Below are 115,343 nucleotides of genomic sequence, written 5' to 3'. Positions count from 1 at the left end.
GCTTCATATCCGGATGTCCCTGAAGATAGGAGCCCAGATGACGAAGTGTTTTCAGATCCTCTTTTGGAAAATATCCTCTCTCTGCAAGTACAGAATAGAGTCCCGGTGCTGTATGTCCTTTGGAAAGGACAAAACGGTCACGGTCTGCCTTCTTAGGATCCTTCGGATCGATGTTCATCTCTTCAAAATATAAATAGGTGAACACGTCTGCTGCAGAAAGGGATCCGCCCGGATGGCCGGCCTTTGCTGCATGGACTGCTGTTACGATATCCTTGCGGACTTCGTTGGCAACTTTCTGAAGTTCTAACTTATCCATGTTATTAATGTCTCCTTTTTAGTGCCCTGCTGTTCACAGGGAATTTGTATATAAAAGAGGTTTCGATCACTCACCGAATACTGCCTTGTAATCAGCCTGAAATTTAGCGATACCTGCATCTGTCAGCGGATGATGTGTCATCTGCTCAATTACCTTGAACGGTACCGTAGCGATATCTGCGCCTGCAAGTGCACATGCAGTTACATGCATTGGATGACGAACACTTGCTGCGATGATCTCTGTCGGGATATCTGCAACTGCAAACATCTCAGCGATCTGCTGGATCAGCTCAACGCCATCTGTGGAGATGTCATCCAGTCTTCCAAGGAACGGAGATACATATGTAGCACCTGCTCTTGCTGCAAGAAGTGCCTGGTTAGCAGAAAAGATCAGAGTAACGTTTGTCTTGATCCCCTCAGAGGAAAGAACCTTAACTGCCTTCAGTCCCTCTGTTGTCATAGGAATCTTAACAACCATGTTCGGATGGATGGCTGCGATCTCACGTCCCTCACGGATCATTCCCTCAGCATCTGTTGTGGTAGCTTTAACCTCACCGCTGATCGGTCCGTCAACGATCGTTGTGATCTCTTTGATCACCTCGTTGAAGTCTCTTCCTTCTTTGGCGATCAGAGACGGGTTTGTTGTAACTCCACAGATAACTCCCATGTCATTTGCTTCTCTGATATCCTCTACTTTAGCTGTGTCGATAAAAAATTTCATTGTTTTTTCCTCCTGTTTACGTTCGTTCTTTTTCTTGATGATTCCATTATAACAAACTCATTGCGGGGGTCAAGGCACCTGCTTTTTATTAATAAATCTTTTATTAATAAAATAACATTTTATTAATAGTGCCTGTCAATTTTTTCACCCAAAACAGCTTCTTTCCATTTTCCTCAATTCGAATATCGCCGTAATTATCGTAGCTAACAAGGTTTCTATTCAAATGTGTCATGGAAACTCTCTCTATATATTATTATTAATAATTTTTGCGCTATTATTTATTTTTCTGTTCATCAGACTGGTTTCTGTCCAGTCTTGCATACCCCGTCGTGCGGCGCGTGATCAGCTTCGGGGTATATTCGATATTATACAGGCTGGCAGGTCTTTCATCCAGGTAAAATTTATCATTCATGTCGATCTTACGGATAATGATGTCACAGGCATCTCTTCCCTTCAGCGCAACAAAATGATCAATGGTTGTCAGGGAGATCCTGCGGATGCCGGAATAAAAAATATTGTCGCACCCTATGACAGAAACATCCTTCGGAACGTGTATCCTCATTTCATGCAGCGCATCAATGGCGCCTATGGCCATCATGTCATTCTGTCCTGCGATAGCCGTAAATTTATGTCCTTCCTGGAGAAGCTCCATGGTCAGCTCGTAGCCCATGGCATACTCGGAATCCATCCGCGGGATCTTTCTGTCATTGGACTCATCTGCCGCCTTGATGAGCACATGATCCTTTTTTCCCTCTTTTTCAAACTCGCGGACAAAGCCCTCCACACGCTTGGATCGCTGCCACTGCCGTCTGGTAAGTGGCGGCGTGATAAATGCCACATCCGTGTGCCCCAGATCAAGAAGATGTCTGGCCATCAGCCTTCCTACCACTGTGTTGTCCTGATTGATAGCATCTACCGTGGTTGTTTTTTCCTTGTTGCTGATGATGACCAGCGGTGTTTCTTTTGCGATCTTTTCTACCTGATGCTGGAAATCCGGATGAGGATTGCAGGTATAGATGATCCCTGCCGGCCGCATGGTCTGCATCATACGGAGATATTTTTCTTCCAGCCCCGCATCGCGCTGGGTGTTGCAGATAAATACCCCATATCCCTGCTCATTGGCCACAGCCTCGATTCCCTGAAGCAACAGTACATAATAGGGACTGGTGAGTGTGGGACAGAAAACAACGATCAGCTTTTCTTTTCTGTCAGCTTTGTGTTTCCGACGTCCGGGAAGCTCATAGCCAAGCTCTCTGGCCGCCTGCTCCACCCGCTCCACAGTTTCTCTCGAAAAAGAAACATTATATTTCCGGTTCAGCACCATGGATACCGTTGCCTGGGAAACTCCTGCGCGTGCTGCCACATCCGATGAGGTTGCTTTCTTTTTTGCCACCAGTCTCACCTCCTTTATAATCTGGGGAAATTTCCTGGCTGCTTATCACTTTTTGCAATCCCTCAGGGAATTTTTCACCTGATCCGGTTATAGTTCCACTCTTCCTTCCAGTGCCCGGAGAAGTGTCACCTCATCAATATACTCCAGATCACCGCCCACCGGAACTCCGCTGGCGATACGGCTTACTTTGATCCCGGTCGGTTTGATCAGCTTACTGATGTACATAGCTGTCGTTTCGCCTTCAAGACTGGAATTGGTTGCCACAATAACTTCCTTTACATCCCCCTGAAGGCGCTTCATCAGTTCCTTCAGTTTGATATCATCCGGCCCGATCCCAAGCATCGGGGAAATCGCACCATGAAGTACATGATATACACCGTCAAATTTACCTGTTTTCTCATATGCTGCCAGATCCCTGGTATTCTCAACCACCATGATCGTGCTGTGATCCCTTTTGGGATTGGCGCAGATCGGACAAAGCTCCTGATCTGTCAGCGTGTAACAGCACTTACAGTACTGAACATTCTGCCTTGCATCGGTAATGGAGGCGGTCAGCTGCTCCACCTGGTCCTTCGGCATATTCATGATATGAAATGCAAGACGCTGGGCAGATTTGGCTCCGATCCCCGGAAGATGGGAAAGCTGCTCAATAAGTTTATTGATATGGCTGCTGTAATATTCCATCAGAAAGGAAGACCTCCGCCAAGACCGCCAAGGCCACCTGTGAGTTTGGACATCACTGCTGCTGACTCGGACTCAACCTGACGGAGCGCCTCATTTGTTGCTGCCGCGATCATGTCCTCAAGCATCTCGATATCATCCGGATCTACCGCTTCCTCGGAAAGTGTGACCTTTGTTATTTCACGTTTACCGGAAACTGTAACGGAAACAGCTCCGCCGCCTACTGTTGCTGTAAACTCTTTTTCCTCAAGAGCTTTCTGGTTTTCTTCCATCTGACGCTGCATTTTCTGCGCCTGTTTCATAAGATTATTCATGTTTCCCGGCATACCCATGCCAGGAAATCCACCTCTTTTTGCCATAATACTTTCCTCCTGTTTTTTGTTTACGGATTTATGACTCCTCATCCGGGTCTTCTTCCACTACGATATCCATGTGGATATTCTCCCGAAGTGCATCGTCTACTGTGATCTGCGCGAGATTGGTGTGCTGATGTTTGTTGGCTACCAGCATATGTATCTCCACGCTTTTGCCTGTCCGGGCAGCAATAATGTCCTGAAGCTCTTTCTTCGCCTCCGGATTGTCTACATAATTCATCCCCAGAAAATCCTGGAATTCCACATAAAGGATGGGATCTCCTGTTTCTCCGTTATACTTGGGGACTGCACGCTGCAGGGACTGCTTGAAAAGTCCGGTAGTCTGACCCACGATGGCACGCCAGCCTGCCACGATCTTCTGAAGATCCTCAGGAGCTGCCTTCTGTGGTTTCTGCTGCTGTACCGTTGCTGTACCGGTCACTGCCGCCCCCGGTTCCCCGGCTCCACCGGCCTCGCTCTCCCGAACGATCACCTGCTGCACAGGCCGTTCCTCCATCTGCTTTTCCAGGACACGAAGCCTGTCAAGAACAGAGTCTAGATTTGTCTCCATGGCCGGTCTGCACAGCTTAATCAGTGCGATTTCCACCAATACACGCTTCTGGCTTGCAAAACGGATCTGATTGGACAGATCGGAAAAAATACGAATGTAACGCATCAGCGTCTCCACATCTGTCATCCCGCTCTCTTCCTTCAGAAGCTTCAGATTCTCAGAAGAAACATCAATGGCTTCCTCCGGATTTTCGGAAGTCTTCACAAGCAGAAGATTTCGCATATACCAGGTAAAATCTGATACAAACTGTCCCAGCTCCCGGCCGCCTGTGATCAGGTCCTCCAGCACATGGATGGAACCTGTCACATCGCCGGAAAGAACCTTTCGGAGAAGCCTGCTGAATACCTCTGTATCCACAGCTCCCAGAACATCCAGGACTTTATCATAAGTAAGCACCTGTCCCAGATAAAAGGAAATACACTGATCCAGAAGACTCAGGGCATCTCGCATGGACCCGTCGCCTTTTTTTGCCACATAGCGTACAGCCTTCTCCTCTGCTTCCACCCCTTCTGCTGTCAGAAGCTCGGAAAGTCTGGCAGCAATGGTATCAATGGATATCCGGTGAAAGTCATAGCGCTGACATCTGGACAGTATTGTGATCGGTATCTTGTGGGCCTCTGTAGTCGCCAGGATAAAAATAACATAAGAAGGCGGCTCCTCCAATGTTTTCAGAAGAGCATTAAATGCACCTGTTGAGAGCATATGCACCTCATCGATGATATAAACCTTGTATTTACCCTCTGTTGGACGATAAGCCACTTCCTCACGGATCTCACGGATGTTATCAACACCGTTGTTGGAGGCTGCATCGATCTCGATCACATTCATGGCAGTTCCCGCCTGAATGGCCTTGCACATGGCACATTCATTGCAGGGGCTGCCATTTACAGGATGTTCACAGTTTACTGCCTTCGCCAGGATCTTTGCAACCGTAGTTTTTCCGGTACCACGCGTTCCGCAGAACAGGTATGCGTGTCCGATACGGTTCGCCTTGATCTGGTTGGTCAGTGTTGTCACAATATGATCCTGTCCTTTTACATCGTCAAAATTGTCGGGACGAAATTTACGGTAAAGAGCAGTATAACTCATAAAACTCTCCTTCTCTTCGCCACAGTCGCCGCGGAAAGACTCCCGCGGCGGCCAGATGACTCATAATTCATTAATCGCCAAAACTGATTCCGATCTGTTTGGCTGCTTTTACAAGCTGATCCTTTGGAGATACCATCTTCAGCTTGCCTGCGCATTCAGCAAGAGGAACCCTCTTGATCTTGCCGTTGATGACACCGATCATAACACCGTATTCCTCATCCATGATCGCCTGCGCTGCACCGGCACCGATCCTTGTGGAAAGAACGCGGTCATATGCACATGGCTCTCCGCCTCGCTGCATATGTCCCGGAACTGTGATACGTACCTCACTTCCGGTCACCTGCTGGATCTGGTCTGCGATCTCATAGGATACAGACGGATATTTCTTCGCTCTTTCCGCAAGCTTTTCTTTGTATTTTTTCTTCGGAAGCTCTGCATCTTCTTTTGAGATAGCTCCCTCAGCTACTGCAAGAATGGTAAAACGCTTGCCTGCCTTGTTACGCTTCTGGATGGCTTCTACAACCTTATTGATATCGTATGGGATCTCCGGGATCAGGATCACATCTGCTCCGCCTGCAACACCGGCATTCAGTGTAAGGCTTCCGACCTTATGTCCCATGATCTCAACAATAAATACACGTCCATGAGATGCAGCTGTTGTATGGATGCAGTCAATGGCATTTGTTGCGATCTCCAGAGCGCTCTGGAAGCCAAAGGTCATATCTGTACCCCAGATATCATTATCAATGGTCTTCGGAAGATGGATGATATTCAGGCCTTCCTCGCGGAGAAGATTGGCGGTTTTCTGCGTTCCGTTTCCGCCGAGGATCACAAGACAGTCAAGACAGAGCTTATAGTAAGTCTGTTTCATGGCCTCAACCTTATCCAGTCCCTTCTCATCCGGAACCCGCATCAGTTTGAATGGCTGTCTGGATGTTCCGAGAATAGTTCCGCCCTGAGTCAGGATTCCGGAAAAGTCCCTGGCTGTAAGCATACGGTATTTCCCGTAGATCAGTCCCTTATATCCGTCATCAAATCCATAAACCTCAAGGTTCTCAACGCTGTTGCTCAGACCCTTTACAACGCCTCTCATGGTTGCGTTCAGTGCCTGACAGTCACCACCGCTTGTCAGCAGACCGATTCTTTTAATCATAGCGTCCTCCATTCTGTGCCCTCTTATGTGCACATTTTATTTGTTGCTGTCTGCATATAAGACAGATATTCCACCTGACGTATTTCTGCAGAACAACTACTGTATCCTCTCTTTTCACAGAGTTTTACACAGTATAATATTATAAAGCATTTTCAGGCAGTGTACAATAGCCAAAAAAGCACGAAAACAGCGAGTGTATTGATTGACTTTACCTGTATCTCATCGTAAAATAAAATTATCAGTAACTTTCGTATGTTTACAGAAAATTTTCATCTAGAAAGGAGAGTCCTATGAAAAAATTCCTCAAAAAGCTATCCTGCGCTTTATTAGCCGCAGCCATGGTATGCGCCATGACTCCTCTCGCCGCCAGTGCAGCGATCAATTATTCCAAAACCCGGATCGTTTATATGCCCACATCCGGAAAGGACCTGGGATACGATGAGATCTCGATCAGCAATATTCCTGCTAAACAGAGCATTCTCAAATCCAATGTTAAAGTAGTCAGCGGAGGATCTGTGATCGCACTGGACTCCTTCGGTTCCAGCAGCTTCAAAAGTACCACGGAGGCTTTCCGCAAGGGTGCAAAACCGTACACGCACTCCGATCGTTTCTACAATATCGGTTTTGCCGTTAAAAAGCCCGGAACCGGAAAGATTTCCTTCAAGGTCGGAAACAAAACCTATACTTCCACCATCAAGGTGCTTCGTTATGTCAACCCGTTGAAATCCGTCTCCATCACAGGTGTAAAAGGCAACCTTGCCGCAAAATTCAAAAGCTCCGGCCATAACGCCTTTCGTTACGCCAACAAGACACAGAAGAATGCTGTCATGAAATGCACCGCTGCAAATGGCTGGAAGATCACAGGCGTTTCTTTCAACAACAACCGGACCCATACACAGTATAGTACCAATTACAACGCCCCTAACAGCGGGGCTTCTTCTTCCACGCTCCGTATCGGAAACCTTTCCGCGAAACAGTCCGCCTATATCAGCTTCACCCTTCGCAACACCAAAAACGGGGCGGTACAGTACTGTACACTTAATATGAACTGATTTATTTCGGTCTGTACCTTGACAAATCTGGTTTCAGAGTCTATAATTAAATTCCGCGCAGCCGGGGAGATAGCGGTGCCCTGTACCTGCAATCCGCTACAGCAGGGGTGATGCCAATCTGAGGCTTGTATCTTGCAGAGCAGCCCTTTATAAGTGGCGTTGACGTCTGGGTCTTACGCAACAGGAATCTGTGAACCGTGTCAGGGCAGGAATGCAGCAGCACTAAGCAGAAGCTCTTGTGTGCCGTGAGGGTGCCTGGGCTGAGTTAACTGTAAAGGTAACGTCTGTGAGACCATTCCGAGGTGCGGCGCGCGTAAAAAAGGTTATAATATATGATCTCTATATAAACAGCATTCCCGCCGGGTCTGTCATTTATGACTGATCCGGCGGGATTTTTTGTACTATTATTTTATTTACAATATCCGGCAACTACCTGATTGATCAGCTTGCCGTCTGCCTTTCCCTTCAGATCTCCCATAACTGCCTTCATGATCTGGCCTTTATTTCCTGTTGCCAGAACATCTGCAAATTTCTCCTCGATATAAGCCTTGATCTCTGCTTCATCCATCTGCTTCGGAGCATATTTCGCAATGATATCATATCTTGCCTGATACTCCTCTTTCAGATCTGTACGTTCTGCAGGGCAGGTGTCGATCTGCTCTTTTGCTGTTTTCAGCTCTTTCAGGATAACTTTGTCTACAAGCTCTCCTTTGATGTCATCACGGCATCCCTCATCAATGGCAGCTTTTTTTACTGCTGCGATCAGTGCGGAAACTGCTTCCTTTGTTACCTTATCTTTGGCCTTCATTGCTGCTACCATGTCTTTTCTTAAAGCTTCAAGTTCCATTTTTTGTTCCTCCATTTTCTGTCGTTCCTGTATCAACGACTTTCGTTTGACCTGAATGGATTTTCTGTCTGTAATAGTGAAATCCATTTATGATTTTATTTTGATATTTTCACAGGATTCTGTCAAGAGTAAATCTCCCGGGATTTTTCGTTCTGTTCCGCTCTCTCTGACTGTGTCTGCCCGGCAAGGCGCTCTGCTTCCTGCTTCTTCAGGATTTTTGCCTGCTTCTTTTTCTCCCGCAGTTCCCTGAAAAATGTGGAAAGCATTTCGGAGCATTCCTCTTCCAATACCCCTTCTGTGATCTTTACCTGATGATTAAAGCCTTCGATCTGAAGAAGATTCATCACAGATCCGGCACAGCCTGCTTTCGGGTTCATACAGCCGATCACCACCTCATCGATTCTGGACTGTACCAGTGCACCGGAACACATCTGACAAGGCTCCAGCGTTACATACATGGTGCATCCCTCCAGACGCCAGTCTCCCAGCTTTTTACTTGCCTTTCGGATAGCATTAAGCTCTGCATGAGATAAGGTATTTTTATCTGTATTGCGGCGATTGTAGCCTCTGGCTATGATCTTTCCCTCATGCACGATCACGCAGCCGATCGGCACTTCCTCCAATGCACGGGCCTTTTTTGCCTGGCGGATCGCCTCTTTCATAAAACGTTCCTGATCTGTCACGTTTTTACTCCTCCTGTAACTTCACATTCCGGAAAAAGCTCCGGAATTCTATCTGTTCATACTAAGACTGCTCTCAGCCTTCTGTCCGTTCGATTATAACTTTTCAAATATTCCATGTCAATCTGCTGCAAAACAGATATTCGCACACAGCCAAAAACGCCACAGAAATTTCCACACTAATTTCTGCAGCGTTTTCTTATTGTATGACAGAAAAACGCAGACAACGGAAGCTCTCGCGAACTCCATTGTCTGCGTCAATGAATGCATTATATCTGCTTTTTTCCGGAAAGTCAAGCAGCCAGATTATTTGTGAAGTGACTCACCATTGGTAGCGATCACATCTTTATACCAATAGAAGGATTTTTTCTTATAACGGTTCCGTGTACCTGTTCCGTCGTCGTTGCGGTCCACGTAGATGTAGCCGTAACGTTTTTTCAGCTCTGCTGTAGATGCACTGACAAGGTCAATGCAGCCCCAGGAGGTGTAGCCCATAAATTATATGTTTTTTTCTTCCATGAGCAAGTCCCCATCTCTGCTTACTGCTTTTCGCAACTCCGCAGGAAACTTACTTGCTTCGGTTAAAAAGGCTTGCAGCTTTTTTCGGGGGAGAGTATGCTTGTAGTATCATAAATAAGAGAAACAAGGGGATTTTCCTATGAAAATATGTGGATTTAACAAAACAACCCTGCTGGATTATCCGGGAAGGGTAGCCTGTACCATATTCTTAGGCGGTTGCAACTTCCGCTGCCCATTCTGCCAGAATGGAGCTCTTGTCGTGGAGCCTGACACCCAGCCTGAATATTCCCAGGAGGAAATCCTGGCTTTTCTAAAAAAAAGAAAGGGGATTCTCGATGGCGTCTGTATTTCCGGCGGTGAACCCACACTTGCACCGGAGTTGCCGGAATTTCTCAGCAGGATCAGGGAGCTGGGCTATGATGTGAAGCTCGATACCAACGGTTCCCGCCCCTCCGTGGTAAAAAATCTCGCAGCAGCTGACCTGATCAACAAGGTTGCCATGGATATCAAGGCCTGTCCTTCCAACTATCATGTGCTTACCGGTGTACATGCTGATCTGGATGGGATCCGGGAAACTGCCGGATGGCTGCTGGACGGACACCTTGATTATGAATTTCGTACAACAGTTGTGAGGGAACTTCATTCTGAAAAAGATTTTCAGGAGATCAGCCGATGGTTAAGCGGTGCAAAAGCTTATTATCTCCAGGCTTACCGGGATTCCGACGGAGTTCTGATACCGGGATTCTCTGCCTGCTCCGAGGAAGAAATGAAAAACTACCGGGATATCCTGTCTCAGACGATCCCGGTAGTAGAAATTCGTGGTATGGAGCTGTGATCTGCGGATTTGCAAAACTGTTTGCTTATCTGCATGGATGCCGAAATTTTTCTGATCAGATGTTAATAAAACAGTACCAGTATCCTCCCTTTCCGCCTGGGATATGAATATCCGGACATTCCTTAAAGTAGGGAAAGCCAAACATATTGGCCATAAACCGTTCCTGCTGGCTGTATCCACCGGGTACTCCCAGTATGTACTGTCCCCGGGGATTTCTGCACAGCAGAAGATGGCCGAAATTCTGATATCCGTACATGACAAAACGGTTGCTGCAGAAGCAGCCGTTTTTTCTGCATAAGGCACTGCAGTCCGATGGTCTGATCTTGCGGCAGTCTGTGAAATAGCCGTCGTTAAAGGGATCATCACAGGGTATTCCCGGAAGTGGACGAGATGGCTCCGGTCGCGATGGTTTCGGCGGATGCGGTGACGGCTGGCCTGGCCGTGGTGGTTCCGGCGGATGCGGTGACGGCTGGACTGGTCGTGGTGGTTCCGGCGGATGTGGTGATGGCTGGCCTGGTCGCGGTGGCTCCGGCGGATGCGGACCGGGAGCCTGATATGAATTTCCGGTTTCCGATGTCTTTAATACATCCTCCTGAATCTCCTCCACCGTCATGATCCTGTCTGACTCCTTCTGATTTTCCTGCACTTCTGGCAAGGTTCCATCTTTTTGATTTTCTTCTTCCTTTTCTTCCCGCTCTCTGCCTTTTTTCTCCGCCGCCTTCTGATATTCCGTTCCTGTTTTCTCCGTTTCCTTCCGAGATTCCATTTCTTTTTTCTTCCACTCGCGGAAATTCTCCGGCCGGATCGGCTGATCATCCCATTCCGTTCCCCAGAATCCGCCGGCATCGGAGATCAGAAGCAGTCCTCCAAGCTCCTGAAGACTTTTTCCCATGCCTCCAATATCCCCTGTATCCGTCTCCAGTGCGCACTCGATCCGTTCCCGCCCTGTAACACAGCTTCCGATCAAAATACCATCCATCAGCCCTTCCTGCCGCACAAACCCATACACTCTGCACCGACTTCCAGGCTCCAGTCCAACGCAGCGCAGATGAACCTCCACACGGCATTTCCTATCTCTGGCCTCCACCCTCACATAACCGCTGCTGCCATCTTTTTTTCCTTTCCGATACTCGTACACATACGCAACAAAACGCTGATATCCAGCCAACGCACGTCCCTCCGGTATTTCGGTTTCGTTAATATATATGAAGATCGAGAGAAATCATTCCATCAACTGAAAAAAGCTCCAGGATGTACAAACATAAAAAAGAACCCCTCAACCAAGGGATTCTCAAGCTGTTAGTCGAAAGAATACGGCTATACTCGAATCAGTACACCGAAACAGAATATTAACAGACAGGTGAAGAATTAAGACGTACAGAAAATTTGCGCATTTTTCAAAAAAGCATTACTATCTTAGAACATTCTGCGCTTGTCAGAATTTTCCGTATATGCTACACTGTACGGGAACAATCGTGTTACAGGGTGGCTGACCTCTAGTCCTAAAAGGATGGAGGTGGTGCTGATGAACAACAATTATTTTGACTTCAAAGATCTTATGGCTTTTGGCATGTTCATTCTAGCATTGCTTACGTTCGTATTAACGTTTTGTAAGTAATTCTTTACATAGAAAAACCACCCCAAAACTTTGGCCGAGTACAGGGTGGGATTTTCTAATCTTCTCTTATAAGGTCAACCCCTTGTGGGCGGTTGTTCTTTATATCTGTATTATAGCACTGCTATTTAAAGCATTCAAGAATATTTTCATCTGTAAATATAAAAAAAACTCTGGTGGGCCATGCTCGGGACATTCATCAAAGGCTTTCTCATTTCTTTTATCATTGAGGTAACACAAACTTACATTCCTTCATTTTCCACAAACAAAAAAAGAACCCCTCAACCAAGGGATTCTCAAGCTGTTAGTCGAAGCGACAGGATTTGAACCTGCGACCTCTGCGTCCCGAACGCAGCGCTCTACCAAACTGAGCCACGCTTCGTTATTCTGTTTCAGTTGTTTGTGTGTTGCTCAACTGCAAGAGCTATTATATTAGAGTTTCTGTACTTTGTCAATAGAAAAAATTAAAATTTTTCAAAAAAATCGAATTTTTTCTTTTTTCCTGCTTCGGGCATACTTTTTTTTGCAGACCCGAAGCAGTTTTTGGAAAGGTTCTTATAAATATCTATGCCCAGCGGCTCTTCTGTTCTTCGCAGATACTGTTCCACTGGCAGTTTCCACAGATTTCCTTACGTTTATCCATCGCAAGGATTTTTTCCTGGACTTTTTTTGTAAATTCACTGAAGTGCAATGTCTGTCCGGCCTTCAGTCCACATTTTTCCAGCACGGCATTGTCATACTCTGCCACTTTATCTCCGGCTTCGCAATGTCCGCCCAGATTATTCGGACAGGCAGAGCAGATCTCATCCGTATCCACATGAAGCCTTATTTTCTTTCCCTCCAGAAAAATCTTCAGCATTTCGGCCATATGTGCAGTAAAACCGTTACTGTAGCCTTCCCCCTTAAAATACGCCAGGCACATACCATGATGAGGGCGCAGAGGAATGACTATTTCCTCTGTGCCCTCATCAGAAGCATATGCCGCAGCACTGCTTTTATCTTGCATATTTACGTACCTTTCCTGATAAAACATAAGCCAGTGCGATCTTGATAAGATCCGGAATGATAAACGGGAACACACACCAGCCAAGAACTGCCATAAGGCCTACCGGACCTGTGCTTCTTGTGTAGGCAAACATAAACCATGCGGTTCCAAAGGCATAGCATACGATCAGTCCAACGATCATGGAAATGATCTGAACAACCGGCTTTCTGCCAAAAACGTGCTCAATTGCCCACATAACAAGTGCGGAAAAGATAAATCCAATGATATATCCACCTGCATTTCCGAGAAGAGCTCCAATGCCTCCGGAAAATCCTGCAAAAACCGGAACTCCTACTGCTCCAAGAAGAACGTAAACCAGAACTGCCAGAGTTCCTCTTTTTCCTCCAAGCACACCAACTGCCATAAATACTCCGAATGTCTGCAGAGTAAACGGTACCTGTGCCGGAATGGAAATCCATGAGCAAACTGCCATCACTACTGCAAAAACTGCACTGTAAACAAGATCATACGTCTTGCTTCTGCCTGCTGCCACTGTTGTCATAATAATCTGTATCCTTTCTTTCCTTTTCTGCTTTTCCTGTCGGAAGATCATTCCTGTCCTTTATAAATGATATCCGCTCTTTCGCTGTTAACAATTTAACACAGCAGGATTTTAATGTCAACTTAATTTTATTTTTTAAGTTTACATTTTGCAATGCCGTTTACAACTATGTAAACCTGCCATTTACAAATGATATTGTCAATTTTCACTTTCAAATTCCCCTCTCTGATGCTATACTGAAACCAATGAGTTTTCAGCAAAAAGGGGGATTTTTCCACATGAATATACACGATATTCATAACATCAGCACCAACTGCACACGGACTGAATTTGTAGGGACCGCAGTCCTTGACACAATCGGACTCGTGATCTCCGGAGTTGATGATTCTCTGCTTAAAAAGATGAACGTAGGTACCCAATACCACTGTCTGGGGCTTTTCAGTTCCCGAACAGGCGCTGCCGGCCAGATCACAGCTATTGACGATGCAGTAAAAGCCACAAATACAGAAGTCCTTTCCATTGAACTTCCAAGAGACACCAAGGGCTGGGGCGGTCACGGAAACTATATCGTCCTTGGCGGAAATGATGTATCCGACGTGCGTCACGCCATTTCTCTGGCTCTGGAACTGACTAACAAATATGCAGGTGAGGTCTACATCAGCGAATCCGGCCACCTGGAGTTTGCTTTTTCCGCAAGTGCAGGTCCTGCTATCCATAAAGCCTTCGGCACACCTCTGGGTGAAGCATTTGGTTTCATGGCAGGTTCTCCGGCTGCTATCGGTCTTGTGATGGCAGATAATGCCGTGAAATCCGCAGCAGTATCCATTACACAATATATGACTCCGAATATCGGTACCAGTCATTCCAATGAAGTGATCATCGCCATCTCCGGTGATGCCAGTGCTGTAAAAGCTGCTGTACTGGAAGGCCGTCAGACAGGCCTTGAGCTTCTCATCGGTATGGGAACCTATCCGGAGATCCCGGGTACGCCGTATCTGTAAAATCTCCGGATTGCAGGAAATTTGTGAATTTCCACACACTACACTTCACGAAACACATATCTGCGTCATGCATACAAAAGCAGCGCTGCAAGGATCAGCATACGATCCTGCAGCGCTGTATTTCTCTTAAATATTCTCCTCTGGATTTTCCCGGATCAGCCCACCTGATATACATCTGCAGACTGAAGTCCGAAGCTTAATGCCTCAGAATGGCTTCCACAATAGATATCCACATGTCCGTAAGGAGTTCCCAGATCCTCTACCGTATAAACAGTGCCGTTGATCAGAAGCTTGGTCCCAAACGGAACACCTGCCATAGCAACGGTACGTCCTGCTGTCGGAACTGTTCCGCTGGCTGTAAGATTGCCGGCTGTACCGCAGCACTGTGCACAGTTGCAGTATGCGGTCAGTGTAAAGTTTCCAAGATATGTTCCCTGACTGGAAGAACCGGAATCGGACGTATCCGCAGAGGCATCTTCCGTCTCCTCGGAAGCTGTCTCATCCTCAGAAACCTCCTCCTGGGAGCTGTCCTCGGAAACATCTTCGGAACTTCCGGACTGTACATCATCCGCTTCCTCTTCCTCCTCTACAACAATGTCTGTACTTGTAGAGCTACTGGAAGACTCGGTTGTATCCTCCTCCGGATCATAGCCATAATCATCGTCAGAATCAGCCTCTTCACTGTCCTCGTTATCCTGATCGGCTTCTTCCTGGGCTGCCGCTTCTGCTGCCTGTCTCTCAGCCTCTGCTGCCGCTTCAGCCTTAGCTTTCTCTTCTGCAGCCTTCTCCGCCTCTGCCTGCTGTACCAGAGCGGTAATACTGCTGTCTGCATTACTGATATCTGCCATCAGCTGCTGAGCCTCTTCCTGGCTGGCGCTGATCTGGTTTACATAAGAGTTAATATCATCGCTTGTGCTGGAAGCCATGGACTGCACTTCCTGTTGTTTGGCTGCACGCTCCGTCATCAGATCATCAATCTCTGCGGACTCCGTCTCAACCTTTTTCTCATTCTCCTGGATATTCTTCTGAAGACTCACATATTTATCCAGCATGTCTCTGTCGTATGTAGAAATCTGGATCGCATTCTCCGCGCGATTGAGGAATTCTGCAAGGCTTTCGGAAGAAAGCAGTGTCTCCAGTGCGGAAGTTCCGGCATTTTCATACATATATGCGATTCGAAGCTTCATGGATTCATACTGATCTGTAGAAGCTTTCTTTGCTTTTTTCAGTTCTTTTTTTACTTTATTTAATTCATCTTCCTTCTCAGCAGCCTGGATACTAAGCTCAGAAATGCTGTTGGTAAGATCCTCATACTGTGCGTTTAAATCAGCCAGATAGCTCTCCAGCTCCTGCTTCTTGCTCTCCAGTGTGCCGATGCTGCTCTGTACCTGCGCAAGACCCTCCTCAGCGGCCTGTTTCTCCGCCTGTGCCTCTGCGATCGCAGCGTCTGTACCTGATGCATATACGGTGCTTCCCATGGAAAGGGTCAGCATACCTGTAAGCAGTAATGTGAAAACTTTTCTATTCTTCATATAAACACCTTTCGTCCTTTCATGGATTCTAGTATAACACATTTTTCATAAAAAGCAATAATTTTATTTTATTTCTGTAACAAATACGTAATAATTTAAATTTTTATGAACTGAAAAGCGTTTTTTTGTTTTCCGGAGCATAAAAAAACTGCCCTCTCACAGATTTATCTGTAAAACGGCAGTTTTTATTCTATGCTGTTTCAATCCAAAGATCATCAGCTACGAGAATACTTCTCTGATGTAATCCCCCCTGAAGCTGCTTCTCTTACTCCGCAGCCTCCATAAGAACCTCATTCTCAGCTTCCTCAGCCATTACTTCCTGATACTTGTCCAGGATGATCGTCTGAATCTGCTCTCTTGTTGCTGAATTGATCGGATGTGCGATGTCACGATATTCACCGTCGCTTGCCTTACGGCTTGGCATTGCGATGAACAGCCCCTTCTCGCCTTCGATCACCTTGATGTCATGTACCACAAACTCATCATCTATTGTAACAGACACAACGGCCTTCATTTTCCCTTCTTTTGCTACCTTCCTCACACGTACATCTGTAATATTCATTGCTACTTGCCCCTTTCATTTCGCTAACCGTATCTGCGGAAAACTGATCTTCCGCATTTATAATACGTAGCGTTCGTTTTTCTCTACGACGATCTTCACTTCTCCTTCTTCGCCGCAGTAATATGAATTTGCCCGGATGGTATCCCGGCTCTCAACAATGCAATTCTCAATATGCGTATTATCTCCAAGATATACGTCATTAAGGATCACAGAGTTTTTGATCACACAGTTATTTCCTACAAATACATCACGGAACAGAACAGAATTCTCCACAGTTCCGTTGATGATACATCCGCTGGACACCAGACTGTTCTTCACAGTTGCACCCGGATTGTACTTAGCAGGAGGTACATCTGCGATCTTGGTTTTGATCGCCGGCTCCTGTTTGAAGAAATAGTTCCGGATCTCCGGTTTCAGGAAATCCATATTTGTCTGATAATAAGCCTCTGCAGTAGAGATATTATTCCAGTAGTTATCGATCTTATATCCGTAAATCCTCTTCAGATTCTTGTAACGGATAAGAATATCATTTACAAAATCATGCCTTCCTTCCTGGGCAGCACGCTCGATCAGTTCGATCAGCTGCCTTCTTCGGATGACATAGATACCAGTAGATACCGTATTATAGGAGGAAACGATCGGTTTCTCCTCAAATTCCTCGATCCGACAGTCCTCATTCATGCGAAGAACACCAAATCTCTCAACCTGGCTCTGATCCTTGCATGTAGTACATACAACGGTAACATCTGCCCGCTTTGCGATATGATACTCCAGGACTTTATTGTAATCCAGCTTGTAGATTCCATCGCCGGAAGCGATCACCGCATAGGGTTCATGACTGTTCTTTAAAAAGCTCAGATTCTGATAGATCGCATCTGCAGTACCCTGATACCATAAGCTGTTATCTCTGGTAATGGTTGGAGTAAAGACATAAAGTCCTCCCTGTTTTCTTCCGAAATCCCACCATTTGGATGAACTTAAATGCTCATTAAGGGAACGGGCATTATACTGTGTCAGCACAGCAACCTTCTGGATATGTGAATTTGCCATGTTGCTGAGGGCAAAGTCGATCGCGCGGTAACTTCCTGCAATAGGCATTGCCGCGATTGCTCTTTTGTTTGATAATTCTCTCATGCGGTTATTATTACCGCCTGCCAAAATAATACCTATCGCTCTCATTCTTTCCCACCGTCCTTTGCTGCAATTACCTGGCCGGCTGCCAGTTCTCCGTCAGGGTAGTCTTCTTTTGTTGTAACACCGGCGATAGCGGTATTCTTACCGATTTTGACACTGTCCGGAATCACGCTGTTTTCGCCGATAGCCACAAGTCCAAAGGAATATACAGCCGGTTTCAGAACATTCGGTACCTCCTCGCCGCATCCGATCACAACATTATTTCCGATGACAACATCTTCTGCCACGATGGCTTTATCCATAACAACGTTCTCACCAACTGCTGTATTCTTCATGATAATAGAATCACGGATCACACTGCCCTTGCCGATGATAACATTCGGACCGATCACTGAATTATGTACTTCACCATAGATTTCTGTTCCCTCACCGATGATACACTTGTCCACAACTGCATCTGCGGAAATATACTGTGGCGGGATCACATCTCCCTTGGTGTAGATCCTCCAGAATTCCTCATAAAGATTAAACTCCGGAATGATATCGATCAGCTCCATATTTGCTTCCCAGTAAGAACCAAGAGTTCCTACATCTTTCCAGTAGCCGTTGTACTCATAAGCAAAAAGGCGCTGCCCCTTCTCTTTACAGTACGGAAGGATATGTTTACCGAAGTCACAGCCATTCTGATCCTTCAGGGCGATCAGTGCTTCCTTCAGAACCGGCCATGAGAAAATATAGATACCCATGGATGCAAGATTGCTGCTTGGATGCTCCGGCTTCTCCTCAAACTCAGTAATACGGCTGCTCTCATCAGTAACCATAATACCAAAACGGCTGGCTTCCTCAATGGGAACCGGCATACACGCGATCGTAATATCTGCCTTGTTCGCCTTGTGGAAATCCAGCATCACTTCGTAATCCATCTTATAGATATGGTCACCGGAAAGGATCAGTACATAATCCGGGTTATACTGCTCCATATAAGCCAGATTCTGATAGATCGCATTGGCAGTTCCTGTGTACCATTCACTGCTTGTGCTCTTCTCATACGGAGGAAGGACTGTGACACCGCCTTCATTGCGGTCAAGATCCCACGGAATACCGATACCGATATGTGTATTCAGGCGGAGAGGCTGGTACTGTGTCAGCACACCCACCGTGTCAATTCCCGAGTTAATACAATTGCTCAGTGGAAAATCGATGATACGATATTTACCACCAAAAGCGACTGCCGGCTTTGCAACCTTTTCTGTCAAAACTCCTAACCTGCTGCCTTGCCCACCGGCCAAGAGCATGGCAATCATCTCTTTCTTAATCATGCGATCACCTCTTGTATGTTATGATTATTCCATTATAGCATACTTTACTGTATTAGTGAACATTTTTTACAATTATTTTAGCTGTATTTTACTTTTTTTATCGCTATTGTATATTATAAATTGGTAAGACTCATCATTTTTTTCATTCCTCTGGTAATTTTCAACATTTTTCGATGTTATTTTCTGGTTACTTTTATATTCCGGAAAAAACCGCTTTTTTAGCCAAAAGAACCACTTTTCAATTGTTTCTGTTGGCGTTATAATAAAACAGACAAAAGAGCTACGAAAATAACATATATATAAGGAGATTATTATGTATCAGATAGACTTTCATAAACCGCTCCATATTCATTTCATCGGGATCGGAGGCATCAGCATGAGCGGCCTTGCCGAGATCCTTCTGGAAGAAAATTTCCGGATTTCCGGTTCCGATGCCAAATCCAGCCCGCTGACCCGCACACTGGAAGAACGTGGCGCTGTGATCTATTACGGACAGCGCGCTTCCAACATCAAGGATGATGTAGATGTGGTTGTCTATACAGCAGCGATCCACCCGGACAACCCGGAATTTGCCTGTGCGAAAGAAAAAGGGCTTCCAATGCTCACCCGCGCAGAGCTTCTGGGACAGATCATGCGGAACTACGATACACCGATCGCAATTTCCGGAACCCACGGAAAAACCACTACTACTTCCATGGTTTCCCATATCCTTCTTGAGGGTGACTGTGATCCTACCATCAGTGTTGGCGGAATCCTTCCTGCTATCCACGGAAACATCCGCGTTGGAAATTCTGAGACCTTTATCACAGAGGCATGCGAATACACCAACAGCTTTTTAAGCTTCTTCCCTAAGATCAGTGTGATCCTGAACATGGATGCCGATCATCTGGATTTCTTCAAGGACATCGATGACATCCGCCATTCCTTCCGGAAATTTGCAGAGCTTCTCCCTGCTGACGGCACTCTGATCATCAACGCCGACACACCGGAGTATGAGACGATCACCCGGGAGCTTCCATGCAATGTTCTTACCTATGGTCTGGAGCACGATGCCGATTACACCGCAGCAGACATTACCTGGGATAAATACGGACATCCTTCCTTCTCCGTTCTCTTCCGTGGCAAAAAGATCGGCAGCTATTATCTGCGTGTACCGGGTATCCACAACGTATCCAATGCACTGGCCGCCATTGCCGTAGGACGCCTTCTGGACCTTCCGGATGATGTGATCGTCAAAGGTCTCGGAAGCTTTACCGGTACAGACCGTCGTTTCCAGTATAAAGGTGAGATCGGCGGTATCACCATCATTGATGATTACGCGCATCATCCAACCGAGATCGAGGCAACCCTTCATGCTGCAAAGAATTATCCGCATCAGAAGGTATGGTGTGTATTCCAGCCTCATACCTACACACGTACCAAAGCTCTTCTTCCGGAATTTGCAAAAGCGCTGACTCTGGCCGATCATGTTGTACTGGCTGATATTTATGCCGCACGTGAAACAGACAATCTTGGTATTTCTTCCCAGGATCTCCAGAAACAGATCCAGGAACTTGGAACCCCCTGCGAATATTTCCCGACTTTTGATGAGATCGAGAGCTTCCTCTTAAAAAGTTGTGCACATGGTGATTTGTTGATAACTATGGGCGCCGGAGACGTTGTAAATATTGGAGAACACCTTCTCGGAAAATAATTATCCACATTATCCACATGCTTATGCACATTTCAGACGTGCCTGGCATGTGGATTTTTTTGTGTATAACCTACTTTACATAATTCAACAGCCAAATTCAACAAATACCGCATTTTTCTTACAAAATTAAGGTTTTTGTTAGTTGCTGATAATGTTATCCTCAAAGTTTTCCACACTATCCACATTTTCCACATGGAAATTGGTGCACAACTTCTGTGAAAATAGACTATTCTCAAGTAAAAGCGGTTGTGCTATAATCCTTTTTAGCATGGCGGACTTTGGGATATCACCTGAAATATCTGCTGTATTTTAGAAAGGGAGCTGCTGATCATGAGCCTGATTTCACTTCAGAATTCCTCTGAACTGGAGGTAACGATTCTTTCCAATCGCTTTATTGACAATTTCATGCCTCGTGCCAACGGGGAGTTCGTAAAGGTATATATCTACCTTCTCCGGATGGTATCTGCCGCTCCTTCTTCTTTCAGCCTGGAGCATATGGCAGACAGCCTTTTCTGCACGGAAAGAGATATTTCCCGTGCGCTGAAATACTGGGAAGGTGAGAAACTGATCGCATTAACCTATACTGCAGATCAGAAGCTTTCCGGGATCACTTTGCTGGAACCCTTTGCGGATACCGGTCATAGAGAGAGCAGCGCTTCCGTGGATACTTTCACCGGTTCCGGCAATTCTGCTTCCGTTTCCGGGAACACGGATCCGGGAGTCCCAAGCTCCGCTGATTACATTCTCAGTCTCACTCCTGACCGGATCAGAGAACTTAAGCAAAACGAAGAGATCAGTCAGCTTCTCTATATCACAGAGCAGTATCTGACCAAAACACTGACGCCTACAGAAATGCAGAAGATCCTTTTTTTCTATGATGAACTCCATATGTCTGCGGATCTCATCGAATATCTGGTGGAATACTGTGTTTCCAGAGGCCGCAAGAGTATGCGTTATATTGAAACTGTTGCACTCGCCTGGGCAAAAGACGGCATCACCACCGTCGAGATGGCCCGGGATGCCAGCTCCCGTTTTTCCAAGGATTATTACACGATCCTGAAGGCTATGGGGATCAGCGGCCGCAATCCTGTTGATAACGAGATCACTTACATTGATACCTGGCGCAAGACCTACGGTTTTGATCTGGAGCTGATCCAGGAAGCCTGCAGCCGTACTGTCCTTTCCACCGGACAGCCCAGTTTCCAATATGCAGATAAGATCCTCTCCGGCTGGAAAAAGAAAAACGTACATACGCTGGAGGATATCCGGCTTCTGGATGCCGCACACAAAAAACGCCAGCTTGAGAAATCCGTTTCCAGGAAGAAGCAGCCCCAGACTCAGCCTCAGAATAGCAACCGCTTCAATAATTTCCACCAGCGTGATTATGATTTTGCGGAATATGAGAAACGTCTTTTAAATAATCAGTAACAGAACCTGGAAGGAGCGCTTTATGCCTTTACAGAATTTTCAATATGATACTATAATGAGAGAATACAGCCGCCGGCAGGCACAGAACCACCGTATTCTGGAGGAGCACACAGCCGAAGCCTACGGAAAGATCCCCCGTCTGAAAGAGATCGATGACGAGGTGGCAACTTTAAGTGCTGACAAAGTCCGTCGCCTTTTAAACGGCGAAGAAAAGGGGACTTCGGATCTGAAGGCAGCCATCCAGGAGCTTTCCGATGAACGGATCACCCTTCTTGTTGCAAACGGCTTTCCCGGAGACTATCTGGAGATGCCTTACACCTGCCCTGACTGTCAGGATACCGGCTATATCGGCAGCCGAAAATGCACCTGTTTTAAAAAAGCTGAGATCGAACTGCTTTATGCACAGTCCAATCTGAATGAAATTCTCGAAAAAGAGAATTTTGACAGCTTTTCATTTGACTATTATTCTGCTACAATAAAAAACGAAGCCACGGGACTGTCTGCCCTGGAAACAGCCAGACGGGCCTATGACACTGCACAGCGCTTTGTGCAGAACTTCGACCATAAATTTGAAAATCTGTTTTTATATGGTGATACCGGTGTGGGAAAAACCTTTCTTTCACACTGCATCGCCCGAGAGCTTCTCAGATCCACCCACTGTGTCCTGTACTTTTCCGCCTACGATCTTTTTGATATGATGGCTGCGAATTCTTTTTCCCGAAAAGATACCGGCACAGACGAGGAACTGATCTATGACTGTGATCTTCTGATCATTGATGACCTGGGAACGGAGCTTACCAACAGTTTCGTATCTTCACAGCTTTTTCTCTGTCTCAATGAGCGGATCATGCGCAGGAAATCCACGATCATTTCCACGAATCTGACGCTCAAAAATTTCTCGGATACCTATTCCGAGAGAACATTTTCCCGAATTGCCAGCAACTATCAGATGATATCGTTGATCGGGAAGGACATCCGTATACAGAAAATATTTTTAGGAGGAAATTAAAATGGCACAGGTAAATACAAAAGATTTTTCCACACTCCCGGTAGGAAGACTTGGACTGATTCCCCTTCAGAGCTGCAGCTCATTAGGCGCGAAGGTGAATGACTGGCTGGTCAAATGGCGTGCCGAAAGACAGTATCCTGGAATGGACTCCTTTGCATTCGAGGGATACAAGCGCGATTCTTACATTATTGACGCCAAGACTCCACGTTTCGGCTCCGGTGAGGGTAAATGCACCATCAACGAATCTGTCCGCGGTGATGATATCTACGTAATGGTAGATGTGACAAATTACAGCTTATCCTATCCGATCGGACCTTACACGAATCTTATGTCCCCGGATGATCATTTCCAGGATATGAAGCGTGTTATCGCCGCTGTAGGCGGAAAAGCCCGCAGAGTCAACGTGATCATGCCATATCTCTATGAGAGTCGCCAGGACAAACGTGTCGGAAGAGAGTCTCTTGACTGTGCCAATGCACTTCATGAGCTGATCGATATGGGTGTTGAGAATATCATCACCTTTGATGCACATGATTCCCGTGTACAGAATGCGACTCCTCTTCATGGTTTTGAGACTGTACAGCCATCCTACCAGTTCATCAAGGCTCTTCTTAATAATGAAAAGGGACTTCATATCGACAAGGATCATTTCATGACGATCAGCCCGGACGAAGGAAGCATGAACCGTGCGATCTATCTCGCCAATGTCCTCGGTGTTGATATGGGTATGTACTATAAACGTCTGGATTACTCAAGATATGTAAACGGCCGTCATCCGATCGCAGCATATGAATTCCTCGGACCAAAGATCGAGGGCAAGGATATGATCCTGATCGATGATATGATCTCCTCCGGTGATACGATCATTAAGATTGCGTCTCTCCTGAAAGAGAAAGGAGCAGGCAGAGTTTACATCTGCTCTACCTTCGGATTCTTTACCGATGGTCTTGATAAATTTGACGATGCTTACAAGAAGGGCTACTTCGACAAGCTCCTTACTACTAACCTGGTTTATCAGTCACCGGAGCTTCTTGAGAAGCCATACTACATCAGCTGCGATATGAGCAAATATATTGCTCTGATCATTGATACGCTGAACCATGATACCTCTGTCAGCCACCTTCTGAATCCGGTAGACAGAATCAAACGCTGCGTAACAAATTACATGAGCCAGCATGAGAAATAAATAAATCATAACGCACGCAAAGCGGCTGCACCTTCTGAGAACGATATAACAGTTTCTCAGAAAGCGCAGCCGCTTTATATTTCTGTAACAGACGGATATCCATGATCCGCATCTGCTGTCTGCTTTGCTTTTGATCTTTATGCTGAAATCTTCCTGCAAAAGCTCACATAGGAAGCTTCTGATAGGGAATCCTCTCTTTATCCAGGATCTCCATTTCTCTTTTATGGCAGGTACTTATGATCACCTGTCTGTTTTCTTTATGCAGCCACCTGAGAGCCGCTGCAAGACGTTCTTCATCATACATGCCAAATACATCATCCAGGATCACAGGGAACGGTTCCTCTTTGCAGAAAAGCTCTCCTGCTGCCATACGAAGGGCAAAATAAATCTGCTCCAGTGTCCCGCGACTCAGTCTCTCAATGGATACGATACGCTCCCCTGTGTTCACAGATATATGCAGTGCCTCATCCATCAGAACCTCCTGGTATCTGCCACCGGTGATCTCACTTAATATCTCAGATGTACGTTTTTTCAGACGGACCCCTACCTGATCCGTAATGTTTCCGGAAAGTGCCTCAATCGTCTCCATAGCCATATTCAACGCCTGGATCTCCGTTTCCTCCGGAGTGATCACTTCTGTGTTTTCTTCACATTCCGTCAACTCTGCCTGCAGGTTCTCCAGCGCTGTATGCTTCTCTTCGTAGTCACTGTCCAGACTGTTCCGGTTCCAGGTCAGCTCCTCATGTCTGGAATGCCAGCGCTCTCTCTGACGTTCTCTCTTATTCAGCTCCCTGCTGAGCCGTATGCGAAAAAACAATGCCGCTACAGAAATCGCCGCAGTTGCCACGCCTGCCAGAACACTGAAAATGACCTGCCCGGAAAAAGCCGCCAGGCAGCCGGTACCGGCAATCCCACCAAGCAGCACAACTGCCAGAACTGCATCTGTCAGCTCCCGTCTTCTTTTTACACGATCGATCCGAAGCTCAAGAAGATCCTCTGTACTCCGTTCTCTGGTCCCTATGTTCATCCCGTCCTGCTGCTGCATGATCCGATCACGCTTCTCATCCAGTTCACGGATCTCTCTGCGGATATATTCCATGTTTGCGGAAATCTTTTCTTTTTCCTTTTCCAGCTCCTTTTTTCGCCGGGCCGCTTCTGTCAGATATCCTTTTCTGGACATTTTCAGCATCTGCATGGCTCGTCCCATGTCAATGGAACTGTCACCGGTTCCCTGATAGCTGGCCATGTAATTCTGCAGTTCACGTACGAGATCTTTTCCTGTAACGCTTTTCAGCTGTGCCACAGACACCGTATTATCATAAACTGCCTCACTTACATTTCCCAGAATAGTCCCAAGAGCTCCCTGTTCCGCATCCACAAGACTGCCATCATCTTCACAGAGAAGCTCTCCTAGCTTCTTTTCTTTATAAAAATTCCTGGTTAGACGATACTTCTTCCCCTTGCTTGTGAACCACATGATCCCACCATATTCTGCCGGATTTTCCCACGGTTCATATTTTGTATATGTATCGTTCAGAGCAGCCTTTCCCCGCAGTCTGCGAACGCCATAAAACATGGAGCGGATAAATGTATGTGTGGTAGTTTTTCCACTCTCATTTTCACCGTAAAGTACGTTGATCCCAGGCGAAAGCTCCATATCCTTGTCCCGGATCTTCCCGAAATTTTTTATTTTTAAACGTCTGATAACCATCTTATGCTATCCTCCTGTGCTGCCCCTTTATCGCCGGCTGCCTGTCTCAAGCAATGCCTGAAGCCCATAATACAGCGCCTTTTTTTCCACGGTATCCATACCCTTTTTGGCCAGAAAATAGCCGATATAATCACCGATCAGAGTACCGCTGTAGCGTTTGTAGAGCTCACCAAGATCATACGCCGGCCAGGATTCATCCACAACATCGGTAACATTTCCGAGACTTTTCAGTTTCTCAGGGATCAGAAGAAGATCCGGCGAACGCATTCCCTGAAGAACGATCCTGTAGATATTCCTTCCTCCTCTGCGGAAAATCTGGGATTTTACCGCTTCTTCCAAAGATATCTGTGTAGTTTCCTCGTGAAGTGTCATTACCAGCTGCTGATAGGAACGACAGGCAAAGGGAACGAACTCTGTACGGATCCTTCCGTTGATCAGTCGTCCCTCCATATATCCATGTTCCCCTGTATCATTCCTGTCAATGGGCTCCAGAGCCCCGGAAAAGGCCGCTTGGTCACGGATCAGGATCTGCGGCTTGTGGATATGCCCTAACGCCACATAATCGAAGCCTGACGCCGCCAGAGCTGCTGCACTGAGAGGAATATGCTTCTCATCGCCGCCATGGGCCAGCAGAATATGGATTCCTTCTTTCTGGACAGGGACAGCCTGATCATAAAGTCCGTCTTTTATTTCCCGGTCATAGTAACTCAGTCCATATACATAGACATCAAGCCTAGGATCTTTAACGCAGGTCAGTTCCCTGCTCCTGAAAAATATAACATTGGAATTCCACTCAAACGTATTATAAAAAGAATCTCTGCTTATAAAATCATGATTTCCTGCCATCAGATACACTCTGGTATCCGGGATGGTGGAAAACAGATAATTTACTTCCTTAAGCTCTCTCATAAGAGGCTGGCGGTGGAACAGATCTCCGGATATAAATAGCAAATCCACCGGATCTTCGCGGATGCCCGCAATAACCCGGCGGAAAGTGCTCCAGATTTCTTCCTCCCGCTCTTTGCTCCACGGGCAGCCCCTGTCGGGAACTGCGCCCAGATGCACGTCTGCAAGATGAATAAATCTCATAATGTTCTCCCTTGTGTGTCAGTCACACATATCAATACCTGTTGCCAATTTCTCCCTGCTGTTCTCTGATCTCAGGAGCACAGAACGTCCTGCTGTGCAAAAGTGTTCTGATCAAAGATCGCAGTTCTTTACAGTTCTCGGGAATGGGATCACGTCACGGATGTTGCCCATACCTGTAAGGTACATGACACATCTCTCAAATCCAAGACCAAAGCCGGAATGACGTGTGGAACCATATTTACGAAGATCCAGATAGAAATCGTAATCCTCCGGTTTCAGACCCAGCTCATCCATACGTGTTTTCAGCTTGTCGTAGTCATCCTCTCTCTGGCTTCCTCCAATGATCTCTCCGATTCCCGGCACCAGACAGTCCATAGCCGCAACTGTCTTTCCATCCTCGTTGAGTTTCATGTAGAATGCCTTGATCTCCTTCGGATAATCTGTAACAAATACCGGTCTCTTGTAGACCTGCTCTGTCAGATAGCGCTCATGCTCTGTCTGAAGATCACATCCCCAGAATACCTTGTAATCAAATTTGTCATTGTTCTTCTCAAGGATCTCAACAGCCTCTGTATAGGTCACATGCGCAAATTCAGAATTAAGCACATGGTTCAGTCTGTCAAGAAGCCCCTTGTCAATGAAGGAATTGAAGAAGTTCATTTCCTCCGGTGCATTCTCAAAGACATAACGGATCACGTATTTCAGCATAGCCTCTGCAAGCTCCATAGCATCCTGAAGGTCTGCAAACGCACACTCAGGCTCGATCATCCAGAACTCAGCTGCATGGCGGGTAGTGTTGGAATTCTCAGCACGGAAGGTCGGTCCGAATGTGTAGATATTACGGAATGCCTGTGCATAAGTCTCTCCGTTCAGCTGTCCGCTTACGGTAAGATTTGTCTCCTTTCCGAAGAAATCCTGTGAATAATCAACACTTCCATCCTCTGTCAGCGGAATATTCTTCGGATCCAGTGTTGTTACCTGGAACATCTCTCCTGCACCTTCACAGTCACTTCCTGTGATCAGCGGTGTATGCACATAGACAAAGCCTCTCTCCTGGAAAAATTTATGGATCGCATATGCACAGAGAGAACGTACACGAAATACAGCCTGAAAAGTATTTGTTCTCGGTCTTAAATGTGTCATGGTCCTTAAGTATTCAAGACTGTGTCTCTTCTTCTGAAGTGGATAATCCGGTGCGGAAGCTCCCTCTACAGATATCTCTGTTGCCTGGATCTCAAATGGCTGCTTCGCCTGAGGGGTAGCTACCAGCGTTCCCTTAACAATGATGGCTGCTCCAACGTTCAGCTTGGAAACCTCTGCGAAATTCTCCATGTTATCGTGATATACGATCTGAAGAGTTTCAAAAAAGCTTCCATCATGAAGTACGATGAATCCAAACGCCTTGGAATCACGAACACTTCGTACCCATCCACCTACGGTGATCTCTTTGTCGAGATACTGTTCACGGTTTCTGTAAATCTCTTTCACTGTTGTCAGTTTCATAATCTATACCTCATTCCTCATATTCAGGATCACACGTCCCTGCGGACCTCCAAACGTCCGTATCGAATTAAGTATAGACTATTCTCATGGTTCGTGCAAGGAGTAATTGCCCTGTCGGACAGAAAAATAGCGGGCCGCCGGACAGAAAAATCCCGCCTGGCGGAATGTCTCCGGCAGACGGGATTTTTCTGTCTGTTATACCATTAATAATAAGATGCGTTGATACTTCCTGTGTTGAGATAAGTAATGCAGTAATAGTAGATCCTCTTGAATGTCTTTGTTGTGTAGTGGAGTCCATCATCACTGTCAGCGTCTGTGCCATTGTAGGAGGCATTGGTCCCGTAGCCTTTTTTCATAAGTACGCTGTACATATCGATGTACTTGTAATCCAGAGAAAGACCGGAACGGATCTTGCTGTTGAATTCTCTTACCTGTGCCTCTGTACGGGCGCCTCTTCCTGCTTTTGTGATCATGGTACTGTTGATCGGGTTTACGGACATATAAAAGAGTTTACAGTTCTTACTTTTCAGTGTGGATGCAATATTGGTCATATAGCTGACATAATTGCCTGCATTTCCCAGGTCATTGACACCCAGATTAAAGATAACGGCGATCGGTTTGGAACCTTCTGTTTTGTCGATCTCTTCTATAAGCTGTGCATATCCTGTATCCCGGAACCAGCTCAAGCCCTTTCCTGGGTTTGCAACAAAAGAAACCCCATTTGTTACAGAACTGCTCATCTGTTTGTTCAGTGTCGCCTGTATTCCTGCAGTACGGGAATCTCCCACAAAAATAACCTTACTGTACATCATACCGATCGCCGGATGAGCCATCTCATCGGAGCTGATATCCTTCTCCAGTGCACGGTTAAATACCGTCGCATACAGATTGGTGTTTTTGCTGATCCGCAGAAGTTCGCCGGCTTCATAATCCGGATCTGTGGAAGAACCGGTCCGTCTGGTCTTAGACCAGCCCATAAACGTATAACCTGTCGCATTGGATACAGATGGAAGCTTAAGGTAACCGCCCTTTCCAAGTGTTACTGTCTTCCATACGGTTCCGTTTGCCTTGCGGAGATTTACTTTTACTGACTGCATCTGTACGGAATAGTATCTGATATTACCGGAGATTTTAATCTTCGTTCCTACTTTTTTTGCAGTAGATGCCTTGCCGTTCTTTGCTGTTGACCAGCCAAGATTTACATATCCCGATCTGGATGGAACTGCAGGCAATGTGTAATATGTACCCTCTTCTACTTTTTTCTGCAGCTTCTTATATGCGGAATTGGTGCTTCCATTTCCAAGATAGAAGTTTACGGTATAGTATCTGCTCTTTCTGCGGACCGCATACAGAGTCATATCTTTTCTGACCTTTACGCGGGCACCTGCTTTATATACTACCTTACTGCTCCCCTTCCGTGTAGTCCATCCGAGATTCTGATATCCCACAGCCTTGGGTACTGCCGGAAGCCGGATCGTAGTATTTAATGTCACGTTCCGTGTCAGTGCGGTATACGTCTTACTTTTGCTGGTACCTGAATTATTATTGAACTTAACGGTATAAACAAGCTTCGCCGCCGACACCTTATGCGATGCAGCCGGCACAAAGATCAGTGCAGCTGCCACAAGTGCCAGCAAAAGCCATTTTATCCGAAAGGCCTTTCCGGTTTTTTCTCTGTTTTTCATATAAACAAACTCCTCCTGAAATACATATCCATCCCCGGGTGCCTCCGTACTTTTTTTACAGAGTATTGATAAATCTCATAAATGCATCCCTGCCCTCTGGTGTGCATTTATAAACACCGGCATCCTCCAGTACATGAACAAATACATTGCCCACTTCCCTGCGAAGGACTTCCTGGATATTATCTTTATCAAGTTTCTCATATTTTGGCAGAAATTCTGCAACCCATGCAGCATGTTTCTCGATTTTCTCATTGGAAGCGATGTCCCTGCCGCTTAAAATGTATTCTTCAAGAAGCTCTAGCTCTTCTTTCAGACGTGCCGGAAGAACAGCGAGTCCCATAACTTCGATAAGACCGATATTCTCTTTCTTGATATGATGATAGCATGCATGTGGATGATAAACCCCCAGCGGATGCTCCTCTGTTGTGATATTGTTACGTAATGTCAGATCCAGTTCAAAGGTATCTCCCACTTTACGTGCGATCGGTGTGATGGTGTTATGCGGCTCTCCGTCTGTTTCTGCAAAGATAAATGCAGCCTCATCCGTATATCCTCTCCAGCCTGCCAGTACATGTGTTGCCAGATCGATCAGTCTCGTCTCGTCTTTGCTGCGGATACGCAGTACGGAAAGAGGCCATTTTACAATGCCGGCTTCCACATCTTCGTATCCCGGGATCGTCACATGCTTTTCAATCTCTGCCTTCGCCATGGCAAAGGTATAATGCCCGCCCTGGAAATGATCGTGGCTGAGGATAGAACCTCCTACGATTGGAAGATCCGCATTGGAGCCAAGGAAATAATGTGGGAACAGCTTTACAAAATCAAACAGCTTGATAAATGTATTTCTCTCGATCTTCATCGGAGTATGCTGACTGTTAAATACGATACAATGTTCATTGTAGTAAACATATGGAGAGTACTGGAAGCCCCATGGACTGTCATTGATGGTGATCGGGATGATCCTGTGGTTCTCCCTTGCCGGATGATTGACTCTTCCTGCATAGCCTTCATTTTCCGGACAAAGCAGACATTTTGGATAGCTGCTGGATTTTACCAGCTTGGCAGCTGCGATAGCCTTTGGATCTTTTTCCGGCTTGGACAGGTTGATCGTGATATCGATCTTGCCATATTCGCTGTCTACTGTCCATTTCTGATCTTTTTTTACGCGATAACGTCTGATATAGTTACTGTCCTGACTCAGCTTATAAAAATAATCTGTGGCTTTCTCCGGATCTTCTTTATAAGCATCCCAGAATTCTCTCTGTACCTGGGCAGGACGCGGCATCAGACAGTTCATCAGTTTTGTATCAAAGAGATCTCTGTACACAATACTGTCCTCGATGATGCCCCTCTTTACAGCCTCATCAAGAAGTTCGTTCAAAGTCTCCTCAAGATTGATTTTAGCATACTCTGTCTCCGGTTCTGTATATTCGCTTTCCCCAAAGGCATCCAGAAGAAGATTGGTTGCATAAATTCTTTCGCATTCCGGAGTAATACCACTCTCCACCCCATACTGTACCAGTTTTTTAATACTTTCACTTAACATTGATTTTTCCCCTTTCCTGTCGCGCTTTTCCCGGAAAACAGGAACTTTTTTCCTGTTTTCCGATTTATGCCAAACGGGAACTCCCGTCTTGCCATCCTGCTGTAACCCCATGGCCTTCATCCGGCCTGCTCTGTAAGCATCACTCTATGACGTTTTCTATATAAGTGAGAAATACATTTCCGGCACTCTCAAACAGCGCTGTACTGTCATTCATTCCATACGGGCTGATCTGCCCTGTTGCCGGATCATAAAGATAGGTATTATATTCATCATAGCCTACGATCACCACACTGGAATTTTCTCCTGTCTTGGCGATCACCGGTCTCTGGGCACTGACCTCATAAAGAACATTGTCAAGAGTGCAGCCGGTCAGATCGATCACCGTTCCCATATCACCAAGGCTATCCTGAAGTTCTTTTTTCTTCCAGTTGGCTGTACGTATACTTTCCGGTACATCCTCTATATTCATCTGGAGCTTTGTTTTTTTGTTTCCACGTTCCCAGACATACTGCTGCGCACGGTTAAGTACCACTCCAGTCTGCGCATCCGCGCGTTTCACAGCTGCAGCCGGATCGGTATAGATACGGTCAAGAGAACCATATGCATAAACATAATAAAGTTCTCCCTGTGGAACGGTAGTATCCAATGTTACCGATGAGTCTTCAGTACTCTCGATCTTGGAACAAACAAGCAGCGGACTGTCTGTCTCCGGTTTCTGAGTCATAGTCAGGCGGATCAGCGTTCCTGCACGGTTTGTAGTGATCAATGCTACATCTATCTGGCTTCCGGATGCTTTTTTGTTATTCATGATATTGTCCTTTTTCTGGACTGTATAAGCATTCCCCGATTTTGCAGAAAGTTCAAACTCCATCATGGTACTGCCAACCGTTACGTTAGTGATATAAAGGCCATCCTGACGATACTCTTTTTTCACCTTTCCTTTAAAGCTTTCAATGCGGAATGTACTGATTCCCTCTGTTTCATGTCCGTTGGTATCCGTAAGAATGTCTTCATCGGAAAGGATCCCATATACCAGATCTTCATTCATAAATCCCAGAGCTCTCAGATTTTTTCCGCTTTCCGGCGAAATATCTCTTGTTTTCAGAGAATCAAATTCAATTTCCCGGATCTTCCCTGCATCATCTCCAGATTCGATCAGCCATGCTGCATGTGCCTTGGTATCTGACACAACAAAATGGTTCTGTTTGATTCCTTCTTCCAGAACCTGTGAGGTTCCTGTCTCAATATCTACCTGATACAGCTTCTGTGCAAACAGCAGAAACAGCTGATTGTTTTTGTTTACATAAGTGAGTGTTCCAAGATCTTCCTTCAGGAACTCGTAGGATTCTGTACTTGGTATGAATACTTTTTCTTCCACCACATTACGGTCGCTGTTGTAGTGATAAACACAGACACCGCTGTACCCCTCGTGAACACCACGGTTCATGTAACCGTACAATACAAAGTCCACATCCCCGTTATCTGCTACTCGGATGATCTTGATATCATGTTCGTTGCGCACATATCTGGAATCGTTATCTTCCTCTTTGCGGAAGCTGAAGACCCTTGTGATCTTTCCGCTGGACGGTGCATAAGACCAGAGATCCCCATCCTGCTCAAAAGCAACAATCTTTCCACTGCTGTCTGAAGCATAGGTGACATTCTTGTCACGGACACCCAGAAGCAGGCCTGCATCGGAAACTACCTTCTGAGACGGATCAAATACCTTCGTTGCAGAACGTTTAAAATCCAGCAGCATGATCCTTGTTTCTGTATAACGCATACGGTAAAATTCCGTAACATCATAAATTTCGGTTTTACCCTCATCATCCTGTGCGGAAATCTGATAATCCAGCGTGATACTTGCAGTCGTTTCATTGATATCATCGATCAGCGGAACTCCTTCCATGTAGAGCTTCGGAGAAAGGGATCCCCAGCTGATATTGGAAAGTCCGGAATTGATGGAAATATTATTGTAATTCGTTCCGCCGGAAATATCCTCCGCTTCCAGATATCCGGTCAGCGCATCTGCCTGTTCCTTGTCCAGACACTTTGTGGAAAAATCCTTGACAAACTGAAGATACGCTTCTGTATTCAACTGGGTTCTGGAAACCACTCTTGTATAGTAGTAAACTTCCCCCTCACTGGTATCCAGCGTGATCTGCATGGAATACTCCTGGTTCATGCGAAGGTCACTGCCGATCTCAATCTCTGTACTTAAACAGCCGTTGTCCTCTTTCGTGAGATTCTTGATCTTACGGTTCTCCATAACCTTGCTTCCGTCTGAAGTCCGTACCTCATAAGCAAGCCCTGTTACTGTATCAGCATATGGGTTGATCTCAAAAGACACTTTTTTGGTCGTATCCAGCGGAGTAATACTTCCTCTCATGAAATCGGTCTGCATCTGCTGTCTGTATCCATACATCTTATTTGCCTGGGTACTTCCGATCTTTACCATAACCTCCGGAAGTGTGGCATCGTTCATATCTGAGCGGTTATCTGTAGACTGACTGTTCATCAGAAATGAGGTCCCGGCTACTACTGCCACAAAGATCACCAGCAGTATCACTCCCTTACGTAGGATCTTCATCATGTCATTCTCCCTTCTGTGAGGCTGACTCTTCCGGATAAAGAAGCCTGTCCAGGGTAGGAGCCACATGAAGAGCCTTCATGGTATCCGAAAAACTGTCCCTGCTCCTTTTCTTTCCGGTTTTTACTGCGCGGATCAAAATATTCTTTGGTGTATGTTCCATATCGATAAATTCAAGAAGCTGGGTTTCATATCCTTTGCTTTCCAGAAGCTCGGCACGAAGACCATCTGTGATCAGAGCTGCCATTCTTTCCTTCAGGATCCCATAACGCATAACAGGCTGGAGCATTTCGTTTCGGATCTGACGATTCAGTTCATGCTGACAGCATGGAACAGACAGGATCACCTGAGCCCCCCATTCCACTGCCTTGGCCAGAGCGAAATCTGTTGCTGTATCGCAGGCATGAAGTGTCACCACCATGTCCACAGAAGAAACGCCTTCGTACCCTGCAATATCTCCCTGGTAAAAATGCAGCTTGTCATAACCATAAGATCTGGCCAATTCACTGCAATGCCGTATCACATCTTCCTTAAGATCCAGCCCTATGATGTTTACATCAAAACCCTCCAGTTCTCTGAGATAATAATACATAGCAAAAGTAAGATAGGATTTTCCGCAGCCAAAATCCAGGATCGTGATCTCTCTGTCTTTAGGAAGCTTCGGAAGGATATCCCTGATAAACTCCAGAAAGCGATTGATCTGTCTGAACTTGTCATATCTGGAAGCAACGATCTTTCCATCCTTTGTCATAACTCCCAGATCCACCAGAAACGGAGCTGCCGTTCCCTCTCTGAGAATGTACTGTTTCACCCGGTTATGAGGAGCGATCTTTATCTTCTCATTCTGTGCAGGCCCGTGTTGTTTTGTTTTGATGGTTGCTTTCCCTTTCTTGCTGATAAGGATACTTCCATCCTGACTGCGTCCGGTTGCCTGAAGCTGACGAAATTCCTCCATGGCATGCTCCAGATAAGCGATCATCTCTTCCCTGGTAAAATTCTTATGATAAACCTTCGTCCCTTCTGTCATGGACGCCTGGTAAAAAATCTGACCCTTCAGCTCCACAGGACGAAGCTTCACCTTGGAAGGTCCCTCGCCAGTCCTGCGGCCACTGACAACAGCCTGTATCAGCTGTTCATTAATCTGTTCTTCTAAAAATTCCCTTATTGTTTTCATCATACTTCCATTATATTCACTTTTTGTTTTATTGTATATGGACAGATGTTGTGCGAACCAGTTTTGGTCGCTTCTGCCAGTATCACTGTATCGTTCATGGGTAAACCGCCATTTTAATACTCAGTGCGGAAACATTTTCTGCACCTTTTCCTCCTGCATCTTCGTCTGGAAATCTCCTGATACACCAGCACTTCGATCAGATCATCCAGGAACCCTCCTGGAATCTCCTGTACACTGGTATCTCCTTCCATCTGTCCTTTCACCTGGTGACAGATGTGATAGAGCATGAAACGATCCGGATATTCATCATACAGCCGGCTTCCCTCATAATCCAAAAGCTGACACTGTGCTTCCGCTTTTTCCTGGATCCTTCGGGCTGTATCCGGATAGTATGATCTCATCAGATCAAATTCCTTTTCCTGTTCTCTCTCTTCATTATAAAAACCAGGACTTCCCTGTGTAGCATAAAACGGATAAAAATCTGGATAGATCATAACTCTTCTGCTGTCCTCTCTCTGCTATCTCTTACAGTATATGCAGAAGAAAAATGACGGTTCCCTCCAAAGTTCCGATCAGGCCATCCGTTTCAGCATTCCCTGGGTCAGACGTACGCTGTGCTCAATTGCAAGCTTTTCAAAAGCCGGATAATCCATGTTCGCACTATTATCTGCTTTATCTGAGATAGCACGGATGATCAGGAATGGAATCCCGTTAAGAGCTGCTGCCTGTCCGATCGCTGCGCCCTCCATCTCAACAGCATAGGCGCTGAATTCCTTTACAATATTATCTTTTACACCCTGATCACATACAAACTGATCTCCGGAAGCAATTCTTCCTTCAAAAACCCTGATCTCCGGATTTACTTCCTCGCATACATCATGTGCGATCTTACGAAGGCACTCATCTGCCTGGAAAGAAAACTCTTTCATCTGCGGGATCTGTCCCTTCGGATATCCGAATCCGGTTGCATCCATATCATGATGAAGAACATCTGTGGAAAGTACGATATCTCCAATATTGATATCATTGTTAAGGCTTCCTGCGATACCGGTATTGATCACCGCTTCCACCTGAAAGAGATCTGCCAGGATCTGGGTGCACATGCCGGCATTTACCTTACCGATCCCGGACTGTACCACAACTACCTTCTTTCCTTCCAGAACACCCTCATAAAAATCCATTCCGGCTCTGGTAGTAATGGATACATTCTCCATAACCTCTTTCAGTCTTGCTACTTCCTGTTCCATTGCTCCTATGATTCCAACACATTTCATGATCTGTAAATCCTCTCTTTCAATATGATATCCCGCTGAATTTCACAGTTTTTTCCGTTCAGCAGTATCTTTTTCTTTTTCTACATTGTTCATTATAACAAATTTTATTTTTTATGGAAACTTTTTTTGAGAGATGCTATAATCGATAAATAAACAGAACAGGAGGTAACCAGAATGGTTTATAAGACAAAAGGCGTCTGTGCTCAGGGAATTGAGTTCGAGATCGACGATAATAAAAAAGTTCACAATATCAAGTTTACAGGCGGATGTTCCGGAAACACACAGGGTGTTGCACAGCTTGCAGAGGGAATGGATGCAGATGAAGTGATCTCCCGTCTGGAAGGCATCCGCTGCGGATTCAAACCAACTTCATGTCCGGATCAGCTTGCAAAAGCCATCCGCCAGGCATTGAACGAAGGCTGATCTCACATAATCTTATTTTGTATATCGGATTTATCATCACCCTGCGAAAAATTTCCGCAGGGTGATTTTAGAATGATCTGACAAAATAACTGCCTCAACGTTATTCGGTTAAATATCCGTTCTATCCCACTTGTCACACAGTGACTGGATATCTCTTGCAAAACGATCCAGATCTTTATTAGGGCAGCCTTCATTCTTCCGGATCACGGACATCAGGCGACGTCCCATAGCCAGCAGCTTCTCATATGCACGGGCAGCCTTGGTTGTTTTCGGCGAAGCAGTTGCCTTTACGATCCGAATACCAACAGCCTCATGGATACACCGGTTCTCCAGAAGATCATATTCAGTTCCACTAAAGGGTGCTGTTGCATCATACCCAAGCTCTTCTTTAAGCCTCTGGGCAAAAATCTCCGTCACCGTATCATCACCATGCGTAACAAATACGTGTTTTGGTCTCGTCTCAAAGGCTTTCGCCCATTCTATAAGTCCGTTTACATCAGCATGACCGCTGATTCCCGGCATTTTGCATATTTCAGCAGCTACCTGCACAGTCTCACCAAACAACTTCATCTCCACAGCACCTTCCAATAATGCCCGTCCCGGAGTTCCGATAGCCTGGTATCCAACAAAAAGAATGGTATTTCTGGGATTCCACAGATTGTGTTTCAGATGATGTTTGATACGACCAGCATCACACATACCACTGGCGGAAATGATCACCTTGCAGTCCTCATCAAAATTGATAGCTCTGGAATCATCGGTAGTAACGGAGGTCTTCAATCCCTGGAAGGATAACGGATTGATACCTTTATTCAAAAGATCCATTGCTTCCTCATCATAGCAGGTATATGCATTCTCACTGAAGATCGTAGTTGCCTCATTGGCAAGGGGACTGTCTACATATACCGTAAAACCATCATGGCCGTGGACCAGTCCCTGTTCTTTGATCTGTCGGATAAAATACAGCATTTCCTGAGTACGGCCTACTGCAAAGGACGGGATCACCAAACTGCCGCCTCTGTCAAAGGTCCTCTGGATGATCTCTGCCAGTATTGCCGGATAATCCGGACGTTCTCCATGACTGCGGTCTCCGTAGGTAGATTCCATCACAACATAATCTGCCTCTCGGATATATACCGGATCCCTGATCAGCGGCTGATTGATATTTCCGATATCGCCGGAAAAAACGATCTTTTCTGTTTTGTCCTCTTCCGTCATCCAGACTTCAATACTGCTGGAGCCAAGAAGATGTCCTGCATCCACAAATCTTACTTCGATTCCCTCTGCCGGTTTGATGATCTTATCATATGGGCATCTGACGAAGTTCCGGAGCACACCCATGGCATCTTCCATCGTGTATGCAGGAATAAATTCCGGTTTTCCTTCTCTCCGCCCCTTTCGGTTTCTCCACTCAGCCTCGAACATCTGGATATGTGCGCTGTCACGAAGCATGATATCGCAGAGATTACAAGTTGCCTCTGTCGCATAGATCGGCCCCTGATAGCCTTTTGCATACAAGGCCGGAAGATTTCCGGAATGATCCATGTGTGCATGTGTCAGAAGCACAAAATCCAGATCACCCGGAGCCACCGGAAGCTCCTTATTTTCATAATAATCCGGTCCCTGCTCCATTCCATAATCCACCAGAAACTTCCGTCCTGCCGCTTCCAGATAATAACAGCTTCCGGTCACCTCATGCGTAGCACCAATAAATGTTATCTTCATGCACAAGCCCCCTTTTCCGTCCCACGTTCTGAAATTTCCATATCAAAAAAGCCTGAAGGATCTCTCTGTGATATCCGATCGTCCAGAAACGCTGTGATATACAATTCCAAGAAGAAATAATCGACTTTTTGTTTATTAACGGTTTGTTATTGTATTTATTATACACGAAATATATGTTTTTTGACAGTCTTTTTGTGAAATATGTTTCTTTTTTTAAGGGGATTTTTTTAGATTTTTTGATATTATTCAGAATTTTTAGACATTCCCCAGCGAAGGTAATGTAAAGTTTACTGGATTTTTTATTTTTTTGGGGGAGTGGCATCGCTGGGGTGTGTGATTTATTTTGTTGATTTGTTATTTTACGAGAATACCGCTGGTTAAGGTTGTGGTTGATTCTTTACTGCCATCCTTGGCTGCATGATAGCCTCTTACACGGTAGTAATAACCGCTTGGCACGATTACTGTAATATCTTTAACTAAATTAGTTGCATTTTTTTTTGTAAAACTCCAACTTTTATATGTTGAATAAGTACCATTAACTTTTCGTTCTAAATACATGTTTAAATAAACTATATCGCAAGAGTGATGACACTGCGTAAGACCAGAAATAATCACTTTATTGCTAGCTAATTTCTTAATACTTAAATTTCCCAAATTTAAATTATTTCCACGTAATACGCTATAGGTTGTATCTTCTGCATAATCTGCATCCGTATCTGTTTCTACTGAAAAATCATCTGATAAATTTTCTGCCATTACAGGAATTCCCAGCAACATACAACAACAGAATACTAAAAATACCGCCATTATCGTTTTCTTCATTTTCTCTTTCATGTATCACCTTTTCACCGCTAAACTTCCATTACAATAATATTACGATATATATTCTCCATAATCGCTTTAGAAAACTATATTTTTTATAAATTTTATAAATTCCTCTTTTTGCATTTTACCTGTAATCTGATAAAATATCGATTCATTTTTCCAACATGCTACATAATTTTCATTTGTATCTGTATCTGCATCATCTTTTACTTTTTCAATATTTACTGTAATATTTTCATTCTCAAGATTTACCTTATCAATTATTTTCCCATCCAAAATATAAACACTGCTTTTAGCTTCTTGATCATATCTCCCTATATATATCATTATTATATTTTTCCCATAATAATATTCCATTACTGCATATCCCGCCGAAGTACTCACATAATAATCTTTAAATTCAAAACCATCTGGACGATACATAAATTTGGGAACTTTTGCACTAATCCCTTTTTCAATATTATCTAACGCTGTCTGCTCATCCTTCTGCGCTTTCTCATTTTCTTCATCATTTTCAATTGAAATCCTCGTATCATCCCCAACCCAATACCTTACAGAATCAATAAAATAACTCCTGTTCGCCTGGCTGGTCATGCTTGCGGCGAAGATACCGGCTGAGCATACAAGTACTGCTACCGCAACGCGAGCTGCTTTATGGCTTTTCTTTTCGGGCAGATAAACGATTTTTACATTCTCTTTATGATCATCAGTTTTAATACTGTCAGTTTCGTCTTCTTTGTAAACACCATCTGCTTTCAGTTTTTCTACAAGTCTCTGATAAGCAGCCTTTGCCTCCTCTTCTGTTTCTCCATCATCAGGAATCACTCCATCTGGAAACAGGATTTTTTCCATCTCTTCGGTTTCTTTTTCATATTCTTCTGCCAACCATTTTTTCAGTTCGGCATCCCTGAAATTTTCCATTATTTTTCTCCTGTAATCCTATCTTTCCTTGACAATTCCCCCGTTAGAGTTCATATTTAATGATAGTATATGACTATTCAGGAGGAATCCAAATGAAACACATCGTACTTACCGGCGGTGGTACTGCCGGACATGTAACTCCAAATATTGCCCTGATTCCAAAGCTCAGGGAGCTTGGTTATAAGATTTCCTACATCGGTTCCTACGAAGGAATCGAAAAAAAACTGATCGAAGAACTTGGAATCCCATATTATGGAATCTCATCCGGAAAGCTGAGACGTTACTTCGATCTCAAAAACTTCTCTGACCCGTTTCGTGTACTGAAGGGATTCAGCCAGGCCAGAAAGATTCTGAAAGAGCTGAAACCGGACGTTGTTTTTTCTAAAGGCGGTTTCGTTACGGTTCCCGTTGTGATCGCGGCCAAACGTTTAAAAATCCCCGCATTGATCCACGAGTCCGACATGACTCCAGGTCTTGCCAATAAACTCTGTCTCTCTTCTGCATCCAGAATCTGCTGTAATTTTCCTGAGACAGTCGCCAATCTTCCAGCTGACAAAGCAGTTCTCACAGGAACTCCGATCCGCCAGGAACTTCTTTCCGGAAATGCGGAAAACGGTCGTAAATTCTGTGGTTTCACTGCTGACAAACCGGTACTTATGGTTATCGGTGGTAGTCTGGGAGCTGCTTCTGTCAATGATAATGTCCGCAAGATCCTCCCTGAACTTCTGAAGGAATTCCAGGTTGTTCATCTCTGCGGAAAAGGAAAAACTGATGAATCTCTCAACGGTACTGCCGGATACGTCCAGTATGAATATATCCAGGACGAGCTTCCGGATCTGTTTGCTATGGCTGATATCGTGATCTCCCGCGCAGGCGCTAACGCAATCTGTGAGATCCGCGAACTTCATAAGCCAAATCTTCTGATCCCGCTTTCTGCCAAAGCCAGTCGTGGTGACCAGATCCTTAACGCTCGATCCTTCGAACGCCAGGGCTTCAGTAAAGTGCTGGAAGAAGAGGAGATTACAGAAGAAAAGCTTCTGGAAACCATCCGCCAGCTCTATACCGATCGTCAGAAATATACAGATGCTATGGCAGGAAACGGCCAGGTAGATTCCATCAGTAAGATCACTGATCTTATTGAAGAATGCGCCAGAGCCTGACTATATTTCCACAACAGCCATATGAAAACTCTGCCACTCCCTTCCGGGCTGGCAGGGTTTTCTTTTATTCGTATACTTTGCGAAATTCTTCCTGCAGCCAGCGCTTCGCTTTATATATCCTGTTATTGACACCACTTTTCGTCAGACCATATTCTTCTGCAACTGTTTCAACGGAAATCTCCAGATATTTGACCTGAATTAAGATCTCATAATTTATCGGCTGTTCCTTTCGAAATCTTCTCAGCACCATATACATAAATTCTTTCTTCTCTTTACGCAGAAATACCTCTTCCGCATCGACCGAATTCTGTTCTTCCAGAAATGCCGCAACTTCTTCCTGACAGACAAACTCATGCTTGGAGCTTGATTTCTTTATATAATCCAAAGCCTTATTCATAGATGCCCTCTTGATCAGAGAAAACATCATCTTTTCATTATCAATATTCAGGCCATCCTTTATAGTATACATTTTGTAAAGTACATCCTGACTGACATCATCAGCAGTACTCCAGTCATGGAGAACCCCATACGCATACCCTCTGGATATTTTTCGGTATTTAAGATAAAACTCTTCAAATGTCTGATTATTCATTTTTCCTCTTTAGTGGCTATTTGTCATTCTTTAATTTTCTTTAAGATTTCATCTCTCACCTCATCGCTGAGTTCTCCGGGTTTCCAAGTTAAACCAACACCATCTCCCTCATATCTCGGAATCAGATGCATGTGAAAATGAAACACAGTCTGTCCTGCGATCTCTCCATTGTTCTGCACAACATTAAATCCATCACAGTTCAGTGCATCTCTCAGCTTTCCTGCCATTTTTTTAGCCAGGATCATTGCTTTTCCGGCAGTCTCATCCGGAAGTTCATAAATATTCGCTGCATGCTTTTTCGGCAGGATCAATGAGTGTCCTTTGCTTGCCGGTCCCAGATCCAGAATCACGCGAAATTCCTCATCCTCATAAAGTGTTGCTGATGGAATCTCCCCATTTGCGATTTTACAAAATATGCAATCTCCCATTATTTTGTCCTCCTTGTTTGCAAAATTATTTTATCTATATTCTTATTTTGTCGTATTTTCTCGAATTTTTCAATACTGTTCTTGTTGATATTTGAAATTTCTGATGTTAATATTTTTCTGAGGTGATAATATGTGCAACGATACTACCGTCAGTAAATTGAAAAACGATTTTCATTATACACTTTCAAAATTTTCACATGAACTCCGGAATCCTCTGACTCTTATTAACAGTGGACTCCAGATGATCGCATCTGCACATCCTGAGGTCAAAGAATATGAGCACTGGGATGATGTTATGGATAATCTTGATTATGTAAAAGAACTTCTTGATGAACTTTCTGCATTTAATAATGCAGGCCATGTCAAAAGAGAAAACATTGACACCTGCAGCTACCTCCGAACGATCCTTTCCTCCATAAAACCTACTCTGGATTATCTGGAGATCACACTTGAAACAGATATTCCGGATTCATTGCCATCGATGGCTCTTGACCGGATCCGTGTCCGGCAGATGCTTCTGAATCTTCTGAAAAACGCATGGGAAGCCGTTCCTATTCCCGGAGGAAAGATTTCTTTTTCTGTCATTCCGGAAAATTCCGGCATCCGCATTGATATCCGGGATAACGGATGTGGAATCTCAAAGGAACAGCAGGCTACGATATTTCAGCCATTTTTTACAACCAAAGAATCCGGGACCGGCCTTGGCCTTGCTGTTTCAAAACAGATTGCTCAGGCACACAGTGGAGACATCACGCTTGAGAGCGCTCCCGGTCAGGGAACTGTTTTCCATATTTTTCTGGGATGATAAAGAATTACAGCGATCAGGAAACCACTCAACAAACCGCCTATATGCGCTACGTTATCCACGCCTTCACTTGCAAATCCGAAATACAGTGAAAATGCGGCCATGATCAGCATCTGTCTGACAGTCAGATCCGCCACTCTTCCTCTGTGCCGTATGATCACATAGATCATACCGCCCATGACTGCAAAAACAGCTCCGGAAGCTCCTGCAGATAAAGAAGCGTTTCCTGCATACATATCAAAAAACAAAGAGAGCATATTTCCGCCCAGACCACCAAATATATAGATCAGAAAAAATTTTATCTTTCCTGTTACCGGTTCCAGCCTCTGGCCAAGCACAAACAGAACCAACATATTATTGATCAGATGCGGCGCACCAAAATGCAGAAACATACTGCTAAACAGCCGATACCACTGTCCCTGTTCCAGGATCAGCGGTGCATAAGCAGCACCGCATTCCAGCATATGCTGCCCGTTCTCCGAACCGCCGGTAAATTCCACCACAAGAAAGATCAGCGTATTTATGAGGATCAGTAAAACTGTCACAGGTTCTTTTTTTATTTCTTCCAATTCCGGCCTCTTTCCACAGCGGTTCCGGAAATATTCTCCAAACTCGCTGTTATAATCTGAAAATTTAAATTTATTTCATTATTTTAACAGATTTTCATCAGGCGGACAACCTACGGTCCCATATTAGTACGATACAAAACCGGATTTTTCGCTCTGTTATTTCAAAAAAATATAACGGGCCTGTGCAAAATCAACTTCATCCTCATCCTCCAGCAAATAATCTTCTCCTGTTTTCAGAAGCTGTCCATTTACAGAAGTCCCATTTCTGGAGTTCAGATCTGCCAGATAATATGCCCCCTCCCTTTTTCGGATCTTGGCATGGATCCTGCTGACAGTTGGTATATTGATCACTGCATCCGCCGCAGTTTCCAGTTTTCCGATCACTGTGATATCTTTTTCCAAATAAATGGTAGCCCATTCCCCCGGTTCCCGGCTCACTAATGTAGCAGGACCTTTGGATGCACCTGCCGAAAGAACTACTGTTTCACCAAATCCATCTAAAAAATCTTCCGCTTTTGTCGGGATATTTTTTTTGATCTTTTCCAGTTCTTTTCTGCTGTCACCGGCATTGCTCCCTGACAGCGTACCAGATTCTTTCTGATCTTCAGAATATACAGCTGCCTCTTTTTCCGCCGCACCATATTTCTGCTCAGGCACCGGCGTATCCAGTTTTTTCTTTTTTCCACAGACTTTTTTGATCAGAATATAGCTCAGCATCCCCAGTATCATTGCTGCAAGAATTCCCAGAAGAAAAATTTCTTTGCTTATTCTTGGAATATATCCGCCGGCCATTCCTGCCGTAATTCCCAGAAGAAGCACCAATGCTGCACCAAATCCAGCCACTGGCTTCCATATTTTGTTTGTTTTCCGCTTCTGTGAGTCCGCTGAAGATTTTTTCTGTTTTTCATTTCCGGACACACTGGCTCTTTCCCAGCCTTCCACCTGCCACAGATCCTCTGCTTTTTCCTCCTCTGTCATCCTGTTTTCTTCCTGGACCACTGTTTTCTTTTTTTCATATGGAGAAAAATCTTCCTCGTCGCTGTTACATATTTTATATAACTCTTCCTTGATGTATTCCAGATGAAAGCTGTCCTCCAGTGCACGTCTGTATACATTATATCCCAACATGACCGCTTTTCCGTCTTCATGATCCAGCTTTGGAAGGATATACTCCGCAAGACTCTGAAACTGTTTCTGTATTTCCCCATGAAATCCCGGAAGATAACAAAATCGGACACTTTTTCTTTCCGCATCCAGATAGATATATTCCGGTTCCAGGATCAGCTGACTGGGATTCAAAAGATACTCGGACATTTCTTCCATGATCTGTATAAAGCCTCCCAGTATCACCTGAAGCGACTCCAGATCCATCTTTTTTTCCTCAAAAAGCGCAGTCATGGAATGCCTGGAAGTTATATCATAATACACCATGAATTTTCCGTCGATTCCCTGTATCCGACACTGAAGAAGATCAGGCACAGCATTGGCCACGATCATCCTTACCTGGTAAGAATCTGTATCGATTCTCTCATCTCCTGTCAGGATCAGATAATTATGATTCATATCTCTTTTATATTCCGTTTTCATTTTATGGCGTCACCTCTCCCAGCATATCCACAGTTCCTTTTACCTTGCGGATCCATCCCACAGGCCGCAGAGGCTTTGCCTTACCACTGACTTCCAGCTTCCATTTCTGCCCCAGGAACCCGGCAGGTACTTCCAGTCTGTAAGTTACTTTCACAGTTTTTCCTGCATTTGTCTGCATGCTCAGATTCTCTCCTCCCGGCAGCCCGATATCTCCCAGCATTCTACCCTGTATATCCGCCTTTTCATATATGTTCCCTTTCTTTTTATATCCTTCCATACTGCCACTGACTGCTGCCTCATAAGCTGCCGCAGTGAGATATGCTCTGTCATGTACAAAAAAATCCAGATACAGCACTCCGATCAGTATCATAAGCACCAGAGGCATGAGCAATGCAGCTTCTATTGTAAAGCTCCCCTTTTTTATTTTTCTCACAAAAATATCCCTCCCAAATATCCGATCAGCAGAAACGGTACAAAAGGAATTTCCTCACTTCGACTCTTTTTTAGCATAAGATACTCAATGCCTGAGTAGATTCCGCACAACAATAATGCACCACAGAGGATCCCTGCCAGTTCTCCGGCTCCCAGCACAGAGCCCATTGTCAGTATCAGCAATCCGTCTCCAAATCCGACCATTCCTCCACTGATCAAAGCGATCAAAATTATAAATACTCCGATTCCCATGGAAATAATCCCTGCCGGCCAGAAAAGCCCCTGCCTGATCCGCCACAGGATCCCGCCTGCCAGAAATATAAAAAGCACCGGTAAACAGATTTCTTTTTTTCGGATATCTGTCCAGGTATTAATTACAAGAAGTACAGTCATGCAAATTTTTACACTGCTCATGATCTCTCCCTTCAGCCACATCGTCCGCAGGCACTCATTTCACCGGAAACCTCTGTTTCTTTCACCATCCGTACAGATCGTTTCAATGCGCTGCAGCTTTCCCTGTTATGAAAACGGTTACTCTTTTTTGTGATATATACCACTCCGGCCGGTTCCTGCCCACGACTGCACAGCTCACAGGCCTGATACTTTTCTCCATATGCATTTTTTGAAGCTTTAACCGAAGAGCCTGATATCTGCTGAACAGACAGATTCAGATAACTGCACCCCAGTTTTCTGTGATACACACTTCCTGATTCTGTCACATACACCATAGGCTGGCTCTCCACTGTATCCTTTCCATTTTCGTATACCACACCATTCCACGTATGAACCTTTACCGTATTATGGAACCATATTTTAGGAAGCGGGATCAGACCGCCTATGGGCTGATAGGAATATATGTCCGGCAATGTGATCGTTTCTGTACCTGAACCGCCAGCACCATACGCATACATACCTGCTTCCTTTGCTTTCTGGCACAAGCCGGTCAGATGCTCCGTCTGTACCTTGTAAATATCCATAAAAGAAAGCAGCGTGAGCACTCCGAAAAAAAACAGCGGCAAAGCCATCGCAGTCTCCAGAGTGAGACTTGCTTTTTTCAGAAAGGTGCACAGGGATACTTTTCCAGAAAGCGTTTTCCGGCTTATCGGGGAAAGCAGGAAAAAAGCTCTTCGAGAGCGCCTTTCTCTTTTTTGATCCAGTCTGTTTATCTGATTTTTATCTTCTTTTTCTTTCTGAAAAAGCATCCCTGTACACCTCTCTTTCTATTCATACGCATACTGACGTGTAACTGTAAATATTTTCCGTCTATTTGCTTTTACATCTGCAGACGCTTCCATGGCAGTGATGCAGTGATCCATCTGAAAACCCGGTCTTTTTCCCTTTTCACGTACAGAGCACTCGATCATGTCCATTCCTCTCAGAACTTTATCCTGTTTTCCTTTCACCATAAGCAGAACCTGAAGATAATCCTCATAAGACATTCCATTCCCTGCATCCTTTCTTGAAGAATCCAGTTTGTCCAGGATATTGGGCAGATTACTCAAAGACAGCTGCCAGTCTGAGGAGTTTTTTATAAGAGGTACATGTCCTCCTGCAAAAAGTTCCCGGACATCCAGAATACTCTCCGCAAATGCCCAGCAAAAAATCAGTGCCGCTTCGATCACTGCTGCCGCCGGTGGGATCAGAAAACCTGATGCAATCGCCAGCGCCAGTGTTTCGACCTGTATCCGTTTTCCACCATCTGAAAGCAGATACGCCATGTTAACCCCCTGACGGATCACCAGAAGTTTTCCTGCCACGGACTTCAGATTTTCCCGATCACTGTTCTTCCCTCCAAGAATATATTCCACCTGATAATTCAACCCTGCCGCTGCCGGTCTTCGATAATTTCCCAGTTTCTTTAGCAGATACTGTCCAAACAATATTCCGGACGTATACGAATTATCGGATCGTATATCCGTATCCAACATTAGTCCTGTCTGGAGCTTTCTTCCGGATGTAAGGCTTTTTCTGTCTGTAACCGCATCCGATATTCCCCGTTCGGATGGTACTACCAGATCAAGAAGTCCCATTTTACGGACTCTTCTGATGATCGGAATAGGATTTTCCACGCTTTCATCAACACCGCCGGTAAAATCATCCCCATTTCCTGCATCCGAAAAATCTCCCTGGTTTTTTTGTTGTTCCTGTTCTTTTTTGGCTTCTTCGCTCTTCTGCGCGGCGTCCGTAATAGCAGAATCATAGGAATCCAACGTTCCTTTATTTTCTGCCTGTTCTCCTTTTTTCTCTGCATCCTCTGTCTTCTTTTCCTGATCCTTCAGTTTTCCGAGAAGAGTCTGTACCCCCTGGCTTCCCAGAGTTTCACGCATATACTGAACAGCCTGCTGGTAAAAAATCTCGCCTTTTCCGTCGCTCAGAAGCTGATAACCATTGAATCCGCCCTGGAGAAGCTCCAGTTTCTGACTGTTCTGTTTCAATACAGGTTTCATATAAGTCTGAAAATCATCATATACAGAAGCCATATCCAGTTCTTCTTTTCCACCTGCATACAGTGCAAACAGCTCATAATCTTCCAAAAGCGTTCGGTCATACTGTCCAAATAAGGAATATAAGCCAATATCCATACTGTTAAGTATCTGTGTCCTGGCAGCTGCCATGCGTACAGATTCAATGCTGGCACACACAAGAGAAAGAACCAGGCTCAAGATCAGAGCCAGAAAGATCGTAATGCTGCCTTTTTTCACATTTCCTGCCAAGGGGTACCTCTCCTTTCCAAAACGGAAATATCAGCAGATATCACCGCTTTTTCTCATTTTCAGATCGTGTTGCTTTGTTTTGTGATTTTTGTAAGGATTTTTTTAACAAGTGCTGTAAGCTGTTCCTTAAAGATGATGACCAGACTGATCAGAACCACCAGAATCAGGATGATCTCCACAACACCCACCGCATCCTCTTCCATCGCAAATTCTTTTACATATTTCCACATATTTTCATTTGTCACCTCACATTTCCTTTCTCTGTTCTCCAGTCCTACCCTCCGTAAAAGGAAAGGCATGCCGGAAGCATGATCACCGCCATCACCACCAGGAGCATCAAGACCATCGGAAGAAGCAGTTTTGTTGCTGCTGTATCTCCCAGCACTCTTGCTTTTCTTTTTCGCTCCTCCCAAGCTTCCACGGATTCCTTTTCCAGCAGATCGGCCAGATACCTGCTTCCTTTCTGGAGGTTCTGGATCAGTAGTGTTGACAGAGTTTTATACTTTACCTGTCCGCACCGTTCTCCAAATCTCCGGTAAGCCTCTGCTTCGGAAATCCCACTGTCCATCTCATAACAGGCTACTCGGATTTCTTCGTAAGCCTCACGTTTTTTACCATCTTCTCTCTTTCCGTAATCCAGTGCTATTTTCTGGAACGCTTTTCTGGCAGTTAAGCCTGCCTGCACCAGAAGGGTAAATTTCATGATCAGTCCTGGATAATCCATCAGCATCTGTTCTCTTCTTTTTATCTGAGCATTCTGTTCTTCCCGTTTTTTTGCAATGACAGCTGCTACCGCTGCTGCCAGACCAAGAGCTGAAAGCAGGTTTCCTGTTTTGTCTTTTGGCTGCTCCCATTCAAGATGTTTTCCATTCCATTCATCTGGAAGATAATAGTACTGCGGATCGTTTTTTTTCTGATTATATTGTACGATCATGTCCTGCAACTCTTTCTCGCGCTGCTGTTCTTCGCTAAGTTCTGTTTCCGGCTCTTCTTCGGATCCTTCTGTTTCTTTTTCCGGCACCTGCACATACAGGGAACCGGCTTCTTCTCCGTCTACAGATACTTTGAATTTCTCTTCATAAGCACCTGTCTCCTCTTTTTCCATACGGTATCCGGATGAATAAACCTTATCTCCGCCACTTTGAAATGTCAGGAGCATACCGATGATATTTCCGGTAAGCGCTATCCGTATAAACAGTTTCTTTTCTTCCGGATTTCCGGCTTCCGGAGGCAGCCGCCCCATTTTTCCTGCCAGAAACACCCCAAGGATCACCATAAATATCAAAATATGTATCCACATTATCCTCACCTACACTTCTATGTCTACAATCTTCACACCCAGCCAGTAAGACAAGCCATAGATCACCATGCAAACTGTCATGGCACAGATTCCGAAAGGATTCCCATAAAGTACATCCAAAAATCCCGGCGAAGTCAGTTTCAGATAGCAGATGATACCGGCCGGCATGATACTCATAACCATCTGTTCCGATTTCTTTGCGGCCAGCGTTGCCTCGATCTCTTTTTTTACCTCGATCTTATCACTAAGCATTCTGGCTACTTTCTGGATCACCTGCGTCATATCCCCGCCTGTTCTTTTTGCTGTATAAAATACTGCTGCGAAATTTTCAATATCTTCCACTCCGCTGCGTTTTCCCAGATCCAGGAACAGCTCTTCCACCGGAACACTCAGACGCAGCTGGCTTTCGATATACCGAAATTCATCCAGGATATCACTTCCCTTTTCATAAAGTCTCCCCAGATCCTTTACACTGGCACGCACCGCATTCTCCGCGGAATAGCCGGCCTGTACCGCCACATTCATGGCCGTCAGAGCATCCCGGAACTGGTAATTCAGCTCCCTCTGCTGCCGTGCAGTGCATTTTTTCCTCTGCATTTTCAGAAAAAGCACTGGTATTGGAAGCATAAACAGCAACACAGGAAGGCTCTGATAAAACAGATAGTCGGCTGCAGCGCATACGGCAGCTCCCTCCAGAAGATACTTTGCGGTCTCCTTCCCCGTAAAATGATACATCCTGTAATCTTTCCTCGTAGATCTCCATTTCTGATTCTTTCCTTTCCGCTCTTTCATAGTCTGATTCCTGCCCGTTTCATTTTTTCACAATGCAAAAGTTCTCCGGTTTTTACAAGTCCCTTTCCTTCTTCCCAGCGATACAGCGGCCTGGTCTGGATCTCTCCGTTTTCAAATCCACATACTTCTGTGATTTCCAGCAGCTTTCTGCTTTTATCCCGCATACGCCCGAGATGTACCAGAATGTCTACCCCGGAAGCGATCTGCCTTCGGATTGCTTCCAGGGGAAGATCGATCCCCATCAATGTCATCGTTTCAATTCGGGAAAGCATATCCTGACTGCTGTTTGCATGAAGTGTTGAAAGGCTTCCATCATGTCCCGTATTCAGGCTCTGCAGCATATCCACTGCCTCTCCTCCACGGACTTCCCCTACAATTATCCTATCCGGTCTCATTCGAAGGGCTGACCGGATCAGATCTCGGATCGTTACTGACACCGCGCCCGCCATATTGGCCATTTTTGCCTCCAGACATACCAGGTTATCAATTCCCCGGATCTTAAGCTCCGCATTATCTTCAATGGTGATCAGGCGCTCATCTTTTGGAATATATTCTGTAACAGCTCCAAGGAATGTTGTTTTTCCACTGCCTGTACCTCCACCGATCACAATAGAATATCTTGCCTGAACAAGTTTTTTTAAAAACTGTGCACATTCTTCGGTGATGCTTCCAAAAGCGATCAGTTTTTCCATTGTGATAGGATCATCCGGAAAACGACGGATCGTCAGGATCGGACCATTCAGAGCAACCGGATAAACCACTGCATTCACACGTGCTCCGTTTTCCAGCCTTGCATCTACAATGGGCATGGACTCGTTGACAACCCGGTTACAGCGCCCTACGATCTGCTGGATCACATCCTCCAGCTTCTCTTCTGACGTGAAGACCTTATTCCATCTGGTCAGTTTTCCTCCACGTTCCACAAAAATATGATCCGGACCATTTACCATGATCTCTGTAACACTTTCATCATCGATCAGTTCCTGCAGAACATCCAGCTTGCGCACAGAACAGAACAGCTCCTGTCTGAGCTCTACTTTCTCCTTCAGTGAAAGAAACAGTTCCCTTGCCTGAGTTAATATCAGTTCATCGATCACCCCCAGGATCTCATCATCGGACAGCTCTCTGGAAACATCCAGCTGTTCCATGAGCAGATCATACATTTCCCGGAATTTTTCTCTGTTCATGACCGCTCCTTTCTCAAAAGTTCACGGATATAATCTCCCAGTTCACTCCAGACCAGCTGTTCTACGTAAGCGTCAGAAGAGATCCTATCCATATGAAAGGGCAGATGCACCTTTTCTGTTTTTTCCAAGATCTTTTCTTTATTCCAGATACGCAGAAGATTTTCGAATTGTGTCACCTTACAGACAGAAAGTGTGTCATTCAAAACCGGCATATAGATTTTTCTGCACATTTCCAGAAGCCGGAAATCCTCATCTCCATTTTCTCCCATATCCAGGATCAGCACTTCATAGGAACTGTGAAGTACGATCTCCTGCAACAGCTGCTCCCAGTCTTCCCAGTCCACGGTCCGGATATCTGAAGGTGTTCTTACAGGCGGTATAAAATCCAGATTGTTTACTGTCTGGATCATTCCGTTCATTCTATGGATCAGGTTTTCATTTCCCTGGCGAACATAATAAAACAGATCACTCAGATTAGCCGGAAATTTTTTCCCAAGAAGTTCCTCAAAACCAGAATAGGATTCCAGATTCAGATAAAGAACGGCACGTTCTTTCGCCAGTATCTGTCCCAGCGCAAGTGCAAAGGATGTCTTCAGACATCTGCCAAGAGGAGAAAAAACACCGATGATCTCCATTGTCTTTTTCAACACAGGAAAAGTTACCGGATCAAGAGACTTCTCTTCTCCATAGCAGGCCATCACCTCCCTTATCACATCTGAGGAAGATTGATATTTATACACACTTGAATACTGATCCAGTTCCGGAGGATGCACACCCTCTGAAAGAATGATGATCTTTCCGATACCAAGGTCACGGACTTCTTTTCGCATTGCTTTATCGGAAATCAGCAGCAACTCAATATGATTTTCTTTTCCGTAGGCAATGAGACTTTCCGCCGTGGTAAATGCCTGGATCTCAAACGGAAGATTCTTTTTCTGGTTCAGATAATCCATAAAATTGAAAGCATAATCCACCTCCAGATCACAGACCGCAAATATGTTTTTCTTCAATACACACCTCCTGCATAAAGCACCGCACTCAAAAATATGGGTACCGTAAAATGAAAGTTCTCCGGAAAGCTCATCCCCTTTCTGTAATAAGGACGTATCTCACCGGTACAGTAAAACTCATTCATATACTGATATAAATAAAGGAATCGTCGGCGGATACCGCCTGTAGAAATAAGAATTGCCAGAGAAATGCCTGCACCTGCAAGCAAAGAATAAACAATACATTCCATAACTGTCCGCGGCCCCATGATCCCGCCAAGTGCGCACAGAAGCTTGATATCTCCGGCGCCGATCATATGGAATATAAAAAGGATTCCCAAAAGAAGCACCGGCACGGCCACTCCTGCCAGAAAGATCACTCCACCTTTCGGCCCGTTTTCTGTGATCTGGATCAGGAAACCGATCATAAAAGAAAAAAGGATCCATCCATTGTCTACAGATGCATCTTTAAGATCCATCCAGACCGCCATCGCAGATATCACCACGGATAATTCTCCATAAAGAAACATACACGCCCCCTTTCCTTCTTAAAATATATGTTTATTCAGTTATGATAAAAATGGGATTTCCCGCCTGACCTGGCGGTGATCGATACCAGAAGATCTCTGGTGAAATTAATTATAGAATTTCAGGAGCATTTTGTCCAGCATTTTCGTTCGACAAATTCTGACACGAATTTTGCTGTCATCTGCTCCTGAAATTCTTTTTATTTTTTATCGTTTTATCTTCTATGATCCTATCGAATCTTTACTCCGTCCTTGATCACTGCTTTCAGTTCCAGATCCTGATCCAGCAGTACCACATGAGCTTTTTTACCTGCTTCCAGAGATCCGTACTGTTCTTCCACACCAAGGCTTCTGGCCGGATTTATGGTCGCGCAGGCCACGGCTGTTTCCAGCGGAAGCTCCATCTTTTTAACAACTGTACGCATACAGTCCATCAGATTTGTGGCAGATCCTGCGATCGCACCGTCAGATACCAGCGTGGCAAGTCTTCCCACAACCTTAACATCCAGTCCGCCCAGTGTATACTGACCGTCCGGCATACCGGTAGCTCTCATACTGTCGCTGATCAGGATCATCCTGTCAGCTCCCATCATCTGAAAGGTAGCTCGAACAACAGACGGATGGATATGGATCCCGTCACAGATGATCTCTGCCATAACATCCTTACTATCAAAAACAGCACCTACGACACCTGGTGCACGATGCGTAAACGTAGGCATTGCGTTATACAGATGGACTGCATGGTTTGCCCCTGCTCTGCATGCTTCCATTGCTGTATCGTAATCTGCATTGGTATGTGCCAGAGAAACATTGACCCTTTCATGAACTTCTCGGATAAATTCTGCTGCATGCTCACTTTCTTCAGGTGCAATCCCTATAAATTTTACCAGACCTTCCGAGGCCTTTAAAAAACGGTCACAGATTTCCACATTACATGGCAGGATATTCCTCGCGTCCTGTGCCCCTTTTTTCGCCGGGCTGATAAAAGGCCCTTCCATATTGATCCCCAGAAAATCCGCCTTACGGCAGTCCTTTGTTTCTTTTTTATATTCTGCTGCTGTATGGAGGATCTGCTCCAGTTCCTCTACCGGTAAAGTCATAGTAGCCGGCGCGATCGCTGTAACTCCTACCGATGCCTCATATTCCGCGATCCTTCCGATCGCAGCCTTGTCTCCGTCGCAGAAATCATCTCCCTTGCATCCATGAAAATGCAGATCGATCAGTCCCGGAATGGCGTAGCAGCCTTTTCCGTCCAGAACATCCCCGTTAAGCTGCGGCGCATCCTTTTCTTCATAAACCTGTCGGATCTTATCCCCATCCAGGATAATCCCGCCTTTTACAAATGCTTTGTCCGGTGTAAAAACATACACATTATCAATGATCATAGTAAAACCTCCCAAAATCCCCATTTGTGATCATAAACAAAAAAGCAACCAGAAACATGTTCTGATTGCTTTCAGTTAATAGCCAGTACGGGAATCGAACCCGTGTTTCCGCCGTGAGAGGGCGGCGTCTTAGCCCCTTGACCAACTGGCCATATTCTTTTGTTTCTGTCGTTTGATTTCGTTTTTTGTTGTTTCCCTCAACCGACTTCGTTAGTATATAACACTTTCTTTCAAAATGCAAGTACTTTTTTTAATTTTTTTAAAAAATTTTCATGTTTTTCACGTTTATTCGTTTTTTACCCATTTTCCGGTATTTCGTACGCTTGACCACTGCTGGTGTAAGTGCTACTATCAAAGCACCAATACGAAAATAATCGACTGCGGATAATGATCCGCCCGGTATAACAGAAAGAAGGAATTGGATGACTCGCATTTTGTGTCTCGGAGACAGTATCACAGATTGCGGACGGCTTTTCTCCGCAGATCCTCTTGGAAAAGGATATGTGAAGCAGCTCTCCTGTCTGCTTCATAACACAGATCACCGATTTTCCATTGAAAACAGAGGTATTGATGGTTTCACCCTGGAACGGCTTCTTCAGAACACAGATTTCTGGCTGGAAAGCTCTGATCCGGATATTGTTACCGTCCTGATCGGGATCAATGATGTGGGGATCATGATGAACACCCGCCGTTCATCTGCACAACAGCAGGATCTGATGAACAAATTTGTCACCCGTTATGAGCTCCTTGCAAAAAAGCTATCCTGCACAAACTCCCGGAAACGAACGCTCTATTTCCTGGAACCCTTTGTTTTTCCATGGCCACGCTGCTACGCTTCCTGGGCTCCCCTTCTTTCACAGATGTCCGTACATATTAAAAAGATCAGTCAGGATCATGGCGCCGTTTTTCTCCCGCTGCAGAACGATCTGGATCAGGAAGCTGCACGATCCGGGCCTGCATCAATAACTTCTGACGGTATCCATCTCACACCACAGGGGCATCAGATCCTGGCAGATAAACTTTATAAATTGATCATATCAGAAAGGTAATACTATGGAAACAACGATCAAAAAAATCGAAGATATGTCACTGAACGCATGGCCTTCCCATAAAATGGAACTTTATGACGGATGGATCTTACGTTTTTCTTATTTCTATACGCACAGGACCAACAGTGTGGAACAGTTCGGAACCTCCACACTTCCATGGCGCGAAAAAATCCCCTACTGCGAACAGGTCTATAAGCGTCTGGGAACTCCTGCGATCTTTAAGATCAGCCCCCTTGTATCCCCGGATTTTGACTATATGCTGGAAAACAGGGGCTATTCCGTTCAGCACATAACAAATGTTATGACTGTAGACCTAGACAATGCCGTTCTGGATGCGTCTGTCACCGATGTGCTTTTTTCCAATGAAATTCCTGATTTCTGGATCCACAGCCTTTTTGACTTGAAAAGAACTACAAATCCGATCCATCGAAGCGTCGTTCCTTCCATGTACCGTGCCATTCTTAAGGAAACTGTCTGCGCTTCCATAACAAAAAACGGCGAGATCATTGCCACAGGTCTTGGAATCCTGGATCGCGACTACATCGGTATCTATGCCATTCATGTACGTGAAGATTATCGCCGCAGAGGATATGCCCGTCAGATCTGTACCGGTCTTCTCAATGAGGGCAAAAAAAGAGGCGCCAGCCACGCTTATCTTCAGGTGGTAAAAAACAATACTTCCGCAGAAAAGCTTTACAGCTCTCTTGGATTTCAGTATTCCTATACCTACTGGTTCCGTGTTCAGCCTGTAGGAACACGTTTTCAGTAAATGCATGGATTTTCCGTAAATCCCTGTAGAAATCAAAAAATCTTTTTGCTATAATACCCTTAATATGTATAAAATCTTTCCTGCCTTCATATACTGATCCTTATCAATCAATAAGGAGACTGATCCGATGAACGATCCGCAGGAAAAAAACACCCAAAATCCCTATCATATTTATTACAATAATTATCTGGATACCAATGCCTGTACTGAATGCACGGGTCTGATCAACCATGGAATCGACAGCCGTGAGCAATGGGATTCTTTCCGCCAGATCTTTGACTTTATACCGGCGTCGGAAACCCATGATCTTACAGATAAACAGGACTGACCGTTATCCCGGGTCGGAGGACACAAATGAAAAAACTGTCTGCTGCATGTATGATTCTCGGCCTTTCCCTTTTTGCGGGAGGCTGCAGCAATGATCAGATCGATGATCATATTATTTCTCTTCAGGATAAAATTTCAGACGTTACTGCTTCAGATTCCACAGAACAGGAAGATCAGGAGCCTTCCACGGAAGAACGTGTTTATATAGATGAGCTTACCGGCACACTGCTGGATTTTGACGGTACACACCTGACGATTTCCAGCAATGGAGAAACCTATGTATTTGATGTTTCCCAGACAAGGCTTGAATGCAAATACGGCGTTGTATCCAGTGATCAGGTCAGTGTGATCTACCAGGGACAGCTTTCCGGAACGGATATCAGCACCATTTCCCCCATCAAAATAACCGACAAATATCATAATGAAACTCCTCTGGAGGACCGCACTTTAAAGGGCAAAGTGAAATCACTCACATCCAATGCCCTTGTGATAGTTACAGAAAAGGGAAATACCGTAACCTTCCCTGTCACCGGTGTCAGACAATACTACAAAAAAGGCATCAAGGCCGGCAAGTGGGTCTATGTCCATTTTCGCGGTAAATTCATCAACGAAACACTCGTGGATGACAAACAGTATGACGGCAGTTTCACAAAAGTGATCAGTGTCTCCGATACGGATCCACTGAAAGTACCTGCAGCAACTCCTACGCCTTCCCCTGAACCGAAGAAAAAAGAACAGCATCTCCGTGCAAAGATCGTAAATGTCAGCACCGGCACAATGACTGTCATTCCGCAGACCACAGGATCGGAACTGACTGTTTCACTTTCCTCGGTTCCTGTATATTTCAAAGGAGGAATGGCTCCGGGATCTTATGTAAACATTATCTATACCGGTAAATTTAATGGTGAATCCACCAGCGGCATGAAGATCCGTGGAATCACCGGGGAGGATCCGGACATACTTTCAGTACGCAACATTACTTCTACTGTAACCGGCACGATCCTGGGCACAACCGCCAATACCGTGCTGCTCCAGACATACGACGGCGTAAAGATCCTCTGCAGCCGTGAAAACGTTCCGGACCTTTCCTCAAGCGGAATGGAAGAAGGTGCCGATCTCCGGGTTACTTTCAACCCTGCGAAATCACGCACCTCCAATATTTATACCTGTATTAAATTCGAAGACCCGTGACGGAAGATGGTACGGATCCTTTTTTCTCCATCTTCCATCCAGCTTCGTACTGCCTGCGTATCACCCAGTATATCAAAAAAAGCTCTGCTTTCATCCTGTACACCCTGGCCGTGAAGAACCTGATATGCACCGGCATCGCTTCCTACTGCCACATGAACCTTCTTTTCAAAAGCTTTCTTCAGATTCTGCTCGCCTGTCTTTATAATAGATGCAAGAATCGTATCTTCAAATCTGCCGCAGCCTTTAAGATTCCGCACAGTTACAAGTGTCGGAACCCACACGCTTTCGCTGTCTGCCAGCATGGAAATCGTCTCATCATCCATATAGTTCCCATGCTCAATACTGTCAACACCAGCCTCCACTGCTGCTTGTACGCCATAGCATCCATTTGTATGGCTCATCACGGCAAATCCCTCTTCATGAGCAATATGTACCATTTCTTTCACATCCGTTGCTGAAAGCGGCGTTCCCGTAATTTTCCCGTGATCTGCAAAATCCAGAAGCCCTGTAGTCATGATCTTGATAAAATCCGCACCTTCAGCGGCAGCTTCCAGAACTCTTCTGTGATATTCCTTCATGTCTGAAAAGCTTTTTCCAACGATCTTCCCGTAATGCCCCTCTTTATAAATGGCAAAAACCGGTGTGCGATAGTCAATTTCATATTCAGGGGCCAGTCTGGCAGCCCGTTTTGACACACCGTAATGATCTCCTCCGTCTCTCACAAAACGGATTCCTCTTTTCCGGTATTCCTCAAAATGAGCACGGATCAGTGCATCCCGGGGCCCGTTTTTCTGTGTCTCAACGGCTTTCCGGTAATCATAGCCATTGAGAAATATATGTGCATGACATTCCCCAAACATTTTCATCACTGCTCAAAAAAGTTTCGGATCTCTTTCTCAGATGCCTGCACCGACCCCTGTACAAAGAACGGCTTTCCACCTCCGCGTCCGTTTAATTTCGCATTCATCTCTTTTGTAAACTGACGGAGATCGCCGTCTTTTTCGCCCATTGCATACTTGTAGCTTCCGTCTGCATTTCCGGAAAATACCGCACAGCAGCCCTGGCAGGTCTGTGTCACGGCGTCTGCAAGCTTCCGCACACTGTCTGCATCCATTCCATCCATAAAGATGAGAACGCTTCCGCTTCCTGCATAACGCTCTGCCTCTTTCCGGCACATGTCGTCTACCAGCTGCCCAACCTGTCCTTTCAGTCGGAAATTCTCTTCCTGAAGGCGTTCCACTGCCTGCGCAGTCTTATCCATTTTTGCGGAAAGCTTTACAGAAATCTGGTGGTTCTGGTCATTGACCATGTTCAGATAATCCAGCACACGTTTTCCGCAGATCATCTCAATACGGACACCTTCACGAAATTTTTCCACGGAAAGAAGTTTCACCATTCCGATCTCTCCGGTATGTGTCACATGAGTTCCGCAGCATGCACAGATATCCACCCCTGGAAATTCTACGATCCGCACCTGACCGGTGAGCTCTTTTTTGCTTCGGTAGTCGATTTTTTCCAGTTCCTCCGCTGTAGGATATATGATCTTTATCTGCGTATCTTCCCATATCTTTTGGTTTGTTTTCCGCTCGATCTCAGCAAGCTGCGCCTCATCCAACGGGCCATTCAGATCTATGGTAATGGTATCGCTTCCCATATGAAAGCCTACATTATCGTATCCGTAAGCCTCGTGGATCAGTCCGCTCACCATATGCTCACCGGAATGCTGCTGCATCAGATCAAATCTTCTTGCCCAATCGATGCGTCCCTGTACTTCTGTTCCGACTTCCATCGGCTGATCTGTATAATGAAGAAGTTCTCCCTCCTTTTCATGCACTTCCTTTACTTTCACATCGTTGAGATATCCGGTATCGCTTGGCTGTCCACCGCCCTCCGGGTAAAAAGCGCTCTCATCCAGAATGATATGAAAACCTTTTTTTGCTTCTCTGCACTCCAGGACTTTGGCTGTAAATTCTTTTTTATATACATCTTCATAATATAAACGTTTCGTCTCTGTCATTTGTCTCATCCTTTCTGCATCTCTGCTTTGACGACTTATAGTATAGACCAAATTTTCTCTCCCCGCTATATAAAAGCGGCATTTATCCAATGATTTACATATTTTTCTATAAAAGCTGAAGGCTTTCCTTCAGATTCCGCGTTATAATAAATGAAGCGGGAAGAGAAGGGAGCTGATTGCATTACACGGGAAGAATATCTGGAATATCTGATACATACATACCAAAACTTAATATTTTCCATTTGTCTGAAATCGGTGGGCAATCCCTTTGACGCCGAGGATCTGACACAGGATGTTTTTCTTTCCGCCTACAAAAATCTCTCCCGTTTTGATGGCACCTACGAAAAAGCCTGGCTCAGCAAGATCGCAGTCAGAAAATGTCTGGATCATCTGAAAGCAGCCGGCAGACGTACCATTCCCACAGAGGACACCTATTTTGAACAGCTCCATGATAAAGAGTTTTCCCCGGAGGAGGCATTTCTGGACAAAGATTTCAAGGATCGGATCCGGCATTTATGTGTAGCGCTGAAAAGCCCCTACAGGGAGGTTGCCCTTGAGCATTTCTGCGAAGAAAAAACCGCCGCAGAAATTGCAAAAGCGCAGAATAAAAATATCAAAACAGTCCAGACGCAGATCTACCGGTCCAGATCTATGCTGAAAGCACTGCTGGAAAGGAGTGATTAGATGCACATACCACAGGATGAATTACAGAAATTCCAGGACGGAACCATGAATACGGATGAAATGATCCATTTTCTGGAGCATATGGAGCAATGTGACTTCTGTCTGGATGAACTTCTTCAGAATGAGGATGCCGCTTCTGAGTATGCTCCATCCTATCTGCAGGATGAAATTCTGAAAAAAGCAGCTTCTCCGGAAGTTCAGGCTTCCAGAAAAATACATGAAACTGCTTATTGGATGAAGCTTCTCTGTGCAGGCTTACGGACTGCCGTAGGCATGGGTGTTGCGCTGATCATGCTTTTTTCTGTATCTCAGACAGATTTTACGGCTCTTCATCCTTCACCGGAAACAAAAGTTAAGATTTCTTCATCCCTTGACATTGGTTCCGGCCTAAACCAGCTTTCCATGCAGGTAGGTTCCCAGCTCAGTGAACATTCTCAGAAGATCAGTAATAATCTGAACGATCTTACGAATAAAATTATAAACGGAGGCAAGTAAATTTATGAAAAAACAAAAACATGGTTTCTGGGTATTTATCTTTTCCCTGATCCCCGGTGCCGGGGAAATGTACATGGGATTTAAAAAACAGGGACTTAGCATTATGCTACTGTTCTGGGGATCGATCGCACTGGCATCCATAACCGGTCTTGGATGGCTGGCCATGTTTCTCCCGGTGATATGGTTCTATAGTTTTTTTAATGTCCATAATCTGAAATCCCTGTCAGAAGAAGAATTCTACTCTGTAGAGGATAATTACATTCTTCACATGGATCAGCTTTCCGGTGATATGGGAAAATTCTTACAAAAGCATCAAAGTGCAGCTGCATGGATCCTGATCCTGTTTGGTATCTGCATCCTGTGGAGTCGTTTCACAAGTCTTTTGTACTTCATTGTACCGACTAATATGGTCGACTATGTATACAATATCTGCAACAGCCTTCCGCAGATCGTCATTGCTGCAGGTATCATTGCTGCAGGTATTTATCTTCTTACTCAGCAGAAAAAGAAACTGAAACAGGAAACCGAAACAAAAGAAGAGCATTACTGGGAACCCTATCGTCCATATCAGCAGCTGACAGAAAAGCCTGTTCATACTTCTGATAACTCCGACAAAGATACAGCATCTGAAGCTTCTTCCATTTCTGATCCGGAAAATACCGATTCTAATTCATCCACAAAATAACAGAGAAAAAAAGATCCACTGTCAGTTTCCTGACAATGGATCTTTTTATATGATTTAAATTTACTGCTTATGTGTTACCTTAAGACGTGTCATCGCTCTCGCAAGTGCCATCTGGTTCATATGATACTCCTGGATGCTCTGTTTCTGACGAAGCTGCTCTTCTGCACGTTCCTTTGCTTCCTGAGCACGGCGGATATCAATCTCGTCCGGACTCTCTACGCTGAGGCAGAACAGCTTGGCACGGTTATTGATCATCTCAACAAATCCGCTGCTCACAGCAAACACATACTCATTACCGTCAGCATCCTCAAAACGCATCTCACCGGGAATGATGGCAGCTACAACATTCGCATGATGGGCAAGAAATCCCTGCTCACCATCCACTGCCGGGATAATAAGCTTCTGAGCACGTCCTGCATAAGCCAGTTTATTGCTGGCATATATTTCCAGGCCAAATGTCTCACTCATAGCTGCTCCTTACTGCCGGTTCTCCTCGGCTTTTGCTTTTGCAATTACATCATCAATGGTTCCAACATTAAAGAATGCGTTCTCCGGATAATCATCCATCTCGCCGTCAATGATCGCCTTAAATCCGCGGATCGTCTCTTTCAGAGGTACATATTTACCTTTGATACCGGTGAAGTTCTCAGCTACATGGAACGGCTGGGAAAGGAACTTCTGGATCTTTCTTGCACGGAATACTGTCTGCTTATCTTCCTCTGAGAGCTCCTCCATACCAAGAATAGCAATGATGTCCTGAAGTTCTTTATATTTCTGAAGGATCTCCTGTACTCTACGTGCAACCTCGTAATGTTCCTCACCAACAATATCTGCCTCCAGGATACGGGAAGTAGACTCAAGCGGATCTACGGCCGGATAAATACCCTGCTCAACGATCTTACGGGAAAGAACGGTTGTTGCATCCAGATGGGCAAATGTTGTTGCCGGAGCCGGGTCAGTTAAGTCATCGGCCGGTACATATACTGCCTGTACAGATGTAACAGAACCTTCCTTGGTAGATGCGATCCTCTCCTGAAGCTCACCCATCTCAGTTGCCAGTGTAGGCTGATATCCTACTGCGGACGGCATACGTCCAAGCAGAGCGGAAACCTCAGATCCTGCCTGTACAAAACGGAAGATATTATCAATGAAAAGAAGTACATCTCTGTGCTCCTGATCACGGAAATACTCTGCCATGGTAAGTCCTGTCTCAGCAACACGCATACGTGCTCCAGGCGGCTCGTTCATCTGTCCGAACACTAAGGCTGTCTTTTCAAGAACACCGGATTCCTTCATCTCTGTCCAAAGGTCATTACCCTCACGGGAACGCTCACCGACACCGGTGAAAATAGAATATCCACCATGCTCGGTAGCGATATTCTGGATCAGCTCCTGGATAAGGACTGTCTTACCAACACCGGCACCACCGAACAGACCGATCTTACCACCTTTTGCATATGGAGCAAGAAGATCGATAACCTTGATACCTGTTTCCAGGATCTCAACTGCCGGTTTCTGCTCCTCAAATGAAGGCGGATCACGATGGATGACCCAATGCTCTTCACCGTCCAGAGAATCACCGCCATCTACGGTATCTCCAAGAACGTTGAACAGACGACCAAGTGTTTTATCTCCAACCGGAACCTTGATACCGCTTCCGGTAGCTGTTACTTCTCTGTCTCGCTGCAGGCCCTCGCTGGCTCCCAGCATGATGCAGCGTACGATATTATTTCCAAGGTGCTGGGACACCTCCATAACGCATCTCTTACCGTTGTTCTCGACTTCAAGGGCATCCTTGATATCCGGAAGCTGTCCGTCTTCAAAAACAACGTCTACAACAGGTCCCATAACCTGTACGATCTTACCTTTATTCATAGTCATCACTTCCTTTTTTGTGCTTTAGCACCGCTGATAACCTCAGTGATCTCCTGGGTGATCGCAGCCTGACGTGCACGATTATACTGAATGGAAAGATCCTTCAGCATCGCCTTCGCACTATCTGTAGAGGACTGCATTGCTGTCATTCTCGCACTGTTCTCACTGGCATATGCCTCTACAAGACATCCATAGATCACACCTGTAAGGTAGTTGGGGATCATAGTATCCAGAAGCACATCTGCAGACGGAGATAACACGATCTCCTCCTGATAAATATCTGCCGGGATCTGACCCACCTTAAAATCAGCCTTTTTCAGCGGTAAAAGCTGCATATTCACATTTTCCATTGCCATCGCATTCAGCATCTGTGTATAGACAATGTGAATTTCATCCAGCTCTCTTTCAAGAAATGCCCGTACGATCTCTTCCGTGATAAGGCGTGCTCTGTGCATAGTCGGCTTCTGCACGGTATAATGAAAACCGCCGTCCATATCCACATCTCTCTTGCCGAAATACTGACGCCCTACCATACCAAGGACATACAGCTTGTGATGTCCCGGTACCTCTTCCATGAAATCTTCTGTCATTTTCTGTACATTATGATTGTATGCACCAGCCATACCTTTATCACCTGTAATGACAATGGTACCTACCTTTCTTTCATCCTTCGGAACAAGATGACGCTCACTGAAGAAAGGATGCTGGATGTCCGGCATATGACGGAGGATCCTGGCAATGGCAGCCTGCATATTATAGAAATATGGTTCCGTGTCCTGCAGGATCTTCTTGGCCTTCTGCATCTTGGAAGAAGAAATCATGTACATCGCATTGGTGATCTTCATGGTGTCCTGAATGCTTTTCATACGAGTCTGTATTTCTTTTGCATTTGCCATATCAACACCTACCTGCTCTTATCTCTGAATTCTTCTGCCGCCTTTACGATTTTCTCTACAAGCTCATCAGAGAGCTGCTTTGTAGTCTCGATCTCTTTGCCGATCTCAGGATATACATTATCAAAGTACTCCAGAAGATCCTTCTGATATTTCTTGATCTCTTTCTTTTCTACATCTACCATCAGCTTGTGAGTCGCAACGCAGAGAGTAATTACCTGCTGATGAAGACTTAACGGGCTGCAGAGCGGCTGTTTCAGAAGCTCCATCAGACAGCTTCCGTATTTCAGCTGTGCAGTTGTAGCCTCATCCAGATCTGAACTGAACTGGGTGAACACTTCCATCTCTCTGTACTGTGCCAGGTCGATACGTACACTACCGGAAGCTTTCTTCATAGCCTTGGTCTGTGCAGCACCACCAACACGGGATACGGAAAGACCAACATTGACTGCCGGACGCATACCTGAGAAGAACAGATCACTTTCCAGGAAGATCTGACCATCTGTGATGGAAATTACGTTTGTAGGAATGTATGCAGATACATCACCGGCCTGTGTCTCGATGATCGGAAGTGCCGTAATGGATCCGCCGCCTGCCTCTTCACTCAGACGGCTGGAACGCTCCAGAAGTCTGGAATGAAGATAGAATACGTCACCAGGATATGCCTCACGTCCCGGAGAACGCTCAAGCAGAAGTGACAATGCACGATATGCCACTGCATGCTTGGAAAGATCATCATATACGATCAGTACGTCTTTACCCTGATACATGAAATACTCTGCAAGAGCAGTACCAGCATAAGGAGCAATATACTGAAGCGGTGCACAGTCGCTGGCTGTTGCGGAGAATACGGTTGTATACTCCATTGCACCGTATTTTTCAAGATTGGAAACTACCTTTGCAACGGTAGAAGCTTTCTGTCCAATGGCAACATAGATACAGATCACATCCTTACCTTTCTGGTTGATGATCGTATCGGTTGCGATGGATGTTTTACCTGTCTGTCTGTCGCCGATGATCAGCTCTCGCTGTCCACGGCCGATCGGGAACATGGAATCAATGGAAAGGATTCCTGTTTCCAGAGGTACAGTTACAGACTTACGGTCGATGATTCCAGGAGCCGGGTTCTCGATCGGGCGATATTCCTCTGCCTGGATCTCTCCCTTTCCATCAATAGGCTCACCAAGTGCGTTCACGATTCTTCCGATAAATTTATCCCCTACCGGAATACCTGCCTGCTTGCCAGTTCTGGCAACCTTGGTGCCTTCCTTGATTCCTGTATCCTTTCCGAAAAGAATACATCCCATGCTGTTGGCACGGACATCCTGTACCATACCTTTCAGACCATTCTCGAAGGTCACGACCTCACCGTACATGGCATGATCGATGCCATAAACAGTTGCGATACCATCTCCCACGGAGATGACAGTGCCTACTTCCTGGTCCTTGCTGATTTCGTCATAGTTCTTTATTTCTTCCTTGAGAATCGAAATGATTTCATCTGGATTTATTGCACCCAATTCAATTTCACCTCCGGGTTAATTTCTGTTTCAGTTTCTTATAACGTCCGATGAGGCTCCAGTCGTACTCACGATCTCCTGCCCTGAGAACAAATCCACCTACAAGGCTTTTATCCTCTGTAAGGGTAAGTTCCACTTCTCTGGCAGAAAACTGGCTACGGAGAAACTCCTTCATCTTATTTTCCTGCTCTTCGGCAGGACGTGTTACATAAAGAAGCTCTGCCTTGAGAATTCCTTTCTGTTCCCGGCTGTAAGCATCATAAGCTTCAAGGATCTCTCCGATTCTGTCAATCTTCTGATACTTACACGTTACTTTAAGAAAACTCTTCATTTCCTGCGGAAAAACCCGCTCTATTACCTGTTCTTTTTCTTTGAGGGAAACAAGTGGATTTTCAAGCATCTTACCTATCTCAGGTGTATTCTTAAAAATCCTTCCTGTTTCGCAGATTGCCTCCCCCGGGACAGAAAGACCGTATAATGCTTTTGCATAATTAATGGACGTCTCTGTCATGAGGATCACCTGCTCCTTCTAAAAACTGGTCATATAGGGACATATCCTGTGCTTCGTCGTTCTTTTTTCCCATGATTCTGGATGCTGCATCCATTGCCAGCTCAGCCACTTTGCCTTCCATCGCTTTCATAGCAGCTTCCTGCTCAGTGCTGATATCTCTTCTTGCTTTCTCAAGAATCTGACCAGCCTGATCATTAGCTCTCTTCACGATGCTGTCTGCCTGTACTTTTGCCTCGTCCTTAGCCTGCTCTACAATACTGAAGGATTCCTCCTTCGCAGATTTCAGTGCATCCTCATACTGTCCTTTCAGCTGGTTTGCTTCAGTAGTTGTCTTCTCTGCTGAAGCAAACTGCTCATCGATCATAGCTTTTCTCTTCTCCATAACACCAATGATCGGGCCGAAAAGGAACTTCTTCATTAAAAGATAAAGAACGATCAGGTTTATAATAGTAAAGACAAGGTTGATATCAATTTTAATCACCTGGTCCACCTGCCTCTCTTAATCCTGAATTAGTATCTCGTCTTTACCTATTAGCCAAGCATGATGATGATCAGAAGACCGATTACGAAACCGTAAATAGCTGTTGCCTCTGCAAGAGCACATCCAAGAAGAAGTGCTTTACTGATCTTGCTCTCTGCCTCTGGCTGTCTTGCGATAGCTTCTACTGCTTTAGATGTTGCAAGACCGATACCAATACCTGCTCCAATACCTGTAAGAACTGCGATAGCTGCACCAATTGCGATTAACATAGTTTTTTCCTCCTGTAAAATACAATTTTTTTCATTTTTAGATCAAGCGGATCTTCCGCTTCACTACTCAATTGCTTCCTTAATGAACAAGGATGTTAAGAATACAAATACATACGCCTGTATGAATCCGTCGAAGAAATCAAAATACAGGCTGAATGGTATGGGAAGAATGGCCGGACAAACAAACTCCAGCAGCTTCATAACTACGAAGCTTCCCAGAACATTACCGAACAACCGCATGCAGAGAGATGTAGGTCTGATCGCTATTTCCAGAATGTTGATCGGAAGCATGATCGGAACCGGCTCCGCAAAGCTTTTCAGGAAACCCTTCAGTCCCCTTTTATGAAAGCCTGCATACTCGATCAGAATAATGCTCATCAGCGCCAGCGCAATGGTAACATTCATGTCCTTCGTTGGTGGTGTAAAACCAAATACGCCTGCGATATTGGCTATTCCGATGTAAATTACGGTTGACATCAAATAAGGCACATACTGTTTGCCTTCTTCTCCAAGGATACCCATGAAGAAATCCTGAAGAAAACTTACCCCGGTCTCCAGAAGCAGCTGCTTCTTACCCGGATTTTCCACACTGAGATTCCGAACTAAGATCAGAGACAGAATCACAAGAACCGCCATGATGACCCATGTGACTACCACGCATTCTGCAATTGGTATTCCACCAAACGCCGGAATGGTAAAGGCTGTCTTACTGTTTAGTTCTTCTGCCAGTGTACTTGATAAATCTCCCGTTTTTCTCCCTCCTTTTCTCTTGGCGCTGATCGTATCTTTTTATAATTGGTATGACCACGCCTTGTAGTTGACTTTATTTTACTCCGCATTTCCAGAATGTCAATATTATTTTTGCCTGTTTTGCACAAAAAAGAATCTGTTTTTTATACAAAATATACAATTCATTTCAATTAACCTTGATCCGACTTCCTGCGTACAGATACTTCTCCATAAGAAAGCAGGGTTTCTGAACCATCCTGTTCTCTCACAAGAAGCCTTCCATCTGGTGCTATGGATTCTGCATAAGCTTCCCTTGTACACTGTCCGTCTGTGATCACGATCATGTTTCCAGGAATGATATTATTTTCTGTATATTCTCTGGAAAGTCCCGGAGTCTCCACTTCCATGAGAAGCTGATTGACGATCTCCGCCACAAGAATACTGCAGTTTATATGCTCTGCGTCATTCCTGTTTTCAAATAATGCTCCAGCCGTTTCCTGTATATCTTCAGGAAACCCATCTTCCGGCATATACAGATTCAAACCAATTCCTACAACTGCAAACTCAATGTTCCCGCTTTCAAAGTCTGTAACAGCCTCTGTCAGTATCCCACACACTTTCTTATTATGAAAATACAGATCATTGACCCATTTGATCCCAAGGTCGATCCCGCAGATTTTCTTCACTGCACGGCACACTGCAGTTGCCGCCGCTGTAGTGATCAGGAGTCCTTCCTTCAGAGTTCGGTCAGGTCTTAGAACGATACTCATATAAAGTCCTGCATTTTCAGGAGAATAAAAACTTCGGCCTCTTCGGCCTCTTCCGCTTTTCTGTCTGCGCGCCAGTATCAGTGCACCATGACCTGCTTCTCCTGAAAATGCAGCCTCCTTGGCTGCCCGGTTTGTAGAATCCAGTTCTCTGTATATTTTTACAGGGACATCCGGATGATCGAGGTAAAGCCGTATTCCTTCTTCCGATAAACGGCTGCCTCCTCGAAGCACATAGCCTTTGTTTGGTCCAGCTTCTATGGTATATCCCTCTTCACGAAGGGATTTCACAGCTTTCCAGATGGCTGCCCGTGTGCAGTTTAGTTCTGCTGCTGCCGCCTCTCCGGATATCAGTTCATTCTCGTGCTGCTCCAGAAGCTTCAGCATTCTTGCTTTTACAGTCATATCTTCACCGTCCGTAATCTGCCTGAAATGGCAAAATTTATTCCCTCCTAAGAGTCGAAAGCATTATAGCACTTAAGCATCGCGATGTCTATTATCTTTTTTATATATGCTATCTATATTATTTTTATATTTCAGATGCAGCTATTATATGATTTTTCTCATTTTTGTCTGTTTTCATTTATTTTTTTATATATTATTTCTGTTGAAAACCTGCAGACTCAGGAGCGAATTTTCCTGAATCTTTATTATATACAGATTTTCTTTATCATATATTTATCATTTGTAATTAGAAAGACTTTTCTCAAGAAATTCCCGGTACTTATCGCGAACCTCATCCGGTGACGCGATCACCGCATCCGGGCCAAGACTGGCTATCCAGCCAAAGAACTGGTCACTGATATTTACACGAACCAGTGTTTTGAAATGTTCAGGATCCTTCCTGTGTATCATAATATCTCTGCCAAACCGATCCAGCACCACCCCGACCAAGCGGTTATGTGCTTCCAGACATATGGTTACTTCTCTGCCGCCAAACATCCCGAAGGTCCTGGATGTCAGCTCCCCTATATCATAATTCTCAAAAAATTCTCTGCCGCGTCGCACCTCCTTCTCTATACGGATCTGCTGGAGCTTATCTACCTGATACTGCTTAACCCTTCCACACTTCTCGTCGTAAGTGATCAGATAATATTCCTCATTCTGCCATACAAGTCCCCAGGGACTGACCGAATATCGTTCTCCCTCATTCTCCGGACGCAGCTTCTTCTCCACAGTCCATTCACAATATTGAAAAGAAATCTGCCTGTCCTCAGTTAATGCACGCTGGATCATATCAATACTGTAATACACATTCTCGTTTATAGTCCGGATACGGTTCTCTGCAAATCCCTGTCGCCGCAGCTGTCTGGACTCATAAACACTGGCAAGGCTCTCCAGCTTCCTGATCAGCTGTCGGGATTTCCCATTGGTGATACATCTGGAGGACTGTACTGCATCCACCAGAAGTCTCAGCTCCGGAAGCTCAAATTCCCGACTGGCAAGATAAAAACCGGCCGGGTGCTCCCGCCGGTTCAGGATATCCATTCCAAAATTCCGCAGGGTTTCAATATCATCATAGACAGTCTTACGCTCTGCACTGATCCCCAGACTATTCAGATAGGCGATCAGCTCCTTCACAGACATCGGATGCTCTTCGTCCGTCTGCTCCAGAAAAATGCGCATCAGATATAAAATTTTAATCTTCTGGTTAAAGACCCTTGGCATCCTTTCTCCTCCGTTCTGCTACTTGTCTGTCAGTGATGCTACCACTGCAAAATATAATACCATGAATGACAATACAACAGCAACGATATCTGCTCCGCGGAAATCAAAATTAAACAGCATCGCCCCGCCAAGCATGATCTCCATTGTAAGAAGTGCGCCCAGTACCATTGCCATTCCTGAGGAAAGCTTCTGTCTGCCGCAATGTCCGTTCTCAGCTTCCACATATCTTCCTTCTGCCAATACTGCCTTCCTGCTGCTCTCTGTATTCCACATAAGATCCATCCTCCCTGTCCTATGTTCGTCTCACGATTTATCGAACATATTTTCCAAACATATTTTCTGTATGTTTGCATTATAGCTCATTTTTAGTCCAATAAAACGGTACAAATATGGTTTTTCCGAACATTTGTTTATTTTATACAAAAATATGTTCGTCTTTAAGATCCACAAAAAAAGCCTGCCGTAAACGACAGACTTGTAAAATGTAACACTTTGAAAGGGCATTTGAAATCCTATGATATCTGCTTTTACATCATTCCCGCAAACACAGACGCACCTATAACCGTAAGCAATCCGGCTACGGCAATGGCAAGGCTGCTCATGGCTCCTTCTACCGGGCCAAGCTCCATGGCTTTGGCTGTTCCGATAGCATGGGCAGATGTTCCAAGTCCAAGACCTCTTGCAATCGGCTCCTCGATCTTTGCGATCTTGTAGACAACCTCTGCGATCATATTTCCCAGAACTCCTGTGATGATGATCACAGCAACGGTGATGGTCACGATACCGCCAAGCTCCTCGGAAACACCCATTCCGATAGCAGTTGTGATAGACTTCGGAAGCATGGTGACATATTCCTGATGATCAAAGCCAAACAATTTCGCCATAAGCAGAATGCTGCAAAGCCCGGCCAGCGTTCCGGAAAAGATCCCGGCAGCCACTGCCTTGAGATTTTTTTTCAGCAGATGGATCTGCTCATAAAGGGGCACTGCCAGACAGACTGTTGCCGGGGTCAGCAGATAGCTGATATATTTTCCACCTTCATTATAATCATCATAATCAATATGGAAGATCAAAAGAACACCAATAACACAGATGATCGAGATCAAAAGCGGATTAAAGATCGCCATTTTAAACTTCTTTTTCAGGATCAGACCGATCTCATAGGCGATCAGACTTATCATTGCTCCGAAAAATGCGGAGTTTTTTATGAATTCCATCATTTTTCAGTTCCTCTCTTTCCCATACGGATCACTCCCTGTGTTACTTTTCCTGTTACGACCATTACGATCACCGTGCTGATAAACGTCATGATGAGAACCGGTACACAGATCGGTTTCAGAGTACTCCAGGCTGTGATCAGTCCCGCACCAGCCGGCACAAACATCACCGGCATGATCTCAACCAGAAAATCTGCCGCACCTTTGACCTGATCCAGCTTCAGAATACCTGTGAGCAAAGCCACCAGCATAATGATCAATCCATAGACACTGGCCGGTACCGGAAGTGGAAGAAAGGTTTTCAGTAATTCTCCAATGACGGAAATCAACAGGATGATGCTGAACTGTTGCACATGCTTCATGTTGCATCCCTCCTGATTCATGTAAAGCGCATATTCACATTTTGCTTTACTGCATACTCATGAACGCAGCTGCGTTCAAAGTCTGCGCTCAAACGAATTTTTCAAAAGTGGTAAGACCACTTTTGTTTTAAACGTTTTTTTATTATACGCTACAAATCCAAAATTACAAGGATTGTATCCAATAAAATACAAAAAATCCTTTTATGCATCAGCGTATTCCAGTAATCTACAGAAACAGCTCTGCATAAAAGGATCTATAAACAGGGTTATGATCATTTCCTGGAATTTTCCGCCAAAATGATTTTTTCCACCTGATATTTGCCATCCTCCACAGTCATCACCGCCATGGTAACCTCTCCGCCAAAGCGGCTTCTTCCACAGCTTCCCGGATTCAGCCACAGTCTGCCATCGATCATCTTCTCAAAATATTTGTGAGTATGCCCGAAGATGACCACCTGTGTGTCCCCCAGCTCCCACGCAACGTCTTTTTTGTTATGAACCATAAAAAATTTTACGCCGCCAATGGTAAAGCTTAGACTGGTGCGGAGATTTTCCGCCCAGTCTTTATCATTATTTCCACGGACCACATAGAGATTCCCCATGGAACGCAGTACATCCAGGATCTCATCTTTATTGACATCTCCGGCATGAAGAATGTATTTGCAGTCTTTTAAGATTTCCAGTACCTCCGGCCGCAAAAGACCGTGAGTGTCTGATATAATGCCGATTTTTTCTTTCATGATCTCTATCCTGCTCCAATCCTTTATCATTATCGCCTTTTACCTTTTGCAGCTCACGCTATGACCGGCAATACTCTTCACAATACATAAATATTTAACAGCTGCTTCTTTTCACACCATTTCAGAAATTTTCTTAATTGGATCAAGCCGATATTCGCAATCCCGCAGAGGACTTACCTGCTTCGCTTAAAACAATTCTATTTTTCCATATTCTCCGTCAGATCCCGGTTTCCGCAACACTTCTCCTGCACGGAGCCGCCGGATGCCTTCCGCCAGAACTTCTCCGCCGGCTTTTCGGATATCTTCCGGCGGAACCTCTCTCAATATGGTAAATTCTGCACCTAGTTTCTCAAGCAGAGCCTCGTACTGTCCCTGAACTTTTTTGCTTGCCGTGGAAAATCCCACGCAGGCGGAGATCACCTCTGGCAGCGGCATCAGGCTTTCATATGGGCGGCCGCTTTCCGGCATGGCCGCTGAACTCTCGTCACGGTCAGATAACTGCAGGATCCGGTGATCCACACCCATGGTCAGTTTCTTTCCGCACACCGGACAGATACCATTATACTTTTCTGCCTCTCTCGGGCTCAGGCAGACGCCGCATTTCCGGTGTCCGTCATAATGATACTTTCCCTCTTCCGGAAAAAATTCGATGGTGCCCGTAAGTCCTTCTCCCTTCTGCACCGCATTCCACAAGCCCCGGTAGGAAAGCTCAATATCCAGAAGATCTGCTTCCCGTCCAAGTTTTGACGGGGAATGTGCATCAGAGTGTGATACCAGCTGATATCCATCCAGCGCCGAAATCTGCCAGTTCATCACTGGATCTGAGGACAGTCCGGTTTCCAGTGCATGAATGTACGGAGTCAGATCCTCAAAGCACTCTTCTATGGTATCAAAACCGGACTTTGCCCCAAACAGGGAAAAATGTGGCGTCCAGATATGCGCCGGAATATACATGCCTTCCTCACTGACTTCCAGCATGATCTCCAGAAGATCATGACAGGGCAGGCCAAGGATAGGACGTCCGTCTGAATGGATATTTCCGATCTTTTCCAGCCTTGCGGCAAAAGCATCTGCCTCATTGAATCCCGGAAGCAGGATCAAGCTGTGCACCTTCCTGGTTTTTCCGCCTTTTTTATAGATGGAACTGATCTCACCGGACAATACAAATCTGGGTGCTTTTTCAGGATAGCGTGACGCCTCCGGCAAAACATATTCATCTTTCAGCCGGAACAGTCCCTGTTCTGCAGGGATCAGCTTCGCCTTCAACTCCTGCCGCCAGATGGGATGTGTCATATCTCCGGTTCCAAGGAGTGTAATCCCTTTTTTCCGCGCCCAGAGATCCAGCATCTCCGGCGTGCCATCTTTGCTGGTTGCCATGGAATATCTGGAATGTATGTGCAGGTCTGCGATCTGTTTCAAAACTTTTCCTCCTGTATCTCTTTTCCTCTGTCCACATGTACATCCTGTCTTTTTAACAAAAACGCAGACAAAGAAATTACCGTCTTCTTTGTCTGCATGAATGACCGGATCGTATATAACTCAACAGAAATCCATCTGTAACATGATCAGATATCTTTATAATACGATGGTGATATCACATCATACTCCCTGCAGGAGCATCCGTTCTCATAGCTGTCACAGCAGTCACAGTTGGAACAATACATATGCGCGTCATTAATATAAAATAAACCGCCATACTGCATGGAAGTGCGCTGATTCTTGGATTTCTTCTTGCTGTTGTCGTAGTAGGCTCCGTTGGGGATCATCATATTCTCCGGGGAGAAGCTGCTGAAATCAAAGAAATGGGATTCCGTACCATGATGTGGTACCTTGATACACCAGTAATGCTCATGAAGCGGAATCCTCCCATCATAGTTTTCTGCGATCATCCTCATGTACTGTGGCTGTACATCTCCGGTAAACAGAAGATTCAGCTCTCCGTCGCCAGTATTCTGAAATGCCAGACTGATCTTGTGGCGGAACTGACGCAGAAAATGCCCCTGTTTTTCCGCACTTTCCAGAAGTGCCTGAAATTCTTCGGTTGCCTGTAATTCACGGAATTTCTTTTCCAGCTTTTCCGGTTTAAGGCGACGTGCTCTCTCTTTTTCGGCTTCTTCCGGAACCTCTGCTGTATCCTCAGCTGCTGCGCCTGTATCTTCCATTATAAGCTCCAGCTTCTCCTGCGTATATCCTTCGTTTTCCCCACCAGGCTCTGTCTGTCCTGTCAAAGAGCGCTCGGATTCCTCTGTATCCTCTTCCACCAAAGATGCCTCAGACAGTGGAGCAGATTTCTGCTCTGCTTCCGGCATCTCCTCTGTCATGGACAGGAACAGCTGACGTACCTCCTCCGCAATGTTCACAAGCTCGGTCATTGCATTTTCATGATTCTCGATCAGGGAATTAAATACGCCCTCCGTTTCCCGGCTGACTTCCCTGAGATCCGGCCAGAGCGCTGTATATTTTCCCTCAAACTCTGAGCCTCTGGATAAAAGGTCGATCTTTACCCTTCTGGCGCAAAGAGCTTCTGCAAGGGCAAAAAGGCTGACACGTCTTCCGGGAAGGCTGGCCTTTTTTGTCACATCCGCAAGGAGCAGAAGCGCCAGTGTGTATTTCATTTCCGGACTGGAAAATACATCCGGAAGATAGATCTTTTCAAATTCGTAGGCATCTCTTCGGTAACGCATCATATAAAGCAATCCGGAAACATGGTCCGGATGAAAATGTGTCAGAAGCAGATTTTTTTTGCGGATAGTGGTAAGATCTGAGATGATCACATCAAAAACCTCTCTCCGTGGCCGCCCTTCGATCTTGCTGTTGGCTGCCCCGAAATCCACAAGCAGGCTGCTTTTTCTGTCACGGATACAGAAACAGTCTCCGAACCCCACATTGTACATTCGTATTCTCATTTATTTTTCCTCTGGTTTCTTATTCAGCTGACCTTTGTTTTTGCAGCTGACTCTTCTTTTTTCTTCTGTTACTGTCTTCATTTCTCAGAACCAGATCTGCATATCATACCAGGTTGCTCCGCCATGACAGGAATCTGCCACACCCAGCTTCTTCAGTCCGTGGCTCTCATAGAATGGGATCATATGCTCCTTGCAGGTAAGGATCAGAGCTTTTTTTCCGCGCTCTTTCGCAAGCTCCTTGAAATATTCCACAAGCTCTCCGGCGATCCCCTGATGACGGTATTCCGGGATCACATTCAGTCCGAATACCGTCTGGATGTCCCCGTCCTTTCTGTGAAGCGTGATATCATGATAAAATTCATCCGGGAGTACTGGTTTATCTGTGGTTCCTCCGTTGATAAAGCCTACGATCTGCTCATCCTTTACTGCTACAACGAAATTCTCCGGGAATGCTCCCATACGCTTCACAACTTCCTCATGACTTGCTGCCTCCGCAGGTGGAAAACAGATTGCCTCGATCTCTGCCAGACGATCCGCCTCACCGGGATCTGCCAGTCTGATCTGTAAATTTTCTGCCATTTTTCGTGGTCTCCTCTATATTTATTCCGTTTTCATCCGGTTTCGATTCTTTTTTAATTATATCGGGTGAGGGAAAATGCGTCAACGTGTAACCTGCAAAAAAGCCCTCAGTCTTCACACTACTGAGGGCTTCGTTCTTTTGTTTTTATCTGTCATTATCACAGCACTGACCGGATCAGCTGCTCCGTATACTCTGTCTTCGGATGCTCAATGATCTCTTCCGGTGTCCCTTCCTCTTCCACATGTCCGTCATGCATCACGATCACCCGGTCGCAGAACAGCTGGACAAGGGCCAGGTCATGGCAGATAAAAAGAAAGGACAGCTGGTTTTCTTTTTTTAACTTCTGAAGCAGCTCCATGATCTGTTTCTGCACAGTCACATCCAGGGCGCTGGTTGCTTCATCACAGATCAGCACTCTGGGTTCCACAGCCAAAGCTCTGGCAATAGCCGCTCTCTGGCACTCTCCTCCGCTGACCTGATGGGGATACCGATCTGCATATTCCGGAGTCAGTCCGCAGGTAAGCAGAAGCTTTTCCACACGGTTCCTGGTTTCCTTCTTACTTATCCCCATATTCCGGAGACTTTCCCCGATTCCGTCCCCAAGAGTGCATCTGGGGTCAAAGGATTCTGCCGGTGTCTGAAAAATCATCTGCATTTCCCGGTAGATTTCCCGGAGATTTTTTCCCCTTGCATGTGTGATATCCTTTTCCATGAGAAAAATCTCTCCGGCGGTGGGTTCTGTCAGATGTGTGATCATCTTCGCCACAGTGCTTTTTCCTGAGCCGGATTCCCCTACGATTCCTAATACTTCCCCCGTTTTCAGAGAAAAGCTTATGTCTTCTACAGCCGTGAAGGATTTTTTACCGGTGGTGAAGCTTTTTTTCAAATGATGTACTTCCAGAATGTTTTTATTTTCTGTCATCATCTGCCTCCATTTCCGGTACCTGTACGTTTCAGACGAGGTACCGAACTCATAAGCTCTTTTGTATAGGGATCCTCCGGATCTGTCAGAACCTGAGCTGTTTTTCCGTATTCCCTCACCTTTCCGTTTTTCAGTACCAGAACCTTATCTGCCATTTTTTCCACCACACCAATGTTGTGTGTGACAACGATCATGGCTGTTCCGTATTCCTCACGCATCAGCAGCATTTCCTCAACTACCTGTTTCTGTATGGTTACATCCAGGGCACTGGTAGGCTCATCTGCCAGAAGAAGCGATGGATTCTGCAGCATGGAAATACAGATTCCCACACGCTGATTCATGCCGCCGGACAATTCAAAGGGATAGCTTTGCAAAACACGTTCCCCATCCTTGAGGCCAATCTTAGCCATCATCCGGACGGCACGCTCCGCACATTCCTTACGGCTGATCCTTTCATGCTCCCGCATACTCTCATAGATCTGATCGCCTACGGTGCGGATGGGACAAAGGGCTGCCCCTGAATCCTGAAAGACCATGGCGATCTCAGGACCCAGAAGTCTGCGTAATTCTTTTTCCGGCATATCCACCACATTTTTTCCTTTGTACCAGATATCCCCTTCTGTCACCATGCCTTCATTTCCCAGAAGTCCCATGATTGCCTTGATGATGGTACTTTTTCCGCTTCCGGATTCGCCTACCACCCCCAGGATCTCCCCTTTATTCAGTTCCAGATCCACATCATGTACAACCGGCTCTCCGTTGTAGCAGATCGTCACATGCTCAAGCTTCAACAATGATTCCATCTTATTTCACTTCCAGATCTGCCGTGATCTCGTAATAATCACATGGGTGAGCAGTCAGCCCTGATACATTTGACTTTGACACAAGTCCCATATTCAAATGAGAAACAAAGAAATACGCATCATCATCCAGAATGGTCTGCTGTGCTTCCACAGCAAGCTTGCCTCTCTCATCTGTATCGAAGGTCTCATGCAGCTTTGCTACGATATCATCCAGATCCGAATTGCTGTATTTGCCATAATTTTTGGCTGCGTCAGATACAACTGTACTTGTGAAGAAATATTCCGGATCACCGGTAGGTGCAGTTGTAAGCGAGCTTACATATACATCAAATTCTCCGTTCTTCGCATACGTCGCATGATCTGCTGTATTGTTAACATTGACCTCAATTCCGATGTCCTTTAAAGTGGACTGTGCATATTCTGCAAGCTTAGGCTGTTCCAGACGGGTTGGATAGGTCAGCCATGTGATGGACAGCTTCTTTCCGTCCTTATCTGCATAGCCATCTCCATCCGTATCTGTCCATCCGGATTCTTCCAGAAGCTTTTTCGCCTCTTCCGGATCATAGGACGGTGCCTTTACTGCATCGTTTCCATAGGAAAAGCTGCTTGGGAAGGCTCCCACTGCCGGAACACCTCGTCCCTCCATGATCACACTGCAGAAGCCGTCCTTATCGATTCCCATCTCAATGGCTTTTCTCACATTCTGATCCTGCATCAGTTCAGACTTCATATTAAACTGTCCGAAGAAGCATCGGCTTGTTGCTACAGAGCTGATCTGATAGTCCGGATTTCCGTCAAAAAGCGCATAGTTATCATACTGAAGTCCATAGGTTCCCTGTATATCGCCTGTCTGTAATGCTGCTGTCAGGGCACTTCCGTCTGAGAAGGATTTTACGATAACGTTGTCTACCTTTACATCTCCGCCCCAGTAATCCTCATTTTTTACCAGCTTAATCTCTGTTGGAGATACCTCTGTTGCAACATAAGGGCCTGTTCCTGCCACATTTGCAGAGCCGCCCTCTCCCTGTACGCCATAATCCATATCAATGATAGCACCATACGGATCACCGAGGTAATTGATCAGTGCCGGACATGGTTCGGAAGTATGGATCGTTACTGTCATTCCATCTGCTTCGATCTTATCGATCTTCATATCGTAAGGTGCACGGTCATGGTTTGCGATCAGATCATCCAGGCATTCCTTTACCGCTTCTCCATCCATGGTCCTTCCGCTGGAAAATTTCACACCGTCACGAAGGGTGATCTTTACTGTATTATCGTCTGTAAATTCATAGTCTGTAGCAAGCCATGGCTCTATCTCCATGTTGTCATTGTACTTAAACAGTGTTTCTCCTACGCCATAACGAAGACAGCTCCATCCGGAATAATTGTCGTGAGGGTTTAATCCTGCATCTCCCATTTCTTCACTGTATCCAGTGGTTCCGTAAATAAAGGTAGTTCCTTCACTCTTTTCTTTGCTTTTTGCTGCTGCCGAAACGCCTGTCATGCTCATGACCATTGCCGCTGCAAGCACTGCTGCCAGAATCTTTTTCTTCATAATCTCCGCTCTCACTTTCTCTGTTATGTTTATTTATAAGTGCCTGTTATCCTTTTCTCCTGTTTCGTTCCTTAGGATCCATATAATCCCGGATCGTATCTCCCAGAAGATTAAAGATCATTACTGTAATAAAAATCGCCATTCCCGGCGCAAGTACCATCCACGGTGAAATCTGCAGCATACTTCTTCCATCGTTGATCATACTTCCCCATTCTGCCATTGGAGGCTTTACCCCAAGCCCGAGAAAGGAAAGTCCTGCCAGCTCCATCATCATGGTTCCGATATCAAGAACTGAGGTAACAAGGATGGGGCCTGCGATATTGGGAAGGATATGTTTGAACAGAAGCTTTCCTGTACTGTTTCCGGAAAGCTTCGCCGCCATAAGATATGCGGAGTCCTTCTGAGTCAGAGTAAGCCCTCTGGCAAGTCTTGCAAACTTCGGCCAGCTGATCACTGCCAGGGCAATGATCGCATTCTGGATACCGCCTCCCAGAACACCTGCTACTGCCAGGGCAAATACCAGTCCCGGAAAAGCCAGGAACAGATCGGATATACGCATCAGAACGGTATCGGCTTTGCCACCCTTCCAGCCACAGAAAATACCAATAGCCGTTCCCACCACAGTGATCGCCGCAACCAGGAGCAGCGTTGCATAAATACTGGTCGTACTTCCTATGATCACACGGGAAAGCATATCTCTTCCATAACGGTCTGTCCCGAGCAGATGCTCCGGTCCCGGCGGTTTCTGGGCAAGTGCCAGATCCTGGACATAAGGATCATAAGGGCAGAGATATTTTGCAAATGCCGCTACAAACAGAAGCAATGCTGTAAGCACAAGAAAAAAGACAAGCTTTGCTTTTGTATGATTTTTCCGGATCTTCTGCTTCCGGACTGTGATATTATTTTTTCCACTCATGCTCTGTCACCTCCAAGTCGTACTCTCGGATCCAGATAGTGGTAAATAATATCTGTCACCAGATTTACCAGAACATAAATAACCGCCATCCATGCCACATAAGCCTGGATGATCGGATAGTCACGCATGGTGATCGCATCTACCGCCAGTTTTCCGACACCATCCCACATAAAGATATTTTCCACAATGGCAGTTCCTCCCAGAAGATTGCCGATGGACAGAGCCAGCAGTGTGATGATCGTCAGCATGGAAGCCTTCATTACACTCTTCCAGATGATCACACGACTGCGGATCCCTCTTGCCCGGGCTCCGGTCACATAATCCTTATTCAGTTCTTCCAGAACCGTGGCACGCACTTGTCTGGTATATTTTGCAGCCATGGAGATTGCCAGTGTCAGTGTCGGCAGAATAATACTCTGTCCGAGATCTGTATTTGTGACTACCGGTAAAACGCCCAGCCTGATGGACAGAAAATACATCAGGACCATGGCAGCAAAAAAATTCGGCATGGAATTGCCGATAAAGCTTAAAAATCTTATCAGATAGTCTACCCATTTGTTGTGCTTTACTGCTGACAGGATTCCCAACGGGATCGCAAGAACAATCGTAAGAAGGATCGATGACAGAGTCAGCATCATCGTTGCCGGAAGCTTTGAAATAAAGGTTTCATAGACATCTCTGTGAGACACATAGCTCTCTCCCATATCTCCGGTTGCCATTCCCGCAAACCAGGCAGCATATTGTACAAGGAATGGTTTATCAAGGCCATATTCTGCCTTTGCCTTATCAATGACCTCCTGGGATACTGCAGAGCCTGCATTTTCATACATATAAGTTACTGCATCTCCGCCGGCAAGCCGCATCATGGCAAAAGAAAGAAATGTGATCCCGATCAGGACCGGGATCAGCTGCAGCAACCGTTTTATTATATATTTTCCCATATTTTCCTCTCCGCACTTTGTTTCTCAGTATTTCGAATAACAAAAGTTTAACAACACGGCTGTTCTGCCACAACCCCGGCGGGGGGATTTTTCATATTCCATTTTGTCATGCATATGTATTCCATTATGCTCTTATATTCTCACACAGTGACATGCGGATAATTCTTTCCAGCCCTCTCCCAGAGACTGTGGCTCTTCATACTCGATCAGCCTTCGTTTTCTCTCTTCCAGCGGATCCGGGATATGGATCGCAGAAAGCAGGGACTGTGTATAAGGATGCTGCGGATTTTCAAAAAGCTCTTTTGTAGGTGCCATTTCTACCAGCTTTCCGTTTTTCATCACGCCTGTTGTATCACTTAAAAAACGTACCATGGACAGATCATGGGCAATAAAAAGAAAAGAAAATCTTTTTTCCTGCTGAAGCTTTTTAAAAAGCATGACGATCTGTGCCTGGATAGAAATGTCCAACGATGCGATCGGTTCATCTGCAATGATAAGACGTGGTTCCATGAGAAGGCTTCTTCCTATGGCAACTCTCTGTCTCTGCCCGCCGGAAAGCTCTCCCGGCTTTTTCGAAAGAATGCTTTCATCCAGTCCTGTCTCCTTCAGGATTTCCCGAAGCCTGTTCTCCAGCATTTCTCTGTCACGGATCCTGCGACTGATCTTTACAGGCTCCAGCATGATCTGCCGTATGCTCATTCGGGGATTCAGTGCAGCGCCCGAATCCTGAAAGATCATCTGGATCTCAGTCTGCATTTTCTTCCGCATTCCGAAAGGATCCTTTTTATCCGGCACTCTTTCTCCCTGATAAAAGATTTCCCCGCCTGTAGGCCGGTAGATTCCTGCAAGCGTTCTGGCTGTTGTGGATTTTCCGCATCCGGTCTCTCCCACCAGTGCCATGATCTCACCTTCCCGGATACTGAAGGAAACATCATCCACTGCATGGATCGTATAATCGGAACGGATACGGAAATGCTGCTTCAGATTTCTGGCTTCGATCAGTACAGGCGCCTGTTTCTGTTCTGTTTTCTGTAAAAATGACGTTTCCTTTTTATCCGGTTTCTGTTTACGGCCGCTGTTTTCCTGTAATCTGTCCTTCAAAATGGAAGGCTTTTCTATTTTCGGAGCTCTTTCATCCAGAAGCCATGTGGCTGCATAATGCGTATCACTGACTTTAAACATCGGAGGAGTCTGTTCATAATCGATTGCCAGCGCCTGAGGATTTCGAACGGCAAATGCATCTCCCGGCGGAGGATTCAAAAGAGAGGGCGGCATTCCGGGGATCGGATTCAGCTCCCCTTTTTCACCTGCAAATACAGGCAGTGAAGACAGAAGTCCCCAGGTATAAGGATGCCGGGGATCATAATAAACCTCTTCCGCTGTCCCGATCTCAATGATCTTTCCTGCATACATAACTGCAACTCTGTCTGCGATCCTTGCAACAGCTCCCAGATCATGAGATATGAACACAATACTGATCCCTGTTTTTTCTCTCAGTTCAAGAAGCAGATCCAAAATCTTTGCTTCTACAGTTGCATCCAGTGCTGTAGTCGCCTCATCGGCAAATAATATTTCCGGATCACAGGCCAGTGCAATAGCCAGCACACAACGCTGACGCATTCCTCCGGAAAAAAAATGAGGCTGCAGGCCATAGCGCTGTTCTGCATCCGGAATCCCTACCAGCTTCAGCATTTCCACAGCTCTTTTTTTCGCCTCATCCCTGGATACTTTCTGATTTTTGATAATAGCCTCTGTGATCTGTTTGCCAACAGGAATCGTCGGATTCAGCGTCAGCATAGGATCCTGGAACACCATGCTTACCTTACTTCCGCACAGCTTTTCCATTTTTTTTCTTTTATAGGCTGTGATATTCTCTCCGCAGAGACTGATCTCTCCGCTTTTTACATGTGCATTCGGTGGCAGAAGCTTCATCACGCTACGGCACATAACGGTTTTTCCACATCCGGACTCACCTACGATACAAAGTATCTCTCCTTTTTTTACCGTGAGATCAACATTCCGGACGGCCTGTACCTCGCCGTCCGGTGTGTCAAAGCTTACCGAATAGTTTTTTAATTCCAAAACGGTTTCCTGCATGATCTTTTCCTTATTTTGTAATGGTCCAGTCTTCAATATTCCACATAACACCTACGGAATGATGTCCCAGAACACGTGTGGTATCCAGTCCGTCAAGTCCGGAAACGCCTACATAATCTCCCTGAAGATAAGCAACCAGAAGGATTCCAGGTGCCTTGGCATATGCCTTTTCGAATTCACTATATGCTTCTTTTCTGGCTTCCTCAGTCTCACCGTGACGGCCTTCCTCAAGATATTTATCCACATCTGCATTGGAATAATGCATGTTGTTTCCACTTGCGTCGGTTACAAAGTTTACATATGCCATATCCGGGTCAAACTGTGTTGCATAGCCGGCAAGAAATCCATTGTATCCTGCATCCCAGTCAAATTTGGTAACAAGCTTTACTTCCATTTCCACACCAGCCTGCTTCAGCATATCAGACATGACATTGGCAATATCCACACGCTCTTCTTCGTAATCACGTACCTGGATGGTAAAGTGGAATTTCTGTCCGTTTCTCTCATAGATCCCATCATCACCTTTTTTCCATCCCAGCTCTTCCATCTTCTTTGCAAAGGTATCCAGATCATAGGAGTAGATATTGGCTTCCTTATCTGTTCCGAGAGGGTTTCTCTGAATCGGGCTGTATGCCGGCTCTCCCTGTCCTGCAAGAACACCTGCAATAATGGAATCCTTATCCAGCGCATAATTCAGAACGCCGATGGAATCTCCGTTTTCCTTCCAGAAATCTGTGCTCATATCCATGGCAGCTCCACGGTAATCTGCTGTGGTGAACTCCCAGTAATTATATCCGTCCTTATCCTTGAACTGAGAAGCATAGTTGGAATTCAGCCATGCAAGATCCGCCTCGCCGGACTGGAGCATGGTTGCCTTTGTAGTCTCATCCGATACTGTACGGTATACAACGGTTTCAATATTCGGAACCTTTCCGTAATAATCTTCATTTCGTTTCAGTGTGATCATTCCGCCGGTAGCATCCCAGTCTTCAAATTTATAACGGCCTGTTCCCACCGGATTCTGGTTAAAGGATGTGGTATTCACGTCCTCTCCTTCCAGAAGATGCTCAGGAAGGATTCCCATGGTAAAGTAATCCAGCATGGCAGCATCATACTGATCCAGTGTAAAGATCACAGTCTGATCATCCGGTGCCTCAATATTTGTAATGTCCTGATAGTTGCTGGTGATACTGGCTCCCAGGGTTTCATCCTCTGTAAGCTCCTTATAGGTGTATACAACATCCTCTGCATTGAAATCTTCTCCATCATGCCACTTAACACCATCTCGAAGCTTAAAAGTATAGGTATTGGTATCCTTGTCAAAGGTATAGCTCTCTGCAAGATCCTCTACCGGCTTTCCATTGGCATCATATTTCATCAGTCCTGAAAAAATAAGATCCGGAAGTTCATCATGGTTATTCAGAAGGGGATTGATCGTACTTTCTGACTCACCTGCATATACCAGGGTTTTGTTTTCTTCTGCCGCAGCTATGGTTACCACACTGCCTGCAGTTGCTCCTGTACATGCTGCGGTCACTGCTGCCAGCGTTATCGCCGCATATTTTCTGCCATAGTTGATTCCTGTTCTCTTTTTCATTCTGTTTTCCTCATCTTTCCTTATTTTCAAACCGGTTATCCACACTTCGGAATGTTTTATCACGGTTTGCGTCCAAATATTTTTTCTGACTGCATCAGAGATTGCTGTAATGATTATTTACCTCACTTCTCACAAAGCTTCCCATACTGGTAATGCACATTAAAGTAATGACCAGAAAAACTCCCGGGATCACGATCACCCACCAGGTATTCATGATCAGTGCTTTATTTGCCAGTGAGAGCATACTTCCCCAGGAGACTACATCTGCCGGAAGCCCGAGGCCAAGAAAGCTTAAAGTAGATTCCATGGTAATACAGCTGCTTATCGAAGAGATCACCACAAACATGATCGCCGAAACAAAATTCGGTATCAGATGGTGATACATCACATATCCAAAACTTCCTCCACAAAGTCTTGCATACATCACATAATCACTGTTCCTTATCTGCCGCACTTCACTTCTTACAATACGTGCCAGTGCAAACCACCCGGTAATACCGATGATCACAGATATGCTGATCACATCATTGGCCTGAATAACCGCAGACAGGATCAGGATCAGCAGAAGGGTCGGAATACTTCCGCACATTTCCGTAAACCGCATCATAACCGAATCCACCTTTGGACCTGCTGTTCCGCTGATGCATCCGTAGGTAACACCGACCAGGGTAATAATCGCCGCACCCAGAAGTCCGATCACCAGAGAAACCCTTCCGCCATACCAGATCAGTGAATAGATATCTCTTCCAAGCGAGTCCGTTCCAAAGATAAATTCCTTTCCTGGTGGTGTATTCAGATTCTGGAGATAAAAGCCTGAGGGATCATGATTTGCCACAACATTTGCAAATACACACCCCAAAACGATCAGAAAAAGCAGGAACAAGGAAAATACCGGTTTCCCTTTCAGCTTTTCCCGAAATGTTTTTTTCCGTTTTTCAGATTCATACTGCTTCCACCCTGCACCAACTACCCGAAAAAGCTCAGCTTCTGAAAGCTTCCGGTCAGCTACCATACCCTCACCTCCGAATCCTTCATTCTTGGATCGATCTCTTCATTGACAGTCTGTGCAACAAAGCTGCTTAAAAATACGATAAATCCCGTGATCAGCACATCGATCATCAGCAGATTATAATCATGATATTTTGCAGATTCCACTGCAAGGTTTCCAATTCCCGCATAATTGAAAACAGCTTCCACAGTTACAGTCCCACCCGTTACGTGGGGTACCGAAACTGCCATGATACTCACGATTGTCGGCATTACATTTCGAAGACAATGCTTCCACAGGATCTTTCTTTTGGAAAGTCCCTTGGATCTGGCAAGAAGTACATAATCCTTCCGCACCTCATCCAGAAATTTGTTACGTATCATATATGCGTAATACCAAAGATGGCTGAAGATCATTACTACCAGCGGAAGGATCATATGCTTCATACGATTGCCGATACTATCTGCCATTCCTACATCATAGGCACCGCTGCTTGGAAACCATCCAAGATTTACACTGAAGATCAGGATCAGTACCACACCAAGCCAGAAAGCCGGCACATAATAGGCTGCTGTTCCGATCTTGCAGATCAGCCGGTCGATCCACTGATCCTCATGGAGCGTACAGAATATGGCGATCAGAACTGCCAGTATAAAGATCACAATATAAGCAATTCCTCCCAGCACCAGAGTATTTCCGATCAGCGGTTTGATCACATTCATAACCGGCTGCCTGTATTTCAGCGACAATCCGAAGTCACCATGGACTGCATTGGCAAACCACCTTACATACTGTACCCCGATCCCCTGATCCAGTCCCAGTCTCGTTCTGGCTGCAGCCACTTCCTCGCTGGTCATCATTTCCAGGGAATCTCCGTAAAAGGACTGCAGGGGATCTCCCGGTGCCAGTCTCGCCAGCCAGAACACCACCACAGACAGCAGAAACATAACCACAGCAAGCAGAAGGAGCCGCTTCAGGATCCGGATGACCAGTTTATTTTCTTTGTTCATAATTTTCCTTTCCCACTTCCCTTTACTTACATGTAAGACAGTAAGGCAGACATTCGCATTCCGCTCTGCTGCATGCTCATGAACACAAATCGTGGAACGATTTGTGTTCATATTTCAAAAGCAGTTATGGCATCCAAAGCCATAACTGCTTTTGAAAGGGTCGTGTTATTATTCGACAAAACATTTGTATGCACAAATAGGAGTGCGCGGAGGTTATGTGCATCACAGTGTTTTTATGTTCAGCACGCGGAGTGTGCTGCTGATATTATTTTATCATTTAACAGCTTTCGGACAACCCCGATACGGGGATATTGGACAGTCGGGTTTGGCATGGATGTATATTCCATATAAAAAACGGGACTTTTCTGTATCAGGAACCTGTGTCCCGTGCAGAAAAATCCCGCCTGGTCTTTTGCTTTATTCTTTTATCACTTTCCGGAAATCTGAAGTCTTTCCTTCACGAATCCCAGAAAATCCTTTCCCTGTTCACTGAGCTCTTCACCTTTCCGGCAGATGCACCCATAAACAAGTTTCTGTCCTTCTCCCGGAAATGTATATTTCACGGAGGAATATCCCGGATCACGACCGGAAAGATCCGCACCACTGATATTACACAGCTCTCCGGAACCAAGAAGACGTTCCACGATATAATCACTGTTTGTTACGACTACTGTCTCCGCCTCCACTGCGGAATGACCGTTTTCCTCTACAAGGTTCCGGTAATTATCCGGGGAAAATTCATCGGGAAATCTCTGGATCAGCCTGAGCTGGGACATATTAAAATCTCCCTCATCTGCTGTATCTGCTTTCCCCTTCCCGGTATAAATATTTACCTCGGTTTCCGTCAGCAGCTCAAATTCCAGGTAATTTCGGGAAAGAAAATACTGGAACGCTGCCAGCTGATTCTGCATCACATAGGCGAATCCCATATCATCCTGTCTGCCTTTCACACGTTTTATGATCTCATGGGTATCTGCTGCGTAAACCTGATAATGAAGATCATCGCACTTATGTGCTTCATAATACGTTACGAAGATATCCGCAAACCAGGAGCTGGGATGAAAGCATACACACAGGCTGCTTTTTGCAAGTGGCTGTGCCTGCATTTCCAGTTCATCTATATTTTCCAGGATCCTCTGCACATGGATAAATGCACGCTCTCCTTCCGGTGTCAGCTCTATGCCCTTTGCATGACGGACAAACAGCTGGGTACGCATATCGTCTTCCATGGAACGGATCACCTTGCTTACATTTGACTGCGTGGTAAAAAGCAGTTCTGCTGCCTGGCTGAAGGAGCCTGTTTTGGCACAGGCTGCAAAATATTGTATCTGTTTTATATTGAGCATGATCCTACCTCTGTTTCTTTGCAAAGATCAAAAACATCGGGGTCGGATTGTAAAACTCGTCTTTTTCTGTATAAATACGTTTGCTGATACCAAGGTCAAAGGAAAATTCTTCCACACCTATACGGCTCAGCGTTTCCAGATCCCATGCCGGACGCAGAAAAGAACTGATGGGCAGCTGCCGCTTGATATCCTCGCATTCCTGCATCAGCTCATCCTGGATCTGATGATGGGCATGATTCTCCGGAAGATCCGCAGTGTCCGCAAAGTCTGCTGCTCCGTAGTTTGCATCCAGATTTATCATCACTCCGCCCGGTTTCAGTACGCGGAACCATTCCTGATAAGCATGCTCCGCGTCCGGAAGTGTCCAGGTAAGGTTTCGTGATACGATCACGTCAAATTCCTCATCCGGAAAATCCGGAGCTTCTGCATCCATCACCATAAACCGGCAGTCTGCTTTTTCTTCCTCCGCCAGCTCCTTTGCATGAGTGATCATATCCGGCGTCAGATCGATCCCGGTTACCTGATGGCCTTCCTTTGCAAGAAGAATGGTAAAAAATCCGGTTCCGCAGCCTACATCCAGGATCCGGAGATTCTTTTTCTCAGGCAGATACTTCTTAAGCTCAGCCATCCAGCGGCCTGCAAGTGCACTGTGAAGCTCTGCTCTTCTCTGTTCCAGAAAGCTGTCGCTGCGCCTGGTCCAGTACTGGGCGATCCTTGTTTTCCGCTCGTCTTTTTCTCTTACGATATTTCCGTAGGTGATCACAGGGCCGCCTTCCACAACCTGAAGGCTTGATACCTGATAAAGGATCACACCATCCATGTCTGCACGACAGATTTCCTGTACATTTCCCTCATAATCACGGATCTCTCCAAGATACTCATCCTGATGAACGATATCGCCTGGTTTCTTCACCGGGTACCAGAGACCGTTGACACTGGCGCACTGATAACGCACATCATCCATTTTCAGAGGATAGTACGTACTGTGGGAACGGATTCCGTTATAGGCTCCGATGCTGCAGAGGATATTTCTTACATCTCTTCGCATGGAATCCACTTCCTCCCGTTCCCAGGTTCCCATACAGCCGCGTTCCAGAAGGACCGCCGGAATATGGAAGGTACTTGCCGCATAATTGTAGGCGCCGCCTGTGCTCACATTTGACTGTACCATATATGGGACATCAACCTGCTCTGCCATTTTTCGGGAAGCTTCCACGATCTCCGGCTTTGCCACGCCTGCAAAATATACATACGGAGTCAGCTCCTCATAATCATCACCGCCGTGAAGATCGATATAATAATCTGCCTTCCGGATCAGGGATTCTGTGATGGCCGCTGCCAGTCGTTCCATTTTTGTGCCATCTTTTCTGCCAGGGAAAACACGGTTCAGATTTTTTCCGTCTTCCCAGCTGATGCTACCTGCACGCTTCTCAAAATCTTCCCGGTTCAGCACCTTTACCAGAACCAGCTGGCCCTTTACCTTTTCCGGTTTCAGCCGCTTCGACAGCTCGATCAGAGTCTGGATCCCCACATACTCTCCTGCATGAAGACCTGCTGTGACGAGAACGGTTTTTCCAGGATCTTTTCCACGGATGATGGTTGCCGGAAGGACAAATTCTCCATCTCCGAGCTCAAGAAAGCCTTCTGTTTTTTCTCCTGCCGCAACCGGAAGATTCAGGAAATGATCCGGCTTTACACCAGTTACCATAAACATTGGTGTGGACTGATAATTTAATCTCTCCTCCTCACTCCAGACCGTTTTCCATATTTCTGTGTCTGTGCGGATCCCAAGAAGTCCTGCTTCTCGGAGAGTTTTTACATCCCACTGGGGACGATTGATCTTTGACAGCGGTACCTGGAGGGCGATCCGCTCCATGCGCTCAATATCCGTACAGAGATAGTGATCATCCAGGCTATTGTTTTCCACATTTTTCCGGTCGTTTTCGTAGGCCTTACGCTGCTCTTCCTCATAAAGATAACCGTACCAGTTGGCATCAAAATTCAGAAGTCTTCCTCCTACCTTCAGTACACGGACCCACTCTCTGTAAGCAACATCAGGATGCTCCAGATTCCAGGTAAGATTTCGGGAAATGACCACGTCAAAGGTATTATCCTCAAAATCCAGCTTCTGTGCATCCATCCTCAAAAAGCGGATATTCCGGCAAAGATCTCCTGCATTTTCCTTTGCCTTTTCCAGCATTCCTTCCGTATAATCCACTGCATCTACATGATATCCGGCTTCTGCCAGGATCACAGGAAAAAATCCGGGGCCTGTTCCGATATCCAGGATACGGATCTCTTCCTTGGGTTTGTCCGGAAACTGACTGGTCAGCACCTTAAGCCATGCGTTTTTCTGCGTTCCTGCAAGCTCTTTATGATTCACTTCGGAGTACCCTTCTGTACGGGTGCTCCAGTAAGATTCGATTTCATCGAGAAGTTTTTCCACGTTGATTCCTCCGCACTTTTCTATTCACGTGAGGGAGATCAGGTCCCTCACAGGTCACGTTTAATGTACCAAATTGTCAGGGTATTAACAAGCCCCTGGGGGGGATTCCCAAAATTGCTCTGCTGATAAAATTCCAAATGCCACACACTGCTTCTGTACTCCTGTCCACCTTGTAATTCTCCGAATGCTGTGGTATCATCCTGGCTGTAGTAATTCAGTAATATAACCGAAATTGAAAGGATGGTTCATATACAAATGACAACACAGGAACTGGCCTATGAAGTTATCAGCCGTTTAAAAAAGGAATATCCGGATGCAGACTGTACACTGGATTATGATGATGCCTGGAAGCTTCTTGTAAGTGTCCGTCTGGCAGCTCAGTGCACCGATGCCCGGGTCAATGTAGTTGTTCAGGATCTCTATGCAAAATACCCGGATGTGGCAGCCCTGGCAGCAGCAGAGCCGGAAGCGATCGAAGCCATTGTACGTCCCTGCGGCCTTGGAAAAAGCAAAGCCCGGGACATCAGCGCCTGTATGCGCATTCTCCACGAACAGTATCACGACAAGGTGCCGGAAGACTTTAACGCACTTCTGAAGCTTCCCGGTGTGGGCCGAAAAAGCGCAAACCTGATCATGGGGGACGTATTCGGCAAGCCCGCCATTGTAACAGATACTCACTGTATCCGCCTTTCCAACCGCATCGGCCTTGTCCATGACATGAAGGATCCGAAAAAGGTGGAAATGGCTCTCTGGAAGATCATCCCTCCGGAAGAAGGCAATGATCTCTGCCACCGTCTTGTCAATCATGGAAGAGAAGTCTGTACAGCGCGGACAAAGCCTTACTGCGACCGCTGCTGTCTCAATGATATCTGCGAAAAAAATGGGATCTGAATGTATGCAGTTCAATAAACCTTCAGACCTCGGAAAGGAAAAACATAATGAATTTCAAAAAACTGGAAAATAATCTCCTGGATATGATCCAGGAACAACAGGTAAAGATCGGATACATGAGCGGAGTTACCCGTTTTTATTATCCGCTGCAGTCTCTGAACCGTCTTCTTGGCACAGAGCTTACGGAAGAAGAAATGCAGCATGCAATGGAAAAATTCTCAGATCATGCCTGTGACCGTCTTGGAAAAGTAACGGCTTCTTCCAAAAACGGGCGTTTCTGCATCACCCTGCCGCCTCAGGCCTCGGACTACGTTCACGAAAACCGGAAGCCGAGTGAATTTCTGGTACGCTTTATAGGCACGGTTGCCCGTCATGGCTGTACTCTGGATGAAGTGATGGACGTTTTTCATGCTTATTCCGACCATGTACACATGGAAAAAACAACCGGAACCGGATTTGATTATCTTGTATATTTCGAAGACGGGATCCCGGATGACTACCGGTATTGTCTGTCCCTGGAGGGTGAGCATATGATCTATCATAAGTTTACACCGGAGGACTATGAGGACTTCGGATTCTGATCTTCGAACATCGGGCAAGTTTCCCCCACTGCTTATTGCTTTTCGCACCCCTGCAGGAGACTCCCTTGATTTGATCAAAAAACCGCCGGTCTGCAGACAGATCTTCAAAAAATCCTCTGCAGATCGACGGTTGTTTTTATTTTCTATGCACGGAATTTCTTCTGCATCTCCCGCACCATATCTTTCCTCTTAAACAGGAACAGCCATATCAGCATCAGGAAACTGACGCATATGCAGATCAGCGACGGATACAGCACCGTTACCACACCGGCAGCCAACAGGATCACAGGGATCACTCCTCCGAAAGCTCCTGCTTCCAGAAGATAGATCATATATTCCGCCACCTCCAGCTTCTGTACCGCAGTGATCACCCACATGGAGCAGATCACAGCAAGCGAAGCCAGAGGAAGCAGATAATCCACAGACCAGCCACGCCAGCCGGTAAACACATCCCAAAGCACTCCTGCAACAGCTGCGATCACCAGCTGCCACATCTCATTCTTCAGAAGATTCCGCCGCTTCACATAAGCCACTGAAACCATCAGCCAGGTGCAGAACGCCCCTGCAGTCACAAACCAGGCCCAGCCTATATGACCATCCAGCAGATAATCGATCAGATTACATACCACAGCTAGCACAATACACAGAAATGTAAAGCTCTCAAAAAGCTTCATCTGCTGTTTCTGCTCCTCTTTTTGTCCCGGAAGATCATTCTCCCGAATTTTACAGGATACCTGCTCATTTTTCAGTCTCTCCACAAAATTCCGCTCAATATTTCCATTGGGGATCTTGGACGTAAAGCTTAAAACCATCTCATCTCCAAAAGAACAGGAACACAGCTGCAGACTGTCCGTGCTTGCAAAAAGTCCGAATCTCTGAATATATTTCCGATATTCCTCCGGCATCCGGATGATCCCCACATTGGAATAGATCGCCGTGATAGACCTCCCTCCGAGAGTCGTCCCGGCAAGAAGGAACGGGGTTTTGATCTCCAGTGGTACCAGACGCAGGATCGGATTTTTCTCCAGGCTTACCAAATCATTCAGCTTTGCTTCGATCACGTCCTTACTCAGTTCCTTTGCAAACTGCTCCTTTACGGATCTCAGAATATCCTCAAAGGCTGTATCAGGCTGAAAATAACAGCTGATCTCGATCCATCCGAAAAAATTTGCCATAGACCGGGACGGAAAATAATTTCTCAAATTTACCGGGATCATCAAACCAATGGGCTTTTTCGCCTGATTCTGAGGCACTTCTTCATGGATCGCCCAGATAAGTACTGCCGTAAGAAAAACCGTGATCGACACACCGGCCGCTTTTGCACGGGCGTGGATCTCTTTTACCGGAACACAGACTTCCGTGATATTCATATCCTCCTGCCTGAGCTTCTCACCTTTTAACTGGAAGGCAGGCTTCTTGGACTCTCTCTTTCTTGGCGCGTCGGAGGAATAATACTGGGAAAAACTGTCCTCCTCCATATCCCTGCCCGTAATGTTTTCATCCGAAAAAAGCTCCGGAAGCTCTGCGGATGGGTGCGTCTCCTGAAGATAATTTTTCACCAGCTCCATCAGAAAATGCATGGCTCCCGTTCCATCCGTCAGCGCATGAAATACCTCGAAATTAATCCTGTTCTTATAATAGCTCACCCGAAAAAGAAGCGTTTTTTTGTCCGGAATATAAAGTCCGCTGCAGGGTGCACCTGCTTCTTTCTTTGCCACTGCCGGAATATCACGTCTCTCCAGATAAAACCAGAACAGTCCCTTTCTTAAAACTGCACGGAAAAGAGGATATTTTTCCAATGTCCTCTCCAGGGCTTCCTGCAGGTTTTCTTCTTTTATCTCTTCTTTCAGTTCACAGTAAAAACGAAATACCCTGGTGTCATTCTTTCCTGTCACCGCCGGGAACGCCAACGCCGCATTGTCAAGTTTTCTCCACTGTGCATATTCGTTCTTCATGATGCTTTCCTTCTTCCTGTTCCTCTGTTTCCAGAAAACGATTTACATATGCAAAGCTCTCCTGCACATGCAGAAATTTGATCCCCAGTGCAAAATACCCGTGAAACGCACCTGCGATCCTGTGCACTTCCACACGATTTCCCGCTTCCTTCAGTTTTTCACCAAATGCCTCCCCTTCATCCCGAAGAGGATCGAACTCAGCGGTAAGTATCAGTGTATCCGGCATATTTCGAAAATTCTTCTCCAGGATCGGCGCAAAATAGGGATTCCTCCTGTCTTCTGGACAACTCTCATAGAGTTTCAGATAGTCTTCCATCTTCTCCGCTGTGAGAAGATAGCCGGTCCCGTTTGTTTTTACGGATTCAAAAGGAGATTCTTCCGTATAACAGTTGTTCAGTGCCGGATAAATAAGGATCTGTTTTTTTGGAAAAAATTCTCTGCGGTCTCTGGCCATCATACATACAGCCGCTGCCAGATTTCCGCCTGCACTATCTCCCATAATGGTGATACGATCCGGATCCGTATTCAGAAGAAAACGATTGGTGTAAAAAGTCTTCGCAGCTGCATAACAATCCATCAGTCCCACCGGGAAACGGTATTCCGGTGCCAGTCTGTATTCAACAGACGCCACGATCTGACCGGTAGACTGTGCCATTCTGGCACAAACCCGCTGATAATTCTCTACACTTTCCGTAACCCAGCCACCGCCATGGAAAAACAGGATCACCGGTGGTTTTTTTCCGGAGGCGGCACCGTTTTCCATGTCCTCTTCTGTTGGAAAAAACAGACGGATCGGCACTTTATAGTCTCCGTTATAAACTTCCGCATCCAGTGTCCTGTAAAAGATCCTCATAGGATCCATCTTCTTAAGATCTGCCAGCTTTCTGGAAGCCTCCACTTCGATCCCGCCATAGGAAAGAGCATGGAGCACTGTCCGCACGGCACGTGGCATAGCAGTCTCACTCCCGGTCGGAATGCCCGGAACTATGACTGGGCGGCTTCTTCTGTTTTCTTTTCTTGTATAGATATATTTTGTTTCTGTTTCATATCTTCCAGGAATGCAGACTTGTTTCACGCAGGTACGCCTGTAGGCAATCCGCTTCAGGATCTCATGATCTGTACGGATGATCACTTCCGTTCCCTTATAGCCCCGGATATAATATCTGTTTTCTTTCTTTTTTATACGTGGTTGTCTCAATCGCAGTAAATATTTTCTGATTACTTTTTCCTCCGTGGATTTTTCCTTTATTTTCACCTATGATAGCATCCGCAGTCTATGAGTACAAGTCATAGTAAAAAATATACTGCTGCATGATCCCACGCATTCCTCTGTATCTGCGGTTAGGAAATCCTCTTTTGTAATGCACGTCCATGACCTGACGGATGTGGGTATCTATGGGAAAAGCATCCATATGATGCAGTGCAAACAGGCAGATACATTCAGCTACCTTTTCTCCCACACCACAGAGTTTCATCAGCTCCTTCTTTGCCTGAGGGTAACGCATATCATAGATTTTTTCCAGGGAGATCTGACCGGATGCAATGGTCCTGGCCGTTACTGCGATATATTTTGCCCGGTATCCCAGGCCGCATCCTCTTAACTCCTCTTCCGTTGCCTGACTCAGCGCCTCTACAGTCGGAAAAGCGTAGTATTCCACACCTGCAGATGAATTTTTTCGCTCTCCGTACTTCCGGCAGATGGTTTCGATACATTTGCGGATACGCTTGATATTGTTCTGCTGAGATATCAGAAACGTAACGATCATTTCCCAGAGATCCTGTCTTAATATCCGTATCCCGTCTCCTGCCTTTATTGCGGCACCCAGATATTTATCCCGTGGATTAGCAGCATTCATGTAAGCTTCATAATCCGTATCCAGATCAAAATAAAGCACCCAGTAACAGATAAATTCCTCCTGAGAGCAGCAGAAATCCACCACTCCGTCTTTCTGATACATTTCCAGATACTGGTCTCCCGCCACCATGGAAAAATGTCCGTCTCCAAGCTTTCTCATCCGGAAGCACTGTCCGGAATCGCATATTTTATCAAGGCTGAAATGTTCCAGCTCTACTGTGATCATGTCTGTTCCTCTCGTAAATATTTTTCCTTATATAATGTTCTGTATTCTCTTGGTGTCATCCGGTACCGTTCCCGGAATACCCGGTTAAAAGTCCTCTGACTTTCAAATCCCGAGATCTGCACATACGCCTGTTCCACTGCAAGATTATCATCCTTCTCCTTGCGGTTTGCCCTGAGACACCGTACCGCATTTACAATATCCGGATGCACCTGCTCCTTTTTTATAACCGGGTCTTCCGGACAGCTGTTCTGAATGATATCCGCAAACTGACCAGTCAATACCGGCTTTGCCCAGAGATAGACTGCTTTGTTTTCTCCCGGAGAGAACACCTGATAGTGATGGATCACATCCGGAAAGATCACTGCAAAATCTCCCTTTTCCATATGATAAAGCTCCTGTCCCATACCAAGCTCCAGAGTTCCCTCTGTGATATAGATAAACTCTATGGAATTATGAAGATGAGGTGAAGCATGGGCTGAGGTCCGCAGATGAATATGGAGATTCTTCTTTTTTTCTTCGTATACTGGAAACATGGATTTTTCTCTCCGCAATATTTGACTACTTTTTCTGTGTTTTTGGCACGTAATGTTTCCGAGAGTTTATTATAATGCATTTGTAAGTTAAAGAAAAGAGGAGGAAAATAAAATGAAAAAAATCATAGAATTTATCAAATATGCGATCAAATGCTACATAGAGATCAATGCAAGAAATCCATACTTCCACTAAGAAGATCCACAATAATATCTGAGGTCACGGATATTTTGTGTGGATCATGCGCATGAAAAAACTGAATAAAAGTCAATAAATGACTTGTGCGAAAATAATATCACCTGGCATCATGAAGTATCTCCAAAGCCCGTTTATATCTTCCATGCAGCCGTGATATCTGTTCAGTAGACATATTTTCGCAGTCAGAAAGACGTGTTACATCAGAATTGTGGAGCAGATCAGCCTGCTTCACTTTTTTTGCGATCGGATTCTTCCTAAGCTTCCGGATATAATCGAAATAATTCATATTCTTATCTCTTGTAAGACAACGTAAGGCCTCCACAACCTCTTCCGGAAATTCTCCGGTAAGATCCTCAAATGTGATCTCTGTATCTTCTATCACATCGTGCAGAAGTGCCGTACATACACTGAGTTCATCATCCATCTGCTCCGCTACGTGAAATGGATGAAAGATATAAGGTGTCCCGCTTCGATCTGTCTGTCCATGATGTGCCTCGTACGCCACCTTCATAGCTTTTTTCGTCAAAGCTGTATAAATCATAGCTGTGCCTCCCGTCAGGTCTTTCGAACCCCCGTTCATACTCTGTATTACACAGTATAGCATCTATATTTCCTATATACAAGGACAAAAAGGGTTATATATCTATCATTTTTACTTATATACGACAATTTTCTGATTATAACATTCCCAAAACTCTGCTGTTCTTATTTAGATCTTTCATTGGATCATGAACTCGCTTGCCCTCATTCTGAAATTGGTATATACTTACTAGTACAGCGAAAATTAAGTTTCTGCTATATTGACGCAGGATGATTTCTTCATCTGCAAGGCGGAGGAATGAGGCGTAGCGGTGGCTACGACGATTGACGACAACGCAGCAGATGAAAAATCAGACAAGTCAATATGGCGGTTACTTAATATTCGCTGTACTAGGTCAGGTAAAACTATCCATATTCATGGTATTACACGGATCACTTCATTTTAAAAAAGAAAGGAATCTTACCTATGAAATTTATATATCCCGCAGTTTTCCGTCCCACAGAGGACAAAAAATACAATGCTTTTTTTCCGGATCTTGCCTGCTGTGAAGCCAACGGTGACACGCTGGATGATGCCATCGAAAATGCCAATGCAGCTGCATACGACTGGATCTACACAGAGCTTATGGAATTTGAGGGAAAGCTTCCTCCGGTTTCCGATGAGAGCGATCTGGAGCTTCAGGAGGGAGACGTTGTCCGCAATATCTCTGTAAATATCCGTTTCCAGGATGGCTGGGACGAATAAACTCTCGTATCACAAAAACAAAGGCGACATTTAATATCATTTTCAATAAATGTCCGTGTCGAAAATGCCTGTTATGTAAAAAGCATCCGGATCGGTAATTGTCCTTTATTACCGATCCGGATGCTTTTATTATACGTTTCTTCATTGTTCATGATACTGTCTGAAAAATTTACGCAGTCCGTCCAGTGCTTTTACCAGCACTTCTGTCTCATTCTCATTCAGCTCTGCGATCACCGCTTCTGTCATCTGCCTGTGAAACTCCGCATGATGATGATATGCCATACGTCCCTTATTTGTAAGCTGGATAAATACCACACGCCGGTCCTTCTCACTTCGCTCTCTCTTCACATAGCCTTTTTTTACAAGACTGTTCATAGATGTTGTGAGGGAGCCTACAGTGATCTTAAGCTTGGCTGCAATGGAGGACATGTTCCCCCCTCCAAGACCTACAGCCTCGATAATGTGCATATCATTGTTGGAAATATCTTTATATTTATCTGTGATGATGGCTTCCTCCTCCAGTCGGAGGATCTCATTGAACAGATTCACCAGCACGTCATTTATAACTTCCCGATTGTCCACTCTACCCGCTCCTGTTTCTCCGGAGCAAAAAGGCTTCTCCGGTTCTCTGTTTATGAAGCCATCGTAACATAAATATGGCATTTTTTCCACTGGATTTTTACTTTGCGGGCTACAAAATCACTGCACTTATTGCTTCTACATTTTCCGGAAACGTTCATAGCGATGTTCCAGAAGCTTCTCCGGCTCTTCTTCGCCATATTTCTCAAGAAAATCCGCAATTCCGTTTTCCAGATAACCCGCAATATCATTTATGTTCTCACGGCTTACAGGCTCTGCTTCCGGAATCACATGCTCGATCATCCCCATCTGGTAAAGGTCTGCAGCTGTGAGCTTCATCACTGCTGCTGCTTCCTTTGCCTTTTTGCTGTCTTTCCAGAGAATGGAGGCAAAGCCCTCCGGGGACAGGATGGAATAAACGGAATGCTCCAGCATCCATACCTCATCTGCCACCGCCAAGGCAAGGGCACCTCCGCTTCCGCCTTCACCGATCACAACGGAAAGCACCGGCACTGTGAGACCTGCCAGTGTATAGAGATTTTTTGCAATGGCTTCACCCTGTCCACGTTCCTCTGCTTCCAGCCCGCAGAATGCGCCTGGTGTATCTACAAGGCAGATCACCGGACGGTGAAATTTCTCTGCCTGCTGCATCAGGCGCAGGGATTTCCAGTACCCCTCCGGAGATACCATTCCGAAATTCCGGGTAATGTTTTCCTTTGTACCCTCTCCTTTTTCCTGTGCAAGGACAGTTACCGGCTGTCCGTGGAAAAATGCCACACCACCGATCACTGCCGGATCATCCCCGCAGTGACGGTCTCCGTGAAATTCCATGAAATCGTCAAAAAGCGCTTCGATGTAGTCCTTTCCTGTAGGACGTGTTTTGGCTCTGGCAAGCTGAACATGTTCCCAGGGAGTGAAATCTCCGGATGGAACGAAGTCCGGCCAGATCCTATTATCTTCCTCAACAGTTTTCATCGATTCCTGATTGTCAGACTTGAACCCATTTTTAATATCCGTATTATCGGACTGTACATTATTCAGGACTTTATCCTGATGTAATCTCAGAATATCCGCCAATACGATCCTCTGCTCCTCACGCTTTACGATCTTGTCCACAAAGCCGTGTTCCAGAAGAAATTCCGCTCTCTGGAAGCCTTTGGGAAGCTTTTGTCCGATGGTCTGTTCGATCACTCTGGGACCTGCAAAACCGATCAGCGCTTTCGGCTCTGCCAGGATAATATCTCCCAGCATAGCAAAGCTTGCCGTCACGCCGCCTGTTGTCGGGTCTGTGAGGACCGGCACATAAAGAAGTCCAGCATCGCTGTGCTTCCGGATGGCCATACTGGTTTTTGCCATCTGCATCAGGGAAACCAGGCCCTCCTGCATTCTGGCACCGCCGGAACAGATATAGAGGATTACCGGCAGCTTCTCCTCTGTGGCACGTTCAAAAGCCCGCGTGATCTTTTCCCCCACGACTTCTCCCATACTGGACATCATGAAACGGCAGTCACAGACACCAAGTGCCACAGGTGTCCCTTTTATAGTACATTTTCCGGTAACTACAGCCTCATCAAGCCCTGTCTTTTCACGAAGCCCCTGAAGCTTTTCTTCGTAGCCTCTGTACTGAAGGGGATTCTTTTCTTCCATGTGAGCATCCCACTCCACAAAGCTCTTTCTGTCTGCGATCAGTTTGATCCGACGATAAGCGGGTACATGGAAATAATTTCCGCAGTGGGGACAGATGTATTGATTCTGCTTTACCTCGTCTACAAAAACCGCCGCTTTGCAGGCGTTGCATTTACGCATCAGGTTATCCGGCACCTCCGGAATGTTTTCCTGTTCCTCACCCCGGATATCCCTGACTGTTTTTTTGAACATGTGCTTAATTCTCATTGATCTTCACTCCCGCAATGATATGGCTGGCAAGAAAGCCAGTGTCAAAGTTTCCGGACTGATAATCCTCATCTTTCAGGATTTCGTACTGATAGTCAATATTTGTATCGATTCCGTCAATGATCACCTCACCAAGAGCACTCTGCATTTTTGCAATGGCTTCTTTTCGGTTACCTGCATGAACGATCAGCTTCGCAAGCATGGAATCATAATATGGCGGGATCTTACAGCCGTTATACACACAGGTATCCACACGGATCCCGTTTCCTCCCGGAAAATGCGCTCCCTGGATAGTTCCCGGCGAAGGACGGAAATTTTTTTGAGGATTTTCAGCATTGATCCTGCACTCAATGGCGTGTCCCTGGATCCGGACATCCTCCTGAGCGATCTCAAGAGGCATTCCGGAAGCGATCTTCAGCTGCTCCTTTACAAGATCGATACCTGTTACCCACTCTGTCACCGGATGTTCCACCTGGATCCTTGTATTCATTTCCATAAACCAGAATTTTCCATCCGGTTCCAGAAGAAATTCAATCGTTCCCGCATTTACGTAACCGGCTGCTTTCGCCGCCGTCACCGCCGCATGCCCCATTTTTTCTCTTAATTCCGGAGAAACTGCAGCACTTGGAGATTCCTCGATCATCTTCTGATGATTTCTCTGGATGGAGCAGTCACGCTCTCCCAGATGGATCACATTTCCGAAGCTGTCTGCAAGGATCTGAAACTCAATATGTCTCGGATTTACCACGAAATGTTCAATATACATGGTACCGTCGCCAAAAGCGATCTCAGACTCTTTTCTGGCGGTTGCATAGGCTTCCGGAAATTCCTCCGGTGTGTTTGCCACACGCATGCCTTTTCCGCCGCCGCCAAGAGCTGCCTTGATGATCACCGGATAACCGATCCTCTCAGCTTCCTTAAGACCGGTTTCAATATCCTCCACATCCCCTTCGCTGCCCGGAACTACCGGAACACCAGCTGCGATCATGGTGCTTCTTGCAATTTTTTTGTTGCCCAGCATACGGATGACCTTTGATGGCGGACCCACAAATGTGATCCCGCATTTTTCACAGAGCTCCGCAAATCTGGCATTTTCAGAAAGAAAACCAAATCCCGGATGAATGGCATCCGCACCGGAAACCATGGTTGCACTGATGATCTGTTCCATATTCAGATAGCTCTGTGCAGATGGTCCCGGTCCGATACAGATTGCTTCGTCCGCCAGCTGTGTGTGAAGGCTTTCCTCATCTGCCTCAGAATAAACCGCCACTGTGGCAATTCCCATTTCTCTGCAGGCACGGATAATACGCACCGCGATCTCGCCTCTGTTGGCGATCAGTAACTTTCGAATCATACAATCACCTTACCCGATCATAAATGTAAGCTCAGCCTCTACGGCAACCTCGCCATCCACAGATGCCACTGCAGAACCAATGCCTACAGGACCCTTTCTGCGGATGATCTTTGTTTCAAGACGGAGCTTGTCTCCCGGAGCTACCTTTCTGCGGAATTTACACTTGTTGATACCTCCGAAATAAGCGGTTTTTCCCTTCATGTCCTCCAGGGAAAGAATGGCTACCGCACCCACCTGTGCCAGCGCTTCTACCATCAGAACACCCGGCATTACCGGCTCCTGGGGAAAATGTCCCCGAAAAAAATCCTCGCGGAAGGTCACACATTTATATCCGACAGCAAATTCACCCGGCTCATAATCTTCAATATAGTCCACAAGCAGAAACGGATGTCTGTGTGGAATGATCTCCTCGATCTGTTTTACATCAAGATGCTTCATTCTCTATCCTCCTGAAACAATAATTTTTCTTATTCTCTGATTCTGATCTGAAGGTACTTATCGGATACGGAAAAGCTTCTGACCGTATTCTACCGGCTGTCCGTTCTCCACATAGATCTCTGCGATCTCGCCGTCAAAATCACTTTCGATCTCATTCATCAGCTTCATAGCTTCCACGATTGCAAGAACCTGGCCTTTTTTTACCTTGTCTCCCACCTGAACGTAAGGCGGAAGATCCTGGGACGGTGCAGCATAGAAGGTTCCTACCAGCGGAGATGTTACCAGGCTGCCTGTCTGATCTTCCCCGCTCTGTGGTACGGTTTCCGACTGCTCAGTACCTTTCACTCCCTGTGCTTCTACCACAGTTTTTCCTGTCATTGTCACTGCCATTTCATCTGTTGAAGCCGGTACCACAGGATCTTTGCCTGCCACCGGTGCTGTATTCACTGCCCTGCGGACTTTTCCACCGGTCATTCCTACTGCCGGAATGTTTTCCACAGTTTCTCCTATAACCCCCTGGATGATCTGCGGCTTTCCATGCTCCATACTTAAGGTCAGATCTGCTGTCTCATATGTAAAGGCAGTAAGCTCTGATGCAGATACGTGATCGATCAGTTCAAGAATCTGGTTAAATTCCATAGCTTCAGTCCTCCTCATACTTCTTTACAAGCAATGTTCCGTTGTGTCCTCCAAATCCAAGGGAATTGCTCATTGCATAACGAACTTCCTGTTTTGCCGGAGCGCCGATCATATAGTTCAGATCAAGCTCCTCCTCTGTTTCTGTTGTTCCCACTGTCTGATGGATAAATCCGTCCAGAATGGATTTTACGCATACGATAAACTCAACAGCTCCTGCTGCGCCAAGAAGATGGCCCACCATGGATTTTGTGGAATTGATCTTTACATCCTTGGCAGCGTCCTTAAACGCAAGCTTGATAGCTCTTGTTTCAAACAGGTCATTGTGATGTGTTCCGGTTCCGTGTGCATTGATATAATCTACCTGCGCCGGTGCAACACCTGCTTCCTTCATGGCATTTTCCATAGCACGTGCGGCGCCGCTTCCGTCCTCGGCCGGAGATGTGATATGGAAAGCATCTGCAGTTGCACCGTATCCCACAACCTCTGCCAGGATATTGGCATTTCTCTTTTTGGCATGCTCAAGCTCTTCCAGAACAACCACACCTGCACCCTCGCCCATAACAAAACCCCCTCTGTCTTTATCAAACGGAATGGATGCACGCAGCGGATCCTCACTTGTGCTCAGTGCAGTAAGGCTTGCAAAGCCTGCGATACCGATAGGGCAGACAGCTCCCTCTGTACCACCGGCAAGCATTACATCTGCATCACCATACTGAATGGCACGGAAAGCATCTCCGATACAATGTGTTCCTGTCGCACATGCCGTTACCACGTTGGTGCATTTTCCTTTTGCGCCGGTAGCGATAGAAACATTTCCGGCTGCCATATTTGTGATCATCTTCGGAACAAGAAGCGGATCCACTCTTGAAGGACCTTTTTCCATAAGCTTCTTCTCATTGGTCTCGGTAGCCTGAAGACTTCCCACACCGGAGCCGATGATAACGCCTACCATGTACGGATCTTCCTCTTCCATCTTAAGCCCGGAATTTTCCACTGCTTCCAGTGCAGCTGCTACCGCATACTGGGAAAAAGGCTCCATTCTTCTTGCAGTTCTCGGATCCATGCGATCCTTTGCCACAAAATCTTTAAGCTCTGCTGCCAGTGTTGCCTTGTATCCGGTCGTATCAAAACGGGTGATCGGTCCGATCCCCACCTTTCCTTCTTTTACTCCGTTCCAGAAGCTTTCCACATCATTTCCAATCGGTGTTACTGCTCCAAGTCCTGTTACTACTACTCGTCTTTTCATCAATCTATCCTCCTGACTCCGGGGAGCCTTCTTTACATTGCCATTCCGCCGTCTACGCGAAGTACCTGTCCTGTGATGTAACGTGCACCGTCTGATGCCAGAAATGCAGCTGCCTTTGCCACGTCTTCTGTTGTTCCCATGCTTCCCATGGGGATAGATGCCGCAATATTTTCTTTTACTTTGTCAGAAAGCACGTCCGTCATGTCTGTTTTGATAAATCCCGGTGCAATGGCGTTGACCGTGATCCCTCTGGATGCCAGCTCCTTTGCAGCGGATTTTGTAAGACCGATGATCCCGGCTTTGGATGCCGCATAATTGGCCTGTCCTGCATTTCCACGAAGGCCTACCACCGATGAAAGGCTGATGATCCGGCCGCTTCTCTGCTTCAGCATCATTCTGGACACATGACGGATGCAGTTGAAGGTTCCTTTCAGATTGATGTCAACAACTCTGGAAAAATCTGCCTCACTCATTTTCATGAGAAGTCCGTCCTTCGTAACTCCGGCATTATTTACCAGGATATCAACACGTCCGTATTTTTCTGCAACAGCTTTGAAAAAAGCTTCACATGCATCAAAATCTGCCACATTGCACTGCAGGATATCTGCCTGGCCGCCGGCTGCCTCGATCTCTGCTTTTGTTTCCCGGGCTTTTTCTTCTGAGCCGTTATAATTGATCACTACAAGGTTTCCTGCTTTTGCAAGCTCCAGGGCGATGGCTTTCCCGATCCCACGTGCACCGCCTGTTACAACTGCGATTTTTTTCTCTGACATATGAATTCCTTTCTGATGTTATGCGGTCATCCGTGATCCGCATTTGTTACCTGGCATTTCTGTCTGCTGCACTATGCCTGCTTTATTTTTGATTCTTTATCTTTTTTTCCAATATTTATACCAATTCCCGGCAGACTTTTTCCATGTCTTCTATGGTCTGGATGCTATATACTTTTACATTTCTGTCGATCTTTCTCATAAATCCGGCAAGGGTTCTTCCCGGTCCGATCTCAACAAATGTATCTACTCCCTGACGGATCATATTTTCCACACTCTGCTGCCAGCGCACGGAAGAAGAAATCTGTTTTTCCAGAAGTGCTTTTGTTTCCGCCGGATCTTCCACATACTCTGCGGTCACGTTTGTCACATACGGGATTTTAAGTTCATGAAGTGTGACACCCTCCAGAACCTTTCCCAGTTCTTTTCCTGCAGTGGCAAGCATTGCGGAGTGGAACGGTCCGCTGACATTTAACGGGATCACTCTTCTTCCTCCGGCTGCCTTCAGCTTTTCAGAGGCTTCCGCAACTGCCTCCGCAAGGCCTGTGATCACGATCTGGCCGGGACAGTTGTAGTTTGCAATGCTTACATCTGCAATGTCTGCAAGCACTTCCTCGATCTTCTCTGTCTCCATTCCCATAACTGCTGCCATGCTTCCCTTACCTGCCGGAACTGCCTGCTCCATAAGGATTCCCCTTTTTCTCACGGTAGTAACAGCATCCTTCAGCTCCATGCCGCCGGCAGCTTCAATAGCGCAGTACTCGCCAAGGCTTAATCCTGCAGTTACATCCGGATGAAGTCCCATCTCCTCTACCACCTTCTCCATGGCAAGACAGGTAGTGACCAGTGCAGCCTGTGTATATTCAGTCAGGTCAAGCCTGTCATTTTCTTCAAAGCAAAGTGCTTTCATATCCAGATCCAGCCACTCACCGGCAGAGTCGAAAACATCCTTTGCTGTATCGTATTTCTCATAAAAATCTTTTCCCATTCCGGCCTTCTGTGCACCCTGTCCCGGAAAGATGAATGCTGTTTTTCCCATTTATTATTCCTCCACAAGAAAACTGTTTTTCTTTACAGTCTCTTTTGTCTCTCTGATCAGTCTTGCCATCAGCTCCTTACAGGTCGGTACATCCTTTACCATACCTGCGATCTGTCCGGACATAACGCTTCCGGTTTTTACATCGCCGTCAACAACAGCCTTCCTGAGGCCACCAAGTGTCAGCATTTCCAGTTCTTCAAAGGATGCACCTGCAGCTTCTTTCTCCAGATATTCCTTCGTCATAGGGTTTCTTAAGGTACGGACCGGATGACCTGTGGTACGGCCGGTTACTCTTGTGTCGATATCCCTGGCTTTCAGAAGGAATTGTTTGTAATTCTCATGTACGTGACATTCCTCTGTTGCCACAAATCGGGTTCCCATCTGTACGGCTTCTGCACCTAGCATAAAGGCTGCCGCGATCCCACGACCGTCTGCAATTCCACCTGCTGCAATTACCGGGATCTTTACTGCATCCACGACCTGCGGTACCAGCGCCATAGTGGTTGTCTCACCGATATGTCCGCCGGACTCGGTTCCCTCTGCTACCACTGCATCTGCGCCACAGCGCTCCATTCTTCTTGCAAGAGCTACAGATGCAACAACCGGGATCACCTTTACTCCGGCAGCTTTCCATGCTTCCATGTATTTTTCCGGGCTTCCGGCACCGGTTGTTACTACCTTGATTCCTTCTTCTACTACGATCTTCGCAACCTCATCGGCACTTGGACTCATCAGCATGATGTTTACACCAAAAGTCTTATCTGTCAGTTTTTTCGCCTCACGGATCTGCTCACGCACCCACTCTGCCGGTGCGTTTGCCGCTGCGATCAGTCCCAAGCCGCCTGCCTCGGATACTGCTGCCGCAATGTGATGATCTGCCACCCAGGCCATACCGCCCTGGATGATGGGATATTCAATACCAAGTAATTCTGTAACTTTTGTTTTCATCTTTTACCTCCGGAAAATTAAATCAAGCGGATAAAAGCATCCGCGGTTTATTTGGATCAAGCGGATAAAAACATCCGCATTCACTACGTAGCCTTATTTTAACAATTCATTAACAGGGGCTTTAATACTCGATCAGGCTTGCTCCGTACGTCAGTCCGCCGCCGAAGCCTGCAAGGACCATTCTGTCACCCCGCTGCAGTTTTCCACTTTTTTTCATCTCATCCAGGAGGATAAGAAGACTTGCGGAAGAAGTATTGCCGTATCTGTCCATATTCATAGGGAACTTGGAAATGTCTTCGCCCAGCCGCCTTGCTGCAGAACGGATGATGCGCTCATTTGCCTGGTGGAGAAGATAATAACTGATATCTTCACAGGAAACCTGCTCTCGGGAAAGAAGCTCCTTCACAGCCTCCGGTACCTTGCTCACGGCAAAGCTGAACACTTCCTTTCCGTTCATCTGTATGTAGGTTTCCTTTGCCTTCGGATCATTTTCATAACGGATCTGATTTCTGCTCTGTAAGGTAAGTGCACCGCCTTTTTTTCCAATGGAATGGGTTACCTGTGCATAGCTTCCACCCTCTTCTGCTCTCAGCACGACTGCTCCCGCACCATCCCCAAAAAGAATGCAGGTGCCACGATCTGTCCAGTCCGTTAAACCGGACAGTTTTTCCGCACCGATCACAAGGGCATTCCTATATATTCCCTGGGCCAGGTATGCCTGCGCAGTGTTCAGTGCCAGAAGAGATCCTGTGCAGGCGCCGTTCAGATCAAAGCAGGTAGCCTTTTCCGCTCCGAGTCGCTCCTGCACCCCACATGCCACACAGGGCATGATCTCTGTTGGAGAAATGGTTGCCACAAGGATCAGATCGATTTCTTCTGCCTTCATTTCTGCGTCTTCCAGAGCTTTTAATGCTGCCCCCGCTGCCATCGTCACAGTATCTTCGTCCTCTTTTGCAATATGTCTCTGTACCACACCGGTTCTTTCCCGAATCCACTGATCACTGGTTTCCACCATCTTTGCCAGATCGTTGTTATCCCACACTCTGTCCGGTGCCCACGAACCGGTTCCACATATTTTACCTGTCATATTTTTCTCCATGATATCTGTCTTAAATCAGTCTGTATAAATCTGTACTGCTGTTCTCTGAATTATCTTTTATCTTAAAATATTTTGATTATCAAATTATATCATCATAAAAGTATTTGTCAAGAAGGAATTTTTGAGCATCCTTTTATGAAAAAAATAACAGCTGCCCCAGGCGTGGAGTATTGGTCTCTCCTCTGTCCTGTGACAGCTGTCTTATTTTTTTCAGACAGGTATTGTATTTATGGTTATTGCATTTATAGTTATTGCCTTCATAGTTTTACTTCATCGCCCACTGTACCAGGCACACCACACCAATCTGCACCAGCAGTATCACCGGTACACCAATTGCAAATCTGGCTTTTCGGGTTTTGTGGTGAAAAAATCTCATGCCAAGGATCGCCCCGACGCTGCCACCGATAACAGCACTTAAGATCAAGGTCTTCTCCGGGATCCGCCATTTATTACGACGGGCTTTCTGCTTGTCAACTCCAAAAAGCACAAAGGCCAGGATATTGACTGCAAGCAGATAATAATATATGTAATCATTCATGATAGCTCCCTCCGGGCTCTGTGTCCTGTATTTCGGACAGTAACCGATTTATGTCTTCATTGCAGTTTGATGATCAGCACCGGTATGGGCGGATCATTAGGCCGGTTTGCATATTCCGACAGGATCACCAGATATTTATGAGGATCCAGCTGACGGATAAACGCAAGCATCTCATCCCGTTCCTGATATCCCGTATCCCCGCCACTGTAAATACAAAGTGTCATAAGTCCGCCTTTTTTCAGAAGCTTAAGTCCGCTTTCTACCGCTCTTATGCTGCTGTCTGCTCTGGTCGCCACCGAATGGTCTCCGCCAGGAAGATATCCCAGATTAAAGGTGATGCAGGACACAGTTTCTGCTCCTGCATAAACATCCATATTCTCATGAGACTCCAGAAGAAGCTGATAATTTTCCGGACAGTTATCTCTTTTCAGTCGCTCCTTCGTATGTTCCAGTGCCTGCTTCTGAATGTCAAAAGCCAGAACCCGTCCCCTTTTTCCTGCAAGCTGGCTTAACAGAACCGTGTCATTGCCATTTCCCATTGTTGCATCGATACAGATGTCTCCCGGCATGACCTGCTGCCGTATAAAATGCTGCATGTATGCAGTGATCTGAAGATTTTTCATTTAAAAATCCTTTCAAAATTCTCTTACAGTTCATGATAATACGGACAGATATCCTCATAATGTCCATCCTTCATACGGAACCCCTTCGGGATCACGCCAAGCTGGGTAAATCCAAGTCTCTCATAAAGATGTCTTGCAGGAACATTGCAGGCCACAACCGCATTAAACTGCAGGACACCAAAACCATGCTCTTTTCCCCGGGTCAGGCAGTCGGATACCAGCTTTTCTCCTATGTGAAGTCCTCTGGACTCTCTGCTTACCGCATAGCTGGCGTTACAGATATGACCGCATCTTCCGATATTATTCGGATGAAGAATGTAAAGTCCGTAAACTTTTCCGCTTTCCGCATCTACTGCTGCAGCTGTATAGGTCTGTTCTGAAAAAAAAGCTTTTCCTGTCTCTTCGTTAAGGCATTCTTCCTGTGGAAAAGCCACACCGTCTTCTACAACCTCATTCCATATCCGGATCAGATCCGGAAGATCTTTTTCTTCGTATTTTCTTACTGTAACATTCATGATGATCTTCTCCTCTATTTAAGCAGCTCCACATTCCGTCCATTTCTTCGGATCACACCCTCATCCGAAAGATTTTTGATCTCCCGCATCATGGCACTACGGTCCACACTTAAGTACTGGGCCAGTGCGGTATAGGACATGGGCAGCTTGAATTTCCCGGCATTTTTTTCCGCAGCCAGAGAATGCAGATAAGCTATCAGCTTCTTCCTGGTGGAGGATCGTGAAAGCATGTATATCCGATCCGTCTGCTGCCTGGAACGGAGAGCTGTCATCTGCAGAAGATTACTGACCATCTGGCTGTGATGATGACAGGCATTTTCACAGCGCTTGATCACATGCTCATAATCAATAAACAGCACCTTCGTCACGGTAGTGGCACATACATAATAATGCTGGGAATCTGACGGAAGCAGAAACGGTTCGCCAAATACACTGTCCTTATTCAGTTCATCGATGACATACTCATTTCCATCCTCGTCACAGCAGTAGAGAACTGCTCTTCCCTCCTGGATCAGACCGATCTTTTTTATGGAGCTGGAATATTCCATGATGGTTTCTCCATTCTGAAAAACTTTCTCCCGGACTTTGAAGCAGACACGCATTCTTTCCTGTTCTTCGGGCAAAATATCCGTAAATAAAGTGATATGCTCCATAAATTTTCCTCCCACCGGCAAAATACTCTTCCGCATATCTGTACTTTCCTCTTTGCATACAAGACTATGTAAGAGGACTCTCAAAGCAACTATCCGCATTTTATTTTGCTGCATGTTTCTGATTTTATACCAGCACGAAAAAAATGTAAAGTCTGGAAATTTTTCCTGTTTTGTTGTATTTGCAACAGTTTTTGCCATCAATTTCTGTTATATTTTTATCAAAGTTAAGAAACAAACAAATCACTGAAGCATATAAATAAATCCACCATAGAAAGAAAAGAGGAATCGCTCATGAAAATCACAGATACCATCAAATATGTAGGCGTTAATGATCATCAGGTTGACCTTTTTGAGGGCCAGTACAAAGTTCCGAACGGCATGTCCTACAACTCCTATGTGATCCTGGACGAAAAAATTGCGGTTATGGATACGGTAGATGCAAATTTTACTCACGAATGGCTTGATAATATCCAGAAAGTTCTGGGTGACCGGAAACCGGATTATCTGATCGTACAGCATATGGAACCGGATCACGCAGCCAACATCGCAAACTTCCTGAAGGCTTATCCGGACACCATCGTTGTTTCCAACAAAAAAGCCTTCGCCATGATGCAGAACTTCTTTGACCTGGATCTGGAAGGTCATCAGATCATCGTAGATAACGGCGGAACCCTTTCCCTTGGAAAACACGATCTGACTTTTGTATTTGCACCGATGGTTCACTGGCCGGAGGTTATGGTCACTTATGACAGCACAGAAAAGGTTCTTTTTTCCGCAGACGGCTTCGGAAAATTCGGCGCCCTGGATGCAGAGGAACCATGGGACGATGAGGCAAGAAGATACTATATCGGCATCGTTGGAAAATATGGTGTGCAGGTGCAGAACCTTCTGAAAGTAGCCGCAGCTCTGGATATCCAGACCATCTGCCCGCTCCACGGACCGGTTCTTACTGAAGATCTTGGACATTATATTAGCCTCTATGATACCTGGTCTTCCTACACACCGGAGGATGACGGAATCGTGATCGCCTACACTTCTGTATACGGTCATACAAAAATGGCCGTTCAGCAGTTGGCCGATAAATTCCGCAGCAAAGGATGTCCAAACGTTGTTGTCTATGATCTTGCAAGAGACGATATGTCCCAGGCACTGAGCGATGCTTTCCGTTACTCCAAACTGGTTCTCGCAACCACCACATATAATGCAGGCATCTATCCGTTTATGAACGACTTTATTACCCGACTGACAGAGCACAACTTCCAGAACCGCACGGTAGGACTGATTGAAAACGGAACCTGGGCACCGCTGGCAGCGAAGGTTATGAAAGAAATGCTTTCCAAATGCAAAAAGATCAGCTGGCTGAATACCACAGTTAAGATCATGTCTGCAGTAAACGAAGAAAACCGCAGGCAGATGGAAGCTATGGCTGATGAGCTCTGCCAGGAATACATTGCAAAAAGCGATGACCTTGCCAACAAGAATGATATGACTGCTCTGTTCCGCATCGGTTACGGCCTCTATGTGGTAACCTCCAACGATGGCAAAAAGGACAACGGTCTGATCGTCAATACCGTTACACAGCTTACCGACAACCCATATCGCGTGGCTGTCAACATCAACAAGGCAAACTACTCTCACCACGTGATCCAGCAGACCGGTATCATGAACGTAAACTGCCTGTCCACAGATGCTCCGTTCTCTGTTTTTGAGCAGTTCGGCTTCCAGTCCGGCAGAAGCACCGATAAATTTGCCGGACAGAAAGTAAACCACTCCGACAACGGCCTGGTATTCCTGGACAAATATATCAATGCTTTCATGTCGCTGAAGGTAGAAAACTATGTGGATCTCGGCACTCACGGAATGTTCATCTGCAGCGTCACAGAGGCCCGTGTCATGAGCGATCAGGATACCATGACTTACACCTACTACCAGAAACATGTAAAGCCAAAGCCACAGACCGAGGGCAAAAAAGGCTGGGTATGCAAAGTCTGCGGATACATCTATGAAGGCGATGAACTTCCGGAAGATATCATCTGCCCGCTGTGCAAGCATGGCGCTGTGGATTTTGAGCCGATCGAAGGATAAGACTGAAATCCCCATAAATTGATTTAATCCGGTTACAGCTCCCTTATTTTTACAAATTATAAACCACAAAAAAGACAGGCTTCTGAAGTGGCCTGTCTTTTTTGTATTATCATCCAATGTCTTCTCAGCGTCTTTCACCAAATTTATTCTTACAGCAGATCAGACACTCACGCTCTGTATTTCTGCAGGAATCCTGAAATTTACGAATCATATGCCTTTTATTTATTTCATCAGTCTGATAACCTGCTCTGCAGTATCTGCCAGATTCTGCTTTGCATTCTCATTTTTCATGGCCTCCTCCAGAGTTACCACTCCGCGGAGGATCGGGAAAAAGGCATCGATCCCTGCATCGTTGCAGGCTCTTGCGTCACGCTGTACGGCACCTGCAAAGGCGATCACTTTTTTGCCATATTTCTTTGCAAGCTTTGCAACACCTACCGGCGCTTTTCCCATGGCTGTCTGTCCATCCATACGTCCCTCACCTGTGATCACAAGATCCGCGTCTTTGATGTAGTCCTCAAGTTTTGTCTCATCCAGCACGATGTTGATCCCGGATTCCAGGACTGCATCGGTAAAGGTCAGGAATGCAAATCCCATTCCGCCGGCAGCACCTGTTCCCGGATACTTTGCATCTGCTTTCGGAAAACGCTCCTTTGCAAGCTCTGCGTAAGCACCCAGCCACTGATCCATGTCCTGGATCATCTCCGGCGTAGCACCCTTCTGCGGTCCGTAGATGGAACTGCATCCAAGCTCTCCGCAAAGAGGATTTGTGACATCACAGGCAACACGGAATTTACATTCTGCAAGCTCCGGGATCACATAGGCAGCTGTGATCTCTGTGATGTCTTTCAGGCCCCTTGCTCCCGGAAGGACCTGCTTTCCGTCTTTATCCAGAAATGCATAGCCAAGTGCCTGAAGCATTCCCACACCACCGTCATTGGTGGCGCTTCCGCCGATACCCACAATAAATCTGCGGCAGCCTTTTTCGATGGCGTCCTTGATCACCTCACCGACACCGTAGGTTGTGGTATAAAGAGGATTTCTTTTTTCGTCCGGCACCTGCGTGATCCCTGCTGCACCAGCCATTTCGATCACTGCGGTCTTTGTGCTTTCGATGATGCCATACTCACAGATCACCGGCTCGCCAAGAGGCCCCGTAACCTTTACGTGCTCTGTTTTTCCGTTCATTCCTGCGACAAGGGCTTCCACGGTTCCCTCTCCACCGTCTGCCAGTGGTCTTACCTGAACTTCTGCGTCCGCATCCACACGATGGATACCTTCAGCAGCTGCAAAGCCTGCCTCCATGGATGTCATACTGCCCTTAAAAGAATCGATCGCTGTTACTACCTTCATTTTATTTTCCTCCTGTATGATTTTTATGTAAAGCTGATATCCGTACTCTCCGTTCTATCATTCCGTGTACAGGAAACGTGAAATGTTCATTTACGTGTCAGGCGGATATTCTCTGCGCAGCTCAGCAGCCAAATAACTGTTCTGCTGTTTGGTTATCAGCTGTCCCCGGATGAAAAGAACCTTCTGCGAACTTATTTTTCCCTGGAAATGTCTCTGGCTGATGCCGCAGAGAAGCTTTTTCTCCACAAAAATACTTTTCAATATAAATTAAACCACATTTATAAAAAATGTGGTCTCAATCCCCGAAAATTCCGGGACGCTGTTCTGTTGTATCTGGCACTGGAGCTGGAATGAACCGGCCATTTCACTATCCTCTCACATGAAAGCCAAACTCCTCCTCCAGTGGAATTTCCCTCGCTTCAATCCCCTCGATCTCCACAAAGCTCTGCTGAGAAAGGCGTTCTACCATCTCCCGGATTTCTTCTCTGGTTCCCTGTACTTCCATTTCCACACGATCATCCC

Annotated in this window: 114 protein-coding genes, 2 tRNA genes, 1 other RNA gene and 2 pseudogenes (1 of these 119 running past the window's edge); 23 read left to right on the top strand and 96 right to left on the bottom strand. The window is 45.7% G+C overall.

Annotation, left to right across the window (positions count from 1 at the left end):
• The 7 genes from ABCM67_RS07355 to ABCM67_RS07325 form a co-directional block, all read right to left on the bottom strand.
• On the bottom strand, nt 1–316 hold the start of the coding sequence (locus ABCM67_RS07355; protein WP_015525669.1) for a transketolase. It extends 524 nt beyond the left edge of the window; the window shows 316 of its 840 coding nt (coding positions 1–316); it begins with the start codon at nt 314–316; its stop codon lies beyond the left edge, outside the window.
• A gap of 66 nt (nt 317–382) precedes the next feature.
• A complete protein-coding gene (fsa, locus tag ABCM67_RS07350; protein ID WP_015525668.1) occupies nt 383–1,036 on the bottom strand; it encodes a fructose-6-phosphate aldolase in 654 nt (217 codons plus the stop codon).
• Nucleotides 1,037–1,310: 274 nt separating this feature from the next.
• Nucleotides 1,311–2,429, bottom strand: a complete 1,119-nt coding sequence (locus ABCM67_RS07345) for a LacI family DNA-binding transcriptional regulator (RefSeq protein WP_147603229.1) — start codon at nt 2,427–2,429, stop codon at nt 1,311–1,313.
• Nucleotides 2,430–2,516: 87 nt separating this feature from the next.
• Entirely contained in the window at nt 2,517–3,113 is a 597-nt protein-coding gene (gene recR, locus ABCM67_RS07340) for a recombination mediator RecR (protein ID WP_015525667.1), read from the bottom strand.
• Nucleotides 3,113–3,469, bottom strand: a complete 357-nt coding sequence (locus ABCM67_RS07335) for a YbaB/EbfC family nucleoid-associated protein (RefSeq protein WP_015525666.1) — start codon at nt 3,467–3,469, stop codon at nt 3,113–3,115. Before ABCM67_RS07335 ends, recR begins: the two co-directional genes overlap by 1 nt.
• 31 nt (nt 3,470–3,500) lie before the next feature.
• Entirely contained in the window at nt 3,501–5,123 is a 1,623-nt protein-coding gene (gene dnaX, locus ABCM67_RS07330) for a DNA polymerase III subunit gamma/tau (protein WP_092072216.1), read from the bottom strand.
• A 70-nt stretch (nt 5,124–5,193) separates the two neighbouring features.
• On the bottom strand, nt 5,194–6,276 hold the full coding sequence (locus tag ABCM67_RS07325; RefSeq protein WP_021977972.1) for an ATP-dependent 6-phosphofructokinase: 1,083 nt from the start codon (nt 6,274–6,276) through the stop codon (nt 5,194–5,196).
• 290 nt (nt 6,277–6,566) lie between these two features.
• Here ABCM67_RS07325 and ABCM67_RS07320 point away from each other — a divergent pair, with 290 nt between their 5' ends.
• Entirely contained in the window at nt 6,567–7,328 is a 762-nt protein-coding gene (locus ABCM67_RS07320) for a hypothetical protein (protein ID WP_147603228.1), read from the top strand.
• A gap of 53 nt (nt 7,329–7,381) precedes the next feature.
• An RNA gene (gene ffs / locus ABCM67_RS07315) (signal recognition particle sRNA large type) lies at nt 7,382–7,643 on the top strand.
• Nucleotides 7,644–7,737: 94 nt separating this feature from the next.
• On the opposite strand, the gene ABCM67_RS07310 is transcribed toward ffs, so the two are convergent.
• From ABCM67_RS07310 to ABCM67_RS07300, 3 genes and pseudogenes are all read right to left on the bottom strand, one after another.
• Entirely contained in the window at nt 7,738–8,175 is a 438-nt protein-coding gene (locus tag ABCM67_RS07310; RefSeq protein ID WP_022426683.1) for a GatB/YqeY domain-containing protein, read from the bottom strand.
• 122 nt (nt 8,176–8,297) lie between these two features.
• Nucleotides 8,298–8,858, bottom strand: coding sequence for a tRNA adenosine(34) deaminase TadA (tadA, locus tag ABCM67_RS07305; protein ID WP_227574179.1), 561 nt, complete (start codon nt 8,856–8,858; stop codon nt 8,298–8,300).
• Between the two features lie 303 nt (nt 8,859–9,161).
• Nucleotides 9,162–9,350, bottom strand: a pseudogene (locus ABCM67_RS07300) (family 1 glycosylhydrolase); the annotation flags it as partial.
• Nucleotides 9,351–9,513: 163 nt separating this feature from the next.
• Between ABCM67_RS07300 and ABCM67_RS07295 the strand changes: the two are divergent.
• Nucleotides 9,514–10,209: an anaerobic ribonucleoside-triphosphate reductase activating protein gene (locus tag ABCM67_RS07295; protein WP_021650953.1), complete on the top strand. Its 696-nt coding sequence runs from the start codon at nt 9,514–9,516 to the stop codon at nt 10,207–10,209.
• A 55-nt stretch (nt 10,210–10,264) separates the two neighbouring features.
• Here the strand turns inward: ABCM67_RS07295 and ABCM67_RS07290 are convergent, their stop codons facing one another.
• The 4 genes from ABCM67_RS07290 to ABCM67_RS07275 form a co-directional block, all read right to left on the bottom strand.
• The gene (locus ABCM67_RS07290) at nt 10,265–11,377 is read right to left on the bottom strand and encodes a DUF6128 domain-containing protein (RefSeq protein WP_147603227.1); all 1,113 of its coding nucleotides are present in this window, start codon (nt 11,375–11,377) and stop codon (nt 10,265–10,267) included.
• 755 nt (nt 11,378–12,132) lie between these two features.
• Nucleotides 12,133–12,206, bottom strand: a tRNA-Pro gene (locus ABCM67_RS07285).
• A 183-nt stretch (nt 12,207–12,389) separates the two neighbouring features.
• Nucleotides 12,390–12,830: a DUF1284 domain-containing protein gene (locus ABCM67_RS07280; protein WP_015525657.1), complete on the bottom strand. Its 441-nt coding sequence runs from the start codon at nt 12,828–12,830 to the stop codon at nt 12,390–12,392.
• Entirely contained in the window at nt 12,820–13,371 is a 552-nt protein-coding gene (locus ABCM67_RS07275) for a biotin transporter BioY (protein ID WP_059086926.1), read from the bottom strand. Before ABCM67_RS07275 ends, ABCM67_RS07280 begins: the two co-directional genes overlap by 11 nt.
• 284 nt (nt 13,372–13,655) lie before the next feature.
• Here ABCM67_RS07275 and pduB point away from each other — a divergent pair, with 284 nt between their 5' ends.
• Nucleotides 13,656–14,372, top strand: coding sequence for a microcompartment protein PduB (pduB, locus tag ABCM67_RS07270; RefSeq protein WP_044962320.1), 717 nt, complete (start codon nt 13,656–13,658; stop codon nt 14,370–14,372).
• Between the two features lie 155 nt (nt 14,373–14,527).
• Here pduB and ABCM67_RS07265 read toward each other — a convergent pair whose 3' ends face one another.
• The 4 genes from ABCM67_RS07265 to ABCM67_RS07250 form a co-directional block, all read right to left on the bottom strand.
• Nucleotides 14,528–15,904, bottom strand: coding sequence for a hypothetical protein (locus ABCM67_RS07265; RefSeq protein ID WP_342992702.1), 1,377 nt, complete (start codon nt 15,902–15,904; stop codon nt 14,528–14,530).
• A gap of 265 nt (nt 15,905–16,169) precedes the next feature.
• A complete protein-coding gene (gene spoVG, locus ABCM67_RS07260; protein ID WP_015525652.1) occupies nt 16,170–16,466 on the bottom strand; it encodes a septation regulator SpoVG in 297 nt (98 codons plus the stop codon).
• Between the two features lie 57 nt (nt 16,467–16,523).
• Nucleotides 16,524–17,645 (bottom strand): glucose-1-phosphate adenylyltransferase subunit GlgD, encoded by a 1,122-nt coding sequence (gene glgD / locus ABCM67_RS07255; protein WP_021652857.1) that lies wholly within the window; start codon nt 17,643–17,645, stop codon nt 16,524–16,526.
• A complete protein-coding gene (locus tag ABCM67_RS07250; RefSeq protein ID WP_015525650.1) occupies nt 17,642–18,919 on the bottom strand; it encodes a glucose-1-phosphate adenylyltransferase in 1,278 nt (425 codons plus the stop codon). The genes glgD and ABCM67_RS07250 overlap by 4 nt, the downstream gene beginning before the upstream one ends.
• 313 nt (nt 18,920–19,232) lie before the next feature.
• Here ABCM67_RS07250 and murC point away from each other — a divergent pair, with 313 nt between their 5' ends.
• The 4 genes from murC (at nt 19,233) to ABCM67_RS07230 (ending at nt 24,235) form a co-directional block, all read left to right on the top strand.
• On the top strand, nt 19,233–20,612 hold the full coding sequence (gene murC / locus ABCM67_RS07245) for a UDP-N-acetylmuramate--L-alanine ligase (protein WP_021652856.1): 1,380 nt from the start codon (nt 19,233–19,235) through the stop codon (nt 20,610–20,612).
• A 330-nt stretch (nt 20,613–20,942) separates the two neighbouring features.
• The gene (locus tag ABCM67_RS07240) at nt 20,943–22,040 is read left to right on the top strand and encodes a DnaD domain protein (protein ID WP_015525648.1); all 1,098 of its coding nucleotides are present in this window, start codon (nt 20,943–20,945) and stop codon (nt 22,038–22,040) included.
• A 22-nt stretch (nt 22,041–22,062) separates the two neighbouring features.
• Nucleotides 22,063–23,049 carry an ATP-binding protein gene (locus tag ABCM67_RS07235; protein ID WP_015525647.1) on the top strand — a complete coding sequence of 329 codons (987 nt, stop codon included), beginning with the start codon at nt 22,063–22,065 and terminating at the stop codon, nt 23,047–23,049.
• Nucleotide 23,050: 1 nt separating this feature from the next.
• A complete protein-coding gene (locus ABCM67_RS07230; protein WP_015525646.1) occupies nt 23,051–24,235 on the top strand; it encodes a ribose-phosphate pyrophosphokinase in 1,185 nt (394 codons plus the stop codon).
• 163 nt (nt 24,236–24,398) lie between these two features.
• On the opposite strand, the gene ABCM67_RS07225 is transcribed toward ABCM67_RS07230, so the two are convergent.
• From ABCM67_RS07225 to ABCM67_RS07185, 9 genes are all read right to left on the bottom strand, one after another.
• On the bottom strand, nt 24,399–25,946 hold the full coding sequence (locus ABCM67_RS07225; RefSeq protein ID WP_147603224.1) for an AAA family ATPase: 1,548 nt from the start codon (nt 25,944–25,946) through the stop codon (nt 24,399–24,401).
• A 27-nt stretch (nt 25,947–25,973) separates the two neighbouring features.
• On the bottom strand, nt 25,974–27,035 hold the full coding sequence (locus tag ABCM67_RS07220; RefSeq protein WP_015525644.1) for a metallophosphoesterase: 1,062 nt from the start codon (nt 27,033–27,035) through the stop codon (nt 25,974–25,976).
• 111 nt (nt 27,036–27,146) lie between these two features.
• Nucleotides 27,147–28,538 (bottom strand): asparagine--tRNA ligase, encoded by a 1,392-nt coding sequence (gene asnS, locus ABCM67_RS07215; RefSeq protein WP_015525643.1) that lies wholly within the window; start codon nt 28,536–28,538, stop codon nt 27,147–27,149.
• A gap of 203 nt (nt 28,539–28,741) precedes the next feature.
• Nucleotides 28,742–30,223 (bottom strand): InlB B-repeat-containing protein, encoded by a 1,482-nt coding sequence (locus tag ABCM67_RS07210; RefSeq protein WP_147603223.1) that lies wholly within the window; start codon nt 30,221–30,223, stop codon nt 28,742–28,744.
• Nucleotides 30,224–30,278: 55 nt separating this feature from the next.
• Entirely contained in the window at nt 30,279–31,769 is a 1,491-nt protein-coding gene (gene galT, locus ABCM67_RS07205) for a UDP-glucose--hexose-1-phosphate uridylyltransferase (RefSeq protein ID WP_044962316.1), read from the bottom strand.
• 139 nt (nt 31,770–31,908) lie between these two features.
• Nucleotides 31,909–34,362: a hypothetical protein gene (locus ABCM67_RS07200; protein ID WP_147603222.1), complete on the bottom strand. Its 2,454-nt coding sequence runs from the start codon at nt 34,360–34,362 to the stop codon at nt 31,909–31,911.
• Nucleotide 34,363: 1 nt separating this feature from the next.
• Nucleotides 34,364–35,533 carry an SAM-dependent methyltransferase gene (locus tag ABCM67_RS07195; RefSeq protein ID WP_147603240.1) on the bottom strand — a complete coding sequence of 390 codons (1,170 nt, stop codon included), beginning with the start codon at nt 35,531–35,533 and terminating at the stop codon, nt 34,364–34,366.
• A gap of 113 nt (nt 35,534–35,646) precedes the next feature.
• Complete coding sequence (locus ABCM67_RS07190; protein WP_015525636.1) at nt 35,647–36,027, bottom strand: hypothetical protein; 381 nt, start codon at nt 36,025–36,027, stop codon at nt 35,647–35,649.
• Nucleotides 36,028–36,105: 78 nt separating this feature from the next.
• Complete coding sequence (locus ABCM67_RS07185) at nt 36,106–36,807, bottom strand: 5'-methylthioadenosine/adenosylhomocysteine nucleosidase (RefSeq protein ID WP_015525635.1); 702 nt, start codon at nt 36,805–36,807, stop codon at nt 36,106–36,108.
• A gap of 174 nt (nt 36,808–36,981) precedes the next feature.
• Between ABCM67_RS07185 and ABCM67_RS07180 the strand changes: the two genes are divergently transcribed.
• A complete protein-coding gene (locus ABCM67_RS07180) occupies nt 36,982–37,230 on the top strand; it encodes a TIGR03905 family TSCPD domain-containing protein (protein ID WP_015525634.1) in 249 nt (82 codons plus the stop codon).
• Nucleotides 37,231–37,338: 108 nt separating this feature from the next.
• Here ABCM67_RS07180 and ABCM67_RS07175 read toward each other — a convergent pair whose 3' ends face one another.
• The 3 genes from ABCM67_RS07175 to ABCM67_RS07165 form a co-directional block, all read right to left on the bottom strand.
• Entirely contained in the window at nt 37,339–38,955 is a 1,617-nt protein-coding gene (locus ABCM67_RS07175; RefSeq protein WP_147603221.1) for an MBL fold metallo-hydrolase, read from the bottom strand.
• Between the two features lie 354 nt (nt 38,956–39,309).
• Nucleotides 39,310–39,789 carry a DUF6147 family protein gene (locus ABCM67_RS07170; RefSeq protein ID WP_244092830.1) on the bottom strand — a complete coding sequence of 160 codons (480 nt, stop codon included), beginning with the start codon at nt 39,787–39,789 and terminating at the stop codon, nt 39,310–39,312.
• Nucleotides 39,790–39,855: 66 nt separating this feature from the next.
• A complete protein-coding gene (locus tag ABCM67_RS07165) occupies nt 39,856–40,701 on the bottom strand; it encodes a DUF4367 domain-containing protein (protein ID WP_147603220.1) in 846 nt (281 codons plus the stop codon).
• A gap of 92 nt (nt 40,702–40,793) precedes the next feature.
• Here ABCM67_RS07165 and ABCM67_RS07160 point away from each other — a divergent pair, with 92 nt between their 5' ends.
• The gene (locus ABCM67_RS07160; protein WP_092072263.1) at nt 40,794–41,861 is read left to right on the top strand and encodes an undecaprenyldiphospho-muramoylpentapeptide beta-N-acetylglucosaminyltransferase; all 1,068 of its coding nucleotides are present in this window, start codon (nt 40,794–40,796) and stop codon (nt 41,859–41,861) included.
• Between the two features lie 64 nt (nt 41,862–41,925).
• On the opposite strand, the gene ABCM67_RS07155 is transcribed toward ABCM67_RS07160, so the two are convergent.
• Nucleotides 41,926–42,453, bottom strand: coding sequence for a sigma-70 family RNA polymerase sigma factor (locus ABCM67_RS07155; RefSeq protein WP_144093376.1), 528 nt, complete (start codon nt 42,451–42,453; stop codon nt 41,926–41,928).
• Between the two features lie 23 nt (nt 42,454–42,476).
• The gene (locus ABCM67_RS07150; protein ID WP_015525628.1) at nt 42,477–42,881 is read right to left on the bottom strand and encodes an HIT family protein; all 405 of its coding nucleotides are present in this window, start codon (nt 42,879–42,881) and stop codon (nt 42,477–42,479) included.
• A 130-nt stretch (nt 42,882–43,011) separates the two neighbouring features.
• Between ABCM67_RS07150 and ABCM67_RS07145 the strand changes: the two genes are divergently transcribed.
• Complete coding sequence (locus ABCM67_RS07145; RefSeq protein WP_144093378.1) at nt 43,012–43,686, top strand: HAMP domain-containing sensor histidine kinase; 675 nt, start codon at nt 43,012–43,014, stop codon at nt 43,684–43,686.
• On the opposite strand, the gene ABCM67_RS07140 is transcribed toward ABCM67_RS07145, so the two are convergent.
• From ABCM67_RS07140 to ABCM67_RS07075, 14 genes are all read right to left on the bottom strand, one after another.
• The gene (locus ABCM67_RS07140; protein ID WP_114001496.1) at nt 43,653–44,255 is read right to left on the bottom strand and encodes a rhomboid family intramembrane serine protease; all 603 of its coding nucleotides are present in this window, start codon (nt 44,253–44,255) and stop codon (nt 43,653–43,655) included. The genes ABCM67_RS07145 and ABCM67_RS07140 overlap by 34 nt on opposite strands.
• Nucleotides 44,256–44,411: 156 nt before the next feature.
• Entirely contained in the window at nt 44,412–45,842 is a 1,431-nt protein-coding gene (locus ABCM67_RS07135; protein WP_147603219.1) for an FHA domain-containing protein, read from the bottom strand.
• A 1-nt stretch (nt 45,843) separates the two neighbouring features.
• Nucleotides 45,844–46,275 (bottom strand): TadE/TadG family type IV pilus assembly protein, encoded by a 432-nt coding sequence (locus ABCM67_RS07130; protein WP_021652838.1) that lies wholly within the window; start codon nt 46,273–46,275, stop codon nt 45,844–45,846.
• Nucleotides 46,272–46,688 (bottom strand): prepilin peptidase, encoded by a 417-nt coding sequence (locus ABCM67_RS07125; RefSeq protein WP_147603218.1) that lies wholly within the window; start codon nt 46,686–46,688, stop codon nt 46,272–46,274. The genes ABCM67_RS07130 and ABCM67_RS07125 overlap by 4 nt, the downstream gene beginning before the upstream one ends.
• 11 nt (nt 46,689–46,699) lie before the next feature.
• Nucleotides 46,700–47,299 (bottom strand): hypothetical protein, encoded by a 600-nt coding sequence (locus ABCM67_RS07120; protein WP_243874551.1) that lies wholly within the window; start codon nt 47,297–47,299, stop codon nt 46,700–46,702.
• 195 nt (nt 47,300–47,494) lie between these two features.
• A complete protein-coding gene (locus ABCM67_RS07115) occupies nt 47,495–48,988 on the bottom strand; it encodes a DUF5702 domain-containing protein (protein ID WP_180214806.1) in 1,494 nt (497 codons plus the stop codon).
• A gap of 59 nt (nt 48,989–49,047) precedes the next feature.
• A complete protein-coding gene (locus ABCM67_RS07110) occupies nt 49,048–49,218 on the bottom strand; it encodes a Flp1 family type IVb pilin (RefSeq protein ID WP_044962312.1) in 171 nt (56 codons plus the stop codon).
• 44 nt (nt 49,219–49,262) lie between these two features.
• On the bottom strand, nt 49,263–50,288 hold the full coding sequence (locus ABCM67_RS07105; RefSeq protein ID WP_342992700.1) for a type II secretion system F family protein: 1,026 nt from the start codon (nt 50,286–50,288) through the stop codon (nt 49,263–49,265).
• A 9-nt stretch (nt 50,289–50,297) separates the two neighbouring features.
• Nucleotides 50,298–51,080 (bottom strand): type II secretion system F family protein, encoded by a 783-nt coding sequence (locus ABCM67_RS07100; protein WP_021652832.1) that lies wholly within the window; start codon nt 51,078–51,080, stop codon nt 50,298–50,300.
• Nucleotides 51,077–52,267: an ATPase, T2SS/T4P/T4SS family gene (locus ABCM67_RS07095; RefSeq protein ID WP_092071684.1), complete on the bottom strand. Its 1,191-nt coding sequence runs from the start codon at nt 52,265–52,267 to the stop codon at nt 51,077–51,079. The genes ABCM67_RS07100 and ABCM67_RS07095 overlap by 4 nt, the downstream gene beginning before the upstream one ends.
• Nucleotides 52,264–53,277 carry a hypothetical protein gene (locus tag ABCM67_RS07090; RefSeq protein WP_147603215.1) on the bottom strand — a complete coding sequence of 338 codons (1,014 nt, stop codon included), beginning with the start codon at nt 53,275–53,277 and terminating at the stop codon, nt 52,264–52,266. The genes ABCM67_RS07095 and ABCM67_RS07090 overlap by 4 nt, the downstream gene beginning before the upstream one ends.
• Nucleotides 53,274–53,786, bottom strand: coding sequence for a prepilin peptidase (locus ABCM67_RS07085; RefSeq protein WP_021652829.1), 513 nt, complete (start codon nt 53,784–53,786; stop codon nt 53,274–53,276). Before ABCM67_RS07085 ends, ABCM67_RS07090 begins: the two co-directional genes overlap by 4 nt.
• A 227-nt stretch (nt 53,787–54,013) precedes the next feature.
• A complete protein-coding gene (gene nagA, locus ABCM67_RS07080) occupies nt 54,014–55,168 on the bottom strand; it encodes an N-acetylglucosamine-6-phosphate deacetylase (RefSeq protein ID WP_015525592.1) in 1,155 nt (384 codons plus the stop codon).
• 79 nt (nt 55,169–55,247) lie between these two features.
• A tRNA-Glu gene (locus ABCM67_RS07075) sits at nt 55,248–55,319 on the bottom strand.
• Nucleotides 55,320–55,590: 271 nt separating this feature from the next.
• On the opposite strand from ABCM67_RS07075, the gene ABCM67_RS07070 reads away from it, so the two are divergent.
• From ABCM67_RS07070 to ABCM67_RS07055, 4 genes are all read left to right on the top strand, one after another.
• On the top strand, nt 55,591–56,217 hold the full coding sequence (locus tag ABCM67_RS07070) for an SGNH/GDSL hydrolase family protein (protein ID WP_015525591.1): 627 nt from the start codon (nt 55,591–55,593) through the stop codon (nt 56,215–56,217).
• Between the two features lie 4 nt (nt 56,218–56,221).
• The gene (locus ABCM67_RS07065; protein ID WP_015525590.1) at nt 56,222–56,986 is read left to right on the top strand and encodes a GNAT family N-acetyltransferase; all 765 of its coding nucleotides are present in this window, start codon (nt 56,222–56,224) and stop codon (nt 56,984–56,986) included.
• Nucleotides 56,987–57,113: 127 nt separating this feature from the next.
• A complete protein-coding gene (locus ABCM67_RS07060) occupies nt 57,114–57,314 on the top strand; it encodes a hypothetical protein (protein WP_059086211.1) in 201 nt (66 codons plus the stop codon).
• Between the two features lie 26 nt (nt 57,315–57,340).
• Nucleotides 57,341–58,504, top strand: coding sequence for a hypothetical protein (locus tag ABCM67_RS07055; RefSeq protein ID WP_015525588.1), 1,164 nt, complete (start codon nt 57,341–57,343; stop codon nt 58,502–58,504).
• Here the strand turns inward: ABCM67_RS07055 and ABCM67_RS07050 are convergent.
• Nucleotides 58,474–59,364, bottom strand: a complete 891-nt coding sequence (locus tag ABCM67_RS07050; RefSeq protein WP_015525587.1) for an amidohydrolase family protein — start codon at nt 59,362–59,364, stop codon at nt 58,474–58,476. The genes ABCM67_RS07055 and ABCM67_RS07050 overlap by 31 nt on opposite strands.
• 5 nt (nt 59,365–59,369) lie before the next feature.
• The gene (locus ABCM67_RS07045; RefSeq protein WP_110102750.1) at nt 59,370–60,530 is read right to left on the bottom strand and encodes an alanyl-tRNA editing protein; all 1,161 of its coding nucleotides are present in this window, start codon (nt 60,528–60,530) and stop codon (nt 59,370–59,372) included.
• A 141-nt stretch (nt 60,531–60,671) separates the two neighbouring features.
• Here ABCM67_RS07045 and ABCM67_RS07040 point away from each other — a divergent pair, with 141 nt between their 5' ends.
• Genes ABCM67_RS07040 through ABCM67_RS07030 form a run of 3 tightly spaced genes read left to right on the top strand, consistent with a single transcriptional unit; the run spans nt 60,672 to nt 62,385 of the window.
• Entirely contained in the window at nt 60,672–61,205 is a 534-nt protein-coding gene (locus tag ABCM67_RS07040) for a sigma-70 family RNA polymerase sigma factor (RefSeq protein WP_059086212.1), read from the top strand.
• Nucleotides 61,206–61,700 (top strand): hypothetical protein, encoded by a 495-nt coding sequence (locus ABCM67_RS07035; RefSeq protein WP_022427141.1) that lies wholly within the window; start codon nt 61,206–61,208, stop codon nt 61,698–61,700.
• Between the two features lie 4 nt (nt 61,701–61,704).
• Nucleotides 61,705–62,385 carry a hypothetical protein gene (locus tag ABCM67_RS07030; protein ID WP_147603213.1) on the top strand — a complete coding sequence of 227 codons (681 nt, stop codon included), beginning with the start codon at nt 61,705–61,707 and terminating at the stop codon, nt 62,383–62,385.
• Nucleotides 62,386–62,445: 60 nt separating this feature from the next.
• Here ABCM67_RS07030 and atpC read toward each other — a convergent pair whose 3' ends face one another.
• The 28 genes and pseudogenes from atpC to ABCM67_RS06890 all read right to left on the bottom strand — a co-directional run bounded on the left by atpC (nt 62,446) and on the right by ABCM67_RS06890 (nt 91,527).
• Complete coding sequence (atpC, locus tag ABCM67_RS07025; RefSeq protein ID WP_015525582.1) at nt 62,446–62,853, bottom strand: ATP synthase F1 subunit epsilon; 408 nt, start codon at nt 62,851–62,853, stop codon at nt 62,446–62,448.
• A gap of 9 nt (nt 62,854–62,862) precedes the next feature.
• A complete protein-coding gene (gene atpD, locus ABCM67_RS07020) occupies nt 62,863–64,260 on the bottom strand; it encodes a F0F1 ATP synthase subunit beta (protein WP_015525581.1) in 1,398 nt (465 codons plus the stop codon).
• 5 nt (nt 64,261–64,265) lie between these two features.
• Nucleotides 64,266–65,156 carry an ATP synthase F1 subunit gamma gene (gene atpG / locus ABCM67_RS07015; protein ID WP_022427144.1) on the bottom strand — a complete coding sequence of 297 codons (891 nt, stop codon included), beginning with the start codon at nt 65,154–65,156 and terminating at the stop codon, nt 64,266–64,268.
• 8 nt (nt 65,157–65,164) lie between these two features.
• Nucleotides 65,165–66,673, bottom strand: a complete 1,509-nt coding sequence (gene atpA / locus ABCM67_RS07010; RefSeq protein ID WP_021652816.1) for a F0F1 ATP synthase subunit alpha — start codon at nt 66,671–66,673, stop codon at nt 65,165–65,167.
• A gap of 7 nt (nt 66,674–66,680) precedes the next feature.
• Nucleotides 66,681–67,184, bottom strand: a complete 504-nt coding sequence (gene atpH / locus ABCM67_RS07005) for an ATP synthase F1 subunit delta (RefSeq protein ID WP_015525579.1) — start codon at nt 67,182–67,184, stop codon at nt 66,681–66,683.
• Nucleotides 67,165–67,665, bottom strand: coding sequence for a F0F1 ATP synthase subunit B (gene atpF, locus ABCM67_RS07000; protein WP_022427145.1), 501 nt, complete (start codon nt 67,663–67,665; stop codon nt 67,165–67,167). Before atpF ends, atpH begins: the two co-directional genes overlap by 20 nt.
• Nucleotides 67,666–67,715: 50 nt before the next feature.
• Entirely contained in the window at nt 67,716–67,934 is a 219-nt protein-coding gene (atpE, locus tag ABCM67_RS06995) for an ATP synthase F0 subunit C (protein ID WP_021652814.1), read from the bottom strand.
• Nucleotides 67,935–67,997: 63 nt separating this feature from the next.
• Entirely contained in the window at nt 67,998–68,663 is a 666-nt protein-coding gene (locus ABCM67_RS06990) for a F0F1 ATP synthase subunit A (protein ID WP_084449196.1), read from the bottom strand.
• A gap of 191 nt (nt 68,664–68,854) precedes the next feature.
• Entirely contained in the window at nt 68,855–69,835 is a 981-nt protein-coding gene (locus ABCM67_RS06985) for a biotin--[acetyl-CoA-carboxylase] ligase (protein ID WP_015525577.1), read from the bottom strand.
• Between the two features lie 276 nt (nt 69,836–70,111).
• The gene (locus tag ABCM67_RS06980) at nt 70,112–71,098 is read right to left on the bottom strand and encodes a WYL domain-containing protein (protein WP_015525576.1); all 987 of its coding nucleotides are present in this window, start codon (nt 71,096–71,098) and stop codon (nt 70,112–70,114) included.
• 18 nt (nt 71,099–71,116) lie between these two features.
• Nucleotides 71,117–71,371, bottom strand: coding sequence for a hypothetical protein (locus ABCM67_RS06975; RefSeq protein ID WP_059086214.1), 255 nt, complete (start codon nt 71,369–71,371; stop codon nt 71,117–71,119).
• A gap of 254 nt (nt 71,372–71,625) precedes the next feature.
• The gene (locus tag ABCM67_RS06970; protein ID WP_110102746.1) at nt 71,626–72,318 is read right to left on the bottom strand and encodes an LrgB family protein; all 693 of its coding nucleotides are present in this window, start codon (nt 72,316–72,318) and stop codon (nt 71,626–71,628) included.
• Nucleotides 72,315–72,677, bottom strand: a complete 363-nt coding sequence (locus ABCM67_RS06965) for a CidA/LrgA family protein (protein WP_015525571.1) — start codon at nt 72,675–72,677, stop codon at nt 72,315–72,317. The genes ABCM67_RS06970 and ABCM67_RS06965 overlap by 4 nt, the downstream gene beginning before the upstream one ends.
• Nucleotides 72,678–72,949: 272 nt before the next feature.
• Nucleotides 72,950–73,417: a metallophosphoesterase family protein gene (locus ABCM67_RS06960; RefSeq protein ID WP_022427149.1), complete on the bottom strand. Its 468-nt coding sequence runs from the start codon at nt 73,415–73,417 to the stop codon at nt 72,950–72,952.
• A gap of 189 nt (nt 73,418–73,606) precedes the next feature.
• A pseudogene (locus ABCM67_RS06955) lies at nt 73,607–74,794 on the bottom strand (endonuclease Q family protein); the annotation flags it as partial.
• Between the two features lie 188 nt (nt 74,795–74,982).
• Nucleotides 74,983–76,323 (bottom strand): MBL fold metallo-hydrolase, encoded by a 1,341-nt coding sequence (locus ABCM67_RS06950; RefSeq protein ID WP_243164923.1) that lies wholly within the window; start codon nt 76,321–76,323, stop codon nt 74,983–74,985.
• A gap of 84 nt (nt 76,324–76,407) precedes the next feature.
• The gene (locus tag ABCM67_RS06945; RefSeq protein ID WP_118368486.1) at nt 76,408–76,902 is read right to left on the bottom strand and encodes a GNAT family N-acetyltransferase; all 495 of its coding nucleotides are present in this window, start codon (nt 76,900–76,902) and stop codon (nt 76,408–76,410) included.
• 158 nt (nt 76,903–77,060) lie between these two features.
• A complete protein-coding gene (locus tag ABCM67_RS06940; protein WP_118368487.1) occupies nt 77,061–77,825 on the bottom strand; it encodes an ABC transporter ATP-binding protein in 765 nt (254 codons plus the stop codon).
• Nucleotides 77,825–78,628: an ABC transporter ATP-binding protein gene (locus ABCM67_RS06935; protein WP_279030798.1), complete on the bottom strand. Its 804-nt coding sequence runs from the start codon at nt 78,626–78,628 to the stop codon at nt 77,825–77,827. The genes ABCM67_RS06940 and ABCM67_RS06935 overlap by 1 nt, the downstream gene beginning before the upstream one ends.
• Before the next feature lies 1 nt (nt 78,629).
• On the bottom strand, nt 78,630–80,186 hold the full coding sequence (locus ABCM67_RS06930) for an ABC transporter substrate-binding protein (RefSeq protein ID WP_342992699.1): 1,557 nt from the start codon (nt 80,184–80,186) through the stop codon (nt 78,630–78,632).
• Between the two features lie 46 nt (nt 80,187–80,232).
• A complete protein-coding gene (gene nikC / locus ABCM67_RS06925; RefSeq protein WP_342992697.1) occupies nt 80,233–81,102 on the bottom strand; it encodes a nickel transporter permease in 870 nt (289 codons plus the stop codon).
• Nucleotides 81,099–82,043, bottom strand: a complete 945-nt coding sequence (gene nikB, locus ABCM67_RS06920) for a nickel ABC transporter permease (RefSeq protein WP_173741094.1) — start codon at nt 82,041–82,043, stop codon at nt 81,099–81,101. Before nikB ends, nikC begins: the two co-directional genes overlap by 4 nt.
• Before the next feature lie 132 nt (nt 82,044–82,175).
• Nucleotides 82,176–84,125: an ABC transporter ATP-binding protein gene (locus tag ABCM67_RS06915; protein ID WP_342992696.1), complete on the bottom strand. Its 1,950-nt coding sequence runs from the start codon at nt 84,123–84,125 to the stop codon at nt 82,176–82,178.
• A gap of 25 nt (nt 84,126–84,150) precedes the next feature.
• Nucleotides 84,151–85,737, bottom strand: coding sequence for an ABC transporter substrate-binding protein (locus ABCM67_RS06910; protein WP_342992695.1), 1,587 nt, complete (start codon nt 85,735–85,737; stop codon nt 84,151–84,153).
• 94 nt (nt 85,738–85,831) lie between these two features.
• Nucleotides 85,832–86,749, bottom strand: coding sequence for an ABC transporter permease (locus ABCM67_RS06905; protein WP_342992694.1), 918 nt, complete (start codon nt 86,747–86,749; stop codon nt 85,832–85,834).
• Nucleotides 86,743–87,735 (bottom strand): ABC transporter permease, encoded by a 993-nt coding sequence (locus tag ABCM67_RS06900; protein WP_342992693.1) that lies wholly within the window; start codon nt 87,733–87,735, stop codon nt 86,743–86,745. Before ABCM67_RS06900 ends, ABCM67_RS06905 begins: the two co-directional genes overlap by 7 nt.
• A 428-nt stretch (nt 87,736–88,163) precedes the next feature.
• Nucleotides 88,164–89,081, bottom strand: coding sequence for a LysR family transcriptional regulator (locus ABCM67_RS06895; RefSeq protein WP_342992692.1), 918 nt, complete (start codon nt 89,079–89,081; stop codon nt 88,164–88,166).
• Nucleotides 89,082–89,085: 4 nt separating this feature from the next.
• Nucleotides 89,086–91,527, bottom strand: a complete 2,442-nt coding sequence (locus ABCM67_RS06890) for a methyltransferase domain-containing protein (protein ID WP_278635362.1) — start codon at nt 91,525–91,527, stop codon at nt 89,086–89,088.
• A gap of 255 nt (nt 91,528–91,782) precedes the next feature.
• Here ABCM67_RS06890 and nth point away from each other — a divergent pair, with 255 nt between their 5' ends.
• Together nth and ABCM67_RS06880 are read left to right on the top strand one after the other, a co-directional pair.
• Nucleotides 91,783–92,418 carry an endonuclease III gene (gene nth, locus ABCM67_RS06885; RefSeq protein WP_022427162.1) on the top strand — a complete coding sequence of 212 codons (636 nt, stop codon included), beginning with the start codon at nt 91,783–91,785 and terminating at the stop codon, nt 92,416–92,418.
• A 47-nt stretch (nt 92,419–92,465) separates the two neighbouring features.
• The gene (locus ABCM67_RS06880; RefSeq protein WP_059086219.1) at nt 92,466–92,999 is read left to right on the top strand and encodes a DUF3877 family protein; all 534 of its coding nucleotides are present in this window, start codon (nt 92,466–92,468) and stop codon (nt 92,997–92,999) included.
• A gap of 143 nt (nt 93,000–93,142) precedes the next feature.
• Here ABCM67_RS06880 and ABCM67_RS06875 read toward each other — a convergent pair whose 3' ends face one another.
• The 5 genes from ABCM67_RS06875 to ABCM67_RS06855 all read right to left on the bottom strand — a co-directional run bounded on the left by ABCM67_RS06875 (nt 93,143) and on the right by ABCM67_RS06855 (nt 98,305).
• Complete coding sequence (locus tag ABCM67_RS06875) at nt 93,143–94,954, bottom strand: DUF6320 domain-containing protein (protein ID WP_342992691.1); 1,812 nt, start codon at nt 94,952–94,954, stop codon at nt 93,143–93,145.
• On the bottom strand, nt 94,920–95,906 hold the full coding sequence (locus tag ABCM67_RS06870) for an alpha/beta hydrolase (RefSeq protein ID WP_342992704.1): 987 nt from the start codon (nt 95,904–95,906) through the stop codon (nt 94,920–94,922). Before ABCM67_RS06870 ends, ABCM67_RS06875 begins: the two co-directional genes overlap by 35 nt.
• A 322-nt stretch (nt 95,907–96,228) precedes the next feature.
• Nucleotides 96,229–97,035, bottom strand: a complete 807-nt coding sequence (locus ABCM67_RS06865; protein ID WP_021652785.1) for a DNA glycosylase — start codon at nt 97,033–97,035, stop codon at nt 96,229–96,231.
• Complete coding sequence (locus tag ABCM67_RS06860; protein WP_092071734.1) at nt 97,032–97,568, bottom strand: cupin domain-containing protein; 537 nt, start codon at nt 97,566–97,568, stop codon at nt 97,032–97,034. Before ABCM67_RS06860 ends, ABCM67_RS06865 begins: the two co-directional genes overlap by 4 nt.
• 293 nt (nt 97,569–97,861) lie before the next feature.
• Nucleotides 97,862–98,305 carry an HD domain-containing protein gene (locus ABCM67_RS06855; protein ID WP_022427167.1) on the bottom strand — a complete coding sequence of 148 codons (444 nt, stop codon included), beginning with the start codon at nt 98,303–98,305 and terminating at the stop codon, nt 97,862–97,864.
• Nucleotides 98,306–98,770: 465 nt separating this feature from the next.
• Here ABCM67_RS06855 and ABCM67_RS06850 point away from each other — a divergent pair, with 465 nt between their 5' ends.
• Nucleotides 98,771–99,049, top strand: coding sequence for a type II toxin-antitoxin system HicB family antitoxin (locus ABCM67_RS06850; protein WP_015525547.1), 279 nt, complete (start codon nt 98,771–98,773; stop codon nt 99,047–99,049).
• 141 nt (nt 99,050–99,190) lie between these two features.
• On the opposite strand, the gene ABCM67_RS06845 is transcribed toward ABCM67_RS06850, so the two are convergent.
• The 14 genes from ABCM67_RS06845 to ABCM67_RS06780 all read right to left on the bottom strand — a co-directional run bounded on the left by ABCM67_RS06845 (nt 99,191) and on the right by ABCM67_RS06780 (nt 111,383).
• Nucleotides 99,191–99,631, bottom strand: a complete 441-nt coding sequence (locus tag ABCM67_RS06845; protein WP_022427168.1) for a winged helix DNA-binding protein — start codon at nt 99,629–99,631, stop codon at nt 99,191–99,193.
• A 135-nt stretch (nt 99,632–99,766) separates the two neighbouring features.
• Nucleotides 99,767–101,521 carry an acetyl-CoA carboxylase carboxyl transferase subunit gene (locus ABCM67_RS06840; RefSeq protein ID WP_015525546.1) on the bottom strand — a complete coding sequence of 585 codons (1,755 nt, stop codon included), beginning with the start codon at nt 101,519–101,521 and terminating at the stop codon, nt 99,767–99,769.
• Nucleotides 101,511–102,875 (bottom strand): acetyl-CoA carboxylase biotin carboxylase subunit, encoded by a 1,365-nt coding sequence (locus ABCM67_RS06835; protein ID WP_015525545.1) that lies wholly within the window; start codon nt 102,873–102,875, stop codon nt 101,511–101,513. The genes ABCM67_RS06840 and ABCM67_RS06835 overlap by 11 nt, the downstream gene beginning before the upstream one ends.
• Before the next feature lie 9 nt (nt 102,876–102,884).
• Entirely contained in the window at nt 102,885–103,313 is a 429-nt protein-coding gene (fabZ, locus tag ABCM67_RS06830) for a 3-hydroxyacyl-ACP dehydratase FabZ (RefSeq protein WP_015525544.1), read from the bottom strand.
• 57 nt (nt 103,314–103,370) lie between these two features.
• Entirely contained in the window at nt 103,371–103,952 is a 582-nt protein-coding gene (accB, locus tag ABCM67_RS06825) for an acetyl-CoA carboxylase biotin carboxyl carrier protein (RefSeq protein ID WP_147603201.1), read from the bottom strand.
• Nucleotides 103,953–103,956: 4 nt separating this feature from the next.
• The gene (gene fabF, locus ABCM67_RS06820) at nt 103,957–105,198 is read right to left on the bottom strand and encodes a beta-ketoacyl-ACP synthase II (RefSeq protein WP_015525541.1); all 1,242 of its coding nucleotides are present in this window, start codon (nt 105,196–105,198) and stop codon (nt 103,957–103,959) included.
• Nucleotides 105,199–105,230: 32 nt separating this feature from the next.
• A complete protein-coding gene (gene fabG / locus ABCM67_RS06815; protein ID WP_147603200.1) occupies nt 105,231–105,971 on the bottom strand; it encodes a 3-oxoacyl-[acyl-carrier-protein] reductase in 741 nt (246 codons plus the stop codon).
• A 115-nt stretch (nt 105,972–106,086) separates the two neighbouring features.
• Complete coding sequence (fabD, locus tag ABCM67_RS06810) at nt 106,087–107,007, bottom strand: ACP S-malonyltransferase (RefSeq protein WP_147603199.1); 921 nt, start codon at nt 107,005–107,007, stop codon at nt 106,087–106,089.
• A 3-nt stretch (nt 107,008–107,010) separates the two neighbouring features.
• Nucleotides 107,011–107,955, bottom strand: coding sequence for an enoyl-[acyl-carrier-protein] reductase FabK (fabK, locus tag ABCM67_RS06805; protein WP_022427173.1), 945 nt, complete (start codon nt 107,953–107,955; stop codon nt 107,011–107,013).
• Between the two features lie 121 nt (nt 107,956–108,076).
• Nucleotides 108,077–109,042: a beta-ketoacyl-ACP synthase III gene (locus ABCM67_RS06800; protein WP_015525537.1), complete on the bottom strand. Its 966-nt coding sequence runs from the start codon at nt 109,040–109,042 to the stop codon at nt 108,077–108,079.
• A gap of 277 nt (nt 109,043–109,319) precedes the next feature.
• A complete protein-coding gene (locus ABCM67_RS06795) occupies nt 109,320–109,592 on the bottom strand; it encodes a DUF1294 domain-containing protein (RefSeq protein WP_022427174.1) in 273 nt (90 codons plus the stop codon).
• A gap of 56 nt (nt 109,593–109,648) precedes the next feature.
• Nucleotides 109,649–110,215, bottom strand: coding sequence for a class I SAM-dependent methyltransferase (locus ABCM67_RS06790; RefSeq protein ID WP_278603411.1), 567 nt, complete (start codon nt 110,213–110,215; stop codon nt 109,649–109,651).
• Nucleotides 110,216–110,238: 23 nt separating this feature from the next.
• The gene (locus ABCM67_RS06785; protein ID WP_342992684.1) at nt 110,239–110,730 is read right to left on the bottom strand and encodes a GNAT family N-acetyltransferase; all 492 of its coding nucleotides are present in this window, start codon (nt 110,728–110,730) and stop codon (nt 110,239–110,241) included.
• 14 nt (nt 110,731–110,744) lie between these two features.
• On the bottom strand, nt 110,745–111,383 hold the full coding sequence (locus ABCM67_RS06780) for a Crp/Fnr family transcriptional regulator (RefSeq protein ID WP_288161747.1): 639 nt from the start codon (nt 111,381–111,383) through the stop codon (nt 110,745–110,747).
• Between the two features lie 291 nt (nt 111,384–111,674).
• Here ABCM67_RS06780 and ABCM67_RS06775 point away from each other — a divergent pair, with 291 nt between their 5' ends.
• A complete protein-coding gene (locus ABCM67_RS06775; protein WP_021652771.1) occupies nt 111,675–113,468 on the top strand; it encodes a flavin reductase in 1,794 nt (597 codons plus the stop codon).
• A gap of 222 nt (nt 113,469–113,690) precedes the next feature.
• Here ABCM67_RS06775 and ABCM67_RS06770 read toward each other — a convergent pair whose 3' ends face one another.
• Nucleotides 113,691–114,821: a glycerate kinase gene (locus ABCM67_RS06770; RefSeq protein ID WP_147603195.1), complete on the bottom strand. Its 1,131-nt coding sequence runs from the start codon at nt 114,819–114,821 to the stop codon at nt 113,691–113,693.
• Nucleotides 114,822–114,926: 105 nt separating this feature from the next.
• Here ABCM67_RS06770 and ABCM67_RS06765 point away from each other — a divergent pair, with 105 nt between their 5' ends.
• Nucleotides 114,927–115,175 carry a helix-turn-helix domain-containing protein gene (locus ABCM67_RS06765; protein ID WP_342992703.1) on the top strand — a complete coding sequence of 83 codons (249 nt, stop codon included), beginning with the start codon at nt 114,927–114,929 and terminating at the stop codon, nt 115,173–115,175.
• Nucleotides 115,176–115,343 lie beyond the last annotated feature (168 nt).

This window comes from Blautia sp. 2227st1_G12_2227SCRN_220401 (assembly GCF_039062885.1).
GTDB lineage: Bacteria > Bacillota > Clostridia > Lachnospirales > Lachnospiraceae > Blautia_A > Blautia_A fusiformis.
The sequence above is the reverse complement of the archived record's forward strand: the minus strand, read 5'-3'. Positions and strand labels throughout refer to the sequence as shown.

Coding starts and splice junctions, on each gene's coding strand:
- fsa (WP_015525668.1), bottom strand. CDS start 1,036: ATGAAATTTTTTATCGACACAGCTAAAGTAGAGGATATCAGAGAAGCA.
- recR (WP_015525667.1), bottom strand. CDS start 3,113: ATGGAATATTACAGCAGCCATATCAATAAACTTATTGAGCAGCTTTCC.
- ABCM67_RS07335 (WP_015525666.1), bottom strand. CDS start 3,469: ATGGCAAAAAGAGGTGGATTTCCTGGCATGGGTATGCCGGGAAACATG.
- dnaX (WP_092072216.1), bottom strand. CDS start 5,123: ATGAGTTATACTGCTCTTTACCGTAAATTTCGTCCCGACAATTTTGAC.
- ABCM67_RS07325 (WP_021977972.1), bottom strand. CDS start 6,276: ATGATTAAAAGAATCGGTCTGCTGACAAGCGGTGGTGACTGTCAGGCA.
- ABCM67_RS07320 (WP_147603228.1), top strand. CDS start 6,567: ATGAAAAAATTCCTCAAAAAGCTATCCTGCGCTTTATTAGCCGCAGCC.
- ABCM67_RS07310 (WP_022426683.1), bottom strand. CDS start 8,175: ATGGAACTTGAAGCTTTAAGAAAAGACATGGTAGCAGCAATGAAGGCC.
- ABCM67_RS07295 (WP_021650953.1), top strand. CDS start 9,514: ATGAAAATATGTGGATTTAACAAAACAACCCTGCTGGATTATCCGGGA.
- ABCM67_RS07280 (WP_015525657.1), bottom strand. CDS start 12,830: ATGCAAGATAAAAGCAGTGCTGCGGCATATGCTTCTGATGAGGGCACA.
- ABCM67_RS07275 (WP_059086926.1), bottom strand. CDS start 13,371: ATGACAACAGTGGCAGCAGGCAGAAGCAAGACGTATGATCTTGTTTAC.
- ABCM67_RS07265 (WP_342992702.1), bottom strand. CDS start 15,904: ATGAAGAATAGAAAAGTTTTCACATTACTGCTTACAGGTATGCTGACC.
- spoVG (WP_015525652.1), bottom strand. CDS start 16,466: ATGAATATTACAGATGTACGTGTGAGGAAGGTAGCAAAAGAAGGGAAA.
- glgD (WP_021652857.1), bottom strand. CDS start 17,645: ATGAGAGCGATAGGTATTATTTTGGCAGGCGGTAATAATAACCGCATG.
- ABCM67_RS07250 (WP_015525650.1), bottom strand. CDS start 18,919: ATGATTAAGAAAGAGATGATTGCCATGCTCTTGGCCGGTGGGCAAGGC.
- murC (WP_021652856.1), top strand. CDS start 19,233: ATGTATCAGATAGACTTTCATAAACCGCTCCATATTCATTTCATCGGG.
- ABCM67_RS07240 (WP_015525648.1), top strand. CDS start 20,943: ATGAGCCTGATTTCACTTCAGAATTCCTCTGAACTGGAGGTAACGATT.
- ABCM67_RS07235 (WP_015525647.1), top strand. CDS start 22,063: ATGCCTTTACAGAATTTTCAATATGATACTATAATGAGAGAATACAGC.
- ABCM67_RS07230 (WP_015525646.1), top strand. CDS start 23,051: ATGGCACAGGTAAATACAAAAGATTTTTCCACACTCCCGGTAGGAAGA.
- ABCM67_RS07225 (WP_147603224.1), bottom strand. CDS start 25,946: ATGGTTATCAGACGTTTAAAAATAAAAAATTTCGGGAAGATCCGGGAC.
- ABCM67_RS07220 (WP_015525644.1), bottom strand. CDS start 27,035: ATGAGATTTATTCATCTTGCAGACGTGCATCTGGGCGCAGTTCCCGAC.
- asnS (WP_015525643.1), bottom strand. CDS start 28,538: ATGAAACTGACAACAGTGAAAGAGATTTACAGAAACCGTGAACAGTAT.
- ABCM67_RS07210 (WP_147603223.1), bottom strand. CDS start 30,223: ATGAAAAACAGAGAAAAAACCGGAAAGGCCTTTCGGATAAAATGGCTT.
- galT (WP_044962316.1), bottom strand. CDS start 31,769: ATGTTAAGTGAAAGTATTAAAAAACTGGTACAGTATGGGGTGGAGAGT.
- ABCM67_RS07200 (WP_147603222.1), bottom strand. CDS start 34,362: ATGATGAAGATCCTACGTAAGGGAGTGATACTGCTGGTGATCTTTGTG.
- ABCM67_RS07195 (WP_147603240.1), bottom strand. CDS start 35,533: ATGAAAACAATAAGGGAATTTTTAGAAGAACAGATTAATGAACAGCTG.
- ABCM67_RS07190 (WP_015525636.1), bottom strand. CDS start 36,027: ATGATCTATCCAGATTTTTATCCGTTTTATGCTACACAGGGAAGTCCT.
- ABCM67_RS07185 (WP_015525635.1), bottom strand. CDS start 36,807: ATGAAATGTGTTGGAATCATAGGAGCAATGGAACAGGAAGTAGCAAGA.
- ABCM67_RS07180 (WP_015525634.1), top strand. CDS start 36,982: ATGGTTTATAAGACAAAAGGCGTCTGTGCTCAGGGAATTGAGTTCGAG.
- ABCM67_RS07175 (WP_147603221.1), bottom strand. CDS start 38,955: ATGAAGATAACATTTATTGGTGCTACGCATGAGGTGACCGGAAGCTGT.
- ABCM67_RS07170 (WP_244092830.1), bottom strand. CDS start 39,789: ATGAAAGAGAAAATGAAGAAAACGATAATGGCGGTATTTTTAGTATTC.
- ABCM67_RS07165 (WP_147603220.1), bottom strand. CDS start 40,701: ATGGAAAATTTCAGGGATGCCGAACTGAAAAAATGGTTGGCAGAAGAA.
- ABCM67_RS07160 (WP_092072263.1), top strand. CDS start 40,794: ATGAAACACATCGTACTTACCGGCGGTGGTACTGCCGGACATGTAACT.
- ABCM67_RS07155 (WP_144093376.1), bottom strand. CDS start 42,453: ATGAATAATCAGACATTTGAAGAGTTTTATCTTAAATACCGAAAAATA.
- ABCM67_RS07150 (WP_015525628.1), bottom strand. CDS start 42,881: ATGGGAGATTGCATATTTTGTAAAATCGCAAATGGGGAGATTCCATCA.
- ABCM67_RS07145 (WP_144093378.1), top strand. CDS start 43,012: ATGTGCAACGATACTACCGTCAGTAAATTGAAAAACGATTTTCATTAT.
- ABCM67_RS07135 (WP_147603219.1), bottom strand. CDS start 45,842: ATGAAAACGGAATATAAAAGAGATATGAATCATAATTATCTGATCCTG.
- ABCM67_RS07125 (WP_147603218.1), bottom strand. CDS start 46,688: ATGAGCAGTGTAAAAATTTGCATGACTGTACTTCTTGTAATTAATACC.
- ABCM67_RS07120 (WP_243874551.1), bottom strand. CDS start 47,299: ATGGCTTTGCCGCTGTTTTTTTTCGGAGTGCTCACGCTGCTTTCTTTT.
- ABCM67_RS07110 (WP_044962312.1), bottom strand. CDS start 49,218: ATGTGGAAATATGTAAAAGAATTTGCGATGGAAGAGGATGCGGTGGGT.
- ABCM67_RS07105 (WP_342992700.1), bottom strand. CDS start 50,288: ATGTGGATACATATTTTGATATTTATGGTGATCCTTGGGGTGTTTCTG.
- ABCM67_RS07100 (WP_021652832.1), bottom strand. CDS start 51,080: ATGAAAGAGCGGAAAGGAAAGAATCAGAAATGGAGATCTACGAGGAAA.
- ABCM67_RS07095 (WP_092071684.1), bottom strand. CDS start 52,267: ATGAACAGAGAAAAATTCCGGGAAATGTATGATCTGCTCATGGAACAG.
- ABCM67_RS07085 (WP_021652829.1), bottom strand. CDS start 53,786: ATGTTTCTTTATGGAGAATTATCCGTGGTGATATCTGCGATGGCGGTC.
- nagA (WP_015525592.1), bottom strand. CDS start 55,168: ATGATCATTGATAATGTGTATGTTTTTACACCGGACAAAGCATTTGTA.
- ABCM67_RS07070 (WP_015525591.1), top strand. CDS start 55,591: ATGACTCGCATTTTGTGTCTCGGAGACAGTATCACAGATTGCGGACGG.
- ABCM67_RS07065 (WP_015525590.1), top strand. CDS start 56,222: ATGGAAACAACGATCAAAAAAATCGAAGATATGTCACTGAACGCATGG.
- ABCM67_RS07060 (WP_059086211.1), top strand. CDS start 57,114: ATGAACGATCCGCAGGAAAAAAACACCCAAAATCCCTATCATATTTAT.
- ABCM67_RS07055 (WP_015525588.1), top strand. CDS start 57,341: ATGAAAAAACTGTCTGCTGCATGTATGATTCTCGGCCTTTCCCTTTTT.
- ABCM67_RS07050 (WP_015525587.1), bottom strand. CDS start 59,364: ATGTTTGGGGAATGTCATGCACATATATTTCTCAATGGCTATGATTAC.
- ABCM67_RS07045 (WP_110102750.1), bottom strand. CDS start 60,530: ATGAGACAAATGACAGAGACGAAACGTTTATATTATGAAGATGTATAT.
- ABCM67_RS07040 (WP_059086212.1), top strand. CDS start 60,672: ATGAAGCGGGAAGAGAAGGGAGCTGATTGCATTACACGGGAAGAATAT.
- ABCM67_RS07035 (WP_022427141.1), top strand. CDS start 61,206: ATGCACATACCACAGGATGAATTACAGAAATTCCAGGACGGAACCATG.
- ABCM67_RS07030 (WP_147603213.1), top strand. CDS start 61,705: ATGAAAAAACAAAAACATGGTTTCTGGGTATTTATCTTTTCCCTGATC.
- atpC (WP_015525582.1), bottom strand. CDS start 62,853: ATGAGTGAGACATTTGGCCTGGAAATATATGCCAGCAATAAACTGGCT.
- atpD (WP_015525581.1), bottom strand. CDS start 64,260: ATGAATAAAGGTAAGATCGTACAGGTTATGGGACCTGTTGTAGACGTT.
- atpG (WP_022427144.1), bottom strand. CDS start 65,156: ATGGCAAATGCAAAAGAAATACAGACTCGTATGAAAAGCATTCAGGAC.
- atpH (WP_015525579.1), bottom strand. CDS start 67,184: ATGACAGAGACGTCCATTAATTATGCAAAAGCATTATACGGTCTTTCT.
- atpE (WP_021652814.1), bottom strand. CDS start 67,934: ATGTTAATCGCAATTGGTGCAGCTATCGCAGTTCTTACAGGTATTGGA.
- ABCM67_RS06985 (WP_015525577.1), bottom strand. CDS start 69,835: ATGACTGTAAAAGCAAGAATGCTGAAGCTTCTGGAGCAGCACGAGAAT.
- ABCM67_RS06980 (WP_015525576.1), bottom strand. CDS start 71,098: ATGCCAAGGGTCTTTAACCAGAAGATTAAAATTTTATATCTGATGCGC.
- ABCM67_RS06975 (WP_059086214.1), bottom strand. CDS start 71,371: ATGTGGAATACAGAGAGCAGCAGGAAGGCAGTATTGGCAGAAGGAAGA.
- ABCM67_RS06970 (WP_110102746.1), bottom strand. CDS start 72,318: ATGATGGAATTCATAAAAAACTCCGCATTTTTCGGAGCAATGATAAGT.
- ABCM67_RS06965 (WP_015525571.1), bottom strand. CDS start 72,677: ATGAAGCATGTGCAACAGTTCAGCATCATCCTGTTGATTTCCGTCATT.
- ABCM67_RS06960 (WP_022427149.1), bottom strand. CDS start 73,417: ATGAAAGAAAAAATCGGCATTATATCAGACACTCACGGTCTTTTGCGG.
- ABCM67_RS06950 (WP_243164923.1), bottom strand. CDS start 76,323: ATGAGAATACGAATGTACAATGTGGGGTTCGGAGACTGTTTCTGTATC.
- ABCM67_RS06945 (WP_118368486.1), bottom strand. CDS start 76,902: ATGGCAGAAAATTTACAGATCAGACTGGCAGATCCCGGTGAGGCGGAT.
- ABCM67_RS06940 (WP_118368487.1), bottom strand. CDS start 77,825: ATGACAGAAAATAAAAACATTCTGGAAGTACATCATTTGAAAAAAAGC.
- ABCM67_RS06935 (WP_279030798.1), bottom strand. CDS start 78,628: ATGGAATCATTGTTGAAGCTTGAGCATGTGACGATCTGCTACAACGGA.
- ABCM67_RS06930 (WP_342992699.1), bottom strand. CDS start 80,186: ATGAAGAAAAAGATTCTGGCAGCAGTGCTTGCAGCGGCAATGGTCATG.
- nikC (WP_342992697.1), bottom strand. CDS start 81,102: ATGAGTGGAAAAAATAATATCACAGTCCGGAAGCAGAAGATCCGGAAA.
- nikB (WP_173741094.1), bottom strand. CDS start 82,043: ATGGGAAAATATATAATAAAACGGTTGCTGCAGCTGATCCCGGTCCTG.
- ABCM67_RS06910 (WP_342992695.1), bottom strand. CDS start 85,737: ATGAAAAAGAGAACAGGAATCAACTATGGCAGAAAATATGCGGCGATA.
- ABCM67_RS06905 (WP_342992694.1), bottom strand. CDS start 86,749: ATGGTAGCTGACCGGAAGCTTTCAGAAGCTGAGCTTTTTCGGGTAGTT.
- ABCM67_RS06900 (WP_342992693.1), bottom strand. CDS start 87,735: ATGAACAAAGAAAATAAACTGGTCATCCGGATCCTGAAGCGGCTCCTT.
- ABCM67_RS06895 (WP_342992692.1), bottom strand. CDS start 89,081: ATGCTCAATATAAAACAGATACAATATTTTGCAGCCTGTGCCAAAACA.
- nth (WP_022427162.1), top strand. CDS start 91,783: ATGACAACACAGGAACTGGCCTATGAAGTTATCAGCCGTTTAAAAAAG.
- ABCM67_RS06880 (WP_059086219.1), top strand. CDS start 92,466: ATGAATTTCAAAAAACTGGAAAATAATCTCCTGGATATGATCCAGGAA.
- ABCM67_RS06875 (WP_342992691.1), bottom strand. CDS start 94,954: ATGAAGAACGAATATGCACAGTGGAGAAAACTTGACAATGCGGCGTTG.
- ABCM67_RS06870 (WP_342992704.1), bottom strand. CDS start 95,906: ATGCCACGTGCCGTGCGGACAGTGCTCCATGCTCTTTCCTATGGCGGG.
- ABCM67_RS06865 (WP_021652785.1), bottom strand. CDS start 97,035: ATGATCACAGTAGAGCTGGAACATTTCAGCCTTGATAAAATATGCGAT.
- ABCM67_RS06860 (WP_092071734.1), bottom strand. CDS start 97,568: ATGTTTCCAGTATACGAAGAAAAAAAGAAGAATCTCCATATTCATCTG.
- ABCM67_RS06855 (WP_022427167.1), bottom strand. CDS start 98,305: ATGATTTATACAGCTTTGACGAAAAAAGCTATGAAGGTGGCGTACGAG.
- ABCM67_RS06850 (WP_015525547.1), top strand. CDS start 98,771: ATGAAATTTATATATCCCGCAGTTTTCCGTCCCACAGAGGACAAAAAA.
- ABCM67_RS06840 (WP_015525546.1), bottom strand. CDS start 101,521: ATGAGAATTAAGCACATGTTCAAAAAAACAGTCAGGGATATCCGGGGT.
- ABCM67_RS06835 (WP_015525545.1), bottom strand. CDS start 102,875: ATGATTCGAAAGTTACTGATCGCCAACAGAGGCGAGATCGCGGTGCGT.
- fabZ (WP_015525544.1), bottom strand. CDS start 103,313: ATGAAGCATCTTGATGTAAAACAGATCGAGGAGATCATTCCACACAGA.
- accB (WP_147603201.1), bottom strand. CDS start 103,952: ATGGAATTTAACCAGATTCTTGAACTGATCGATCACGTATCTGCATCA.
- fabF (WP_015525541.1), bottom strand. CDS start 105,198: ATGAAAAGACGAGTAGTAGTAACAGGACTTGGAGCAGTAACACCGATT.
- fabG (WP_147603200.1), bottom strand. CDS start 105,971: ATGTCAGAGAAAAAAATCGCAGTTGTAACAGGCGGTGCACGTGGGATC.
- fabD (WP_147603199.1), bottom strand. CDS start 107,007: ATGGGAAAAACAGCATTCATCTTTCCGGGACAGGGTGCACAGAAGGCC.
- fabK (WP_022427173.1), bottom strand. CDS start 107,955: ATGAAAACAAAAGTTACAGAATTACTTGGTATTGAATATCCCATCATC.
- ABCM67_RS06800 (WP_015525537.1), bottom strand. CDS start 109,042: ATGACAGGTAAAATATGTGGAACCGGTTCGTGGGCACCGGACAGAGTG.
- ABCM67_RS06795 (WP_022427174.1), bottom strand. CDS start 109,592: ATGAATGATTACATATATTATTATCTGCTTGCAGTCAATATCCTGGCC.
- ABCM67_RS06790 (WP_278603411.1), bottom strand. CDS start 110,215: ATGAAAAATCTTCAGATCACTGCATACATGCAGCATTTTATACGGCAG.
- ABCM67_RS06785 (WP_342992684.1), bottom strand. CDS start 110,730: ATGAATGTTACAGTAAGAAAATACGAAGAAAAAGATCTTCCGGATCTG.
- ABCM67_RS06780 (WP_288161747.1), bottom strand. CDS start 111,383: ATGGAGCATATCACTTTATTTACGGATATTTTGCCCGAAGAACAGGAA.
- ABCM67_RS06775 (WP_021652771.1), top strand. CDS start 111,675: ATGAAAATCACAGATACCATCAAATATGTAGGCGTTAATGATCATCAG.
- ABCM67_RS06770 (WP_147603195.1), bottom strand. CDS start 114,821: ATGAAGGTAGTAACAGCGATCGATTCTTTTAAGGGCAGTATGACATCC.